The organism is Paenibacillus sp. BR2-3, assembly GCF_046529485.1.
Classification (GTDB): Bacteria; Bacillota; Bacilli; order Paenibacillales; family Paenibacillaceae; genus Paenibacillus_AQ.
In genome coordinates, this window is the sequence record NZ_CP126311.1 from 4,325,362 (window position 1) to 4,440,704 (window position 115,343).

A 115,343-nucleotide genomic window follows, 5' to 3' on the forward strand; every position below is an offset into this window, starting at 1 on the left:
ATGAAATTATGAATTGGAAAGGCCATTATCGTTCTCCGCTCATCGATGCAGAAATTGCCCCCCGTCCCCTGCAGCCCGGCTTGCCGCTCTGGGTAGGTGTCGGAGGTACTCCGGAAACTGCAGAAAGAGCCGGCTCTCTCGGAATCGGTATGGCTATAGCCATACTTGGCGGAAAGCCGGAACGGTTCCAGCCTTTGGCTGACAGCTACTGGCGTTCAGGTGCTGCAGTCGGTCAGCCTCAGGGCGAAATGAAGATTGCCATCACCAGCCACGGATACATTGCCAGGACATCCGCCCAGGCTCTCGATGATTTATATCCATACTATCTTAACTATTTCAACTCTATCATGTCTCAATCCGGAAACCCATATAAACTTTCGCGCAGCGATTTTGAGCTTTTCACCGCTCCTGACAATGCACTGGCTGTCGGCAGCCCTGAACAGATTATTGAGAAAATATTATATCAGCATGAGTTGTTCGGCCATACCCGGTTTATGGCCCAAATGGACATCGGCGGTCTTCCATACTCCAAAGTAGCAGCTGCAATTGAACTGCTGGCCACGGAAGTTGCTCCGGTTGTGCGCAAGGAAATTGCGCGGAGAAACAGCAGCTCCTCCTCCCGTTCATAACCGCTTTGCCCCGGGGATTACAAAAGGGTGTCCAATAAGCCGTATATAACGGCTTGGGACACCCTTGTTTGTTTTTGCTAATTCTGACTGAATCAGCCGCTCACTCCGACTCCATCTTAGGATCCGGCACTTCGTTAGTAAGGCTTGATGTATTGCGGTATTCCCTGGGTGTCTGGCCCGTGGATTTCTTGAAGACGCGGCTGAAATATTTCTCATCCTCATATCCGACCAGCTCCGAAATCCGGGATAGACGCATATTCGTATTTTGCAGCAGAATCTTGGCCTTTTCTATCCTCAGATTGGTTAAGTAATCGGACAGATTCTCTCCAGTCACTTGTTTGAACTTCCGGGATACATTCTCCCTGCTGATATAAAACCGTTCGGCGATATGCTGAAGTGTGATTTCCTGTTGATAATTCTGATCCAGATAGCTCCGTATTTCCAGCATAAGTCTGCTGTCCGCGCTCTGGGTAAGTCCGCATTCACTGATCAGCTTTAGCAGTTGTGCCTTCAGTTGAACCCTCCAGCCTTCCACTGAGAAAAGCCCCTCCACATCATAGCAAGGTTCAAAGTGAAGGTTGTCCTCGGCAAACCCGTTATCTCCCCGATGCTCTTTTCTCCAGCGTGCAAATAGTAGCCGGATTTCCTCCTGCCAGCGCTGAACATTGCTTTCTGTAAGAAGGGTCAGGCTGCCCAGCTGCTCCGCCCAGTCGTCGACGGCCCGGTACATCTTATCCAGGTCTCCGGATAACACGGATAACCGGAACTTCTCCAGGCAGACCGGAAGTTCATTGTCTATGGCAGCTTTTTTTCCTTCAGGCTGCTCACGGCAGAGATGAATCCTTCCGTGCCGCTGGAGAAGATTCCGTTCGCTGAGCCCTTGCCGGGCTTGACGAAAAGCACTGGCAAGCTGCGCCGGAAAGGCTTTGGGATGACTTAAACCGATGTCCAGCTGTACACCATATGCCCGCTGTATCGATTCGTTCATAAGAAGAACCCATTTCTCCGCCTCTTCAACCTTATCCCAGAACAGGACAACGATCTCGGTGTCCGCATGCCAATAACGAAAGGCAAATCCTATTCTCTCTGAAGAAATGATTTCGTTGCAGATATTCGCCAGCACAAAGGAGGTTAACTGCAGATCCCCGTGAAATTTCTCAATCAGGCGGCAGTTGGCGGATTGAAGGGAAATCACGGCTACCCGGCAGCTTTCAGTATCCTTACGCAAACCCAGTTCTTCGGAGAGCGACGGCGCAAGCTCCTGATAGGAACGAACTCCGGATACAAGGTCCGATAGCGACTTATCCCAATAAAGCGGACGCAGCGCATTGAGCTGTATATTCTGGCGGAAGGCCAGCTCCCGCTCGTGCTCTTCCTCTTTCCACATGCGGAAGGCACGTTCTGCGGCGGCGATTAACTGCTTGCTATTTAAAGGCTTGAGCAAATAATCCGTTCCTCCGTAGACAATTGCCGGTTTCACATAACTGAAATCCTGATAACCGCTAATCACAATGGTCTTCGTATTCGGAGAATGCTTATGCAGCCATTCCAGCAGTTCTGCTCCGTCCACAAGGGGCATCCTCATATCTGTAAAAATAACTGCCGGACGCTGCTCCAAAATTAGATTTATCGCTTCCTGGCCGTTGGTAGCCTCATAAATCTCAGAGACTCCGTGCTCCTGCCAAGGGATGAAGTATCGGATGGCCTCCCGGACATGCTTTTCATCATCAACTATCAGGACCTTCATCATTCACCGCCCCCCTTCAAACCCCTGTTATCATTAAGGGGAATGAACAATGTAACCGTTACCCCGGTCTCGGCATTGCTTTGGATAATTAACTGCGCCTCTTCGCTGATCTGCAGCCGGAGCCTTGCAAGAACATTCCGCAGTCCGATCTCTTCATGATCCGTTCCTTCAATATTCATTAAGCCTTCTTCAATCTCTGCCAGATGCCCCGGAGAAATCCCTTTTCCGTTATCCTTCACTCTAATAATCAACCGTTCCTTAGGTTCCAGGCTGCAGGTTATGGAGATGACACCCTGCTTGATTCCATCTGCAAAGCCATGCTTGAAAATATTCTCCACAATCGGCTGCAGAATCATTTTGGGAACCGTAATCGACCGGGCTGCTTCCTCCATCTTGATATTCAGCATCAGTTCATCTTCCCCGAACCTTTCCCTTTGCAGGATCATGTAATTCTCCACATGCTCAATCTCTTCCTGAAGCGTCACCTGCGTCCGTTCCGTCGTCATGGAATACCGCATCATGCTCCCCAAAGAATATATCAGGTCGTATACCTTAGGCGCATTATACCTTAGGGATAGACTGGCGATGGACTGCAGGGCATTATATAGAAAATGGGGATTCACCTGGGCTTGAAGCGCCTTTAACTGGTTCGTCTTATTGGCGATTTCCAGGCGGTACTCCTTAAGAATCAGGTTGTTTATGGTCCGGGTCATCCCGGTAATTTTCCGGGTCAGCAGCCCGAATTCATCTTCTCTCTCCGCATCCACATAAGCGTCCAACTGCCCTATCTGCACCTTCTGCGTGTAAGAAATCAACTTTTTGATTGGCCTTGTAAAGCCGATAGAGATCAGAACCGCCGCAACCCCCCCGATAATCAGGAACAGCACCCCGATTACACCATTGATACTCGTAATCGTTCGTGCATCGCTATAAAGATCCTCATAGGGAACCAGCTTGACAATATTTCCTTTAAACAGCGGGGAATCAATATGTCTGTACAATACTATCCCTTTAAAATCATGGTCGTTCCATGTAAAATGGCCGCTGCCGGGTTTATTGGCGACTTGACTCCAGCCTGAAGTGAACGTCTTTCCAATCCAATCCGGGTCGGAGGCAAACAAGGCCTCTCCCTGTTCGTTTAATATATAGAGTCGTTCTGTTTCAGAATTATACATTGATTTAGCAATACTTTCCAGCTCCGTTAACCGGAAATCCATAGACAGATCGGCCAGAACATCGTCGCTCGGCGTTCGATAGATCGGAAAATGCGCACTGAACACCGGAACCGTTCCCGATTTCAGCTTTAAAAAGCCCGACTTCACGTCATATTGATGGTTCATATGCGTAACCTCCACGAAGGGGCGGTTAGAGCCGTCAGGATTGGCATGCGGAATATACCTGTCGTTGAACTCCCTCCGGAACAGTCCCCCAAGCAGTGTGTTGGATTGCTTGCCGGCTCTTACAAATAAGTGGATCTGAAAGATGTTCTGGTCGGAGAGAAACAGGTTATACAGATGGGTAGAAATAATGCCGCGATTATCCGGTGCAGCAGAACCGCCGGAAGCATCGGCCCCCTTGGCCACAAGAAGGGCGGTATAGAAAGAACCGGGGACATTGATGCCGCTGTAAAGTGACAAGGCCCGTTGATTGATTCCGTTAAAATAGTTGCTGAGATTGCTCTCTCCCAGTGTCAGAAGCTTCGTATTCTGCTTCACGGACTGCTCCGTTACAGACTGTTTGGTATAGATATAAGAGAACGTCACCGAAATGCCTGCCGGAATAACGGTTGCAAGAAGGACTAGCGCCATGAGCCGGGTTCTGATACTTTGCCTGAACATTCTATCCCTCCAATAACTTCAGTTGTATGATCGGATTGCAATATAATCCACTTTTATAGTCATCAAATTGAGTGTTGGCGGCAGGCAGGCCTTTCTATAATGAAGGTAAGCTCATGACAAATTATAAAAAAGGAGAACCCTTATGAAAAAAGCTCTGCGCATCCAAAAAGGATGGGGCCAGCAAATGGTGTTCGTCGGACCATGCCTCCTCTTCTTTGTCACCATCGTCATTATACCTTTCATTCTCGGATTCTACTATTCCTCTACGGATTGGAATGGACTTGATCTCGACAAAGCCGTTTGGACAGGGTCGGATAACTGGAGACGTATTTTCCTGAGTGATGATAAGTTCTGGGAATCCTTGAACTTTACTCTCCGATTTACCGCCATTTCCGTAATAATTGCCAATGTACTGGCGCTCCTGCTCGCTTTTGTTCTGATGACGGCGCTCAAGACGAAAAAGCTGTTACGCACTATTTTTTTCATGCCCAATGTCATTGGCGGAATCCTTCTTGGCTATATCTGGCAGTTTATCTTCACGAAAGGCTTCGGCACGATCGGTGACTTGACAGGAATTTCATTCTTCAACCTTCCCTGGCTCGGTACGCCAAACACCGGATTTTGGGGACTTGTAATTGTATTTGTATGGCAAACTGCAGGCTATATGATGGTCATTTACATTGCAGCGCTCGCAGGAATCCCCAAGGATTTGATCGAGGCTGCCCATATTGACGGCGCGCGCCCTCACCAGCTTTTTAGAAGCGTATATGTGCCTTTAATTATGCCGGCCATTACCATCTGCCTGTTCCTTACAACCTCGAACGCCTTCAAAATGTTCGATCTCAACCTGTCGCTGACCAAGGGCGGTCCGGGAACCTCCACCCAGTCTCTTGCTTTTAACATTTATTCGGAAGCCCTGATCAACAACCGTTACGGCCTCGGAACTGCCAAAGCGCTTCTCTTCTTCGTCGCCGTTTCAATCATTACCATTACCCAGGTCTGGATTACCAAGAGAAAAGAGGTGTCCGCTTAATGGAACGCAGCAATAAATACACATCCAAACTACTTATCCTTGAAATTGCCGCTATTCTGCTGGCGCTTATGTTCCTGTCACCTTTCTATCTGATGCTGACCAACTCCGTAAAGAGCCTGAAGGAAATCCTTGTTGATGCCGCTTCGTTCCCGGTGGTTTTTAAATGGGAGAATTATATTGATGTATGGAAGATTATCGATCTCCCGCATGCCTTCTGGAACTCCCTGCAAATTACGGTACTTAGTGTTATCTTTATCGTCCTGTTCAGTTCAATGGCAGCTTACCAGATTGTAAGAAGGCCTTCGCGTTTCAATTCGTTCGTGTTCCTGCTGTTGATCTCGGCGATGATCATTCCCTTTCAATCCCTGATGCTGCAGTTAGTCCGGGTAACCAGTATTCTGGAGCTTCGCGGGGAATTGTACGGAATCGTTGCCTGCTATCTCGGTTTCGGCATGCCGCTCTCTGTATTTCTCTTTCACGGGTTCATCAAAACAGTGCCTTATGAGCTGGAAGAAGCCGCGCGTGTCGACGGCTCCAATCCTTACGGTGTGTTCTTCCGGATTGTATTTCCGCTGCTCATGCCTATTGTTGTAACTGTTATTATCCTGAATACACTGTGGATCTGGAATGACTACCTGCTGCCGGTGCTTGTTATTGGAGGCAATAAGGACCTGACCACGCTGCCCGTGGCGGTCACCAAATTCTTTGGGCAGTACACCAAGAAATGGGATCTGGCTTTGCCCGGTCTGGTTATGGCGATTACCCCGATTCTGCTATTCTTTTTATCGCTGCAGAAGTATATTGTTGAAGGAGTAACCGCAGGTTCAGTTAAGGGCTAGCTGCAACAATATCCACTTTTTCTAGCAAAATATTACGTTTCAGTTAGGGCTCGATTGCATTACGATGAAGTTGTAGGAACACAAACCCAGGGAGGTTATTTTATGAAAAGAAGGTTTGCATTCATTTCCGCAATCGTTTTCGCTCTTGTGATCGCAGGCTGCGGGAACAGCGGCAATAACAGTCCGGCTACTAATGAGAGCGCTAACAACACAACTAAAGAGACAGCTGCTCCAGAGGCAACAACCGCTCCCAAAAAAGATGTTACGATTAAAATGTTCCAGTTCAAAGTTGAAATTGCAGAGCAACTGAATGCACTTGCGGAAGAATATGAAAAGGAAACCGGCGTAAAGGTTGAGGTTGAAACCCACGGCGGCGGCGAAGATTACGGCGCTCTGCTTAAAGCGGAAATTGCTTCCGGCTCGGAGCCTGAGATTTTTAATAACGGAGGATATACCGCCCTCGTTCCTTATATGGACCGGGCAACTGATTTGTCGGGCGAGCCGTGGGCCAAGGACCTGCTTCCAACCGCCAAAGTCCCTGCAACTGTAGACGGCAAGCTGTATGGCATGCCGATGAACGTAGAAGGCTACGGCTTGATCTATAACAAGGCACTGTTTGAAAAAGCAGGGATTACCGAAGAGCCGAAGACTCTGTCTCAACTGAAGGCTGCTGCTGAAAAACTCAAGGCTGCCGGAATCACCCCGTTTGAAGCAACAAATGAATGGTGGTCCATGGGTATTCACCTTGTGAACGTAGGTCTTGCCCATCAGGCCGATCCGAAGCTATTCATTGATGATCTCAAAGCAGGCAAACAAACGATTAAGGGCAATGAGGCATTCACTCAATGGCTTGATCTGGTTGACGTAATCTTTAGTAACGCTCAAAAAGATAAAATGACTACCGACTACGCTACTCAAGTTGCTGATTTCGCTTCCGGCAAAGCGGCTATGATGCTGCAGGGCAACTGGACCCAAGGCGATATTGACAAGATTGATCCGGCTCTGAGCTTAGGTGTTCTCCCACTCCCTATCAGTGATGAAGAAGGCACGATCCTGGTCGGCGTTCCGAACAACTATATCGTCAACAGTAAGTCAGCAAATCCGGAAGAGGCTAAAGCTTTCCTGAACTGGCTGGTAACCTCGGAAACCGGTAAAAAATACCTAACAAAGGAATTCAAGTTCATTCCTGCTCTGAGCAATATCGAAACGAAAGCTGAGGATATCGGTCAAGTGGCTGTTGCCATTCAGGAAAAGTCAGCTACCGCACTCGGCTGGAACTGGGATATGTTCCCTGACGGCGTAACCCAAGGCTTCGGTGCAGCAATGCAGGAATACCTTGGCGATCAGATCTCCCGCGATCAACTCCTGGAGAAACTGGATAAAGCCGTACAGGATATCGTGAAGCAATAACAATATGCCTTAAACTCCCCTGTCTCAAAGTAAAGCCCCGCCCCCAGATTCCGTCAGGTGTATGCCTGATCGAATCAAAGGGGGCGGGGCTTTCCTTTCTATATTGCCCTCTTTCATTGTACGCTTTCAGATCATCTGCTTTCAGGACGGCTTAACTTTCTGCCAATAAAATGAAGGAACATGAGCAGTGGTGCAAAAAGCACCGCGACTAAAACGATGTAGATTAATAGGCTTGGGAAATGAAGTAAATCGTTGCGGATAAAGTAGTCTATACTCAATAGACCGTAGGGGATCAGGAGAACGAGACTCGTTGCCGCCCCCGGAGTCCACCTTCTCAGGTAAATCGATGCCCCGATATGCATGAAAGCATGCAGAAATAATCCAAGACTCAGCACAATATAGAGAGGATAAAATTGAAATTCATAAGCTAAAAATGTTGAAATGGAAAAAATAATAAACAGCACGCCAACAGCTGCAGAAAATTGTGAAGTCGTGAGCGATGACAACCGATCTACTCTGCCCAAAAATCTGGCGGGCACCCTTTTGGAGATATATTCTTTGTTTTTGCTCATCCATCCTGTAATAGGAACAATTTCTTCAAAGTCATGTATCATAAATATAATGGGAAGCAACCATAAAATGCTGGTATCACTGATCATAGAATTATTCATCTCCCCGACCATTAATCTTTCAGAATTTCCAGCAGCTCGAGCGCCTCTTCATTCTCCGGCTCCAGAGCTAAAGCTCTACGCGTATAATCCACTGCGGCAGCTTCATAACCAAGCTCAATGCTGCAAATGGCCAGACTATAGAGCACGGCCATCACGGGGTCTTCTTCATTTGCATGGAGTGACCGTTCAAGGAATACCAGCGCATCCTCGAACATGTCCATTTCAAACAGCAGCAGCCCGCAGTCCAGCGCCAAATCATAATTCTGCTCCATGGGATAATAGCCTGCCCACATCAAGTGTATGCCTCGCTGAAGATCCAGCTTCTCCTCGTCACTGCCCTCCTGCAGCAGCTCCGACAGGCGTTCAGCGCTTTGAATAAATAACTCGGCATCGTACCCGCCCAATCGCCAAAAGGCCAGAATTTGCTGCAGGCCCATGGTATCGAATTGCTGATCCACCCATTCCTTCATGCTGAAGAAATCATCCGGTCCAAAGCGCTCGATAAACCGCTTGTAGGCTAGGCGGGTGTTGGCATAACTCATGGGCTCCTGAAGCATCAGAATGCAGCCGATGTTCAAGTTTTTATAGTGATGTGCAGTAAATAAAGAGTGCGCCCCCCTCTGCTCAAAAGTGTGCTGGATCGCATGATAATTTGCCGTTAAGGAAAAGCTTCCGTGATGAATAAGCTTCGGCGGCTCTGCAAATTCCCAGTTTTCCAGCCTGTGATCGCCTTTATCTGCTGTGAGCAGAAGGAATCCTTCCCGCGACAGCTGACTGAGACGCTCCAGACACGCAAGCCCCACAGCCGGAAAAAGAATATGGGAATCCTCCAGCTTCTGCTGATAGAGTGCTATAACGTTATGATAAGGATAATTTTCCGCTTCGTATCCGGCGGCCCGGCGATAATGGTACTCCGGAATAACTCCCTCCAGCATTTCCGAGGGTTTCAGAGTGGCACCATCATCCGGAAACCGCAGGGAAACCTCGCATTCGAATATCTTGCCTTCACCCACATAGATCAATTCCTGCGGGATACTGTCAAAAAAATAATTAGCGACAACCAGCAGCGGCTGCTTCAGGTCGCCGGGCCGGATGCTGGTGTTAGACTGCGTCAAATTCAGCTCTGTATCATGTACAGCATCAAAACGCGCGAAATCCAGCAGTCCCTGCTCGACAAAGGGTTGTAAGCCGGGATGCTGCTGCCAGCTGGAGATATTTTTGGAGGGTAAATCACTCATGACATAACGAAAAGAAGGCAGCGGGATCCCGGCGTAATCTCTGATTTCGCACAGTTTCTTAAGGATATGAAAAGCCAATCGGCCAGCTCCAGCTCCCAGTTCTAGAATCGTAACCGGTTCTGAGATGTGGCCCAGAGCGGCCCGATCTTGAAGAAACCCGAATATCATTTCGGCATAGGCCGCAGCAATCATCGGATTATTCGTAATATACTGCGGGACTGCATCATTATTCCACGCCTTGATCCCCTGCTCTTCATAATAATCCCGCTGCAGCTCCCAGATAGGCGCTTCACTGAAACGGTAAATGGGTTGTCCGGTATTCGTCATTTATATAAACCTACTTTGCTATAGTTGTTAAACACATTTAAAACCCATTTAAAAAATCATTTCAAACACCAAAAACAAATTCAACAGGACGACTAATCCCGATATGATCCAGCCTAATAATGCGGTGAGACGATGATTGACCAGCTCACCCATGATCGCTCTGTTGCTAGTAAAGATTACCAAAGGAATCAGGGCGAAAGCAATACCAAAGGATAATATAATAAATTCTGCCAGATCGGTGGCTATAATTACAAGTTCACTTTGAATCCACAAGAAAATAGATACGCCCCTCGGGAATCTTTCGTGTGCGATCTCGGGCAAATTCTTGCCTGTTGCAATTCCGAGCTTAGCGGATAAGGACTGTATGAGAACTGCCATTAAATTGGACGCAACGATCACCCATAATAAAAGATAACCGTACTTGGAGCCTGCTGTAATATTGGTAGCAAAATTTCCGGGATCAATATAGGCTACCGCAGCAATAAATGCCGGACCGAGGAAAGGAAGGATTCTTCTGATTCCCTTAATATCCCCTCTTAATACGGCTTCTGCGGATAACGGTTGTTTTTGATTTCTTAGCAGCTTTTGTTCCACTATGCTTGGCTCTATCATTTCAATCCCTCCTCTACCGAAAAGTTGTCTGTATACATGAAAGTTTCCTATGTGCAAATTCAGAATTATTATATGCCGATAACCGAAAAATGAACCGGATGAAGCTCAGGAATGATTACCTGAACCTCGTCCGGCTCTTTTTGACTCATACTTCGTTATTTATTTACTATAAAAACCATTCAATACTTCAAGCATTTCCGGTTTGATATTGATATCCGGCCGTTTTTCTTTAGCCAAACGCTCTGCCTCTTCCACGCTCGAAGCCAAGCCTAGTTCCAGCAATAAGCCCGTGGCTACTGTACCCGTGCGGTTGCGGCCGCCGGCGCAGTGGAAATATACACTTTTATTATTATTGACGGCTTCCTTTACAGCCAAGATCGCTGCATGCACAGAAGCTTCTTGTCCTCCGGCGTCCTCTACAATGGGAAAATGGTGACGGGTTACATTCGCGGGGAATCCTTCCGCCTCGGTTCCGTTATCCCGCAAATCAAACACATCCGAAATCTCTTGATCCCGAAGAGCTTCCATCAAAGCCGCTTCCCCGCCGATATATACTTTTCCCTCAATCAGTTCATGATAATTCGCCATCTAATTACTCTCCTGTATCCGCAAAACGTTTAATGCGTTCTCCGACCTGATCGCGGACGCGCTGGAATACCGCCCATTTTTCTTCCTCGGTTCCTTGTGCTTTGGCCGGATCATCGAAGCCCCAGTGCTCACGTTTCACCTTTGGAGGGGTAATCGGGCATTTATCTGCGGCATCCCCGCATAAGGTTACCACCAGATCGGCGTTGCTCAGCAGATTAGAATCAATAATATCGGAGGTATGCCCGGAAATATCAATTCCAACCTCATTCATGGCTTGTACCGCTTTCGGATTCAGACCATGCGCCTCAATGCCTGCGCTATAAACGTTCCAGCTATCCCCCAGGTATTGCTTGGCCCAGCCTTCAGCCATCTGACTCCGGCAAGAGTTTCCTGTACATAAGAAGTAGAGTGTTTTTTTGTCCATGTTCGATAATCTCCTTTATATTAAAAAATGGTTAACCGCAGATACAATCCCAAAAGGGTGATAAACAGCGTTGGAATGGTTAAAATAATCCCTGTTTTAAAATAGGTACCCCAGGATATCTTCACACCCTTGGACGACAGAACATGCAGCCACAGCAGTGTGGCGAGCGAACCAATCGGGGTAATCTTCGGCCCTAAGTCGGAACCGATAACATTGGCGTAGATCAAAGCTTCCCTGATGATACCGCTGGTGTTCGTTGCATCAATGGCCAGCGCGTCAATCATGACGGTAGGCATATTATTCATCACTGATGAAATAAACGCTGCAATGAATCCCATTCCTATCGTTGCCGCGAACAGACCCTGGTCAGCAGTCGCCCGGATCACGTCAGCCAGCAAATCCGTAAGCCCGGCATTTCGCAGTCCATACACTACCACATACATCCCGATGGAAAAAAACACGACCGCCCAAGGTGCTCCCTTAACCACTTCCGTTGTTTTAACAAAAGGACTTCTTCTTGCCATAAGCAAGAAAAAGATGGCGATGACCCCGGCAACAATGGAAACCGGAATGTTCAGGAATTCACTGACAAAATATCCGACAAGCAGAACGGCCAGCACAATCCAGGACAACTGAAACATCTTCTTGTCTTTGATGGCATCCCGGGGATGTTTAAGCTGCGAGCTGTCAAACTTCCTTGGAATGCTTTTTCGGAAAAAGAGATACAGTACCAGAATACTCGCACCCAGGGAGAACAACGTCGGCAGAATCATATGTCCCGCATATTCCATGAAGGTGATCCCGAAGAAGTCGGCGGAAACGATGTTGACCAGATTACTGACGACAAGCGGCAAAGAGGTCGTATCCGCTATAAATCCACTGGCAATAATGAACGGAAACACCTTTTTCTCGTCAAAGTTCAGTGCCCGTACCATCGCCAGAACGATGGGAGTCAGGATAAGCGCCGCTCCGTCATTTGCGAAAAATGCAGCCACAACCGCTCCAAGAACCGTAACATACACAAACATCCGCAAACCGTTTCCGTGAGCGGCTCTGGCCATATGCAGGGCAGCCCATTCGAAGAACCCGATCTTGTCCAAAATTAAGGAGATCAGGATGATCGCTACAAAAGCCAGCGTGGCATTCCACACGATTAACGTTACATCTTTTACATCCGTGAAACTAACTACCCCTGCAAGTAAAGCCAGTACAGCCCCTCCGCAGGCAGACCAACCAATCGACAGGTTCTTTGGCTGCCAGATCACAAATACTAATGTAATTAAAAAGATGATACTTGCCAGGATTATCTCAGTCACTTCCCAAACCTCCATCTGCATTTTCAGACATCACTATATAACTATATAGTGATATCTTATTTATATAAAAACATCTAGTCACATGAAGCAACCACCTGTTCTTTATTCAAAAGGGATAAGATCGTTGCAGAATCAGGCATTTGATTGAGAACGGCCTGAATATAGGGCTTATCTTCAACGTTCAATGAATAGTGTACCCATTGTCCCCGCTTACTCTCTTTCACGATACCTTGGCTTTTTAACTTTCTCAAATGCTGGCTAATCGCCGGCTGGGAAATATCGAAGATGGATACAAATTCGCACACACACCATTCCCGTTCTTTCAGAAGAGAGAGCATAGCGAGCCGTGTTTTATCCCCTAAAAGCTTCAAGTCATCCGCAATAACTGTCAATTGTTCCATAGCAGTTCCTCCTCCCTCCATATATAAGCTAATGCTTATATTCTAAAGCGGAACATAGAAATAATCAAGTTCAAATAATTACTTGCATTATGCAATTATATGAAGTATAACTAAGACATGAGGTGAATTGAAATGGAAAGTGCACGTGAGTTGTTTCAAATCATGACCCGACGCTTTGGCCTGCTGAACAGAAACTGCTGCACCGTAGGCGGATGCGACATCTCCTTAGTACAGAGCCATCTGCTTTATGAGATTGATCGTCAGCATAACCCTTCCATGCAGCAGGTAGCAGAGTCATTGGGTACAGATATTACAACCTTTAGCCGGCAGGTTCAATCCCTGGTAAAAATGAGTCTTGTCAAGAAAACGCCTGATCCCGCGGATCGCAGAGTCTTTACGCTATCGCTTACCGTTGAAGGGAGAATGGTGGCCACTATGATTGATCAGCAAATGAATGATTATCTCGAAGAAGTCTTCTCGTATATGAGCGAATATGAGAAAGAAACGATATTGCGGTCTGTGAAGCTATTTAATGATGCCATGGGGAAATCAAGCAAATGCTGCGCACCTGTAACCGGGTGATTTCCCTTAACATATAATTGCATTATGCAAGTTTTCGGGAAGATCATTCTATTTTATCAGGAGGTTGTTGTAATGTTAAGTGATTTATATGTGGCGGAGAGCTTGGCCAAGTATCGTGAAATGGAACTGCAGAAAGCAGCTTTACACGCTTGGAAATTCCCCAAGAAGAAAAGCTTCAAACGTAAAGGCTCCCTTTTCTCCAGATTCAACCGTTCGCAAAACACTGTTTGCTGCCAGCCCTGCTGCTAAGTTTCGGCACTAGATACGCTGTAACCAAATTTACTTAGATTAAGAAGGAGTGTTGTTCATGAACAAGCTTACGAATGACCAAATTCGCCAAAATGTCAGAGGCCGGTACCAAGAAATCGCAGTCCAAAAAGTAGAGGCCGGTTCCTCCTGCAGTTCAGTAGAAAGCTCAACCAGCTGCTGCGACACTCCCAAGGATTTCAATAAAATCTCCGGGAAACTGGGGTATTCGATTGATGAACTGTCTGCCGTTCCCGTGGGCGCTAATCTGGGACTCGGCTGCGGTAATCCAGGGGCGATTGCCGAAATGCAAACAGGCGAAACTGTTCTGGATCTTGGAAGTGGTGGCGGCTTTGACTGCTTTCTGGCCTCCCGTCAGGTGGGTGCAGCCGGGCATGTGATTGGAGTGGATATGACACCGGAAATGATCAGCCGGGCACGCGCAAATGCCATTAAAGGCAATTTCATAAATACCGAGTTCCGATTAGGTGAAATTGAGTATCTTCCGGTCGCCGACAACACGGTGAACGTCATTATCTCCAACTGCGTGATTAACCTTTCCCCCGATAAGCAGCAGGTGTTCCATGAAGCATTCCGGGTGCTCCAGCCGGGTGGGCGTCTGGCTATTTCGGATATCGTCACCACGGCTGAGCTGCCTCCTGAAATCAAGAATGATCTGAATGAATTGTACTCAGGATGTATATCGGGGGCATCCTCTGTTGCTGACCTTGAGGCCATGCTTGCTGAGAGTGGGTTTACCAACATTTCGATTGAGCCGAAAGACGAATCCAAAGCTTTTATCAAAGACTGGATTCCCGGTGCCAACATGGATAATTACATCGTCTCTGCTGTTATTAAGGGCACTAAAGAATGATATCCACACTAACGGTTCGACAAGCCACATCGGATGATATACAGAGTATTCTACGCATCTACAATCAAGGCATCGAGGATCGTATTGCAACACTCGAAACTGACGAAAAAGACTTGGGTTATATGGAAGCGTGGTTTCAGGATCATCAAGGAAGATACAGCGTGTTGGTGGCTGATCGGGACGGCATCGTGGTCGGCTGGGCTTCCCTTAACCCCTATTCCCATCGCTGTGCATACAGCGGAGTGGCAGATCTTTCAGTTTACATTGACCGTGAATCTCGCGGGCAGGGCGTCGGCAGCTCCCTTCTTCAGGCATTGGAAACCAAAGCCCGGGAGCTCCAGTTTCATAAAATCGTCCTGTTTACCTTCCCCTTTAATCAAATCGGCCAGGGCTTATACCGAAAAATGGGCTACCGCGAGGTTGGTGTCTTTGAGAAACAAGGGATCATGGATAACCAATATATTGATGTGATGGTCATGGAGAAACTGCTGTAGAGTACAGCAGGTCGTCCCTTAAATAACCTGCATAAAGTCCCGATATGAGACAGCTCTCAATATCGGGACTTTATGCGAGCCCGCCATTTCGGGTAATGGAAAGTAGAACCAATCCAGCCGAAATGAGGCTAGGGTCCAAATCAGGAAATCTGGAGTTGGGCCGCTGCCCGAAGTCAAAACCTTCATCGTAGTTATGAGCGACACCTGTAAAGAAAATTCTTAAGTTCAAATTACTGGGTTGTTGGCGGACCCAGGATACGCTATCCACTTGAAATACCCCCAATTTCGGTTTTGGCGGACAGAGGAGCCCTTATTTAGCTGAAAGCGGGCTAAAGAAGGCGTTGAATCCACAATTAGCGTCCCCTTATTTAGCTGAAAGCGGACTAAAGAAGGCGTTGAATCCACAATTAGCTGCACCTCAGTCCGCTTCTGTTCTATTTTAGTACATCAGCCGATAAGGGCTATGCAGTCCGCCCAATGGCTCAAATCCGCGTGTACCCTTATGCAACATTTTGTCAAGCACTGATTCTGGTGTTGACTCAGTATATTTGGAAAGAACGGATACGGATGAACTATCGATTTTACCGGGCAAGGAGTGAAATTCAGTAGAGGTTCCCGTCCGCCGGAGGAGCACATCCACATTATAACCAGACGGTCAATGCTAACGTTAATCCGTTGACCGTTGATCTTTCCATCTGCGCTATTTCCTGCCCTTTAGTGCATTCGGCGCCAGGCGGGGTATCTCAATACAGACAAAAAAACAAACCATATGTAGTTCAAGCTTTGTACGTACCTTCTTTTCAGGATAAATTCATACGGAGCTTATGAAGGTAACTTCTGTGATTCTTGAAATATCGTTTCAATCGTGACCGGGTGGGCTTATTCTCTATGCCGCCGCGGGGGTGTCCACGAGAAAAAAAGAACCACAGGCGGAGGGGAGTCGCCTGTGGTTGCAATAATTTCGCTTTAATTCACTCTTCTTGAAGTTCCTGCTATGATGTCAATTTCAAATTTCTCTTCAGGTATGCCAAGTTCTTTTGTCGTATACAAAATATATTGAAATGCATTTCCCGTTGGTTCAAGCATCACCCAGTGATTGACCTTTTTAACCCCAAGTCCTACAATCTTGCGTGTCTGAATATCAACAGGAATGTACATTTCCTCCCCCGAGCCCACTTCTTTTAGGTAGAGCCGCGCATGACTATTTCTTTGAAACAAATTGATTAAATCGATTCGATATTCATATTTTTCGTCTGCCGTAATTTTGATTGAGTCACTTTCTATCTTTTCGTTCGCCCAACCGTGGGTACTTACACTTTGAATAAGGGCGGCTGAAAGTAGCATAGATAATAGTAGCCCAACACAAATTCCGACATATTCTACTCCGCTCGTTGGAGTCCATCTTTTAATAAGTAAAATAGTAAATAATCCAACAAACAAGAGAACAGGAATACCCGCACCCCAAAATATGGTAGTCCCTATAATATCCATCCCTCGTTGAAAATATGCTGTTGAACCTAGAAGAAACCAAACAAATGATGAAGTACTAAATATTATTACTACTATCAGTAAAAGTCGTAACCATGCTTGCATGTTCGCCCCCCTTTGGGTTGTGTATATAACATTATCGCAACTTTAATATTGGCTCAATATATTTTTTCCAAATATCTATGTTGCTGTGCATGGTTGAATGAGCTTGAACTTTGGTACCGGTCTCGCCATCTTTTGCACGCACATTATCTGCACCCTTAAACTTCCTTGTAAAAGTAGACCCTGCCAACCACCATCTTCCTCCCATATCGCCTTGGACAATATCCCTATTATTATACATTTGAATATGTTGCCCGACCTCTGTTTTCAGCTTATAATCCCTCACAGGAGTTGCGATAGTGATTAAGGTTTCCACTTCCATTCCTTTTTCAGCCAATAGATTAGCCAACATGATTGCTACGTTTCCTCCATGACTATGACCGACCAATCTAATAGGTTCATCAGGATTTTCCGTGTGCCATTCATATACTTTATTTACAAAATATTCAGCCGCATCTGAACGAGCACCTTTATTATTTTCGCCCGACCAATTTAGCTTTTCACTTGTCTCATCAAATAAGTTTTCAACATAGTCCACAAAATCATCTGTCCAAGTATCCCCATCTGAAAAAGTGCCATGAACAAGCCAAACTTTATGACCAGTCGGGTCGGTATAAATCAACGGATTATTACTCACATACGTAAACAAATTCAAACTCTGCGGATTATCAATCTGCCCCTTATACGTATCCTCACTTATAAACCTGCCAATCTCCGGCTTATAATAACGTGCTCTGGCATACGTATTACTGCTGGCAAAGTCATAACCCAATCCCGTGTAACCGAACAGGTTATCCGGACCCGGCCAGTTGAGATCAAACTTCTTCGCATCGAGCGGCACTCCGAATTCGTCATAATGGTAGCGTGACGATACACGTCCGTCCTTCTCTACAAGCCCTAAAGTGCTGCCTAGTGCATCCTGCATATACCACAGTGTCTTCGGCTGCACATCCGGTTCAGCCCCGCCGGCACCCTGTGTCGGTTCCCAGCCATTGTTGGTATCGTAGGCTGGCAGGTAGGTCATGCTTAGGCGCTCACCGCCTGCTCCGTATACATAGGACTGCTTCCATTTGCTGCTGTCTGCTTCCGTGACTTGAAGTGGCTCAGGTAAGGCCAAGCTTAGGTCATTGGTAAAGTTCAATTCCCAATGCTCTTTCTTGAACTGCTTCTCCCATCCGTCTCGCGGTCCACCCGGGTGCAAGTCCGGATACTCCTCATCCACATTGCCGCATTTCTTGGCTAGACCAGGTGGAATAAAGCCCGGCGGTACGACTTTACAGTTGTCCGATCCATTGCCGTTGCCGTTCCCATTGCCACTTCCGTTTCCGTTACCGTTACCGTTACCATTACCATTACCATTACCTTTCCCGTTCCCTTTGCCATTGCCTGTTCCGCCATGGGCGTAATCAATGGTCATCTGCATCCGATTCCCATCGCCGTCGTAGGCGTAGCGGGTAATGTCTCCCTTGGCATTGGTTTGCTGGGTTAGACGGTTAGCTCCGTTCCATACATTTTGTTCGATAACCTCCGGCTTTGACCAGGCTTCTTCGCCCTCGGCGGTGAGAAGCGTATCGGCGTTCGTTTCCGCAGCGATGGTCTTGTCCGGCGTTTTATAGACATTGTCTACTACTGTAGAATCATCATTGGCTAAAGGCATAATTTCCGGAAGCTGCAAACGCTTCTGCAAGATCTGCAGTAAATTGCCGCGAGGATCATATTGGTAGTTGTTGATCTCGCTTCCGTTCGTAAGCTCCTCTAGACGATCCGCTTCATCATACGTGTAGGACTCCGTTTGTGTCAGTTCGCCCCACTGATCCATTTTTGTCTTCCGATTCCCTACTGCATCATATTGATAGCGAGTAATTGCAGGCAGCTCAACAGACACCCCATTCTTTGTCTGTACCTCTACCAGCTGGTTCAGTGCATCGTACGCATAATCCGTTACGATTCGATCCTCACTGTCATTGCCGTCGGTATCCTCTTCATCGTTGCCGTCTGATTTACGTTCACTCCCTATACGGTTGCCGACAGGATCATACGAGTAGGTCAACTGTTCCAGAACTTTCTGGAATTGATTGCTGTGTGTGAGTTGCAACAATTGACCGGCATCGTCATAAGTATAGGTGCTTTCTCCCAGCGTCGGAAGCTTCTTGGAGGTAAGCAACCCGCGAGCATCGTAGGTATAGGTTGTAGTCCTACCCTCTTGATCCGTCACTCCAGTCATTCTGTCCATCAGGTCATACTGGTACGTGACGGAAGTACCTTCCGGATATTCCACTCGGCTCCGCTGACCCGTTGCCGTCCATTCAAACCGGACGGTTTTCGCGTTCGAATCGGTGGTCTGAGTCAGTCGGTTTAGCGCATCGTAAGCATACGCTGTCGTTCCCAGCTCGTCCGTCATCCGTGTTCTACGCCCGGCCGCATCATAGTCGTAATCGACTTGCTTTCCATCTGGATAAGAAATATTTGTAAGTCTGCTCAATTTGTCATAAGCGTAACTGGTTAATGCACCGTCCGGCGACGTAATATCCGTCATGTTGCCCATACTATCGTAGGCAAACGCTGTGATACGCCCCATAGGACCCGCTTCTTGGAGCAGTTCATTGCGTCGATTATAATCATAGCTCATTACACGTCCCAAGGCATCCGTCTTGGAAGCAATGTTGCCTAACGCGTCATAAGCGTAAGCAGTCGTTTGACCCAGCGCATTGGTTACCGCAAGCAAGCGTCCCAGAGCATCGTAACCATATCGGGTCGACTGTCCCTTGGCATCCTTCAGCCCCGTCAACTGTCCACGGGCATCATAAGTTAACTCTGTTGCATGTCCCAACGGGTCGACGAGTCTTGTTACCCGGCCAAGCGCGTCATATTGATACGCTGTAACCTTGCCACTCTCATCGACTAATCCGGTTACCTGCCCCAGCCCGTCACGATTCATCGTCGACGTCTGGCCAAGAGGATCCGTCACTTTCACCAGCATACCCCGGACATCGTAATCCAGGTTCCACTCCGCACCGTTCGGTTTAATAGTCCGGATTAAGCGGCCGGCCCCATCATAATCATAAGACGTGACTTGGCCTAATGCATCCGTCTCCGTAATCATTTGTCCAAGTAGATCATAGGCGTAGAGTATGGTATGACCGAGCTGATCCGTTTCCTGCGTCAGTTGGCCTGCCGCATCATAACTGAAGGTGGATACGCCGCCTGCCGCATCGGTCATCTTCACCGGCAGATTTCGGCGGTCATATTCGATCTTAATAGTGCTGTCATTCGGCTGGACGACGCCGATTACATTACCATTACCGTCATACTCATAGCTGCTGACATGTCCTTCCGGATCGGTTACTGACACCAACCGATTGCTGGAGTCGTAGTCTGACACCGTCTCTGAGCCTGCCGCATCCGTCTGTTTGATCCTATTCCCCACCGCATCATACGTATAAAGGGTGGTGTTGCCCATCGCATCGGTTACTGATGACAGTCTGGCAAAGCTGTCATATTCGTATGCAGTTCGAGAGCCGGCAGCATCGGTATAGCCGATAAGATTGCTGTCCTTATCGTACTCATAACGTTCCGTATGCCCTAGTGCATCTATTCGTGCCGTCACCCGGTCCCTCGGGTCGTATTGAAGCTTCGTACGGTACCCAAGCGCATCGACAATCTCGCTAACCCTGTGAAGCGGGTCACGCACCAGTTCCTGCCGATTGCCGAGCGGGTCCGTAATCAGGCTGGCAAATCCGTACGAGTCGTTCTCTATCGATGTCTGCTCGCCATTGGCGTTAATGATTGACTCCGGAACTCCCTTGCCGTTCACCGTGACTTTGGACACGCCTCCGAGCGCATCGGTGATGGAGGTCAGATTCCCTTTCCCATCATAGGTCAGTGCCGTTTTGCGTCCGAGCGGATCAATGAACTCTACCGGAAGATTGAAGACGTTGTACCGGATTTCCGTCTGATAGCCTTCCGGATCCTGTGCGCGGATCAGATTGCCGCTTCCATCATACTGGTATTCCCATTCTGAACCATTGCGGTCAGTCATCCGGATCATGTTGTCGTTCTTGTCGTATAAGAACCTTTCAACCGTACCATCATCATAGGTAACCGATGTTTTGCGGTATCGCTCATCAAACTCGTATACCGTTTTACGGTCAAGCGCGTCAGTTGTTACCGTCCTCTTGGAATCCGGGATGTACTCAACATCGCCCCAAACTCCGGCAAAATCGCGCTGCCGCACAACCCGGTCCTGTTCGTCGTATTCATTAATCAGCTCCGAAGTTTCATTCGGGTTTTTGATGCCTGTCATGCGATGCTTCTCATCGTAGGTATAGGTAATTCTGCCGCTATCCGGCAAAATCATAGCCGTTAAGTCATGATTTACAGCATCGTATTCATAGCTTGCGAATCGGCCCGTGTGATCGGTTACCCGGGTGATTTTGCCTCCCGATCCGTACGTAAGGGTAAGCTTCGCACCATCTGTGGCAATCTCAGTTAGCAAGCTGCCATGATAGGACAGCTGAATTCTGTTCCCGTTCGCATCCTCAATCCGGTACAGCTTACCATCTTTACGATAGGTATACGAAATTCTATCCGGTGTTTGCTGCGTATAGGAACCATCGGTATTACGGACGAGGGTATCGTATAAACCATCCGGCCCTTCATATTTACCACCGGCAATCGGGTCAAAACGGTAACTTGCACCCTCCGGCGATGTAACATACAGCACTCCGTTTTCTCTGAATTCCAGCTTCCGCTCATAGGAGTGATGCCAGCCAACCCCAAAATCCCCGTCATACTTGTCTCGGCTGTGATAGGTAAGGGACATGTCAAGCGGCATGACTGCTTGTAAGCTGATGTTTGTCTGCTTGAAAACAAAATCTCCCGTAGCCAAGTTGACTGGATCGAACGCTGCCGGCAACGGATGTTTGTTCCGGTTCGCATACTCCTCTTGAATCCGGTCGTCATCCTCGTGACCGATTTCACCTGCATGCTTCGGGTTCATAATCCATAGGTTAACTCCCTCATCAATTGGACCATAACAGACCTGATCGTTGCAGTCCTCGACCGGGAAGCCGTTGAATTTGGCAATTTCACTGATCATCTGTACGATTGCATCTTTCTCATCTACACCATAATAATAGCTGGCTACGACGGCCCAGTTAATACCCCATGCAGGAGCAGTGTATTTAAGCACCTTCAACTTCTCGGAGCCTGTCGAACGTTTACTATCAAAATCCCTTATAGAAAAGGCTTGAATCTCCGCAATTTTATAAGCCGGAAGCTCTATTTGCTTTTCCCACTCTCCGATATATTTAGCCGGTGGATTATCGGATCGTTCCGGAAAATTCGTGAAATAGGAAGCATCCGCAGGTATGTTAAGTGCCCAAGATGAGGTTCGCGGCTTCACGGGAACTCCCGTAACGAGGGTCTCCACTTTTTCGTCATCGAAGGTCGTATTGTCGCGAACCCTCTGAATCAGTTTCATCTTAAGCTCTACCTTGGTGCCGATCTCCGCAATGCCGCGGATAATATACTTGCCGCTTTCCGGGTCTCGGATTATCTCCAAGCCTTTGGGCTGCGGTGGATTAGGATTGATAACCTGTACAGTCCCCGAACTGCCGTTATTGGGAAAACGGGTTGGGGTGACTTGAATTTGATAGTCACCTTCCGGCGCCGGCTTGCCGCTTATCAGTCCGTCCCATAAATAATAGTTACTTGCATTAGTGGCATAGCTGCCCGAATCCAGTGTAGCTACCGTGGAACCATTACGTTTTAAATTTATGACCGTATCATGATATTCCTGCGTTTTGTCCTTGGGATCCGGATTGTCAAAACTGAAATTCACTAGTGTCTGTCCACCATATACTGAACTGAAGGAACTCTGATCAATCTTCAACGAGGTGTCCGCATAAGCTTTCGGCAGATCCTGATTTGGAAGCAGCGGCAGTCCCGTCAGCACTATGATAAATGCCAGAAAGCATTTGCCCAAAAGCCCAAGACGATTCCCCCGGCTCCATCCGTTTTTCTGTGGCCTATCGTTGCTCATTGAAAGACTTCCCCTTTCTTGCCCAGCCATCTGTAAATAACAGCCGCGGCTTCGGCTCTTGTGCAGGTAGCCCCTGGATTCAATCGGTCGCCGTTCCCTTGAATGAGACCACTCTTGATGGCCGCCTGAACGGAAGGCTTGGCCCATGCATGGACCTTGGCGGCATCGGTGTATGCAGTCAACGCTTCACTTTGCTCTTCTTTCCGCAGCGAGGCGGCATTCGTCAGCATAAGCATCATTTCCTCGCGGGTGATGGAGGCATTCGGTTTAAACAAACTTCCTTCATACCCTTTGACCCACCCCGCCGATGCCGCCTGTTTTACCGCATCCGATGCCCAGTGGCCCGCAGGCACATCCTTGAATGAAACGCCCCCCTCCGTTTGGCCTCTCAGACCAGCGGCTTCAACCAGCATTTTGGCGAACTGAGCGCGTGTGACGGATTTTCCGGGTTCGAAACGTCCTGTGTCCATGCCATTCACGATCCATCTGGATGCAAGCACTTCCACCTCGTCTTTTGCCCAGTGGCTCTTCATATCCGTGAATGAAGGCTCGTTTAGGAACAGGGCGTACAACCCAGGCTCTTCAACTTGCGTCCGAATGTTCCGCCAGGAGGCGTCCATTGTTCCACCGGCGTAAATCCACTGTCCGGTAGCCCCGTTATAACGGTAAACGCCTGTCCGATTAGCGCGGTCGGCTGTTGCAGGGGATTGCTCTAATTCAAAGGTAAGCGAAGCTGGTTTTTCCAATTTCGCTTCCGAAGTCCATGTCCAAGAGATCCCAAGCCATGTCATTTCTTTATTCTTCGTTGCAGCCGGTCCGCTTTTCTCTACAAGAATCCGTGAATCCTTGCCGAATGTCCCCGGTTCAAAAGTGAGCCGTACGTCTTGTCCGCCCGCGACCACTCCGCCGTTAGGGCCGATAGAATCCCTGCCCTGCTGAAGCGCAGCCGTTGAAGCTGTATCGCCGGTTTCGCTTTTTACGACCTCCCTGCTAACCAGCCGGCCATCCTTGGCAATCGTGAGTTCTTCTCCGTTGAAGCCGACAAACTGGGACGGCTTAACGACACCCAGACTGAATGTTTTTCCGGTCTGTAAATCTGCGCTCCGCACAATCGCCTCTCCGCCCGAAGCCTCCAGCCAAGCGGCTGTTCCCCCTGAAATGCTCATTTCCTTGTATTCGGTTTTACCCAACATGACCGGCTGGGTCAAGTCAACCGGCTGGGGATCGCTCTCTTTCAGGTCAAGGAACGTATACTTTCCTTTATATTCAGAATCCCGCTGCTTCCACAAAATCTGCTCTCCGTTGAATACGAACCGCTCCACGTAAGAGGTGTAAGACAGGTCAAGAATCTTCCGGCTCGTTCCGGAAGAAATCACGTATTCATACAGATCGCCGTCCGAGCCACCTTGGTAGACAATGCTTCCGTTCGCTACGACCGGGTCTCTCCCTTTACCTAAATCTGTCAAAGTCCCATTTGTCTGGTCATATAAATGCATGTCATATTGAGGGTTAGTCTGCCAGACAATATAATCGCCGTCGATAGAAGGTATGCGATTCTGCCCTTCATTTACATTCAGCTTGGTCTCGACCTTCGTTTGGACATTGTAACTGTAGATATCCCAGTTAAAATTAACAGTCCCGGCGATTTGGTTTCTTTTGTCAGCCCATACAACAACCGGCTCGCCTTTTCCATTAACACCAACGACGGGAGTATCCGTCATTTTACCGTGATTTGTTACTGCAAGTGTTTTTCCGGTAGCCGTATTGCCGTAATAGATTTGACCCGCATAATTCGCAGCTCTGGACCGCCAGACCACATGAGTCCCCGATTCCCGAACATTGATTCCGTCGACAGTTAATGAAGACGCTTCATCCTTGTAGGTATAGACCGTTTCCGCAAATGTCCGGTTGACGGGCATTCCACCTGTCGCGATTACTCCCGCCATCAGCAGCAGTGCCGCTCTTTTCCAAAATACGCTTTTCATAAATTTCTCCCCCTTAAAAATAACAACAAAAAAACCAAGCCTCTTGAGAAACCCGGCTGCCAGGTCATGAATGGAATCATGACGGAAGGCCCGTGGCTTTGCGTCCCCGACTTTCGTACGGGTTTGCCTTTGTTCAAGCACTTGGTTTCCCATTAATAGTGCTTTATGTATAGTCAATAAGTCTTGCTGCTTCCAAAATTATACACAGTTCTACATATTATTACCATAGTATTTTTTCAGGTCATGTTTATAAGTCAGTTCAGACGTCTCTCCATCAAAGCATTGATCTTCTCCGACCCGATAAGCATAACGACAACATAAGCCACTATAACAAACGGAAAAATCATAAAGGTAGTATGAGCTCCCACCCACCAAAGCAGAGGCGGCAATAAGGCCCCGCCTGTATAGGCTACAGCCATCTGATAACCCATGATTCTCTGCGAATGCTCTTTTCCAAACCACACAGGCGTCTCATGCAGCATGCAGGGAAATATAGGTGCAGATCCTAAACCTACCAAAATAAAACCGATAAGTGAATAGATGGTCGGTAGCGGAATGACCAAAAGTATGGCTCCAACCAGAGCTATCGTTTGCCCTGCACGTATCAGAATGCGGTTGTTGAATCTGAATGTAACAAATCCGGTGATAAACCGCCCTACGGTAATTCCTCCATAATACAAGGAAACCCACTGGGCGGCCACAACGGCCGATAAATCCTTAACGTTAACAAGAAAGCTGCTGCCCCACAAGCCCATCGTTGCTTCCATACCCACATAGAACAAAAACGTAAGAAGGGACAGTTTAACACCCTTGATTTTCAAGGGTTTTTCGTTTGATACGGTCTCTGACAGCACAATGTTACTCCGATCTGCTTGAGACTCATTTCCTTCTTTAATATTGTTATTCTCCACTCGCTTCCATAAAGGGAGAGTACAGAAAAGCAGTACCACCAGAACAAATTGTATAATAGCTACAACCAAATAACCGCTCTTCCAGGAATTATCACTGGCCATATAATGGGACATAATAATGGGTCCAAGCATCGCGCCAATTCCCCAAAAGCAATGCAGCCAGCTCATATGATGGGCTTTATAGTGGGTAGCTACATAGTTATTCAACCCTGCATCGATAGACCCCGCCCCCAAACCAAGCGGCAAGGCAAGAATAGCGAGCCAAAGGATCGAGGGTGACAAAGAAAATCCCAATAACGACACCGCCGTAACCGTCACACTTATAAAGGTAACATTCCCCGTACCCCACCGTTTAAGCAGGGTTCCGCTTGCCAAACTTGAGAAGATCGTACCCGCTACAATAATCATGGACAGCAAGCCCGCTATTTCTATCGGCGCCCCATATTGCTGCTGCATCACAGGCCAAGCCGCTCCAAGCATCGAATCAGGCAATCCCAGACTGATAAAAGCCAAGTATATAATGATTAAGAAAAATGTAGCCATTCGATTACCACCTGTATTTTTATTTGGTTAACTGCAAGTTGGGTTCCAGCGTACTCAAGGTTTGTACAATCATGCCCTTTACATAATCAGCCGCAAAATCCTTCGAAAGAATCACCCTCGGCATTGCGCTTGGCGGGAGCTGTGTGCCGCATAATTTGGTAATTGCATTCAAATGTTCCGGCCTTAAAAAGCTTCCATACAGCACCACGGCATCAGGATTTAGCACGCTGCTGACCGCCACCGTAAGTTTGCCTATCGCTTCGCACAGCCGCTCAAAAGATGCAAGCAAAGAATCCTCACCCCAAGGAATCCCAAGCGGCATATGGGCCACTTCCCCCGCGAAACTGCGTTTTCCCTTATAAAGCTTTCCATTGATAAAAATACCCGCACCTGGTGGAAACCGCTCGGGGAAATATAAATAGACTATTGAGGAATCCGCCTCTACCTGCGTCCTGTTACAGAAACCTATGACTGCCGCGTTCACATCATTCTCTATGACAACCGGCTTGTGATACCGGAGTCTGAAATGCTCCGTTACAGAGATGCCGAGCAATGCCTCATAGTCCGAAACAACCATTTTACCATCGTATTCCGCACCGGGTAAGCCTAGGCCAATAGCCTGAATAGAGGGGTGCCCGGCAAGCGAAGTGTCAATGATCTGTTCCAAGCTCAGCAGATTCACCTTCTCAACCTTCACATCTGTTTCATACACACAACTGCCGGAGAGATTAACCACAGAGCTATGTATAAAGATGTCCCCATCCCTTTCATGCGGGAACAAAATCAACGCAAGCGCGTAATCCTCGTTGTAAATATATTGCTGCGCCGGCCTCCCTCCACGGGATGAGGTTAACCCTGCCTCCAGCACTTCATTTTGCCCTGCCAAATGCTGCAGCATCGTGCCGACAGTGACAATACTGAGTCCGGTAATCTCGGCAATTTGCCGTTTTGTAGCCTGTTTTTTCTCCTTCAGGACTTTTCGTACCAGATTTATATTTACCTCTTTAATCACAATGGCATTTCCGCCAATGTTCTCCACGTCCATCACCTCAGTTATTATAATACTTTATAAAAGTGTTTTAATAAATAGTCTTTTTATGGCCATACCCGTTATACTGGCTGAAACGATTAATGGCTGGAATGGGTCACTAGATAAGCAAAGCTGAAAAAAACTTCGGAAGGATCTCCGAAGTCTTTTGTTCATATACCTCCCTCCCGACTCTCCGGCGGCAGCACAAAGCTGATCTCAAAACGGGTACCTATTCCTGCTTCACTGGTTACTTTTATTTGTCCGCACTGGATTTCAATCAGCTTCTTCACAATGGACAGACCCAACCCGGTACCCCCATACTGACGGGAACGGGACTTTTCGACTCTATAAAACCGTTCAAAGATATAGGGCAGTTCATCTGCAGGAATACCAACCCCGGTATCCTCCACTATAATAGTGATGGAGTCAGAGCCATATATCAAATAAACATCTATGCTTCCCTGCTCTGTATAACGAATGGCATTCTCCAGCAGGTTTAGTACGATTTGTTCCATACGTTTGCCATCGGCACGAACCATTATAGCTGTTCCTGATTGATTGATATTCAGCCCCAGACTTTTGTTCCTCGCCTTCAATTCGACCTTTCGGACAGCCTGTTCAATGAGTTCGGACAAATCGATCCATTCCGGCACAAGTGAGATTCTTCCCTCTTCCATCTTTGCCAGATCGAACAAATCATCTACTAAATGCTGAAGTCTTACTGCTTCCTGATAGATAATGTCCAGATACCTGTCCTTCTCTTCTTCAGTTTCATACAACTGCTCCTTAACCACCTTGGAGTATCCTTCCAGATAAGTTATGGGTGTCCGCAGCTCATGGGATATATTTGAAAAGAATTCCTGGCGGGTATCCCGGTAGCGCTGCAGATCCACCGCTAAATCATTGATTGCCTCCGCTAAAGTGCCTATTTCATCCTTACTTCTGATTTCCAATCGGGTTTCCAGCTCACCCTGGGCAATTTTACGGGTCGCACTTTGCATTTGCAATAGCGGACGGGATAGAATTTGAGCGATAATCCAGGTTATGCCCAGGGCCAGTAAAAATGCACCCATCCCCGAGAGGAGCAATAAGTTCCGCACGCCTGATAGCGATTGTTCCATTTGTTCCGTAGAGGACATGACGTATAAAGCCGAGTTAATTACTCCTCCGCTGGATATCGGTTGGCCCGACACCATATAACGATGTCCCGCAGTATCCTCATACTGTAGATTTATCTTCTCCCCGGAGAAAATCTTATCGATGTCGGAAGCCCTAATAAAGGATCGGTCCGCTGAATCATGTATTCCTGAATGCAGGATGACTTCCCCATTTTTTAAAATATTAAAAATACTGACACCCGAAAACTCGGCAAATGTCTTCATGGTTTGCTCGGATGTAGTATCATCGGCATTGGCCATAACCGCGAAGTGGGAGGTAATCTCCTCGTTTTCTCTCTGCATTTCTGCTGAGTAAAAATTAGTAAACATTCTGTCAATTGCAAAGCCGAGGAATAATAAAACGATCAGAAATACAGTGATGATCACAAGGCCAAGCTTAAAGCCGATCCGGTTATTTCTCATTCTTTATCTCCCGGAACATGAAATTTATAGCCTACTCCCCACACAGTTTGAATCGGATTATAACTCATGCCCGCCTTTTGCAATTTTTCACGCATATTTTTGATATGGGTGTCTACAACCCGAGTCTCGCCCTCGTAATCATACCCCCACAGCCTTTCCACCAGCTCCTCCCTGCTAAAGACACGCTGCCTGCTCTGGGCTAATGCAGCAAGTAGATCGAACTCCTTTTGGGTTAATTCGACCCCAACCTCTTGAACACGAACCTCCCGGGCATCCGGGAGTATGGTTAGCTGCGGAAATTCCATCACCCATACCTGAGGCTCAGAGATCTGATTAATCGTTGATCTCCGAAGTAAAGAGTATATTCTCGCGAGCAGCTCTTCCGTGTCAAAAGGCTTGGTCAAATAATCATCCGCACCCATCCCGAGCCCATGAACTTTATCCTTTGTTTCAGAACGTGCAGTGAGCATCAGAATGGGGACCGAATCTGTCTCTCTGACCACCTTGCATACTTGCCAGCCATCCATATCAGGCATCATCACATCAAGCAGGATAATATCAAAGGCATTCTTTTTGATCATGGATAATGCCTCGCGGCCCGTCGCGGCTTCCTTAACCATAAATCCTTCTTTCATTAAATAAATCCGCAGCAAGTTCCTCATATTCCATTCGTCATCGACAATTAACACCTGGAGCTTCGACAGGTTGCCCACCTTCTTCGTTATTTTAATTTTTCAGTTTTTCTTATAATAATGCGTTAAAATAATAAAGATGTAAACGTATTTACATCATTCCCATACCGGAACCTTGCGACTACTGCCGTACCATTTTTTTGTTTCATCAGTCAATAAGTAATTAAAGCAGAACCGAATGCACTAAAAAAGGACAAGTTCGTGAGTAATCACGAGCTTGTCCTTTTTTATTTCTCTATTTTTCCATTTGAAGATAACTCTTCTGATCCACCACACGACGAGCCGTAACATAACGATCTTGGTAATAAGACTCCGACAAACTACTTACTCTTACACCCTTGCTGGAAGAGTGCGCAAATTGATCATCACCTATGTAGATTCCTGCATGAGAAATCCCTTTACCGAAGGTATTAAAAAACACCAAATCACCTGGACGCAGATTTTCTTTGGCGACCGGCGTTCCGACCTTGGCTTGGGATTGGGAAGTACGCGGAAGGTCGTCTACATTAAACTTTTTCAGTACATACAAGATAAATCCTGAGCAATCGAACCCTGACGTGGTAGTTCCTCCGTAAAGGTAAGGTGTTCCTATTACTTGGTTTACTACACTATCAAGCTTGACCTCACTTGCGAATGTACTGGGTGCTGTAGACGTAAATAAAACAGCGGCTCCCAGTAGAGATATAATGACTTTCTTCAGAAACTTGTTCTCCCTTCAATGCCTACGGAGTTAGCTGAGGGTTCGGTTAAAGGTTCCCTATATTCTCTTGCTTACAAGAATAATTCACCCGAAGTGGTTCCCCCGTTTTCAAATCGAAATTCGGCAGTTGGTTAATATTTTGTAACTATTAATAATGTAATATAGTAAGTTGAACCTGTCAACTGTTAATAGGCAACTTATTTAATGTCCTTCTGTCGCGAATATATAAGGATTAATAGTAACAGAAGAAACAAAAGTGAAATCATTAATTTAAGCCTTCCATCGATTATAGATACATATCCATATCCAATTAGGGCCTCGATCGATAAAGAGGGAAGCTTGCCTATTACCGAAGCCAGCATATAATTTGAGAAACTTACTTCCGATAGCACACTAATCAGGGTAACCAAGGACGATGGAATAAACGGTGTTAACCGGGCCAAAAGCACCGCAATAAATTGGCGTTTAGGACTCATCGATTTAATCCTGGCCATCCACTCTATTTTTTTACTATAACGGATTCTATCATTAAGCTTTAGTGCACCAATCCGGTAGAGAATATAGGAAACCATTGCCCCTGATACCTCACCGGCCCAAGAGATCATAAAACCGGGAACCAGACCAAAGACCACAATATTTACGGTGGTTAAAGCAACTGAGGGAATTATCCCTATCACGCTAATGAGAATATTCAAGATAATGCTAATTATGATTGCCCAGGTTCCCCATGCACTTAACCATTGCGCAAGATAATCAGATTGTATCGCCAATATTTGCAAGGTCATCCCTTTCCCTTTAGGACCTGGAAATCAACTCCGAAGTCTTTTTTTATTAACGTTTTTTCCCTAAATGAAACCATTTCACCAGCAAAAATATAAATAAGACAAGTAGTGCGGTACACAATAAAAATGTTTTGACATACCCGCCAAAATAAAGAAGGGAATCGCTTCGGAAAGAGATTGCCGATATGGTCATGCACATTAACCCCATTCCCATAAAGAGAATAGCAATTAGCCATTCAATTTTTTTCATGTGCTTTCCTCCCCTGTTTCCGGCTGCAGGACAAAGTGGATTTCAAATCGGGTACCTGCCCCTATTGTACTGGAGACTTGTATATATCCATTATGTAACTCCACCAGCTTCTTCACAATAGACAATCCCAGTCCAGTACCTCCATATTGACGGGAACGGGACTTTTCTACTCTATAAAACCGTTCAAAAATAAACGGAAGTTCATCTGCAGGAATACCAATCCCGGTATCTTCTACAATCAAGGTTACTGAAACAGATTCAAACCTTAAATATACATCAATGCCTCCGCGCTCGGTATATCGAATAGCATTCTCCAGCAGATTTAATACAATCTGTTCCACTCGTTTCCCGTCTGCCTGAACCAATGAAGCTGTTCCGGATGGATGGAAATTCAGCTTTAGGCTTTTCTCCTTTGCTTTCAATTCAACCTTCATGACCGCCTGCTCAACCAGTTCAGACAAATCGATCCAATCGGGTACAAGAGAAATTCTCCCCTCTTCCATTTTAGCCAGATCAAATAAATCATCGACCAAATGCTGAAGCCGCACTGCTTCCTGATAGATAATGTCCAGGTAACGATCCTTCTCTTCTTCGGTCTCATATAACTGATCCTTAACTACCTTGGAATAACCCTCCAGGTAAGTGATGGGTGTGCGGAGTTCATGAGATATATTCGCGAAAAATTCTTGACGGGTATCCCGGTAACGCTGCAAATCAATCGCTAAATTATTAATGGCTTCAGCTAAAGTGCCAATTTCGTCCTTGCTTTTGATTTCCAGCCTGGTCTCCAGTTCACCATGGGCAATTTTACGGGTCGCACTTTGCAATTGCAGTAGAGGGCGGGATAGAATTTGAGCGATAATCCACGTAATCCCCAAGGCCAGCAAAAATGCACCCATCCCGGAGAGCATTAATAGATTTCGTACACCTGCTAACGATTGCTCCATTTGTTCAGTAGAGGACATGACATAAAGAGCTGAAGTTATTTCTCCCCCGTCAAGTATAGGCTGCCCCGATACAAAATAACGAATTCCGGCAGGATCTTCATATAATAAGCTTACCTTCTCACCGGAAAAAATCTTATAGAGGTCCGAAGCCCGAATAAAGGATCGGTCTGATGAATCATGCACACCTGAATGGAGAATGACTTCCCCGTTCTTCAATATATTGAAAATGCTGACATCTGAAAATTCAGCAAAGGTTTTCATGGCTTGCTCGGATATGGAGTCCATGGAATTGGCCATTACTGTGAAGTGGGAGGTTAGGTCCTCCGTTTCTTTCCGCATGCCTGCATAATAAAAATTGGCAAACAATCTATCAATGGCAAAACCCAGGAATAATAAAACGATAAGAAATACGGTAATGATCACAAGACCAAGTTTAAAGCCGATCCGGTTATTCTTCATTCGGTTTCTCCGGAAATATGAAACTTATATCCTACTCCCCACACCGTTTGTATAGGATTGCAACTCATTCCCGCCTTCTGCAATTTTTCACGAATATTCTTGATATGGGTGTCTACTACCCGAACCTCGCCCTCATAATCATGCCCCCATAGTCTTTCAACAAGCTCCTCTCTGCTGAAAGTTCGCTGCCTGTTTTGGGCTAATGCAACAAGAAGATCGAACTCCTTTTGGGTAAAATCGACCAGTACATCCTGAATACGAACCTCCCGGGCATCCGGAAATATGTTGAGTTCCGGAAATTCCAGCACCCATTGCTGGGGCTGGGTGACTTGGGTTATCGTTGATCTCCGGATTAACGAATAGATTCTGGCCAACAGCTCTTTAGAATCAAAAGGTTTGGTTAAATAATCATCCGCACCGATCCCCAAACCATGAATTTTATCCTTTGTTTCCGTACGTGCGGTGAGCATTAAGATAGGTACTGTTTCCGTCTCCCTGACTACCTTGCATACTTGCCAGCCATTTATATCGGGCATCATTACATCAAGCAGAATGATATCAAAGGAATGCTTTTTTATCATGGATAATGCCTCTTGGCCTGTCGCAGCTTCCTTAACCTGAAATCCCTCTTTCATTAAATAAATCCGCAGTAAGTTTCTCATATTCCATTCATCATCGACAATCAATACCTGAAGTTTCGACATTATGCCCACCTACTTAGTTCTCTAGTTTTGATTTCCCTTTATGTTTCATAAACAGATACAGCATGATCACGAAGCTAATCATAATAACCGTCATACTGGTCCACTGCCCGGCGGTCCAATTCAGCGAATACCGCGGTGAATCACCACGCAGAAACTCCAGTGAGAATCTGCCTATCGCATAGAGTATATTATAAATTAGAAAGAGCACGCCTTTGGGGAGGTTTTTGTGCTTGACAGTAATAAGGAAGGCGAACACGATAAAGTCCCATTGTCCTTCCCATATTTCCGCCGGCCATAAAGGAACTGCCCCATACTGGGCAAAAGCTTGCGTTCCTGCCGGGTACACGATGCCAAAACCTGAATTTGTAGGCGATCCAAAAGCATCTCCGTTCAAGAAGCAGGCAATACGACCGATCGCTTGACCCAGAATAATCGCGGGGGCGAGAGTGTCCGCAAGCTCCCAGAAAGGAATCTGCTTGATCTTGGCAAAGACCGCTGCTGTAATAATCCCTCCAATAAGGGCTCCCTGAATGGAAATACCACCGTTCCAAATCTCGACAATCTGCGAGAGATTCTTGGAATAATAAGGCCACTGAAAAAAGAACACATGCCAGATTCTGGCCCCTATAATGGCACCCACTAAAACATATAAAGTCATGTTAGGGATATGTTTGTGGAAAGAGGTTCCTCTAGCCAAGTATAAAGCAACACCCATCCCCAGCAGCACCGCAAGAGCAACGATAACTCCATAGGACCGAAGCGTATAACCGCCAATTTCAAATAATTCTACTCGCATCTTGTCCTCCTTGTTCCTTTTCTAGGGTAAATAAATGTTTACTTGCCACTACTCCATGAGACCCCTTTCCTGTTGCAAGAGCTCCTGCATTTTTAGATGATTTACTTGCTTCTACTGCTTGGTTATTATCGAGGGTAGTTAAATCTATAATCGCTTTCTTGTTCATAGCTGTTTGCCTCCGTTTTAAAGTTTAAAGTAGAAGTGTGTAGAAATTATGGAGAACTCATGAGGTTTGCGTGAGCATTCCGATAATTAAAATGCCGCAAGCTGATTAAAGCTTACGGCATTTTAATGGGCTTATGCTAAATATAATAATCACTGTTCATTAAATTCTTTCTCTTTCGCATCATTAAGGGCATTATAGAGGTTTTCCCTAATGTCCGACTTTTCCACGTTTGAAGCAACAGGTCCTACAATAACAGCTTGAATTCCACCATTTCCTTCAGCACCGATTGGATTCAGACGTTTGAGTTCTTCCAGGGTGGCCGCAGGAACGCCGTCTTTATCCACAAAAAGAACCGGTCCATTGCTCGGATGGTGGATCAGATCCGTGCTTACCGCTCCAATTTGCCAATTACTCACATCAGTTAGAACAACGCTTGCCGGTCGGTTGTTCTCGGTTACCGCTGTCCAGAGCGTACGGGATACCAAAACCGCAGCTTCAACCGGATCGGATGTATTGATGCGGATCGTGTTTTTAGTGCCTACCCAAGGTACAGCTACTGAACTACTGTTGGTTTGCTCGGATGCTGTATCTGCTGCCTTATTCCTTATTTGGCATCCGGATACGACTGCACCTAAAAGCAAAGTTAAACTAGCCATAATTAATACCTTTTTCATCATTTCCCCTCCATCTTGAAGTTACTTTTTTAAATTTAAGTTGGACTTAGAATAGAATAGAAATCGGCATAAATCCCCCTCTAGGACTCATACGTTAAATCATAAAACAAGCAGGGGGTTGTACATTTGCTAAACTGGATGATTGCTGTAATCTATTATTCTTTTATTACATGTTGGTCGTTAGGTTTTATATACCGGTTCCGCTCAAGTATTACAGGCACAATCGCGATGATTTCGCCTATGGCAAGCGGGATGATTGTCGGCTTTGGAAGTGGAACCCTCGTGGGAGCTATGTTTGAATCCAACCTATTGCTCTCACTATTAATCAGTGTGCTTGTAGGCATCTCTGCAGGTGGGATAATCGGTTCATTCATCAGTATTGGAGCTTTTCTGAATGGGGCTTTGTCCGGAATGATGGCCGGAATGATGGGGGCTATGTTAATAGGCATGCTGCCTTCTTCACAATGGAATCGCGTTATTTTTATTTTTATGGCAGTTGGCGCCGTTCTCCAATTTATCCACACCTTAATGCTTCAAGGACAAATCAACGAAGATGACCTTAAACATTCGACTTGGGTATTTCGCACTCCAACACTAGTTTTCCTTATAACCGCCGCTTTAATTTTTCTATTCTCCGCAGGCGGCTCTGCCCAAAATCACGAAACGGTTCCTCGATCGACCGAAAAAACACAGCAAAGCCATAATATGATCAACATGCAGTAAGAATTCAGATGTCAGTTCCAAACTTCCCCTCCGTTACTCTCCTCTTTTTATCATTTAATTCTTTAGTTCGGTTTATATACCTTTATATTGACCTGGCTCTGGCATTTTTATACTTGATGTCTTTGTTGTAAATCAAGAATACCAACTCACTTTTGGGAAGTATGAAGAAACCATGAGGAAAACATGTTTTTGCAAAAAACAATCAATTTCGCACTGCAGCTGCTAGTTTTCGCTATTATAATTCAGAGTATAGATTTGAGAATGGTAATGGAGGAAGTTATAGGATGATGAACCCGAATACCGAAAAGCATATCCAGGAATACAAAGCTGATCCGGAATCCGTGTATAATACATGGTTCCTAAACAATAGTGATCGCTTGAAGGCTTTCCGTACGATTAGAACCGGAGTTGCAGATGTAATTCATGCGATTGAGAGAAGAACATTCGGCAATGATTTTAAAGGTTCACCGTTAGAATTTGTTTTGGCGGCAATTTGTGAACAGAAACAAGTATTCGAAGGAGCTGCACATGCCTTTTACTGGAAACCGAAGCTTCGGATCCCGGATATTTATGAAAATGAAGAACATCAGCTTGCCTTTGGCCGGTTTTTAAAAGCAGTCTCCCAAACGTCCCAGGAAAAAACTGTGCTCGCGGAAATCATGAAACTGGACCGTTTGCAAATCAAAGGATTAGGCCCGGCTGTAGCCAACATCCTATATTTTCTTCATCCCACTCTGTTCCCGCCATTTAATACGGCCATTGTGAATGGATTTAACCAGCTGCTCGGGCGTAAGATCAAGCTCGGTTCATGGTCAGCCTATCTGGAAATGCGGGAAGAACTAATGGCGATGAACGAAACCTGCCGTACGCCTCTTTCTAAAGATCTGGGGGCCGTTGGCGGTTTCATGTTTGAAGTGGGGACAGGCCGAATCGTAGTAAGCGGAAATGCGGAGAAATACCTGGAAGCCGAAGCATCCAAACGGGAAAAAAGCAATCTCAAGAGACATAAGGAGGTCACAAACGATGTAAAGGAGGAAAATGAACATAGCGAAATACAGTACCATTTGGCCAGACTCGGAAAAGCGCTGGGATATCAGGTCTGGATTGCTCAAAACGACCATAAGCGCGAGTGGAACCGGCAATCTCTTGGCTATTTTTCAATCCCATCCCTGCCGCCATTGAACGTTCCGAAATCCGTTGCCGACACCATATCCTTCATCGATGTCATCTGGCTGGATGAGCGGAATCATATCATCTCCGCATTTGAAGTAGAAAAAAGCACTTCAATCTATTCCGGCATCCTCCGGCTGCACGATTTATCGTTGTCAATTGGAAATCAGGAATCACAGCTTTACCTCATCTGTCCCGACAGCCGGGAAAAAGAAGTTCAGGCACAGCTGCTCCGCCCCTCCCTGCAGCAGGATAACATGCGCGGTATTTCTTATATCTTATTCTCTGATTTGCGCTGCGATTGCGATGCAATGTGTAAATATGGGCGTTCCTCAGACGTGCTTGATCAGATATCTAAGGTTAGTTGCTAAATCGTCTTCAATCTCCAATTTGATACCGATGCTTCCTTGTATCCTCTCCAGAAATGCGGGTTAATCCCCCTTGTTTCTGGAGTTTTTTTATACAGATTCCGATACCCCCGCACCAAGCCTGCAATTATCTTTTTTTCAAATTCTCGCCATCTCGAAATCTATCATTATAAACATCACTTATGTAAAAAGTGTGTGGTTTGTGTGTTGATTTCATTAAATATCTCATATTTTCTCTGGCAAATATTAAGCCTCAACAAACCATAGAAGCCTATGTTAGGATGGCTCATATCCACAAAACATTTCCTGGAGGTATAAAGAATGAGAAAAGGTATAGCTTACTTATTGGTCTCTGCATCACTGGTCATGAGCTCACTGGCGGGCAGTTCAGCCTATGCAGCAAGCGATAATACGAAACAATTGAGTACAGCAGCAGCAAGTACTGTCCGCAACAATGTAATCACAGCGGGAAAGAAATACTTAGGCACGCCCTACGAGTTTGGGTCAAGCCGTACTAATACCAAGACGTTTGATTGCTCTGATTTTGTAAGACAAGCCTATTTGGACGGAGCAGGGATCAAATTACCAGCAAACTCGAGGACTCAAGGTGCTTACATCAAAGCAAATGGGACCTATACAACGAACTGGAAAAATTTAAAACCTGGTGATATTATGTTTTTCATGTCTTACAGAGGAAGCAAAGATTCTAATTACAAAGGGATTAACAAAAGCACTACTCGCATCACTCATAACGGAATATATTTAGGCAACGGGAAAATACTACAGACCTATTCCATAAAGTCAGGCGGAGTTCGAATTGACAACATTGAAGGTACTCAATGGGAAAAACGCTTTCTCTTTGGCGGAAGCATTCTGAAATAAGGATAAAATAAAAACCATCTTCTCATACTATGTGTAAGAAGATGGAGGTGAATGCAATGCCCAAAAGCAGCACCAATCCCATAGTGAAACCCGCAGATATTCGTCCAGAACAGAAAGACAATAATGATAATACAACTGAAGAAGCTCAGTTACTGTCAACCGATAAGGCTGCCGATTATGTCCCAAGCTTAAATGGTATGTTCAAAAATAAAATTTAAGCAGCAACAAGGTCCATCCGCAAGAAAAACCTCTCTGGTGTGGAGAGGTTTTTCTACTGTGATGCTATTATAAAATCAAGCTTCCGGAATGTCCTGCGGGTTGCTCGCTTCTGCAGGCCTTTCCAGCAAGCCGCCAACCCCGTAATCCCTCAAGTTTTTGATGAATCGCAGCGCTTCGATGCGGGTTAATGCTTTATCGCCTTCAAAGCTCTTAATGCCGACTTCATTGGGATTCTTGCCTTGTGCCAGACCGAAGGCGAGCAAATAACGAATGGCATTATCGCCGCTGAAATGGACTCCTTCTGTGGCTGAAATCAATTCGGCCACCCGCTTACGCAGGAGAACTTTTTTTCTGGGCGCAGGGTCCGTGTAGCTTTGAACAGGGTAATTCAGCTCTTTAGCTCTGGCGTAGTAGACATTCGCCCAGTTTCCCTTTTGGGCAGCCGCCAGATTTGGCTCAAAGGCACGGATAAGCATCGCCAGGAACTCGGCTTCGGTAACTGTTTTGCTCGGCTTAAATGAACCATCGTCATAACCCGTGATGATTTGGTTCGATATTCCCCATTGGACCGTTTCTTCATACCACGCTCCTTTTTTGATATCTGTAAACGTGGCTCGAACGGCCGCCTCGGCGTTATGCGGTATGGAAATGAAGATTAGCGCCAGCGCCAGAAACAATGAAAACATAGCTGTTGTTATTGATTTTATTCTCATATCTTTGCTCCAATCCAGTTAGTAAGATATTGCTTCTCTGCGGCTATTAACGGGTGGTGAACTCCAAGATCAACGGATTCTTCAGCTCAAAGGCTGCTCCTGAATTCAGATTCGGCTTGCCCTTTACCGACTTATCAATGAGGATCGTGAAGGTTTCCTTCGAAGGGAATGAACCTTTTCCCGGTGTAACGAGAATCCGGTTGAACACGACACGGATGCTAACACCCTCTACCGGCTCGCCTTTGCTGTTAAGCACAAAAACGTTCACTCCCAGCTTAATCGACGATGCATCAATGTATTTGAAGCTTGCGCTTTTCATAGCGACCTGGAGATTGATGCCAATCGGCACCGCAGAACGAATTTCATTTTTGGCCGGAAGGTCTTTGATGCCCAGCACACTTTTGAGTTCTTCCAGCTTTCCTTGGAATTCCTTATGTTGTTCTTTATCAGTTAGTGCCAGAACCTCCAATTTTGCTTGAACGAAATCCGAAATGCTATGCGATTCTTTCGCTTTCTCCAGCGCCGATTCTACAGCCCGGGCTTCCTTCTTTTCCACAACTGGCGGTGCCGAAATGACAGCACTTACTCCAGTCGGTGAAGGCGTGGGATTCGTAGGAACCACTATAACATCACCAATGGGGATGGAACCAACGGGGTTGGATACTATCGGATTTGGTAATAACGGATTTGTTGCGACCGGATTTATTTGCGCAGGTACTGGCAGTATTGGAATAGCCTGTGTTCTTGCAGTCAGAGCGGCTCCAACCGAAATATTGCTGCTGTCATCCACTGTTTTAACAACAATATTGTATGCCGTGTCCGGAAGCAGGTCTGTGAGATCAAAGCTCGGATTAGGGGATTCTCCGGCCAAAATTCCGTTCACATAAACGTTGGCTTTTGCAAAATCCGCATCAGCCGGGTTATTCCAGCTCAACCGGATAGAACTCCTTGTTGTCTCATTGGCTATCAGACCGGTTACTTCCGCCGGTGACGTGGTATCAATTACCGGAGCTGCCGCATACGTAGCCTCTGTCACCGTTATGCCCAGAGATTCGTTGCCGCTCTGATCGACGGATTTAACCGCAAGGGTATAGGAAGTGCTCGGCTGCAGCCCATCTAGCATGTAAGTTTGTTCCGCCGTCATCCCCGCCCTCACATTATTTATATAGATATGATTGGTGGCGAAATCAGGATCAATCGGATTGGACCATATAAGGGAAAGCGAACTTTCAGTTTTATCAGTCACTTGAAGATCGGTCACGTCCCCTGGAGCCGTTGTGTCGGCTTGCTCATTGAACGTAAGGGCACCAAATCCGAACTCGCTGTCACGGCCCGGCGCTCCCAAATCGACCGCGTACTTCCTCATTTCCTCGCGCAGCTGGGCATTCGTCATCGAGGGGTACTTCTGTTTCAGCAAGGCAAGTGTGCCCGACACATGGGGGGCTGCCTGGGATGTACCGCTTGTCATCGCATAACCCTCTGTTCCATCGGCTTTTACATACGTTGAAATAATATTCACACCGGGGGCCGCGACTTCTACTTCATCACCCACAGACGAGAAACTCCCTCTTGTATTCGCAGAGTCAATCGCCGCAACAGCAATAACGCTATCGTACTTTGCGGGATAGTTCACAGTATTTATGCTTAACGGTATGCCTTCCTGACTGTTTCCGGCCGAGGCGACAACAAGAATGCCTTCGTCATAGGCACGATCCACCATCTGTTGCATAGCCAATGAATCCTCTTCTGTTCCTAAAGAGAGATTGATAATGTCCATACCGTTATTGATCGCCCAATCCAATCCTTCCAAAATATCGGTAAGGTTTCCTACTCCGTCTTGGTTCAAAGCTTTTACAGCGTACAACTGCACACCCGGGGCAACCCCTACTAATCCGATCCCATCGTTCCGGGCAGAGATAATGCCTGCGACATGAGTGCCATGACCGTTATCATCGCTGTAACTATTGGTATAATCAACAGTTGAAATACCGCCTGCAATGTTTAATTCGCTGTGTGCAAAAATACCCGAGTCCAGCACCGCTACTTTTATATTCGCTCCCGTGTAGCCAGCATTCCACATCGTTGTGGGCCCAACCGCCTGAAAATTCCACTGCGCTTGCTCCGCCGGAACCAGGTCAGAGGCTGCGCTGAAACTTTCCTCCGTCATTTGAAAGGAAATGTTGCGCTCGATATAGGCAATGTTCGGGTCTTTCACCATTTTATAAAGATCATCATTGGTCACCGTGGCGGATATGGCTGGAATCGTCTTGAATTCGTGTTCAATTTCAACACTCTCTTCATAGATGAGGTCTTTGCCCTCTTCATTCTTGTATACGACAATGACTTCCTGCTCCGTAACCGTCTGGTCATCAACCGCATACACCATCTGGGAATTGACTAATATCGTAAAAGCCACCGCTGCAGCAGTCAGTCTACTAATCTTTTTTCTTATGCTCATAGATGTCTCTCCTTGTTGGTAAGATAAGCTAATATAGCTTTATGGAGAGAATATCGGTTAGAAATAGAATAATTTTAGGCTTTTTATGAAAAAAATATATAATTTTTGGCATTCTCTATAAAAGGAAGACAGGCAACAAGCCGGGTGACACACCCGCTTGTTTTTTCGTTTTATGCGAGTTCCGATATTTTCAGCAAACCTTCAACCCATCTTCATGGGGAATTCAGATAAGCCGCCTATACTTAACTTTAATAACCGTTAATGATCCAAGCGCAATAAGCGCAAACTCGCCCGAATCCGACGATTGGAACTATAGCAGTGACGACATGACCCTCTCCATCGACCAAGTCGTCACAGGCACTGGCAGCGACCAAATTACGTACTACGTGGCTGATGTTCAGGTTTCGGACAAATTATGCCACCAAAGAAAAGCGTCATTTCGAAAATCCATGACTCGCTATTATGCCTTCGTTTCACTAAGAAAAGAAAAATTGAAGTTAAGCGGAGATCTTTTCCCGAAACTGCCGAAAGTGTCATAACCGCCCTTCGCAACTAATAACTTGGAGTCCGGCTGCGGATCTACGACGAACCCGTCCCGTAGTAGTTCTTTTTACCGTCTGATGCCGGGTTTCCCTGACCGATACCGGGCGTTGTCCCAGTTTACTTTTACCCCAAGGGCTTCGACTGGGTGTGGTTACCTCACTAATGAAGGCCGGTAGACTCACTCTTCCGAGCAGCTACCGGCCTATTTAGCGGTCAGGCGCAACGTTTTGTTAGATTTTATTTTGATGGTTCAAAATGATAACTACATTTCCTTTTTTATGGCCTTGATCGACATAGCGGTGCGCCTCTACCATCTGCTCCAGCGGATAGCAGCGATCAATAACGGGTTTCAACCGGCCCGTCTCCATAAGCTCTTTGAGAAAATCTAGTGTTGCTTTGCGTGGAACTGCTGTCCCGCCATTGACCGTATTGAGATAATGTCCTTTGTTCTTAAGCAGACTTTTACATTGGGATAGCGAAGTCTTGCCTACCGTATCAAAAATAATATCGTAGGTCTCGCCGGTTTTCGTAAAATCCTCTCGGGTGTAGACAATGACCTTTTCGGCTCCAAGAGATTTCACCATTTCAACATTCGCAGCACTGCATACCCCTGTCACTTCCGCCCCGAAGTACTTGGCCAGTTGTACCGCAAAAGTGCCTACACTTCCCGAAGCGCCATGGATAAGGACTTTTTTTTCGGGCTGGATGTTTCCTTTTTTGAGGAAATGCAGAGCGGTATTTGCTCCAATAGAAAGAGTCGCGGCTTCCTCATAGGTCATATTGTCTGATTTTGTTACCACTGCCCCATCCTCGGGCAGGCATTTGTACTCAGCGTGGGCACCGAAATTCGACTTGAAGGTCGATGCAAAAACCTTGTCCCCCGCCTTGAACCGTTTGACATCTTTGCCGACTGCTTCAACTACACCGGCGAGTTCCATTCCGAATATTGGATTTCTTGGTTTTCTGAAACCTAAAACGATTCGAGCGGGGAGCCAAGCCATGGGGGGAACTGTAAAACTTCGCATTCTACAGTCCCCTGCGTTTACGGTTGTTGCATACACTTTTACCAATATTTCATGATCTTTGGGCACAGGTTTTTCGACCTCTTTGAGCTGGAGAACCTCCGGTGGTCCATATTTGGTTGCAACGATTGCTTTCATTTAGATCCCTACCTTATCAAAAGGTTTGTTTCCGTAGTTCGTAGCTTTCGTTCTGTCAGACTCGGAAGCAAGTGCAGATACGTTGAAGCCTTTCACGATGAGCCATCCCGCAAGAATCATTTCAAACGCGGCTACCCCCGGCATCGCCAAAATGGCTTCCGCTGTTGAAAATGGAACAATGATACCGAACATTTCTAACACGCCTACAATAAAAATGAGTGTTGCTCCGGTAAGACCCCATATTGATATGATCCGGGGAACTAGTTTTGATTTATAGAGTAAATAACTGTACATCAACGTGTTTATGCCCAAAAAGAGCTTGGGGCCAAACATAAAGGTCCAGTCATGTACGGCTTTTAATAATGTACCTGAAGCTTGATAAAAGGCTGCATTCGTAGCTCCTGCATTTACAAATTCCTGGCTCAAGGTTAATAGGGATAGTACGCTGATTATACCAACCGTAATGACAATCGCCTCAAGAAATCGGAAGCAAAGATACCCAATGGCTATAGTTTCATTCTGCTTTCTTATTAATGGAAACAGCGTAATCGTAGTGCCAATAGCTGTAATAACAAGAATTAACTCCATAATCGCTCCCCATATCACCTGGTTTGCATGTTCAGCACCATTAATAAGATAATCGGGACCATTTAGAATCGGATTGTATAACAGAAGACCTATGATTGCCGAAACCGTCGCAAGTATAAATTGTATCCCCAACAGTATTGCTCTTTTCCTGTGGTTATTCATTTGTTTGTCTCCTTTTTATAAATAGATTTAATAAGTACTCCTTTGGGCTTACCGGTAGAGCCCGATGTAAAGATAACGTAAGCCAGATTATGTGGAGCAGTTACCGGGCTCAGATTTGTTGCTAATTCATTTGCATGTTCCTGTATGTATAACACATTAAAATCCGGAAGTTCCTTAATGAGCTTGTCGCTCTCAGGGCCGGCCAGAATTACATTGGTCCGGCAATCAGCTAACATAAAATGTACTCTATCTAGCGGAAGCTCCGGATCGATAGGCAGGTAAGCTCCACCGGCCTTAAGAATGCCATATAGACCGATCACCATTTCCAGAGACCTTGCCGATACGATGCCAACGATCGTTTCAGGCTGTACCCCTTGCTCTCGCAATAGAGCCCCCACGTAGTTAGCTCTGTCGTTCAATTGCTTATAAGTCAATGTTTTCCCTTCAAAGTCGACGGCAATCGCATTTGGCGTCTGCTTTACCTGCTCCTCGAAAAGATCTATGACCGTTCGATGTACCGGATAATCGATAGAGGTGGCATTAAAGTCTTCCAGAATTATGTTCTTCTCATGTGCAGAAACCATTTCAAGATCCATAAGCTTTGTCTCTGGCTGCGCTAGTGCATTGGCCAGCAGGGTCTGATAATGGGCCGCCATTCGTTCAATGGTATCCGCTCGGAATAAGTCTGTACTGAACTCCCAGGCGAGGTTATACCCCTCTTCCGTATCATCAATACTTAATGTTAGATCGAACTTCGACACCTGATTCTCTACATCAAGCATCTGATAGTGGGATTCGTCTAAAGTCAGCTCTGATTTTTCGTTATTTTGCAGCACGAACATTACATCAAATAGCGGATTTCTTGACGGGTCGCGAGGTAGATTTAATCTTTCTACCAGCTCCTCGAATGGATACGCCTGATTGTCTAAGGCATTCAGACTTTTCGCTCGTATGATTTCAACCAATTGAAAGAAGTTCATGTCCTCTTTCAATTGCCCTCTAATGACGAGCGTGTTCACAAACATGCCCAGCATATTGGCTGCATCCGGATGGTTCCTGCCTGATACAGGTGTACCCACGAGTATCTCTTCCTGTCCACTGTACTTACTAAGTAGAAGCAGAAATACGGATAGAAGCACCGAGAATTCTGTTGTACGGGTTTTCAGACAAAACTTTCGCACTTCCTCTTTAAGCGATAAACCTGCTTGAACCGAATAACCTGCTCCCTGAAATGATTTTTGTTGTGGTCTAGGGTAATCCGTAAATAAATCTAGAGCAGGAATCCCATCTACAAACTCATTGTGCCAATACAGCTCCTGCTTTCTAAGATCCAAGGACTCCTGCCACCGCATGTAGTGCTTATACTCAACAGTAAGCTTTGGAAGTTCACCGCCTCCATACAGGACGGACAGATCCTCAAACAGCACGGGGATAGATCCTCCATCACAAATAATGTGATGGAGGTCGAACAATAGAACCGTGCCCTCATCCAGCATGTTTAGAACGAGGACCCGCATCAGCGGTCCCTCGCTTAAGCTAAAAGGGCGAATAAAATCAAGGCTGGCCCGTTTCACATCCTCTTTCTTTACAACTCTAACTTCTACTGGAATATCAATAGACTCTTCAACCACCTGCAGCAAATGACTTCCCGATTCGATAAAATTGGTGCGGAGCAACTCATGACGTTCAACTAACTTTTGAACAGCGCCTCTTAATCGTTGAACATCGATACTGCCTGAGGATTCCAATAATATTGGGACGTTGTAGGTAATATTGGATCCTTGAATCCTGTCTACCAGATAAATTCGCTTCTGCGCCGTGCTCATCTTGTATTTTTTAGACATGGATATTCTCCTTTGCGTAGGTTTATTGGTTATGGAACTTCTTTCATAGCTTATTGATATACTGGACAACTCCGCTAATCATCCCCAGCCCTCCAATCACCAGAAGAATCCAGCCAAACACACGGGTATTGCTTTGGGTTGGTGATGCCAACAATCTCCAAGCAACAAATATAAATATGGCACCAATGATAATATTTGAAATAAAGAGTGCTGATGGACTCCCTCCAAATATAGAATCCAAAAAGCCGTCTACCTTTTTTTCTACATCCTCTTCCATCGCTTTACACATCCATTTCGTTTATTTGATGAACAACCGTATACGAACTAATCACTCCCAAAACAAGAGTAATGAGCATGAACAAGCTGGAAACCCCAACAAAATGATTCGCATTTGCTGCATAGAAGATGAGGTTGTTAAACAAGGATGACAACAACACTGCCGAAACAATTGTGGTTGGAACTGATTTCTTGATAAATCCAATTCCCGCAGCAATCATGCCACTACCTGCCGAAATGAAAGATATGATAAGCGATAGCAACAACACATATCCGAATAAATCCATAGAAAAGCTTGAGCTCATGAGCGAAAACATAGGTTCGGTTAGCCCGAATACAAGGAATAGCAGAACATTGCATATAAAGAATGCCCCGGCCGTAAAGCCGTAGACACATATCAACTTTGCAAGCATCATGCGAGTGCGACTAAGAGGGTAAGAAAACAAGTTATACACTTGCTTGCCTTTATAAGGCTCAATAATAAATCGAGATGCCATTACGGACGATAATGTAGTAAAGACAGCCATGTTTAATGCACTTCCCATAGAAATCAGCGGCATATAGTCTTTGAATATCTGCATATCCGGGTCGTTATCGATGCTAGGAACATACGCAAACAGATAAAGAAAACCTAGCATCAGGACAGCAATCAACACACAGGCCTGTAAATACGTACGAATATTGTGTTTTCTAAGTTCTAAGGACACAAGTTTATACACTAATTCTCCCACCTTCCACAATGTTGAAATAGTGCTCTTCCAACCCTTTGGGATAGTTTGATCTAATTGTGTCCATCGGCTGTTCATCTAAGATACGGCCGTTTGCAATAATCCCTACCGTATCCGCGAGCAGTTCAACTTCACTTAGAATATGGCTTGAAATCAGAATCGTTTTTTTCTCCTGCTTCGTAATTCTGGCAAACAGGTCCCTCATCTCCCGGATACCATATGGGTCTAGTCCGTTTATTGGTTCATCGAGGATTAGTAGCTTGGGGTTATGAACAAGTGCTCGAGCGATCCCCAGTCGCTGCCTCATTCCTAATGAATACTTGGAGACGGGCTGTGTATTCGAGATATTAAGCCCGACAATATCAAGGGACCATCCGACGCGCGCTATGTCATTCTCTAAACCCATGTAGGCCAGATGAATTTCTAAATTCTGTGCTGCTGTTAAGTGTTCGTAAAAGTAAGGGACCTCGATAATGCTTCCGATATTCTTCACAATCTCACTTCGATTGAGTGACATCTCTAAGCCAAAAACCTCTATCTTACCGTTAGTAGGTGTCATGAGACCGGCTAACATCTTAAATACAGTGGTTTTACCAGCCCCGTTCGCTCCTAAAAAAGCATAGACAGTCTCGGAATGAACCGTAATTGATCCGTCCTTAATGATCTCCTGGCCTTGAACTGTCTTGATTAAATGTGCTGCACGCAACGCAATTTCGGCCAAATCTCGCACCCCTTGTTGTTTATTGGTGATGGCTGATTGTCTTTAGGAAATTCTCACTTTATTGATTGAGCTTGCCTTTAAGTTCAGCTAAATATGAGCACTTGCTGTAGATTACGCTTTAACACCTCATTAACAATTCCGATGACTTCGCTTTTATGGCTATGGATAAAGAAGTGCCCTCCATCAATACCGTAAAAGTCGCAGGACTTTGCTGTAAACTGCCTCCAACCCAAGTAATCTTGAACCGCGAAATTGGGATCTTGAGTTCCGTAAATAACAGAGAGATCAAAATCCCATTCCGCCTCCAGTGACTTGAAGCAGTAGGTTTCAAGTGCTTGAAAATCCGAACGGATGATAGGCATAAATAACTCACACAACTCTGGATCATCCAATACTTCATCTGCCGTTCCACCTAGCTCACGAATCCGATCCTTGAAAGCAGAGGTGCGCAAACTATGAATTGGTGTACTTATCTCGTTTTGAGGTACATATCGGCCGGAAAAAAAGACGTGTAGAGGGTTTGGGAGTCCTCCCTCCAATTGCAACTTACGAAGAAACTCGTAAATAACTACCGTACCCATGCTATGACCAAACAATGCATATTGGCATGCACTCTCACTTAGTACTTGTGAGACCTGCCTGTATGCATCTTTAACGATTGTATCCATCTCATAGCAAAGTTGATCGTTAATCCGAGGACCTCTACCAGGTAATTCAATAGGCACTATTTCCATGTCGTGATGCAGGTCTGCTCTCCAACTTTTATAAAATTGCGCGGAGCTACCTGCATAACCAAAACACAATAACTTAATGCGACTCAATACCCATTCACACCCTTTGCTCGGCTTACAGACATCCCAAAATTTGATATTTTTGATATTTTATATTATAATATAATCACTTCCAAAATTTGAATAGAAAGAGAGATCTTTTCGCTCATGAACTATCCTGCTATTCTGCCCTTGTGCAAACGATTTGGTGTAAGAGGGCTAATCTTGTCGGACCATCTGTAATTAAAAGTAAAGCATTTTGTAAGTTCCAGCAATATCCTAAATAGGATATTGAAACCAAATTCAAAAAGCGTTATTGAGAACTATATTCCGTATCCTAACAATGCGATGCTAATGAGCAGGAGAAAACAATGTCCATTTTCCAGAAATGCCAATTATTTGCTGACCGCTCTTGGAAGACAGTATCTGATATGCCGCGTGAAACCTTTGAATTTTGGAAAGATCAAAGCAATAATGGTGCCAAAAAAGTTACCGATCACAGTAATTTCATTCAGACTACAAAAGAAGTGCTAAAGGGTTTTGCCCCAGATATTCCATTAGCTCATCTGTTTCTTCTAACAGATCAGCAAGGTGATATCCTCTACTTACAAGGTTCACGAGAAATTTTAATTAGGCTTGAAGCTGTTGGAATAAATGTGAATGCATCCTTATCTGCAGCAAATGCTGGGATTAATGCCATCTCTCTTGCCATGTATCTAAACGATATGGTTGTCGTTGAAGGACACGAGCATACTTTAGAAATATTTAGAGAATGGACTTGTTTATGCGTTCCCATCCCTCTTCCCGATAATGAGGTTGGTTATCTTGACCTCTCTTTCCAAAAGGGAGTGCATATACAATTTGCTATCCCCTTGTTGAAGCACATTAGCTGGTTGATTCAGTCTAAAATGACATATGAACAACATACGGACCAATTACAAAAGCTAGAGATGTTTAACCTTTCCAAACGAGAATTAGAGGTTGCACAGTATTGGTTGTATAACAAAAGCGTTCTTCATATTTCTCACGTATTAGGGATTGCTGAAGGTACTGTGAGAAACACACTTAAAAAAGTCTATAGAAAGACAGGGGTGCATAAATAAAGGGCAATTTTTACGAAATTTTTTATAAAGAGGAGTAATCACAATAGGTGCCAGCATAGCGCTGGTCTTTCAAAACGATAATTTTTTGTAAATAAGTAGCGGAACTTAGTGGGGGAAAGAGGAACTCTTTAGGAATAGGGAAAATGAATTTGTTGTTATTATTACGATGGTTGTAACGGCGAATGGAATTTGGTTATACACTGAATCTTAATTTTTTGTTATCGCAAAGATTAAATCAACATGGCTTCTAAGTCCATTGTTATTTTTTCAGCTAACTCAGGTCTGCAATGATATTTAGCGGGGGTATTCTGGAACAATTGAATTTTCCAGAAACCCTTTTCTTTTGAGCCAATAAGGGTATGCTGGCAGTTGACGCTCGGATCAATTTTTGAATTTCCGCGAGGGACCATGCCTGCAATAGCCCTTAATATCACAACGTCCTCCGTCAGTACACGAATATCCGTTACTTTGCTGACAAACCTAGCAGTCGGATAGTGCACAAAAATAGGGTTAAGGCTTGAATATATTTTGCCCGCCCAATAACTGGGCTCCCGTCATAACTAATTAGTTCACCTTCTTCTGTAAACAACTCTGCCAGTCTGTGGGCATTTTGGTTGTCCCACGCATCCAGCAGCCGTTTGTAAAGCGTATGAACTTCAGAAACAACCATTATTATCATCCCTCCTTTTTTCAATATCTTCATCCTTATCCTTTGACAGATAGAGTGGTTGTTGCCCTAGAACGGTAAATCCCCTCGCTTTTTGCTGCACTAACCGCTTCCCTTCCCCCTTAACATAAATAGTGTACGAAGATTTTGTCATAACCGGCTAGTGAAGAAAAGTCACGAAAAAGTCACCCTCCACGTATTTTTTGAATCGCTTCGCTTCTATTTGATACATTTAGTTTTGTGTATATGTTGGAAATATAATTCTTAACTGTGCCCATGGATATATACAATTTGTCCGCAATATCTGAATTGGATAACCCGTCCTTTAGGCATTGAAGAACTTCAATTTCTCTTTGGCTGAAGGAATAACCTGATAACGTTGCTTCTGTTGTATCCGTTGTTTTAGTTAAATGTTGATGAAAAAGAACTTTTGCCACTTCATCGTTAATCAGCCTGCCGCCATTAGCCACAAGTCGAATACTTGCTGCCAGCTCCTTATAATTCATTGCCTTTAGTAGGTACCCTTCAGCACCACATCGCAGCACTTCAACTACATTGTCCATTTCCTGAAAGGTCGTAAGGACAATGACTTTCACATGAGGATACATCTGCTTAATTCTCCTGGTCGTTTCTACCCCGTTTAAGACAGGCATATTAAGATCCATTAATACAAGATCCGGTTCCTCAGTCTTAAATTGCTCCAGAAGTTGCTCTCCGTTTCCCGCTTCATGGATAACCTCCAGATCTGGTTCCAAATTTAATACAATCTGTAGGCTGGAGCGAATAAGCTCCTGATCCTCTGCAATTCCGATTTTGATTTTGCTCATACCTTAACCACCTCTCACTGGTACCTGACAGTATACAATTGTCCCCTCGCTCGGGCTTGAGACAATTTCAAATTTCCCTCCGACACTTTCTATTCTATCCTTCATACTTTCGACACCGAAGCCAGGAATTAACCGAGAAGCACCCTCCCCATTATCCTTGACGATCAGTTCAATATCTCCGTTTATATATCGGAGACTCACATCAATCTGTTTTGCATTCCCATGTTTCTTCGCATTTGTAAGTGCTTCTTGTAAGCAACGAATGACTGCAAGCTTTACAGAATCTCCAATTGCACCTTCTAGGCTCTGAACCTTGGTCGAAATTGGAGTGCCCGTCTGATCCCGCAAAATCTGATGTTAGTTGTGCGACGATCTCAGGTAGAGAATGCTTTAGCTCGGTCATTGAAAAATCATGCACAGTCTGCCTAAAATCAGTCAGATGATTCCGGCCATACGTAATAAGTTCATTTAGCCTTTGTTTGGCTTGAGACGGATCTCGTTCAATCAGCGATTCGACCGCTTCCATGGCTACGATTGTAGCAATAAGTGAATGCCCCACTGTGTCATGTAATTCTCGTGCAATTCGATTCCGTTCTTCTAAAATGGTCATTCTCTCAATCTGTCTATTGTAATGCTCTAATTGCTGATTCTTCTTAGTTAAATCCAGCTTTTGCTCCAAAATGACCTGAAAGCAAAATCCAAATGCAAAAAATATCGCATAGTTAAACCATAAACTTAAAATGAAATCGTATGTAAAATCCCCCCACATTGACATGCTCGCTGGGAAGACAATAAAACAAATCGGCAAAACCCATTTCAGAGATGTAGCTGATGAGAGTAAACCAATGATGAATAGCGGAATGACAAAATTATTGATAGCCTCCTGGAAATGAATAACGATATAAATATTAAATGAACCACTCAATACTACTTCACCAAAGATGAATAGCTTTGTTTTTACGCGTCCGGGCAAATAATATAGCTGTGGAATAACATACGCGATGCTAAACCAAGTAATCACCCACCAACTAACACCTGGAAAATCGTTAACCAGTATACTTACCAACAAAGTTACAAACCAAATTAAACGCAAAGTAACTGCAAATGTATCTACCCATCCCCAGTCGCTAATACTTCGAAAGCGCATGGCCCAATTACTCTGATTGGTTCTCATAATACACTTCCTCAGATCCTATGCCGACTTCACCGATGCTTTCTACTACCTTAACGCAGCCTAAATATCGGATTTTTTGCCACTCCCCATAATTAATAGTATTCTTGAATCCCTTAGCTACTTAATGCTTTGTTAATTTTTCTTTTGAAGGATATTCGCCAAAGAACCATAAATTCCCTTTAGTTATTCATGCATGAACTCCCTCTAAGTCATAAGAGAGTTCTCTCATAGAAATCTGAGGGAGTTTAGCAGGATAACTAAAGTCTATGTTTCCATCCTTGTGTAGTTGTCCTTTGTCCCCCTGCACAAATCTTCGATCACTCCAGGTTGCACTATCCACTATCCCAAGCATTTATGAGTCATTGTGTTAGGCGTCGATTATTAACCTATACGGCTATTTAGAGCCGTCCAAATGATGATTCAGCTTTCCGAGCATTTAAATACCAAATGGTATCTATATACCCTTTAAGGTTGTGGTGCAAAGCTCTAATTCATGATAACGTAATCGATAATGAAGTCATGGGATGGAGCAACTTACTTTGGAAACCAAATTGGATTTATTTAAATGGAAGCAATATGAATCATCAAATCATTTTACTAACCGTGAGATGGTATTTAAAATATAGTTTAAGCTATAGAGACATCGTAGAAATGATGAGCGAGCGGGGTTTAAAGATATCCCATACAACGATCATGAGATGGGTCCATGAGCTTGGACCCGAAATAGATAAACGAATCCGCAGCTATTTGAAACCCTCAAACGATTCGTGGCGTACGGACGAAACCTACATCAAAGTCAAAGGTCAATGGAAGTATTTATATCGGGCAGTTGATTCTATGGGGAAAACGATTGATTTCATGTTATCTGAAAATCGTGATATGACGGCAGCCAAGCGTTTCTTTACAAAGGCTTTGTCCTCGCCACATAATCAAATACCTCGTGTGGTCACTTTGGATAAAAAACCGGCATATCCACCAGCCATACAAGAATTAATAAATGAAAAAGCCTTACCAAAAGAAACCTTGATTAGACAGACAAAGTATCTAAACAACATTGTGGAGCAAGATCACCGGTTCATAAAGAAAATCACAAAACCAATGCTTGGTTTCAAATCGTTTCTTACAGCGGATCAAACGTTAAAGGGAATTGAGGCTTTACATAAAGCCTTTGCAGCAAAATGGTTGCCTCTATACTTTTCTAATATTGAATATCCTATATGCCCACCATAATAAAGATTTTCATTATAGCCAATCCGAATATCTATTTTACCTACGATTTCATTAATACCAGATGGCGACAGCGGACTTATTGAGGTTATCAGGGAATGTTGGTCACAAAAAAATCGTCGTAGATGGCTTTTCACCGTAGAAATACTAAAAGAAATATCGGATCACAGTCGAGTATTTTTCTTACTTGCATCCGAAGAGGTTGTACGACAAGATTATTTTAATCGCGAAGAAAAACGTGACATGCTGGAGTGCATCAACGGGCTGAAACATCCAGAAGCAGCTATTGAAAATGTCTTTCGTACAATGTTGTATAAGCATGAAGAAAATTATAAAGCTATTCGGAACAGTGGTTTTAGATATATCGCTAGAAATATACTCAACACTAATCCATTGGATTTAATTCGGGACGTCGAAGAACATTTCGGATTTGATAGATAAAATTCACTTTAATAACGTTTCTAGAGCTTTGGCAATTCGCGAGGCTTTTTCTAATTATCACATTGCTACTTATTAAGCATTCCTGCCCGTTAGTTCAACGAACTCCTGTAATTAGACCTAATCTGACATAATAACAAGGTTTAAGGCAACTCTTGCTTGTTCGACTGAATATGGGTTTTCTCTAAGGTCGAAGGTAACTATCTGACCTTTGCTTCCCATTTTCTGTCGGGACTTTCTTGCTGAATTTCTTCAAATATCTCATTAATTGAAGTAGATGTAACCTCTATTCCTGCAGCCAATAATGTTTCTCTATAAATTTCATAGTGACTATAAGACAATAGTTTTTTACCGTTGAACTTATATGCATTTGCTGTCGTCAATGCTTGTTCCCCCGTTCAACATAAGCCTAGTAATATTTTCCTAGTATATCATTTTCAGTAGTTTTCTGTCGATTAAGATAATTACAACTTACTTACTAACTTTAATGAACTTGAAATTCATCCGACCAAATCGTCTTTCTTGTCAGATCGATTCCATTCCAGACACAGACTTAGAAGTATACCAGCTATAACAGACCATTACTGCTTCAGTGAAGCAACCTTTACTACATTTTAAAATTTAATCCAGCCAGCAAAGAATAAAGAGTGCGTCCGCTGTTAAAACCAGCTTTTTCAGTTTCCATTACCAATTCCAATGATAATAGAATATTTTAAGTCGAGGTCGGAGAGAGTCAGAATTACTTCCATATTCCATATTTATTTTCAAGTCAATTTCAGACTTTCTTTTCTAATTCCATAAATTTTTAGTTTTTTCTTCAGATACTAACACTAGGACACCAACTATAATATTTAGATACAAACTTTAATGTTACCTGACATATTTCTTATTATTAATTCTTTGAAGCCCGTCCTCTTCACTCAAGTTTCTGAATAAAAATTGATTTTTAACTTCATTATTTCACTGATCTCTCGCTTATCTCCCTTATGTAACTTTCTAAAATTTAAAATTAAATCCAGTTCATTTTTATCTATTCGTGACATAAACACATCAGTAGGTTCTTTTTTAGTTGTATCGAATAAAAGCCATTCTAAATCTACTTCAAAAATAGATTTTAAAGACAATATAGTTTCAAGTGATGGGAGATATTTGTCTGTTTCCAATTCACTTAGTGTTCCTTGTGAAATGCCATTTTTTTTGGAAAACTCACTTTGATTAAATTTATTTATTTTACGGATACTTCTTATTTTTTCCCCAAGTGTCAAAATATACCACCTTCTTATCTTATAAAAATAAAACAGTCCCGACGCGGACATAATCATCATCGGGACTGTTTCTGAGGGAGTTTATCTTTTGTAGCTATAAAATTAAAATTGTGTACTAATGAATCACTGCTTTCCTACATTCTTTACTACTATCCGACTTTGTTTACTACTTTCCAGCATTCTTTACTACTTTCCGATATTTTTACATAGGGACAATTGTCTGAAGAAAATAAAGTATTAGACTGAAGTTGTTGATCTGACGCAGTTTTTTGGTTACAAAATCGTCAGATATTGAGAAATAAGTATTAGACTAACTAATTCTAAAGTAAACTTTATAAGTAAACAGCAGAAAATAAAGTTTTAGACTCCCGACCTTATTTATGTATTTGTTATATTTTTTTAAAATATGCCATAAAATGTTTCACGAAAGGTTTCTTTGTAGAAAAGTTCATTAACTCCTGCTCTTGCTTGATATGCAATATAGCGGTTAATAATATTTTGAATGTAATCTTTTCTCAACGTAGCAACTTTCTCAGTAGTTCTAGCAACTTCATCTACTTCGAGTGAAACTACGTTGTAGAAGTCCCATTTGATAAACTTAACTGCCTTATCACTTGTAAATGGGACACCAGTACAGCAAGAATTTTCACTATCATTTTTTAAAGAAGCCTTATTTGGTTCTATGAGTTTACCGACAATAAACTTAAAAATATTCTCAACTTTTGTAGATGGTCTATGTGTGTCACAAAAAGGAGTAATACACAGTAGATACTTATCCTTATCCAAAATTTTATAGATACTCCCTGTATGAATGTTATCGCCTGTTATCTCAATATACTTTATTAACTTTGTAAAATAATATGTCTGTTCTAAAAAGGATTGTTTAAACAGAGCTTCATCGTCAATAAAATCAACAACTAGTACTAGGGCCAAGATAAATTCATTAATTTTAGTGTTAAGGGCCTGATCTGGCGATATAGAGATTACACTCAACTTTAGCTTTTCAAATGTATCTACTTCACTATCATTAATTGCCTTTTTAAGTTCAACTAGAAAAGCACTATTTCTAAATAAGTTTTCAACAACTTCTTTACCCTTTAAATTTACAACTTCACAGAATTTTTTCATAACTGCAAGATTTATCGAATCGCTATTCAGTTTCTCCATGATCTTTTGTTTTTTTATGCTAAATAAAAGGTTACTTGCCTTATATGATGATTCATCAGAAAGAATATTCGATAATAATGTATCATCCAAAAACTTGGGTATACCTTCATTTTTTATATCTGATGATAAGATTTGAGTAAGTAACACTTTTTCAAACGGAGCATTAAATTTGTGAATTGCTTTTGTAATACTATTCTCAAGCCTGCTAGCACTATCCATTATATGAATAGGGATACATTTATCCTTCAAGAGAATTTTGGAAATCATTTCAACAATTTCTCTTGGTTCTGTATTTTTTCTTATAATAAACCCAAATAGTGAATTTCCCTCTGTCTTTCCTTTTTCTTGAAAGAAGAAGTTTTCTTGATCAATTACATCAAAATGAGCGGTGACAGCATCAAGAACTTCCTTACTATTTTCTTGTGTATAAATCACAGCACATTTTAATCCTACTAGCTGATCTGCATAATAATTTAAAATTTCAATTGCAGCTTTTCCGGGCTTATCAGGCGATTCGGGTTTATATCCTTCTAAATTCCAATCCACAAACAGTAGCTTTGATGTATTTAACACCTTTGAAAGAAATTGCATTTGAACTCCTACATCTTGAGTACTGTATTTATACGGATAAGCGATAAATCCATCTAAAGTCAACTGCTGCAAAAGTTTTTGAGGACGTGAATCTAGATCACTTTCCTCCGTGACTGCAACTTGACCTATTACTAAATCATCTGGCAGTTCACCTAAATCCTGATCAGTTAATTCAGGCAATATAATTTCTTCGAAATTCATTTGGTCATCAATAATAACGGCATTATCAAAATATCTCTTTACAATATCTTCAACCTGCATAAATTGATTCATAATTATTCATCCACTCCAAGTGATTCCAAATTAAATTCTATACAAAAACAAGCACCTTTATATGGTAAAATTTCTTCACCAGGATTTATTAAATACAGTTTATGGCCCCGTGCCTCTAAAATGTCCCTCGATAAAAATAAACCTAGTCCTCTTCCTTCAGCTTTTTTGGTGAAATAAGGTTCAAATACCCTGTCTTTATCTTTCGGATCTATTCCAGGGCCGGTATCGTGAATGTAAAATTTATCCTCTGAGTTCATATAGAAGTGAATTTCTTTTTGTTCTTGATTTAAAACCCAATATATAGCGTTTGAGACAACATTGACAATAGGAGTGAATAAAACAGAGTCTGTTTCTTTCAGAAATGCATTTTCAGGTACCTTTATGAATGTTTTAATTTGATATCTTTCTAAATCAGATTCAAAATATTCCAAAATACTATTTATGAACTGTTTTAAAAATATTTTTTCTTTCCTCGCTCTTACTTGTCGATATAAGGGATTCATTCTTTGATGTAATCTTTCCAAAGATTTAAATGCATTTCTAGTCTTCTCTACAACAGGAAGTGCTTTAGTTTTACTTAGAGACCTGTAAAGGACATTTAAATTCTCTTGTATGGTACTGTAAAGAGCATTAAATTCGTGGCTTGTAAGTTCTGCTGCTAAACCAACTGCAGAAAGATCGCGATACATAGTAACCTCTTTTTTCAATAATCCAATAAAATCATTATCAGAATTTAAAACTAATCCATCTGATATTCTACTTTCTAAATCCTTAAAGAGGGCTTTAATGTTTTTAGTCGCATCAAATTCTTTGACTTCTTGTGCCAAAAGCAATATATCTTTTTGTAAAATAAGCATCCGACTTTCATACTCTTTTAGAATACTTTCGGCTTCAACTTTAACTTCTTCTGGATTAAGCAAAAAATCGAATGATTGTAATTTATCTATCACCTGATTTAAAAGAATCTCAATTTGTTCCAATTCTCTCATACTAGGATTCAGAAAGTTTTTCCTTTTTTCTATTAATTTGTTCTCGTAAACGGCCAATACATTACTAGAAATTGTATCAATTTCGGATTTGAACGAGATTATTTGATCATCAATTATTTCTTTGAAAATACTTTCAGTAGTTGATTTCCTCCATGAAATAGCTTGAGATATCTTATTAATTAGGTTTGCTACCTCATTATCTTCTGGACCATCTTCTTCCTCTTCATATGAAGGTTCCTTAATAGCACTTATGCAATCATCTATATAATTTATCAAGCTCCTCTTAGACTCTGCCATCTGAACAATTGTTTTATCAATTTGATCCATTATCTCCAGCGGATGAGAGTATCTAGAGTTATACGATATTTGGACAATCTCTAATTTATCTGCTAAATCATATAATGTTTTTTTCAACCTATAAAGATTCTCTTTAAATTCATAGCTATTGCTACTATCAATGTTTAGCTTGCGAGTATTTGATGATAATTTCAAGTCAATATCATTTTTAACTTGTTGGTACAAAAAATTTAGTCTAGAGGAAAAGTCTCCTAATAAAGACGATAATTCACGGAAATACTGACGTTCTCTTAATTCTTCTTCTCTTTGTTGCTTTATCATCCTTTCTTCTTTTTCTCTATCTTCTTGTAATCTTTTGATTCTTTGCAATCTAACTCCATTTTCTTTCTGAGATTCAAAAAAATCTCGGGCCCACCAAATCAGAAGATTTTGAGCAGTTGTTAAAAAATGTTTGTAGTAATTATTCTCAACAAAACCTTCTCTACTTGATTTATCGATTAGATTCGGATTATTCATTTTGCTGATTTCCATAAAACCATACATTCTCCGATGACTGAATAAATAGTATCCAGCACCTTTTGAACGACGTTCTTCAATTTTCAAAAAATCATTTCCTTGTTCACCGTATGGTAGGATTCTTAATCCATCTCTAAAAACATAAATTCCACCAGAATTAATCAACTTTTCCCTCATCATTTGTAATTGCTCTCTTGTTAAAGAGGTTTGATGGTACTCTCCCTCGATAAAAAACCATTTTATGTATACTGGTCCGCAATCTATCATACTATTAGTATGAATCCCGCTAGTTAAAACAATTTTAGATACTTCATGTACATCTATACTTGACGAATTACGTATAAAAATTTGCCCAGTAAATTCTCCATTCTCTATTACTCCTTTTAATGCATAATCATAAAGCTCTATATCCTCAGGATTGAACCAGGACTCTCTTTCTAATTTCAAGCCATCAATATGGATTCTTGGAGTAAAGCTATTCTCCATTTGTTCATCTTCTCTTTTATCAAATAAATCAATTAAGTTAGTGAAAGAAACAAGCACATTCTGTAACCTTCTTTTCCTTTCCTTACGACTCTCATCTTCAATATTAACCTTATATACATTCCAATCCCAATCGTTATCAATGTTCTTGATATAAAATGTTGTTCCACCACCACGCAACTCATTAATCTTCATTCTATTGAATAGATCATCAGAAGGTGAAAAGTCATGAATTTCACCAATGATTTTTCCAGCTATTTCACCGCTCCACTTAGAGTTATTTTCAATATTTTTTATCAATTCTTCCTTTAATATATTGAAATCATTTTGTAAAAAGTGAATTATTTTATTTATTGAATCAAAGTTTTTTATTGGTATTTCAATTTCTTCCAAAAAAAGATTTTCATTTCTAAAAAGGTCCCAATGCAAATAAAGTAATGACCACACATTTTCATATCTTTTCTTTGAAACAATCAATAATTGGTTACCCAGCAATGAGATTGCTAATCTACCTATACCTTTTTCACCAATTTTCACTCTACCCTTGGACGTTCTTATAGGATTAGCTCTTACTTTTGAATATGTACCAATCGTTAGCCAGTTGTTAATAAGATCCCCTTCATCCATGCCATCCCCATCGTCCCAGACTACTATACTTTCATTTTTTATAGATACATCTATTAGTCCTTCAGAAGCATCGGCGTCAAAAGAATTTCTTAATAATTCGGAAATTGCAGTAATTTCATCACGAATTTGTTGCTTACCTAACAGATCCACTGCACGGGCTTTTGTACGAAATCTAGCCAAAAGGATTCCTCTCCTTCTTTTAAAACCTTTTACTTTCCATTTTTTAAAGCTTTTATAATAGATTTCCCCAATATCTCACCAACTAAGGGGGGAACTGCATTTCCAATTTGCTTTCTAATATCGCCTTTGTTCCCCAAAAATCTAAATCCGTTATCAAAACTTTGTAATAAAGCAGCTTCTCTTGCAGTGATAGATCTATGTTCCCTAGGATGGGCAAATCTCCCTCTAGTAAAATTGTCAAACCCACCTGTTATTGTAGGTGCTGGTTTATCCCAAGACATTCTACCGTAAACATCTGGCCAACCAGTTTTTTTCTTATGGCATGGGAGTTGGAGTTGTTTTGGTAAGCACTTTCTACCGCTGCCTTGAGGAACATATTTTATTCTCTCGATATTTTTTTCCGTAATGTTAGCAAGGCAATGATTAGGTAAATCATGATGTTCTATTCCGTCAGCTGGTGGGGCCTCTAACATTTTTATTGTTTGCCCAACAGTCCTCCAATTAGGATATTTATGCGTTTCTTTTGGGAATTTATAATTACAATCAATATCATTTCGAATTCCGATAATAATAGTTCTTTTCCTAGTTTGGGGTACTCCAAAATCCGCACAATTAATTTCGCGAACAATTATATTGTAATCATTCTCCAAACCATGTTGTAGCAAATCAAGGTATGCTTTTCCTCTTTTTTTCTTAAAAGTATCAACATTCTCCATTAAGAAAAATTTAGGTGCAATCCCCTGAACTAGCCTAATGTACTTAACAATCAATCTATTTCTTTTATCACCGTTTGCACCATCTTTTTTTTGTCTTGAAAACCCTTGACATGGGGGGCCTCCAGAAAGAAGAACCAATTCCCCTTTTTTAAGTTTGGCTTTTTTCAAAAGATCCTCAGATGTTATTTTTGAAGCATCTTCAACAGATGCATTTGGTGATATGTTTAACTTAAATGTTTCAACAGCCATAGGGTCATTATCAAATGCGTAACGAATTTTAAAACCTGACTTCTTCAAGCCATATGCAAGACCACCCGCTCCACAAAAAACTTCAATACATGTATATTTCACGTCATGTTTACCTACCAGTCTCTATTATGTTCTAGTGAATTATAATTGTATTATAAATTTAGCATATTTTCCTTCTTACGTCTTGACATATATCTCTGACCACATATTGTAATATTCTTTAACAGGGACCTCTCTATAAAAATGAGAATATGACTTTTCAACTTAGTTTTCCGGTTATTCTGAATACCCAACTTAAACAATCATCACTCCGATAATGCTTAACCTTCTCAATCTCCATCCCACTGCATCGATCAAGAATGTACTGATCCCAATGCCCGCCTTTTTCAACCAGTCCTTCAAGGAGCGACTTGATGTTCTGCTCTATTTTCTTAAATGATAATTCCTGAATAGGCCTAAGAACCAGAGTAGAGATCGACCAATTATCCGGTCTCGCAACCTCAATTATGTATGCTGTAGATGCAACATCTACAACCTGAACAATAGCACAAGTACGGCGTGATCCATTGGGGCAGGTGGAGAAGCGCTTACCATGGGGAATTCTTAATACAGATAGGTTGATCTTAGCAGACATCGTTTCCTTAAGAACCTGAATCATTTCAAAGAAAGATTCCAAACCAAAAGCCTCAGTAACAGGTAACGTTTCAAGTGTCTGAAAATCAATAGGAGGCGTATCACCGCCAACAGCAGAATCCTGGGTGCTAACTTCTTCCAACGAACCTGAGTTTTTCCCGCCTCTGCCTGTTGTAACTATAGTGTCGCTTCCTGTATTTGAAAGTTTGGTATTTTGCTTTCTAGTTGTCACAACTGGTGAGTTGGAGAAACGTAAAAATGTAGGCGGCGCCTCTAATACATCTTGATTAGTATCCTCTTTTGCATCTTTGCTTTCATCAATCAGTATGTAATCATCATTATCTGGCTTTGAGGTTAAACGCATATGTTTATCCCCGTTCCTGGTTTCAATCCGATTTTTGGATGGATGCCAAAATATGATCTTCTTATGCGGATGCCTAAATCCACTGAACCCAATAATCTCTTTTACCAGAATATAATCAAAAGATTTCTCTCCACGAACATACATTTCAATAGGGCCGAGATCAGGTAAATCCACATTTAAAGGAATCCCCTTCTTTAGCGCAGCGTTGGGATTCTGTGGAGAACTCTTGATTGCCTGACTGAAGATATGCTGGTATACAGAGTCCCACATAGCTCTTACACTAACATCACTGTATATCCATGACATATGCTGCGCATTGCTTTCTGTAGCCAATTTCTGTGGGACACGTTTACTCATGTCAAAGTATAGCGTTTCGTCGTTAACTTCATTCCTATCTACAAGCAGCTCTAATCCATGAGGCTGAAGTAACTGAATTGCCAAATTTCTTGAATTTATAAACATTGCTCGAATGAATTCAATGACTGGAATACAATATGTGAGTCGATTCACTTTAAATTGAATGATGTTCTGTAATCCTAATTCAGGATTTTTCCCGAAATCGATTAGACGTTTTGGTAGTTTAAAACCATTCGTTACGATACCTTGATTGAAATTATTAATGGATAGTTGATAGGGTGATCCACTTATCGGCTTTACAGGATTATATTTTCCATCAGTATATAACTGTCCAATACGTAGATTGGGGAGGGTACCCCATGGATATGAAACAATTTTTGTACTCATAGATGCCGTTCGGAAAGCAACTTTAATTCGCCAGTTCCCGTTGTAATCCATATAGGGTGAACCAAACCAGAATAGTTCAACCTCTTTATTTCCAAATAATGTATCACTTAGAGTTAATGATGCCATTGTTTCACCTCAATAGTTGAAAGAGGGTGTGTAATGACGTTATTACCAATACATCGGTTAATCTCATTTTCCACGACTTTAAGATAACCTGGTCGAAGTCCAGCCTTCTTTGCAAGTTTCCACCTTTTCAACGGCCATTCACCCTTCATTTGTTCAGCAGCCCAGCGCACTCGTCGACATTGAAACTGAGCAGTTGATTCGAGATAAGTAGCCAGAGTATCTATTGTTATAGGCAACTTGTCTTTGTGTTTTTCGAGCATACTTAGTTTCCCAATTCGCTTGCCGACTACTGAAACACGTATTCTAACAGGTTTATTGTCACTACTCGCAAGGAGTTCCCTGCATACATTCTCAATCTGCCAGCTCAGTTCTAAATCGCGCTTTTCCCAATCGACACGAGCCTTTTTGTATTCCGTGGATTGAACTGATTTTGATGATTGAACTTTCTTTATCTGATTCACTTTCAATTTACTTCTTTGTTCTATAACTGCTCCACCAGAATATTTTATAACCGTCTTTGTATCCACTCCAAGAACCCCAGCTGTTGAACGATAGGAGAGACCTGCTTGCAGACATTCGTGAAGCTTGCTTAACCAGTTAGGTCCAAAAGACTTAACCCTTCCTTTGTGGAATTTATCCTCTTCATTCTGATCTGGCCCACGTCTTGAATAAGAGAATCCACATTCGCAAACAAATGTTCCAACAGGTCTTCCAGTATCTGAGCAACGAGTGACCACACAATTCTGTATGACAGCCGTCTTATAGTGCTCAGATGCTTTGTTTAAGCAGGGCCAGGGGCCTTTGCCAAATGGACTATGAACTCCCCTCGATTGCTCTAAAAAAGCCTTAAATGAACCGAACAGAAAGCGTATGAGGAGTATCTGACGTAAAGGATGAACTGTATATCTCATTGATCTTGTTGCACTTGCTAACCAAGTGTGGTCATCCTGTTTTGGGATGCTTTCAAGCTTGTCCAGCAGATCATAACTAAAGAATGAAATGAATTGTTCTCTTAATTTTTGTTGCCTTATACGTTCCGCTGCAGTCAGAAGACCTAACTCTGACAAGCATGACAGCAATAAAGGTTTGGAATTATAGAGCTCTCGTTCTTCTTTCATCTGCAGTAGCGCTTGAACATCCATAGCGATGGCTAATAAACGTTCAAAAGTATTATCAGATATGTTTTCTAAAACCGGAATTGAGCGGAACATCCTTCTCGAAATAGGAAGAACAGTAAGGCCATATCGTTCCGAAACTGGATTGGTTATTTGGTGCAGAATAGCACCATGTTTAGGGCAAATCCATACGCCAGGGAGTTGATGGTTTCTGTGCCAAAAAGGCTCACCGTATTGTTGAACATCTTCGTCATAACATGAAGGGCAGTAGTGTAATTTGCTATCTCGATCAAAGGTGCTGGCTGTAATTCCAACCAGTGCATGGATTCCTGAACCATCCCCACTCTCCATCAATTTACGCAATAAAAGGGCTCTCTTTCTTGGCATAAATGGTGCATAGAACGGATAGAAGGTATGCTCATCGATCCATTGATCAACCGATATATCCTTAACTATATTTCTACGAGAAAGTTCACCTATATGGCTGGGCAGATCAATCGTTGCAATAACATTTTTAGTTCCGTATACATCTTTGAGTGTCCATTTAGGACTGCTGTTGTTTGATCTAATATGATAACGGGCAACGACACTATACAGAAGTTCATCGGGATACGGAATTGGCAATTCACATCGTCCATTCATCTACACACAACCTTATCCGAGGAACTCCATTGGATTTTTAATATACCCAGCTACTTTAAGCGCATCATAGTTTGATTTCTGCTGTTTCTTCCCTTGGGCAGTAATAACTCGTAAGTCGTTAGGCTCTGTGGGCAACACTTTAGATTTGTTCTTTCTACTTTGCTCTGACGACTTATTTGAGGCTGCACTTTGATTCAACAACACTAGCTTCAATGCTTCCTTGTGAAGATCCACCGTATCTGCCTCTTGTATATATTTCTGTGTTACTTCTTTAGATGAACTAAGAGCTATAGAAGCCCCAAAGCCGGCATCTACAAGCCACGCACTTAACTCATTCACAGTCTGTTCAGTAATATCGTAACCAAGTTCTGTCCGGATCGTTTCCAAGCGCTCAGCTTGCCGTTGTTCGGCTTCTATCCGATCCAAGTAATCATCGATTGAAACACTATCGTAAATGTCGGCAAACTTTTGAATCTGTACTTTTTTCCCAGAGCGTAGAGCCTCCAACGCAGGCCGTATCAAGGTTAATCGGTCTTTGGCCACAGAACGAATTAATTCCGGTGTAATTTGTTTAATTCCTTTATCTAAGGCTCTCCATTGGGTTAGCATGAACAGTTTAATGGCAATGTCTGAAATCCCCTGAGACTCGTCATACATCACATCAATAAATTCCTGGTTTAATGCAACCTGAATGTCAGTCCACTGGTATTTCCAAAGACCTTGTAATAGCCACTCCCATTCATCATCTTTCTTGAAATGATGCCAAGTGGCATCTCCCTGACCACTATTGCGCCGGGCATTTCGAAACTCTCCGTTCAAGGCAGGAAGAGCTTTATAGGTTCCAACGAGGATTACCGGCAAGCCAATCGTGTTAACTAATTGAACAAAGAAGTTGAGCATTTGCGCTGCGCGGTCATCTTTAGCTTCCTGCAAATTTTGAATTTCATCTATGACGAGCACACCAAGGCAATGTACAGCCGCAGCCTGTGCCATTATAGGCAATAACTCATCCGGATTCCTTGTTGAATTCTTTTTGTAATATCTAGTTCCGACCAAACTATCTACAGCCAGTAGAAAGTTAAGACATAATCCTCTTATCGAGCCATCATGCGGGCAATCCATCTTCAACCAGACAATTTGAAATGGGGCCGGCATATCTTGACCTTGATACTTCCGATGCAAAATCACTTGCGGATACATTTGCAGAATACGCAATAGACTACTGGATTTACCAATCCCCGATATTCCAACTAAAGCAAAGCCAGCTGAGGTTGGTGTGTTGACTGGATATCCGCTCGTCTTCCCCTGCATAATCAGCTCATAGGCATCCTTGCGGGCTCTAAAGGCATAATTAGGGGTGAGAGGATTTCGTCCCACATAGCCATCTCTAATCAGCCTGGAAATGCTCTGCTGTAATTCTAAATGCCTGGTTAGAGGTCTGAAAAAATCACGCGAGATTCGCTGAATACAATGCAATCGAAGATGAATCGGCAAATCACGCTCTGAAGCATGGAAGATCGGCTTCGAAGCCAATTTATTAACAACTGTTTTATCATCCCATATCGGCGGAAGAGCCTCTAGCAGCGGGTTATTTCGGTAGTCCTCCAGCAACGGATCTTGATAATCTGCCTCCATGAAGTTACCACGACTGAATTGAAATAACGGAACGTCGAATTCACTCATCTTCATCATCCTCTTCATGCAAATAGGCTTTTATCTTCGAGAGATTGTCAGCTGGAGGAATGTATGCTTGTTTCTTGTCAGCAGTTTCATCACTTTTTAGAGGTACTACATTATTAGTTGAGCCTTTCCGGGCTTCATCTTGTCCCGATAGCTGAAAAGCCTCATGTTCACGATTAGCCATTCTTTCGGTAGTGCGACGCTGTCTTGTTCCTTTCACACGCTGATTGTTACTTTCTTCGCTTTGCTTAATGGCTTCATTTGTCTTCTTCGCTGCCATTTCGACAATCGCCTTCGTTTGCGCATCAAGCTCAATTTTGGAGAGCATGTTATTCACATCCTGATGCCGTCCCTGATGCCTCTCTATCTCTAATAGATCTTCAACTTCCTCAAATCTTTTATTAAAGTATCTTTCTTCACGTTCTAGCAGGGTACATGTTTCGAATCGATGGCCGTTATCCAGCCATAAATATATTTCATTAGTCGAACGGGGGTCGTAGCATACTTTAACCCGCCACGTTTTACCCGCCCTGGCCTTTACAAACCACTGCTCCCGCATCGCCAGATCAGATCCGTAATGTACACCTTTGAACTGAATGCCGGCAGCAGTAACAGTAGCTTCTCCCTGAAGCATAAGGTTGAGCTTTACAATATGTTCTGGCTGCTTTTTAAGACGCCCATTTCGATTAATAATTCCCCAGTTCCATATTTCTCTCGGGATAGGCATTACCTCATCAGCCACCATAAACTCATTCCGGTCATACCACCGCATATGATGATCATTATTATGATAAAGAATGTTGTGAATCATAATCTGAGTAAATTCACGAAGAGTCAATTTTGCATCTAGGCGATAATCCCGTTCTCCACGCTCTCTAAAACGTTCTTTAATTGCGCCTGGGATAAATCGTATGCTTCGCAGGTTCGCTAGTCGGAACTGCTGCTCCACAATCCCTTTCCAATCTGCCCGGTAGGGAGGAGCGTTCTCGACATCTACGCCCAGAACATCAATAAGTTGGCTTGGCCTGGTTCCTTCAAGTTCTCCACGGTCAGCTGTTAATTTTTGCGGCAAATGGCTGCTCAGCCAGTCCTCTGGATCAATATTAATACCATATTGAGCACAGAAATTCACTTTATCTGTTGTGGTATTTGCTAATGCCATCATCGCACCAATCCAGCTTGGTCCTTCGAGACCGATGTAAATCCCTGCAATATATCGACTAAACACATCTATCACAATGTAGATAATAGGTCTCCCAATAATCCATTCCCGGCGATATTCGCTGACCAAATATACATCTGCTACAGTAGCATCAATTTGAAATCGGGAACCTGGACCAAAACTCTCGTAAGTGGAACTGCCAAGAATGGGGCGGTAATCTAGTGAGAATCTCTTTTTGCCATGCCTGCTTGTAATCGTATCTTCCAAGTTCATTTCTTTGTTGAACCAATATTTGTATTGTCCGAAAGTCGGCAACTTATCAGGAGGTGGAAGAACCGGGATAAGCGCTTGGCCCTCTTGCCTGAATCCGGATGCAAAGAATTTTTCTAGTGTCTTCTGATAAGCATGCTTAAGAGGAGATTTGTCTTTATTGTTATAAAATAGCCGAATTCCTGATCGCAGCAACTGTTTGATTTCTTCATCGATATTAATACCTACAGGTTCATCCTCAAATTTCCTTGGTCGGCCACGTTTGCTTTCTTTAGCTGCTCTGTCGTTCCCTACATTTCCGCAATTATTAAAATGGGGTAATAGGGCGTTCTTCATCTTGCCACCTTGCCAATATCTGCGCAAATAGCGATAGATGGTACTTTTATGTATTCCTGTTCTTGCTTGTACTTCCCTGATTTTCAATCCTCTAAATCCCTTTTCGAAGCAATCCGGCTCGTCAGTTACAATATCTTTAATCGCGTCCCATGATTTATCACGAATAAGTAAATGTTCACTATTTATATCAGAATCTAGCAGAGGGATATTATCATTGATCCAATCAACCTGTTTTAGCAAATCCGCCTTAAAAGCCGCAGTATATTCAGAGTAGGTTCTCATATTAGGTAAAGCTTTTTCGTCTCCCATTACAATGCAACAGAGCAGATCATCGACAGGTGAAATCCACAAAATACGTTCAACACAACGGTCTTCGGAATCAGAAGATTTCCATTCCACAACCATATTTTCATAGAGTGATTGCACAGTATTCATCCACCTTTTGCTAGTTTCTCTTCTGTTACATTTATCATGAAATCTTTCGCAGGATGCGATGGGATAATTCTTTCATTCATATTTACGGACCAGATTTTCCGGGCTATAAAGTGACGAAACAGAGCTAATGACGTTCCTATCTCTAATCCGAGTTGTTCATCGCAGATTGAGCAACCTCTTGCTATGTTTTCTCCAGAACTTAAACGCTCGGAAAGTATCTTCTGTAGATTTTGAATAACGAAAACGCCTAATTCAGAAACATCGTCATTATCAAACTCTTTGTGTACCCACTCAATATTTCTAATCAGAATATCAGGCAAGTCATGGTCGGTGATAATTCCCCAATCCACATGGCGTTCTGCCCAATAAACTCGCTCTATTTCAAATTTTGCAATCGTGCGTTCATTTTCCAATTCAGAGAAAGGTTTTACCGTTCTGGCATATTGCTTTTCTTTGTAGGTGACTAAAAAATCAGTCGTCATCACAATAGCAATGCCCGTTTTGGGATCAGCAGGATGCTTCACACCTATTCTTTCAGCTATCAATTTTGTTTCTTCCAGAGGTAGGAGAGGGAACTGCTCACGAATATCCGATACATCATCTGAGTAATCCAGAAGATAACAATAGTCACGTTCAATATCTGAAAGAAGCTCATGTCTTCGGCCAGTTGTCCAGCCTACCCCACGAGTGGCTCTGCCTTCTGAGGGAACATCTTGAACCCGAAGCCATGGAATATAGTCTTTGCCTGTTCCTTGACCTCTTCCTTCTTTAATAAAACGATCTATTTTTGCTTCTGTGATTTCCCGTTTTCGTTTGGCCATTATGAACCACCCCCAAAATCAAAAAATGAGACTGCCCGAAGGCAGCCTCAATTAGAGTCATGATGTATATTCTGGATGTCAGTTCTTTAGACAGTTGAAGAGCTTCTAGTAGTAGTATTACCGAATCCGTCAGTCTAATACTTTATTTTCCCAGTCTACAACTTTATTTTCTCAGTCTAATACTTTATTTTCCGAGTCTAACACTTTATTTTTCAGTCTAATACTTTATTTTCTTCTGACAACACTTGTAACTATAATTCCGGTCCTACTCCACCGTAACGCTCTTCGCCAAATTCCGTGGTTTATCCACATCGTGGCCCAGAGCCAGCGAAGCGTAGTAAGCCAGCAATTGCAGCGTAACTACGGACAAAGCTGGTGTCAGCAGCGGCAAGGTCTTAGGAATTACAAAAGCTTGATCAACAGATCTAAGCAGGTCATTTACATGCTCTTCGTGAGTAACTGCCAGCACGTCTGCGCCGCGGGCTTTCACTTCTTTGATGTTGCTGACGGTTTTCTCAAGAACGGATTCCTGGGTTGCCAGTGCAATAACAGGAACGCCTTCTTCAATCAGGGCCAGCGTACCATGCTTCAATTCGCCCGCAGCGTAAGCTTCGGAGTGAATGTAGGAGATTTCTTTCAGCTTCAGCGAGCCTTCTTGAGCTACAGCGTAATCTACGCCGCGGCCGATGAAGAATAGGTGCTTATGCTTGGAGATTTGCTCCGCATAGTTTTTAATAGCTTCTTTTTGTGCCAAAATCTCTTCAACTTGCTCCGGCAGAGCTTGCATAGCTGTCAGAATCTCTGCAACTTGCTCTTGGTTTTGTGTGCCGCGCACTTCAGCCAAATACAAACCCAGCAGCGTAAATGCGATCAGCTGTGAAGTGTAAGCTTTGGTGGAAGCAACAGCAATTTCCGGTCCGGCCAGGGTAACGAGTACATCATTTGCTTCCCGGGCAATGGAACTGCCAACCACGTTAGTGATCGCCAGTACATGCGCACCGTTTGCTTGACCTTCACGCAGAGCCGCCAAGGTATCGGCCGTTTCACCGGATTGGCTGACTACAATAACCAATGTTTCCGGGGTAACGATTGGCGCACGGTAACGGTACTCCGAAGCGATGTCATTCTCTACTGGAATACGTACCAGAGTTTCGATCAGATTGCGTCCTACAAGACCTGCATTATAAGCAGTACCGCAAGCGACGATTTGGATGTTGCGGATGTTTTTGATTTGTTCTACTGTCAAATTCAGCTCCGGCAGAATAACCTGATTGCCTTCGGCATTCATACGGCCGCGCATAGTATCACGGTAAGCTTTAGGCTGCTCATGGATTTCTTTCAACATGAAGTGCTCGTAGCCGCCTTTTTCCGCTGTTACAGCATCCCAATCGACAGTAATCATTTCCCGAGAAATAAAGTTGCCTTCAATCGTCATCAGTTCGACAGCATCCCGTGTCAGGACGGCCATTTCGCCGTCGTTCAAAATATATACGTTTCGGGTATATTCGAGCAAAGCCGGAATATCAGACCCGATAAAGTTTTCACCTTCGCCAAGACCGATAATCAGCGGACTTGCTTGACGCACAGCCACCAATTTATCCGGTTCGTATTCAGTCAGCACGCCCAGCGCAAACGCACCGCGCATGTAGGTAATTGCTTTTTGTACCGCTTTGACAATATTTCCATTGTATTCGCGCGCGATCAGGTGGGAGATGACCTCAGTGTCGGTTTCTGAGGAGAAGTGGCAGCCTGCAGCCATCAGCTCTTCCTTCAGATCCAGATAGTTTTCGACAATGCCGTTATGGACAACCGAGAACTTCTGGCTCTCATCCGTATGCGGGTGGGAGTTCTCATCCGAAGGCTTCCCGTGGGTTGCCCAGCGTGTGTGTCCGATTCCTGCACTGCCTGTGAGCGGACTGGTTTCCAATCTTGCTTCCAGGTTCGCCAAGCGACCCTGTGCCTTAACAACCTGCAGTCCTTCTTTTGTAAACACAGCAATACCAGCGGAATCATACCCACGATACTCCAGCTTCTTCAAGCCCTCGACCAAGATCCCTTGCGAATTCTGATTACCAATATATCCGACAATACCACACATTATATTTTCCTCCGTCCATTTTATCGAAATGTGGCGGCGTAAGGAAAGAAACGTGCCGTGCGGCATGTTTTGAGAAAAAGCTAATATTCTGTTGCGCCCTAACCCAACAAAATAAACTGTGACATATATTTATCGTTCATGAAATGTACAGCCTTCTCCTCTGCCGTAGCAGACCGCTCTTACGATTACGCACATCCATGAATTATGATTTCTGCTGCACCCACGAAAGCGTTGTGTGAAAGGTCGCCCTTCCATTTTCCGCTTTCGTTTACGGCTCTGGTGCATCACCGGGAGGTCCCCGCCGAACATTTCGAACACCTCCACCTCGTCAGCTTACATCTGCCGTGATCCGGTTCAGCCCTGCCACCTGAGTGACAACCTATTGGCTTTCCCTTCTCCCCCGCGCAAGACCAAGCTCTGGCGCTTGTATAACGAACCTCACGACCCCCGCTTTCCTTCTCGAATGACACTTAATCTATTATATGCACCTTACACCGCTTTGGCAATGACCTGTAGTTTATTAACACTATAAAAAGCCGGTGAAACGAAGTTCAGGCTCTCCGCACACCGGCTATAAATGGTTCTGGATATGAATTATACCAATTCGCGCTGCACAACTTCCACAATCTGTCCTACAAAAAAGTCGAGCTCAGCCTTATCCGGCCCTTCCGCCATTACGCGGATTAGAGGTTCGGTACCGGATGGTCGAACAAGCACACGGCCGTTATCGCCAAGCTTGCCTTCCACTTCAGTAATAGCCGCTTCAATAGCCGGGTTATTCGGATAATTGGTCTTATCCTGTACACGTACATTAACCAGCACCTGCGGATATTTCGTCATCATCGCCTTCAGATCGCTAAGCTTCTTCCCTGAAGCCTTAAGGGTATCCACCAGCTGGATTGCCGTCAGAATGCCGTCACCCGTCGTATTGTAATCAAGGAAAATCACATGACCCGACTGCTCTCCGCCCAGGTTAAAGCCCCCACGGCGCATTTCTTCCATAACATAACGATCACCTACAGCTGTCTTTGCCGTGTTCAGCGACAATTTCTCGGTAGCTTTGTAAAAGCCAATGTTACTCATTACGGTCGATACAATCGTACCGTCCTTCAGCTTGCCGGCGCGGTTCATCGCATCACCGCAAATGCACAGGATGAAGTCTCCGTCCACTTCTTCGCCGTTATTGTCGATAGCAATCAAACGGTCTGCATCCCCGTCAAAAGCCAGTCCCAAATCCGCATTATGTTTCAGTACCTCAGCACGCAGTGTCTCCGGATGTGTCGAACCGAATCCATCGTTTATGTTCAGCCCGTCAGGCTCCGCTCCAATGGAGATAACCTCTGCGCCAAGCTCTCTGAACAGTCTCGGTGCAAGCTCATATGCCGCTCCATGAGCGCAGTCCAGAACGATTTTGATATCCTTAAAGCTGTGAGAAACTGTCGTCTTTAAATATTCCAGATAGAGGTATTTGGAGTCATTATCGATGGTAACCGTTCCAAGACCTGATCCTACAGGACGAGGAAGCTCATCCGTCTCAGCATCCATAAGTTCTTCAATACGCAGCTCGGTTTCATCCGTAAGCTTGAAGCCGTCTCCGCCAAAGAACTTAATCCCGTTATCTTCAACCGGATTATGTGAAGCTGAGATCATGACACCGGCATCTGCTTTTAACAGACGTGTAATATAAGCAACGGCAGGTGTACTTACTACCCCAAGACGGATAACCTGCGCTCCAATGGACAGCATGCCTGCTACTAGAGCCGACTCCAGTAAAGGTCCGGAAATACGCGTGTCCATCCCGATAACAACCTTCGGCTTCTCCACGTTACCTGCTAATACATATCCTCCACAACGGCCGATACTGTAGGCCATTTCTGCTGTCAGTTCCTGGTTCGCGACTCCGCGTACTCCGTCAGTTCCAAAATACTTTCCCATATCTTTTCTCCTTTTATTATGCTGCTACAGCTTAATGTATTATTGTATGGCTAATTGTCTATTGTGTGTATAAAGGTGCTGTAAAAATAGACGTTAGTTTACACAGAAAGTTACGTTCCGGCTTTATTATTGGTGTTTCCGGTACTCTCACCTTGGTTAAAAGCTCCGCTATTCTCATTGCTGGCTGAAGGAGCTGGGCTCATAACCGGATCAGTACCGCTATGGGTCGGCTGCACCCCGGAAGGACTGCCCTCGCCTGAAACCGGTGCAGAGCTTGGCTCCGGTGTACTCCCGCTATTGGCACTCGGAGTTGCCGAAGCAGCCGGTGTTGCCGGGGGCTTAAGCTGTACAGTTGCAACGAGCCTCTCTCCCGAATGGCTCAGCGCTATGAATTTGGGCAGTGATACCTGCAGGGATACTTCATGAGTTCCGGCTATCAGACCGCTAACATCCGCAACAACACTTATTTTGTTCCGGTCCAATTGATCCAGCAGAGCCGGGGCTCCCGATAATGTCAGCGTAACAGCTCCACTCGCAGGATTGGTTACAGTGCCCTCCAAGCCGCTGCCTAACCCCTGCAGGATGACCGGAATCCCCTCTACAGTCCGCTCAGCAATCTCCGAGGCGGATACCATGACGTTCACTGTGTCTGGCTCAATCTTTTCCGTACCGGCTGGCGGGGTCAATTTTATTTCGACCTGATTCGTACCCGCAGCCTTTATTGTGCTAAGGTCAATCATGGCTTCATATGAAGTGATAGCTGCCAATGAGTCCTTATAGCCGTATACAACGACACTCTCTAACTCCGGTGTCACCCGGGAAAGCACCAGAGAGCTCGGGAGCTGACCTGTAAAACCGATATCCAGCGGCACGCTTTTGAAAGGAAGGGTTATCGGTAATTCCACAGATACTGTAGAAGGCTCTATAACTGCCCCTTTAATCTCGTTACCGGCACTGTCATAGGCCGCCAGCTTCATTCTTTTCTCTTTAAACGTTTCATTCTCACCGTCAAGTTCTATAGTCCCCTGCACCTTTGCAACCTTGCTCAGTTCACTGGCAGAAAGCGTAACCTCTGCTGTACCCACCGGCTGGATAACCGGCGTACCAAGCTGGTAGCCCTCTGCCGGCTCGCCTTTAGTAGCAACACTTACAGGAAAAGACTTCGTATTCCGCAGTTCAATATGAACGTTAACCTCTTGCGGCGTCATCGAAATCAGACGAACACCGTTAGGCAATGAATAAGATAACGGAATCCTCATCGTACCCGGCTTCGCATCACTTAAATCCAATGTGACACGGTAAGCATCCGAGAATACATACATGATATCGGAGCTTTTGCCGCTAACTTCCATCCTTACGCTATCCGCGTCTTTAGAATCCAGCACATATTTATCCTCATCAAAGCCGGAAACCTCAATTTTTACATTTTCGATAATTTTGGTGCTCATACTTGCGGCTGCAGGTGAAGTCGATTCACCGTCAATATGAACCATCGTCCATAAAACAATACCAATCGCAAGTGCAAGGATTTTATTGAAATTATTATTCTTCATCCACTTATCCATGGCTGCTGTCCCCTTTCCGTTTCCAGAAAGCAGAACTTCTATCCTTGAGCGGAGAACTTCCCCTCAGCTCTTCATACAGCTTTGAAATAAGTGATTCTTCCTTAATATCACGCACAATTTGACCATTAATCGCCAGCGAAATCTGTCCGGTCTCTTCCGATACCACTATGGATACAGAGTCCGCGACTTCACTGATTCCGATTGCCGCACGATGCCGGGTTCCCAGTTCCTTGCTGATAAAAGGATTCTCCGACAATGGCAGATAACAGGCAGCAGCAGCAATATGATTTCCTTGCATAATAAGCGCCCCGTCATGCAGTGGTGTATTGGGAATAAAAATATTAATCAAAAGCTCTGAGCTGACCACCGAACGCATGGGAATTCCCGACTCCGTGTATTCGTTCAGCCCTGTCGACCTTTCGAAGACGATTAATGCCCCTATTTTTCTACGTGCTAAATAATTAACAGCTTTAATGACTTCACCGATTAATTTACTGATCTCCTCATCGCTTTCTGCTGTGCGTCCGAAGAATTTACCCCGTCCAAGCTGTTCAAGTCCCCGCCTCAGCTCCGGCTGAAAGATAATAAAGATGGCCAGCACCCCGAATGTAAACATCTGATTCATGAGCCATTTGAGCGTATATAAATCAAGGAGGGTACTTATCGCCCAAATAACGACCAGCACCAAAATGCCCTTCAGCAGTTGAACCGCACGGGTCCCGCGTACCATATTGAGCACTTTATAGATAATGTAGCTTACGATTAAAATATCAATTATATCTTTAATGGACTCTTTCCATGTCATGTCTGAAAAATAGCTCATTGCCTCAAACCCCCGTCATTTCATATTAGCTGGGTTTATGTAATATATCTGTTATGTGTATCATATCTAGGTTATAACGTTCACGCTCAGGTTGCAAGTTTAGGACGAAGGTTGTCCCGAAAACCGGCTTTACGGCAACAAAAAAGCGCCATCTTTCCGGAAAAAGAGGCGCAGATGATATTCCTGTTAACCAATCGCATATACTTAACGGTAGGCGACATCAGAGAACATATTCGTCACTTTATACCAGAGCCAACTTACCGCTTGGTCTATGCTTTTGACTTGCCCGGAAATATGGGCGGTTGAAGCTTGATACAGTGAACCATCAATGATGGTCACATTGCCGTTTACATCCCCGTACACCTGAGCTTTGCCGTTCTCAACGGTGAGATCTCCGGAAATGATTTTGCCGGAAGGTACAATGACTGTATCCCCCTTAATGACAACCTGATCCAGATCACTGCCCTTAACCACCAGCTGTCCGTCCTGATTCCAAAATGTAACGGAGCTCATCAGCATTACGACGAGAAATAGCGAAGCTGCAGTTAGTGCAGGATGCCTTTTAATCCAGGTAATAAAACGAGGTTCCTTCTTGGATTTCGGTAAAGAATTCATAATCCGGTGGGCAAGTTCATCCGAGGCAACAGGGTTTTGGTGCATAAGGGAGAACATCAGCATATCTGTCTGTTCCAATTCTTTAAACTTTACTCGGCAATCCGGACAGGATATAAGATGCTCCTTCAATTCCCGTTGCTGCTGATCGGGCAAGTCGTCATCCAGGTAGTCATGCATCATAGAGACGGCCAGTTTGCATTCCATAGGAGCCAATCCTTTCATGAGTGCTATTTAATTCATATCCGAAGACAGTTTTATAGGAACTTCATAACTTAATACGTACTTCAAAAGAAGACGTTTCACAATAATAAATGAAATTTTACATTTTCGGAGCCAGCTTTTTACGCAAAAACTCACGTCCGCGGTGCACCCGGGTCTTAATCGTTGTTACAGGCATGTCCAGCACATCACTAATTTCCTGTAGCGACAGATCCTGCAGATACCGCAAAATCATGACAGACCTGTACTTCACAGGCAGACTGTCAATAGCCTCGTAAATCATGCGTTGGGTCTCAGAGAGCAGCAATTCCGTTTCTGGTGTCACATTATCACTCGGAATGATTGAATAGCCGTCAATACCTTCCTGATCGTTCATCTCGGCATCCAAAGAATAGGTTGGTTTCCGCTTCCTCAGCCGATCTATGCACAGGTTAGTCGCTATCCGATATATCCATGTAGAGAACTTCTGCTTGTCATCGTAACGATCCAGATTTCTGTAGACGCGCAAAAAAGTCTCCTGAACAATATCTTCCGCCTCATGGCGATTATTCAGCATCCGGTACGCCAGATGATATATTTTATCTTTATATAGTTCCACAAGTTCGGCAAATGCTCTTTGATCGCCTTTTAGAGCGAGTTTTGTCAATCTGCCTTCCAGATTCTCCACCTGTTAACTCCCCCAGACTTGCCGTTCTTGGTACGTATGTACACATTTCCACGGTACAAGCATTTAAAGCGTAATTCAACTCCGGGTAAAAATCAAGACATGTATTGTTACCTTCTACTAAAAACGTCCACACATTGGAAAATTCAGTGATATCATTAACGCCGAGAAAGAAGAAAAGAGCCAGCCACCTGAATACAGGCAACCGGCTCTTAGCATCATGAATATAGATATGGATTAAAGCATCAGCCCGTATTACGAAGACCGGCCGCAATTCCGTTGATGGTCAGAAGCACCTCACGCAGCAGCTCCGGATCGTCTCCATCCCCGTCACGCAGCTCTCTGAGCTCGGAAAGCAATTGCACCTGCAGATAGCTGAGCGGATCTACGTATGGGTTACGCAGTCTGATTGACTCCTGAATTACAGGTACATTATCCAGAATATCCTGCTGGCCTGTAATCTTCAGGATCAGCTCCGAGGTTAGCTTGAACTCTTCTTCGATCTGCCCGAATATCCGCTGACGCGCTTCCTCGTTCTTGCCCATGCTTGCATATTCCTTGGCAATAACCAAGTCGGCCTTGGCGATAGCCATTTGCAGGGTGTCGATCAGCGTCGTAAAGAACGAGAAGTTCTCGTACATATGGCGCATAATCTCCAGGTTCTCTTCTTTCCCGTCGTAGAAGCTCTGCAGACCTGTTCCCGCAGCGTACCAGGCAGGCAGCAGATAACGGCTCTGTGTCCATGCAAATACCCATGGAATGGCCCGGAGGTCTTCGAACCGGTCGCTGTTCTTGCGTTTGGAAGGACGCGAGCCGATGTTCAGCTCTCCTACTTCAGGTAATGGAGTTGATTCTTTAAAATAGGTCAGGAAATCCGGATCACGGAAAATCAAATCCTGATATTTGGTAAGCGACACTTCGGAAATACGGGCCACGATCTCTTCCCATTTAGATTCATACAAATCCGTCTGTGGAATTCTGGCATGGATCGCCGCCGTCACCAGCGCAGATGTTGCCTGCTCCAGGCTTCGGTAGGCAATGCCCCGCATCGAATAACGGGAGGAAATAACCTCGCCTTGCTCCGTAATCTTAATCCCACCGCCGATAGTTGATGCAGGCTGAGCCAGAATACTGCGGTTCAGCGGCATTCCTCCGCGTCCCAGCGCCCCTCCGCGTCCGTGGAAAAACTTCAGCTTGATGCCGAATTTGTCCGCCGTAGCCGTAATTTGCTTCAAGGCGACACGAAGCTCCCAGTTCGCAGTAACTACGCCGCCATCTTTATTACTGTCGGAGTAACCAAGCATGATCTCCTGCATATCATTCATTGCTGTTACAGCTTGACGATAGATTGGCATGCTAAGCAGCGTGTTCATGATTTCCGGAGCTTCATGCAGATCCTCAATGGTCTCAAACAGCGGGACAGCTTGCAGCGTACATACGACAGTGCCGTCTTTATCCTTGCGGAACAATCCTACTTCTTTGGCGAATACCATAACCTCAAGAATATCGCTTGCGGCCTCTGACATACTAATTAAGTAGCTGGTAATACATTGTTTGCCGTATTCATCCTGAGCCTTGAACACGGTTCGGTATACCTCAAGGCATTCCTCGGTGCTATCCGAATAAACCTGGTAAGGTGAGGTCAACGGACGCGGATCATTAAGCAGACCCTCGAGAAGCTTGATCTTGTCCTCTTCCGGCAATGTAGAGTAATCCTCAGTGATGTTCATCTTTGCCAGAATTTCCGTCATCGCATTTTCATGTTCCTGACTATGCTGGCGGATATCGAGTGTAGCCGTATGGAATCCGAACAACTCCACTTGGCGGATAAGCTTTTTAATATAGGTGTCAGCGACATAGTCGGCATAGTGGAAGCGCAGACTGCGGTCGATAACATTCAAATCATGAATAAATTCTTCAGGTGAGGAATAGCGCTCCGGTGTCCCTTTTTTCTCGTCATCCAGAACGTTTTGAGTTTTGGAGATCATATAGCTCAGCTTGATCCGGTAAGGCTCATGATCATTACGCCAAGTGTCGACCCGATTCAGATTGATAATGCCCCGATCCTGCTCGATAGATTCAGCAAGCTCAGGAGTGACCTCGATGATGCTTGTACTGAAGCTGAGGTAGCGCATAAGCTCTCTCATGATCCGCTGATATTCCCGTATGGCCAGCTTGCGCTGCATCTGTAGAGTCTGCAGAGTGACCGATGAGGTCACGGACGGATTACCGTCACGGTCGCCACCAATCCACGAACCAAAACGGAGGTAGGTTGGAACATGCCAATTCTGGCCCGGATAGTATTTGCTCAAACAACGCTCAAGTTCCTGATAAACGTCCGGCAACACGTGAAAAATGGTCTCATGGAAATAGTACATCCCATTACGCACCTCATCGAGTACCGTTGGTTTACGATCACGAAGTTCATCCGTCTGCCATAAAGTTATTACTTCATTAAGAAGCTTCTCGCGCAGCTGCTCACGTTCCCGGAAAGTTAAGGTAGGGTTATCAAGACCCATGACATCATCAGATATCCGCTTATGAATATCCAGAATAGCCCGTCGCATCGCTTCCGTCGGATGGGCCGTCATCACTAGCTCAAGTGACAGTCCTTTGATAATCTCCCGGACCTCCTCATGCGAGAAATCACGTTCCCGAAGCTCTTGAATCGCGCGCTCTATAGATCCTGGCTGAACCGTTTCTCCAGCTGAACGTTCATAATCCCGTTTCCTGCGGATTCGGTGATTTTGTTCGGCAATATTCACCAATTGAAAATAAATGGCGAACGCCCGTATAACCTGGTGCCGGTTATCCGGATCCAGAGAATTGATCAACTCTTTAAATTCACTGTGCAGTTCAGGCAAAAACAATGAGCGCAGCGATTTGCTGGTTTCGCGGATTTTTTCCACGATTTCAAGCAGTTCGTTGCCGCCTTGGTGAACCAAGACCTCGCCCAAGATATTCCCCAAGAACCGTACGTCCCGCCGCAGCAGATTGTTAGAGTTGCTTTTGCTAGCGGTAGTCGTAAGTTCGGTCATGCTGCTCCCCCCATCCTCTTCCGGATCAATGTCTTAACATTGTCTATTTAAAGCTTTCCTCATATCATACAATAAAACAAATCGAAAATCCTCAACTTTATTGCACTGTAAAGCGACAGAGCACTTTAAGATTATACACCATTTCGACTATTTATGCAGTTGTTATTATTTATATAGACCTAAGATTATAATGGCTTATAAGTTAGACGTTTATGTAAGGTTTATGATACCGGGGAATAACGTAAAAGCCAGCCCAAAGAGCTGGCAATAGGCCGCTATCCAGAGGTTGAAGGCGCAGCATCCACACAAAAATAGCCATGTAAATGCAGCGTTCATACATATTTCACACCATCATTATGCATTATTTGGCGATTCTCATATGTTTAGATCGAATGATTAGCTGGTGAGCTACTGCGTAGGATCATCGGTCTTCAGTTTCTTTAGTACGTCCAGTGACGGCTGCATGAACTCAGAGCGCTCTTTGTCGAGAATTGCCTGTAGCCGATCCCGATCCTCCTCTGCACGATCCAGCATCTCTCGCGGCACCAATTCACCCTTCATCACCGCCCTCCACTGAATGATTACGACAAATAGCAAGATAAACACAAGCAGTACTGCAAGTCCATACTTTTCCGCAAGTGGCAGCAATCTTTCAATATCGGCTATACGTTCCGTGTCCATGTCCCCAGCTCCCTTCTCTTAAACATCTTTCACTTCGATAAAATGCCGACTTATCCAATACCGAAATAATAGTCGGGACATTCATGCCTCTGTGGTGGCGATTTCCCTCGGCGGCGATCCAACTCAGGTAACACTGATATTCATAGGTATATCACTCCTTATGCTTGAAATATTATGATATTATTTTTGCAGCTAAATACGGCATGATATGTTAAAATTCTTCTTGTTCGTATTCCGTTCCCCTTTTATAGCAATATACCACTTTTTTCCGTATACCGTAAAACCTCATATTGATCTGTTTTAGGCGGTTATTAGCTATAATGCCCGAATTATCTTGCCTTTTGGCATTATATTTCTCTTTTTTGTTTACCTCTTGGCAATAATGGCTTATATTATTAACAAAAGGTAGACAGTGGATAAGGAGTGTTGAGAGATGGACGAATCATTTGGGATATACCTGAAAAAGCTTCGCGAGGAAAAGGGACTGACGATCAACCAGTTGGCCGCAGCAGCCGGTATAAGCGGATCACAAATTTCGCGGATCGAGAACGGACTGAGGGGAATTCCGAAGCCTGCAACCCTACGTAAGATTGCTGAGGCTACGGATGTTCCATATGAAGTGCTTATGGATCAAGCTGGATACTTACAGGAGACTGTGCCCGTTTCTGAGCCGGTTATTCCTGAGTGGGCTACGGGGAAGGATAAACGGGATTTTCGCAAAATGCTGGAGGATGACGGAGAATTAATGTTTGACGGTATTCCACTCAATAAGGAGGATAAACAACGGATCAAGGACGTGCTGACAGGGCTATTTTGGGAAGCCAAACATATGAACAAAAGAAATAAGTCCAAGAACGATCCCAAGCCAGGTAAATAGGGTTCTACCAATACAATAAAGATGCTGCAGGTGAAAACGATGGATGAATTGATCTGTAATCTGATAAAAAAATATAAAACCAACTGCCCTTTCGAGCTTTCCAGAGCACTCGGCATTCACATCCGTTTTATGAATCTGGGTGAGGGTACTAAGGGATTGTATTACCGGAAATTAAGAAGAAGATTTATCGTCATTCATAATGAGCTTCCTTTAGAGTGGCAGCGTTTTGTCTGTGCACATGAATTGGGGCATGATCGTCTGCATAAGGGCATCAATCGTTTTTTCCTTGAGGAGAGCTCTTACTTTTGTCCCGGCAAATTGGAGCGCCAAGCAAATTCATTTGCTGTGAAACTGCTCTTGGCCAATTCGTACCCTGAACCGGGTGAATCTTTAGAGATTTATTATTCCCGAATTGGCATACCACCGGAAATCACTTTATAAATTTTGTTTCTTTGAACATATAACAAAAAACTCTTACCGAAGTAAGAGTTAGATGACAACAATAAGTTGTAATATCGGGACGACACGATTTGAACATGCGACCCCCTGGTCCCAAACCAGGTGCTCTACCAAGCTGAGCTACGTCCCGAAACATTATAAAATTATGGAGCGGGTGATGGGAATCGAACCCACGCTATTAGCTTGGAAGGCTAAAGTTCTACCATTGAACTACACCCGCAAAGATTTAAAATCGGGACGACACGATTTGAACATGCGACCCCCTGGTCCCAAACCAGGTGCTCTACCAAGCTGAGCTACGTCCCGACAGTATAAAGTTGTTGAAAATATAAATGGCGCGCCCTGAGAGATTCGAACTCCCGACCTTTTGATTCGTAGTCAAACGCTCTATCCAGCTGAGCTAAGGGCGCTAATAAACTTATGGAGCGGACGACGGGAATCGAACCCGCGACCCTCGCCTTGGCAAGGCGATGCTCTACCGCTGAGCCACGTCCGCAAATAAAATGGTGCGCGTAGAGGGACTTGAACCCCCACGTCGTGAAACGCCAGATCCTAAGTCTGGTGCGTCTGCCAATTCCGCCATACGCGCATGATACAAAATAAAGTGAGCCATGAAGGACTCGAACCTTCGACACCCTGATTAAAAGTCAGGTGCTCTACCAACTGAGCTAATGGCTCTCATATAAGGGGCCCCCGAAAAGTACTCCGAAATACCTTCGCAACTTAACTTCACTATTTGGGGTGAAGTGGCTGGGGATATAGGATTCGAACCTATGAATGACGGAGTCAAAGTCCGTTGCCTTACCACTTGGCTAATCCCCATTGATGGATACCTTTATATTCCCCACAATCATCTTAAAACATGTGAACGATTATGGTGGAGGCTGAGGGGATCGAACCCCCGACCCTCTGCTTGTAAGGCAGATGCTCTCCCAGCTGAGCTAAGCCTCCATATGTATGGTGACCCTCAAGGGGTGATGATAAGTAAAATATGGTGACCCGTATGGGATTCGAACCCATGTTACCTCCGTGAAAGGGAGGTGTCTTAACCCCTTGACCAACGGGCCGCTGTAAATCTGTGGAGCTCTCAACCGGATTCGAACCGGTGACCTCATCCTTACCATGGATGCACTCTACCTACTGAGCTATGAGAGCATGGCTCCCCGAACAGGACTCGAACCTGTGACAACTCGATTAACAGTCGAGTGCTCTACCAACTGAGCTATCAGGGAATATCCGCTTGGCAACGTCCTACTCTCCCAGGACCCTTCGGTCCAAGTACCATCGGCGCTGGAGGTCTTAACGGTCGTGTTCGGGATGGGTACGCGTGGAACCCCTCCGCTATCGCCACCAAACAGGTTTTTTCCGGTCGTATCACTCCCCGAATTTCTCCAGGAAAATAACCAACACTAGAAAAGACATGCAGCTTATAGCTACTTCAGGAATTTGACTCCCTGAAAACTGAATCCGAAACGAATCTGCGAATTAAATATTGGATAAGCCCTCGACCGATTAGTATTGGTCAGCTCCATGCATTGCTGCACTTCCACCTCCAACCTATCTACCTCGTCGTCTTCAAGGGGTCTTACTGACTTGGGAAATCTCATCTTGAGGGGGGCTTCACGCTTAGATGCTTTCAGCGCTTATCCCGTCCGTACGTAGCTACTCAGCCATGCTCCTGGCGGAACAACTGATGCACCAGCGGTACGTCCATCCCGGTCCTCTCGTACTAAGGACAGCTCCTCTCAAATTTCCTGCGCCCACGACAGATAGGGACCGAACTGTCTCACGACGTTCTGAACCCAGCTCGCGTACCGCTTTAATGGGCGAACAGCCCAACCCTTGGGACCTACTTCAGCCCCAGGATGCGATGAGCCGACATCGAGGTGCCAAACCTCCCCGTCGATGTGGACTCTTGGGGGAGATAAGCCTGTTATCCCCAGGGTAGCTTTTATCCGTTGAGCGATGGCCCTTCCATGCGGTACCACCGGATCACTAAGTCCGACTTTCGTCCCTGCTCGACTTGTTGGTCTCGCAGTCAAGCTCCCTTATGCCTTTGCACTCTTCGAATGATTTCCAACCATTCTGAGGGAACCTTGGAACGCCTCCGTTACTCTTTAGGAGGCGACCGCCCCAGTCAAACTGCCCGCCTGACACGGTCCCCGTACCCGATTAGGGTACCAGGTTAGAACCTAGATACGATCAGGGTGGTATCCCAACGTCGCCTCTGCAGAAGCTTGCGCTCCTGCTTCCCTGGCTCCCACCTATCCTGTACAGATCGTACCCAAATTCAATATCAAGCTGCAGTAAAGCTCCATGGGGTCTTTCCGTCTTGTCGCGGGTAACCTGCATCTTCACAGGTATTAAAATTTCACCGGATCTCTCGTTGAGACAGCGCCCAAGTCGTTACGCCATTCGTGCGGGTCAGAATTTACCTGACAAGGAATTTCGCTACCTTAGGACCGTTATAGTTACGGCCGCCGTTTACTGGGGCTTCGGTTCACAGCTTCGGATTGCTCCTAACCGCTCCCCTTAACCTTCCAGCACCGGGCAGGCGTCAGCCCGTATACTTCGCCTTGCGGCTTCGCACAGACCTGTGTTTTTGCTAAACAGTCGCTTGGGCCTTTTCACTGCGGCCCCCTCGTGCTATTCACACTACCGGGGCACCCCTTCTCCCGAAGTTACGGGGTCATTTTGCCGAGTTCCTTAACGAGAGTTCTTCCGCGCGCCTTAGAATTCTCTTCTCGCCTACCTGTGTCGGTTTGCGGTACGGGCACCTTCTCCTGGCTAGAGGCTTTTCTTGGCAGTGTGAGATCATGACCTTCGCTACTGTAATTTTCGCTCCCCATCACAGCCCAGCCTTAATGATGTGCGGATTTGCCTGCACATCAGCCTCACTGCTTAGACGGACATCCATCAGTCCGCGTCACTACCCTCCTGCGTCACCCCATCGCTCATAGCGGATTACGGTGGTACAGTAATTTCAAACTGTTGTCCTTCGACTACGCCTTTCGGCCTCGCCTTAGGTCCCGACTTACCCTGAGCGGACGAGCCTTCCTCAGGAAACCTTGGGCTTTCGGCGGATCAGATTCTCACTGATCTTTTCGTTACTCATACCGGCATTCTCACTTGTATGCTGTCCAGCGCTCCTTACGGTACACCTTCAACCCACATACAACGCTCCCCTACCCCAGATACATACGTATCTAGCCATAGCTTCGGTGGTGTGTTTAGCCCCGTTACATTTTCGGCGCAGAGTCACTCGACCAGTGAGCTATTACGCACTCTTTCAATGGTGGCTGCTTCTAAGCCAACATCCTGGTTGTCTGTGCAACTCCACATCCTTTCCCACTTAACACACACTTGGGGACCTTAGCTGATGGTCTGGGCTGTTTCCCTTTTGACAATGGATCTTAGCACTCACTGTCTGACTCCCGGCAATAAGTAGATGGCATTCGGAGTTTGACTGATCTTGGTAACCCTTGCGGGCCCCGCAACCAATCAGTGCTCTACCTCCATTACTCTTGTGCCGAGGCTAGCCCTAAAGCTATTTCGGGGAGAACCAGCTATCTCCGAGTTCGATTGGAATTTCTCCGCTACCCCCACCTCATCCCCGCATTTTTCAACATGCGTGGGTTCGGGCCTCCAGTGCGTGTTACCGCACCTTCACCCTGGACAGGGGTAGATCACACGGTTTCGGGTCTACGTCCACATACTATATCGCCCTATTCAGACTCGCTTTCGCTGCGGCTCCGGCTTCTCACCTTAACCTTGCATGTTAAACGTAACTCGCCGGTTCATTCTACAAAAGGCACGCCATCATCCATAGATCGGACTCTGACTTTTTGTAAGCACACGGTTTCAGGTTCTATTTCACTCCCCTTCCGGGGTGCTTTTCACCTTTCCCTCACGGTACTGTTTCACTATCGGTCGCCAGGTAGTATTTAGCCTTAGCAGATGGTCCTGCTGGATTCATACGGGGTTTCACGTGCCCCGCACTACTCGGGATCCGTCTCGGAGAGAACATGGTTTAGGTTACAGGGCTTTTACCTCTATCGCGGGCCTTTCCAGACCTCTTCACCTACCAGATTCCTTTGTAACTCCATGTGAGACGTCCCACAACCCCCAGGCGATAAATCGCCCAAGTTTAGGCTGTTCCGCGTTCGCTCGCCGCTACTGACGGAATCACTATTGTTTTCTCTTCCTCAGGGTACTTAGATGTTTCAGTTCCCCTGGTCTGCCTCTATCTCTCCTATGTGTTCAGAGAGAAGTAACTGCGAATTACCACAGCTGGGTTTCCCCATTCGGACACCCCCGGATCAAAGCTTGCTTACAGCTCCCCGAGGCAGTTTCGTTGTTCGCCACGTCCTTCGTCGGCTCCTGGCGCCTAGGCATCCTCCGTGTGCTCTTATTAGCTTAACCTCGATTTTTTCCGCAGGAAAAATATCGGACATTGATTCTCTTCCGAAGAAGAAAGTCAATCTTCGACACTCCATTAAGAAACAATCGTATCAACTAATAACATTCACTTGTTTGCACAAGTGTGCTAAAAGATGTTCTAAAACGCAAATTCGTTTCGGTATCCAGTTTTCAAGGATCAAGTTTGTGTTTTCCGGCTTTAACCCCGGAAAAATATCATATCAAATCTTTAACCGCTTGACTACAAGCAAGTTTTGGAAGATATAATAATGAAGTTTTGGTGGAGCCAAGCGGGATCGAACCGCTGACCTCCTGCTTGCAAGGCAGGCGCTCTCCCAGCTGAGCTATGGCCCCATAATAGGATATAAAATTATGAATGGTGGGCCTTAGTGGACTCGAACCACCGACCTCACCCTTATCAGGGGTGCGCTCTAACCAGCTGAGCTAAAGGCCCTTATTCAATCAATGCATCTTTATGAAGTAACCCATAAGGGTGCGCTTGGCAACGTCCTACTCTCCCAGGACCCTTCGGTCCAAGTACCATCGGCGCTGGAGGTCTTAACGGTCGTGTTCGGGATGGGTACGTGTGGAACCCCTCCGCTATCGCCACCAAACGCATACGAAAGAGACTTGCTCTCTCAAAACTGAGCAACGAGTGAGTGTTCGAACCTAAAGGTTCTTATAGAAGCCTGCGCTTCCAGATTTGAATGTCTTCATTGCAGAAGACGATTCTCCATAGAAAGGAGGTGATCCAGCCGCACCTTCCGATACGGCTACCTTGTTACGACTTCACCCCAATCATCTACCCCACCTTCGGCGGCTGGCTCCCTTGCGGGTTACCCCACCGACTTCGGGTGTTGTAAACTCTCGTGGTGTGACGGGCGGTGTGTACAAGACCCGGGAACGTATTCACCGCGGCATGCTGATCCGCGATTACTAGCAATTCCGACTTCATGCAGGCGAGTTGCAGCCTGCAATCCGAACTGAGACCGGCTTTGCTGGGATTGGCTCCACCTCGCGGTTTCGCTTCCCGTTGTACCGGCCATTGTAGTACGTGTGTAGCCCAGGTCATAAGGGGCATGATGATTTGACGTCATCCCCACCTTCCTCCGGTTTGTCACCGGCAGTCACTCTAGAGTGCCCAGCTCAACCTGCTGGCAACTAAAGTTAAGGGTTGCGCTCGTTGCGGGACTTAACCCAACATCTCACGACACGAGCTGACGACAACCATGCACCACCTGTCTTGGGTGCTCCGAAGAGGGACACTATCTCTAGTGTTTTCACCCAGATGTCAAGACCTGGTAAGGTTCTTCGCGTTGCTTCGAATTAAACCACATACTCCACTGCTTGTGCGGGTCCCCGTCAATTCCTTTGAGTTTCAGTCTTGCGACCGTACTCCCCAGGCGGAGTGCTTACTGTGTTAACTTCGGCACCAAGGGTATCGAAACCCCTAACACCTAGCACTCATCGTTTACGGCGTGGACTACCAGGGTATCTAATCCTGTTTGCTCCCCACGCTTTCGCGCCTCAGCGTCAGTTACAGCCCAGAAAGTCGCCTTCGCCACTGGTGTTCCTCCACATATCTACGCATTTCACCGCTACACGTGGAATTCCACTTTCCTCTTCTGTACTCAAGCCACCCAGTTTCCAGTGCGACCTCAGGTTGAGCCCAAGGTTTAAACACCAGACTTAAGTAGCCGCCTGCGCGCGCTTTACGCCCAATAATTCCGGACAACGCTTGCCCCCTACGTATTACCGCGGCTGCTGGCACGTAGTTAGCCGGGGCTTTCTTCTCAGGTACCGTCACTCTCATAGCAGTTACTCTATGAGACGTTCTTCCCTGGCAACAGAGCTTTACGATCCGAAAACCTTCATCACTCACGCGGCATTGCTCCGTCAGGCTTTCGCCCATTGCGGAAGATTCCCTACTGCTGCCTCCCGTAGGAGTCTGGGCCGTGTCTCAGTCCCAGTGTGGCCGTTCACCCTCTCAGGTCGGCTACGCATCGTCGCCTTGGTGAGCCGTTACCTCACCAACTAGCTAATGCGCCGCAGGCCCATCCCTCAGTGACAGATTGCTCCGTCTTTCATTCTCTCTTCAGGAGAACAAAGAAATTATCCGGTATTAGCTACCGTTTCCGGTAGTTATCCCAGGCTAAGGGGCAGGTTGCCTACGTGTTACTCACCCGTCCGCCGCTAAATCCTATTGAAAGCAAGCTTCCAATAAAACTCCGCTCGACTTGCATGTATTAGGCATGCCGCCAGCGTTCGTCCTGAGCCAGGATCAAACTCTCCAATTTAGTTTTTTTCGAGCGCCTACTCCCCGAATCACTCCGAGAAAATAAACATCCGAAAAGATATTGAAAAGAGCGATTGCTCATTTTGAAACATCTGACGAGAATTTACATTCTCATTTTTTTGGATTTTACTTTCGTAAAACCCCACTCACTCGTTGTTCAGTTTTCAAAGATCAAGTTCTCTTTTTAACTCTTCACCGCGTCTCAGCGGCGACCTTTATAATATATCATAGCATATCATTGTTTGGCAAGTGTTTTTTTGAAAAAAGTTTCTTTCAAATACTTTTGCCTGCTAACTCCTTATAAGCAAAGCAAAAGGAGCGCGAGATATAATTTATCACAGGCGCTCCCTTTTAGTCAACTTATTTTTATCAATTAATTTCAGCTGTTATAAGGACCTGCTAATTGTTGTGATCCGGCTTAATGCTTAAACTGCGAAGAACGCCCGCCCCACGCATATTTTGATAGCTCCTTCTGTGGAGCGAAACGTGCATACATCCGAAATACTGTCTTATACCTGTTGGCAATAGCATGCCTAATATTTTGATCCAAGCGTTGATCGCTCAAGTCAAGCAGCATTTCATCAAGTTCTTTTCGCAAAACATAGTCCAGTTCTTTACACTCTTTCTCATTGAATAACATCCCCAACATATGCCTGGCCTCCTTCTTGAATTTAAGCCGCAACGACTACTACATACACTAGATTAACCGGAGTGTTGAAAGTATAACCATAATTATAATTTTTTACCTATGCATTCCTTTTTAAATACGACCTTACTGTTATGCTCATTTCCCATAAATTTTATGTTAAGAGCGAGAATGTTATTGTACTTTCAATAATTGCCGCTATAAAGAGCAGGATTACAATCCAAATTGAAGCTGTTAAGGTTTGGCGCATAAATATAGACCAGTCTGCTCCCCTCTCTTCTCGTCTTGTTGAAGGTCTGAATAGACTCAAGGCTACTCTACCTCCAAAATGCAATCCGAAAGCACAGGCAATGATGATTGCCGGAATTTCGATAATCCCGTGCGGAAGCAATCCTTTAACAATTAAATCGAACAAATCCTGCCCGTTAATTGCCGATATGTGGACCAGATAACCGATTACCGCTCCGTTGATCAGTAGAAATAAGGCAGGCAGAATTCCGAACATGGCGCCAAGAAATATGATAAGCACACCTTTAATGCTGTTGTTCAAAAAAATAAATACAAAGAAGCTCCACATAGGATTCGAGGAATCCTGTAAAGTATCACTGATTTCACTGAGTCCCTCCAGTTGTTGAAGCAGCAGCTTTTCAAGACTTGCAGTCCCTATCCAGCCGATGATCACACCTGCAACAAACAATATACACGCTAACAGCAATGCTTTTCGAATAGTCTTTAAATCCTTGATAAAAGTAATGAACGAAAACATATATACCTCCTGAATTTTAGATCTGAATTGTACAAAGTCATAACCGGGCAGTACGAGCATACATTTAGAACAAACAAGCATTTCGTATGGGAGAGGAGCGCTGTAACTTATGAATTCTTTTTATGTATTTAGCGGCAAGAAGATAAAACGGTTCCTTTTTATTTGCGCCGCTGCGCTTCTTGCCGCCGGAGTTATCTATGTCGAGAGGGGTAACATAACTGTCTTTTCGGAAGCCGCCCCTTCTGCGATCTACAGTGTGCCGACGGAGAAGAAGCTGATTGCTCTGACGTTTGATATTAGCTGGGGGGACAAACGTGCTGAACCGATACTAAAAGTACTGGAAGATAAAAAAGTGGATAAAGCCACCTTCTTCCTGTCCTCCCCCTGGAGCAAGACTCATCCTGAGATTGTCACAAGCATTAAAGCCTCCGGATATGAGATTGGAAGTCACGGCCACAAGCATGTCAATTACAGCACGCTCAGCAATGAGGAAATTCGCAGCCAGATTACAACCGCTCATAGTGTTTTAACTGATTTAACCGGCAAGGAACCGAACTTGATTCGTTTACCTAACGGCGATTTTGACAAAAGAGTGCTGCAGATCGCATCCGATCTGGGGTACAAGGTTATTCAGTGGGATACCGATTCGCTGGACTGGAAGAACATTGGGGTTCAAAATATCGTAAACCGCGTTATTTCCAAAGCCCACCCGGGAGATATTGTGCTGCTGCATGCCAGTGATTCCTGCAAACAAACTCACGAAGCTCTTCCACTTATCATTGATGAACTCAGAAAACAGGGATATGAATTCGTAACCGTCTCCGAGTTGATTAGCCAAAGCAGTGCAGAAGGAAAAGAGGTCCGTGACTCTGCATGGTTAAATAACAGTCTGGAGGATGCTGCGGGATTATAAAAACTTTGTCCAATGTATTAATGGCGTGGTGATATGAGCTCCGAGATGTTTGGTGTCGGCGTATTCAGCTTCGGATAACTTAGATCAAGCTTTTCCAATGTCTTTACGACGATGGACAGTGCCAGATAGTTGCGGTACCACCTGTGATTAGACGGAATCCAGTACCATGGCGCCTTATCAGCACTGCTGGATTGAAATATATCTTCATATGCCTTTTGGTATTCATCCCAGTATTGCCTTTCCTGCAGATCATTGATATCAAACTTCCAGTGTTTCTTGGGATCGTGCAGACGCTCCTCAATTTTTTCCAGCTGCTTTTCTTTGGATATATGCAAAAAAAGCTTGATGATGGTCGTACCTTCGTCTGCCAGCATCTCTTCAAACTGACGAATCTGACGAAAGCGTCTCTTCGTGTCCTCATCGTTGAGGCTTCCGTGTACGCGAGGAACCAGGACTTCTTCATAATGGGAACGGTTAAAGGCCGAGATATAACCCTTAGGCGGTGTTTTCTGATGAACTCTCCACAGGAAATCATGGGCAGTCTCTTCTAGTGAAGGTTTTTTGAAGCTTGTTACCATAAAACCCTGTGGGTTAATGCCGGAGAAAATATGCTTCACCGTTCCATCCTTGCCGCTGGAATCCATGCCCTGTAGAATGACCAGTACAGCATGCTCCTTTTGAGCGAACAGGATGTCCTGCAGCTCAGCCAGGCGAACTTTAAGCTGCTGCATTTCCTCTTCGGCCTCTTCCCTTGTTCTAAAAGATCCTGTTTCGTCAGCATCCAGCTTCTTCAGAACGGTTTCATCTGTGTCTTTTATCATATAGCGCTGAATGTTCATATATTCCCCTCCCAAAATTTTGCGCTGTTCTTTAAGATTAACCCTGTCTCATGACTTTTAACCGCCTGGCCTCCAAAGAACAACAACCCCGTCTCCTGAATCTAGGAACGGGGTTGTTTCGTGAATCCGCTTTCCTATGTCAATAGCTTAAGAATCCGGTGCAGCATCAAAATCTGGAATGCATTACAAGCGATAAGCGGAACAACAATAAAGAGGGTTGCACTGTCAATCCCGATACGCAGCACGCCGATTATTTCGACAATCGTAACTGCCGTCATAAAGAAAAAGGTTGGTATCCATGCAGAGGCATTTGTATTACGAACTTTGAAATAAGAAACAATCATTGCCGTCAGTAAGATAGCAACTGCCAAAGTCAAATCGGATAAGGTATTTCTATCCCCTCCCACAAATGTGCGGAGGAAAATCAGCTCAAGCAGAGAGAGCACAGCCAGCACCAGTTGTATGTACTGCCAAACTTTTTTCGGAAACACACCGATCCCCATATAATTCAAAATCAGGTAAGCAAAAAAACCAAGCTGGGAATAGACACTGACAAGCAGTCCATAGCCGAATAAAATAAGCGGATAAATGAAAAAATCTGCCACGCTCTTGAATTCTATACGGCCATTGGCGACTTGGAGTGCGAGACCAGCCAAAACGGCTCCCCCCGCTCCGATCAGGAGCGTAGTCCAGAACAAATAAAACCATTTTCTTATACTCAGACAGTTCACCCCCATGTGAGATTTATTTTACCAAGGTTACCGGCAAAAAACCATTCGGGCAAAACATAAATGTTTCTATCCGCGGCATACTACATACAGGAAGCCTACAAAGGAGGTCAACGCCAAATGAAATGGGCGGTATTGTGCGCACGTGGATTGACGTTAAGCTTAGTTTTGGCATTAACGGCCTGCGGAGGCGAGAGCAGTTCTTCATCAGGACAGCCCAGCTACAAGGAAACGAAGACGCTGGTGGTCGATATATTGAAAAGCGATGAAGGAAAAAAAGCGCTCCAGGAAGCATTATCTTCCCCTCCCTCTGGCTCAGAGGAAAGCGGCGGAACAACTATTCTTAGCACGAAAATGCTGCCACTGCAGACCAAAGAAGACATCCGTTTAGCCGTTAAGGATACGATCACTGCTCCGGAGTACCAAAAGGAATTCGAAAAAATAATGACTGATCCGCAGTTTGCCGGAGACTTCGCCAAAGCGATTAATTCACAAAGCAAGCAGCTTCATATGCAATTAATTAAAGATCCCACTTATCGAGAATCCGTCACTGAAATTATGAAGTCGCCTGAAATGATGAAAATGTTTTTAGATCTTACCAAAACAGCTGATTACCGGAAGCAGACCATGACTATTATGCAAGAAACCATGCAAAATCCATTATTTCGTATGGAAGTACTTGATTTACTTAAAACGGTTGTGCAGGAAGAGCTTCGGCCGAAGGTTCAGAAGAAAGACCAAGGAAAGGGTGATAAGGAACAGGGTGGCGGTGGCGGCGGTGATAGCGGCGACTCGGGCTCCTAGTTCTAAAAAAGAGGCCTTGTCCCACTAAAAAGTGCGGATGGCCTCTTTTTTCGTCACAAACAAAGGTAATTACCCCTTACTTCTTCTCACATTTAGAAATTAGCTTGGATGCAATATCAGCAAACCGCTGAGCGGTGGGCGTCTCCGCTTTGTAAACAGATGGTGAGAAGCCCGGCTCAGAGATATGGTTGTCCGGTGCACCAAGCGGTATTTGGGCAAGCAGCTCGGTATGAAGTGTCTCTGCCAGTTTCGCTCCACCCCCGCGGCCAAATACATAATCCTTTTGTCCGCAGGCCGAACATTCATAATAGGACATATTCTCGATCACGCCAACAATCTCATGATCCGTCTGGAGAGCCATAGAGCCGGCTCTAGCCGCTACAAATGCTGCGGTGGCGTGTGGAGTAGTAACTATGATCTCCTTGCTCTGAGGCAGCATCTGGTGCACGTCCAGCGCTACATCACCGGTTCCGGGGGGCAGATCAAGCAGCATATAATCCAGTTCACCCCACCCTACATCACTGAAGAATTGACGCAGCATTTTACCCAGCATCGGTCCCCGCCAGATAACCGGACTGTTCTCACGGATGAAGAACCCCATGGACATAACTTTAACCCCAAAGCGTTCCACAGGGATAATCGTCCCCTCTTCAACAATCGGCCCTTCCTCAATCCCCATCATATCAGGTATGCTGAACCCGTATATATCAGCGTCAATCAAGCCTACTTTCTTACCCATTCTTGAGAGGGCCACAGCCAGATTGACGGTTACGGTCGACTTTCCGACTCCTCCCTTCCCACTGGCTACAGCCACAAAATGAACACCTGAATTTTCATTGATCAGCTCATAGGACTCAAGTCCAGCAGCATGCCCCTTTAATTTCTCCTGGCTGCTGCCGGCATCTGATTCTTCCCTCCCGCTCTCTCCTCGAACAAGAAAACGCTCATGATCTGTTGCATCACGCAGGCGGATATGTACATTGCCGGCGCCACCGGCTTCTAGCAGCTCTCTAACCTGCTGTTCCAGCTCAATACGCTTTTGTTCGTCTGTGCTCAGGCAAATAATTGACAACGAGATACGATCTTCCTTGATCATAATATCGCGGATTAACTGTAATTCTACCAGGCTTTTTCCCGATTCCGTATCGGTAATGGGCTGCAGTAATTCCTGAATCTGTTCTCTGGTCAGCATGTCGAAGCACCTCTGTTTCCTGTCCGGCTAGGCAATTCTCCGGATGTTTCTGTCTATTATAGCATTACCTTTCCGGTGAAGAGTAGTCCTTGGAGTTCTCTGCGGGTGCCTCTGATTCATAACGGAGAATACCGCGGTAGATACTGGTAGCCACCTTACGTTGATACACATCATCACCAAGAAGTACCGATTCCTGAGGGTGAGACAGAAATCCCACCTCTACCAGTACCGAGGGCATACGCAGCGCTTGCAGCAGATAAACCGTATTCACTGTCTTCGCAGTACGGTTCGTATTCTCAAGTGTTATTCTGAGCTCCTCCTGCAAAAGGTCCGCCAGGAGCTTATTGTCAGCATGATTCGGATAGTAGAAGGTTTGTGCTCCGCTCCAACGGTTAGATGGAATACTGTTCATATGAATACTAATGAACAAGTCTGCACCCTTTCCTTCGATGTTTCTTACCCGTTGTTTTAGATCTTCTGTTTTTCTCTTGCTATAGCCTTTAGTATTGTTCTGTGCCAAGTCATAATCACCCTCACGGGTCATAACTACAATAGCACCGGCCTGCTGCAGATAATCACGCAAATAAAGTGAAATGGCCAGATTAATATCCTTTTCAATTAAACCTTCACGGCTTACAGCTCCACCATCTGGTCCGCCATGGCCAGCGTCAATAGCTATGATCTTACCGGAGAGCGGCAAGCTCCAGTAATTCCATGTTTTGGCTGTAGGCATATCATACGAAATAATTCCAATCAGGAGGGCTAGCATCGCCACACCCAACACAGCTTTTTTGATACTTCTCCAAGATATCCAAACCGAGACTTTACTGTGCTTACGGCCAGACATAACAAAGACCCCCTCGTCCCGATAGATTCTACTCATCTATATGGGACAAGAGGGTCAAATAGTACCCGTAATATTGGATTATGATGTTACTTCCTGCGACATTCCTTCTATCAGAATTTCCGCAACCTCTGGTCTTGTAAACTCAGGAGGAGGACAAATTCCGTCACGCAGCAAAGCACGTACCTTCGTGCCGGAAAGAGTCATATGATCATCGCTAGGGTGAGGGCATGTTTTGTTCGAAGCCATGTTACCGCATTTTTTGCAAAAGAAGCTGTGCTCGAAAAACAATGGCGTAATATCCAGTTCTTCAGCGGAAAAATTAGAGAAAATCTCTTGCGCTTCATAAGTGCCATAGTAGTCTCCTACGCCGGCGTGATCCCGACCGACAATAAAGTGGGTGCATCCGTAGTTTTTGCGCACCATGGCATGAAAAATAGCTTCTCTAGGCCCAGCATAACGCATCGCCGCCGGAAAGACACCGAGAAACGTACGATTCTCCGGATAATAATTTTCCAAGAGAGCAAGATAGCTCTTCATTCGGACATTTGCAGGAACATCATCCGACTTCGTCTCGCCAACCAGCGGATTTAGGAATAAAGCATCTACAACCTCCATCGCGCACTTCTGGATATACTCATGAGCACGATGAACCGGGTTGCGTGTCTGAAAGCCTACAACGGTTCTCCAGCCCTTGTCAGCGAATATCTGACGTGTATCGAAGGGATCAAAGTAGAATTCACCGAATTTCTCTGGCTGCGGACGATTAAGAACCGTAATTGGACCCCCAACATAGGTTGCAGGCCGTGCTAAAAGCTTGCTGACGCCGGGATGCTCAGGATCAGTGGTTTTGAACACATTCTGTGCCTCGATGTTCTGATCGACACTGTATATGCTCTCAATATCCATCAATCCATAGATAGTGCCATCTTCTTCACCGACCAGGGATACTCGATCACCAATCGACAGTCCTGACACAATATCATCTGCCACCGCTAATGTAACAGGGATACTCCAAACCGTGCCATCAGCCAACCTCATACTTTTGACCACAGAGTGATAGTCCTCTTCATTCAAAAAACCGGTAAGCGGAGAAAAGGCACCTACGCCAATAAGATCCAAATCAGATAGTGTCCATGTGTTAATTGCAATCGCCTTGTTGTTCCGGGATTCAAGCAGCAGTTGTTCCCGCTGTTCTCCTGTTACTACACGCTGTACTAGTGTTCCTCCATGAGGAAGTATTGACGTCATTTCTATTCTCCCCTTCTTGTTGTCAAGGCAAACCAGCCCTTATTTGTGAAGCCCGCACTCCGTTTTCTCAGATCCCGACCAACGGCCTGCACGCGGATCCTCACCAGGCATAACTTCACGGGTACACTGCTCACAGCCGATACTCGGGAAGTTACGATCATGTAGTGGATTGTAAATCACATCGTTCTCACGGATGTAATTCCATACATCCTCTGTTGTCCAATGTGCAATCGGATTAAACTTAACCAATCCAAATTTATAATCATATTCAACCTTCTTGGAGTTAGCACGTGTCGGCGCTTGATCACGGCGTATTCCTGTAATCCAGGCATCATACTGGGATAGAATACGAGTTAAAGGCTCTACCTTACGTATAGCGCAGCATTGGTTAGGATCTATGTTCCATAACGCTTCACCGTGCTGAAGCGCCTGTTCCTGTGTAGTAAGCTTCGGTGATACCCGTACAAATTCCATACCATATTTCTCAGCCATCAAATCTCTGGTTTCATAAGTTTCTTTAAAGTGATAGTCGGTATCCAAATAAAACACATCGGTAGACGGACTTATTTTTTGGAGCATATCAACCAGAACCACATCTTCGGCACCGAAGCTGCAGGCAAATGTTATATTAGGGAAAGTATCAACAGCCCACCGGATTACCTCTTCCGGGGAGGCGTTCTCCAGCTCTTCAGCTTTTACTTTAATTAAATCCTCTTTCTCAAGCAAATTCATTACAATCTTCCTCCATCCTAAAATGTATACGCTTAATTCCAACCAATTATATATGAATTAATATTCAGTATATAGTTTTCGCTGAAGATGTCAATGGGCTATGGGCTATTGTACAGCCAAGTCTCATAATAGACACCAAAAAAAGACTCCTTCTGTATAAGAAAGAGTCTTTCTGAGTACATCTTAACGTTTCGAGAACTGAGGAGCACGACGTGCTGCTTTCAGGCCGTATTTCTTACGTTCCTTCATACGTGGGTCGCGAGTCAGGAAGCCGGCTTTCTTAAGCGAAGGACGGAATTCCGGATCAGCTTTCAAAAGTGCACGGGAAATGCCGTGACGGATTGCTCCGGCTTGGCCAGATATTCCGCCGCCATGAGCGATAACAAGAACATCATAATTTCCTAGCGTTTCAGTCAGTGTCAAAGGTTGTTTGACGATCAGTTTGAGTGTTTCCAAACCGAAATATTCATCCATCTCACGTTTGTTGATGACAATGCGTCCTTCACCCGGTACGAGGCGAACACGTGCTACCGAATGTTTACGACGACCTGTCCCATAGTATTGTACTTGTGCCATGAAACTGTCCTCCCTTATCTTATCCGCGAAGTTCGTAAACTTCTGGTTTTTGTGCTGCGTGTGGATGCTCAGCGCCTGCGTAGACTTTCAATCTCAGCTTCATGTGGTCGCCTTGACGAGTCTTAGGAATCATACCGTGAACAGCAAATTCGATGATGCGTTCAGGTTTGTTTTTGATCAAATCTTCAGCGACAGTAACTTTCAAGCCACCTGGGTGCATCGAGTGACGGTAGTATTTCTTGTTTTGCATTTTCTTGCCTGTCAGGTGAATCTTCTCGGCGTTGATAACAATTACGAAATCTCCTGTATCAACATGTGGAGTAAATTGCGGTTTGTGTTTGCCACGGATCAATGCAGCGGCTTCGCTGGCCAAACGACCGAGTGTTTTGCCCTCGGCATCGATGATGTGCCAATTACGCGCAACTTCGTTCGGCTTCGCCATATAGGTGGTACGCATGAATGTTTCCTCCTTGTTCTCGTACGAAAATCAGCATTTCGTATATCTTGTTTCTCATTGAATTACAATTGTGTAAGTTAAGTAAATGTTTTGTTTGGTGTAGACTTGATCGGGGCTGTGGGATAGCCATCAAGAAAACACAACTTTTATTTTACAGTATAAACATACCAAGTGCAAGCAATTTCTCATATTATACTTTACTTTTTTCAAAAAAAGAAAGAAAATAAAAAACTCACTCCACTGTTACGTCATACTCGACATTCCATAATGCCAGACCTTTAGCAATTGCAGTAGGACCTGCCAATGAACGGTCACACGCTGCTAATATTTTAGCAACATTATCGGCCTGAAATTTGCCTTCTCCAACATGGATCAAAGTACCCATTATTATCCGAACCATATGCTGCAGAAACCCGCTGCCCGTAATGAATGTATGAATAACTCCCTGATCACTTGACCCAGGGCGGCACATACTGCGGTCTACTTCCATATAAGCATCGAAAATGGTACGGATATGCGAAGTCTTCGTAGACCGCCGTGAAGCAAAAGAAGTAAAGTCATGTGTACCTATCACATGTGCCAGTCCCTGCTCCATGGCAGGGAGATTTAATGCTACTGGATGGTGATACTGCCAGCGCCGCTGAAAAGGATCAGGGAACCGATTACCGTTAATCGTATAGCGGTAGGTTTTGCGCTTTGCACACCTGCGGGAATGAAACGAAAGCGGGACCTCACGCGCTTCTGTGACGACGATATCTTGCGGGAGCCTGGTATTCAGCGCCAGACACCAACGCTCTATGGGAATCCGTGAGGAGGTCAGGAAATTAAAGGGCTGTCCGTAAGCATGCACACCTGCGTCCGTCCGGCCTGAAGCTGTTATCTTCAGCCCTTCGCCCGTCAGATGTAATATAGCCTTCTCCAACCGGTCCTGAATGGTATTACCCTGAGGCTGTGTCTGAAAGCCATCATAATTTGTTCCGTCATAATTGACCTTCATGAATAGATTGCGCATGCCGTTCTCCTTCTCAGACCCTCTCCTTCAAAAAAAAGAAGCCCCAGCGGGAGCTCCTTCCATTGAACCAAGGTGATCTCCGCGGTTTACCGCCCGACAGGCCAAGGCCCATACAGTACAGTAGTTCTGATCTTCCCCCCTATCCATTCTCCGAGGAAAATGGGTATAAGGGGTAGAATCGGAAATCAATACTTGTGTTACTTACGCGCGGTCTACCAGTTCAAGATAAACCATAGGCGCAGCGTCACCACGACGAGGCCCAAGCTTCAGGATACGAGTGTATCCACCTGGACGCTCTGTGTAGCGGGGAGCAATTTCAGAGAACAATTTTTGGATTGCATCTTGCTCACCGTCTACAGTCTCGCGACGAACAAATGCAGCTACTTGACGACGAGCATGAAGATCGCCCTTTTTCGCCTTAGTGATCAACTTCTCAGCGATGGAACGAACTTCCTTCGCTTTGGCTTCCGTGGTTTGGATGCGCTCGTATAAGAACAGGTCCGTTACCAAGTCGCGAAACAACGCTTTACGCGCACTGGAATCACGGCCCAACTTTTGGTATGCCATGTTTTTCCCTCCTTCACTCTAGCAATCTTGTGCTATTCTTCAGTCCGAAGTCCTAAACCGAGTTCCTCGAGCTTTTCTTGTACTTCTTCCAAAGATTTGCGGCCCAGGTTACGGACTTTCATCATATCTTCTTCAGTTTTAGTAGTCAGCTCTTGTACGGTATTAATACCGGCACGTTTGAGGCAGTTGTACGAACGGACAGAAAGATCCAGCTCTTCGATTGTCATCTCAAGCACTTTTTCTTTTTTGTCTTCTTCTTTTTCAACCATAATTTCGGCGTCTTTCGCTTCATCCGTAAGTCCTACGAACAATACGAGGTGCTCGTTCAAAATTTTGGCTCCGAGGCTTACAGCCTCTTCCGGTCTGATACTGCCATCTGTCCAAACTTCCAGCGTTAATTTGTCATAGTTGGTTACTTGGCCAACACGTGTGTTGTCTATGACGTAGTTAACGCGTGAAATAGGAGTATAAATGGAGTCAACCGGGATAACACCAATTGGCTGGTCATCGCGCTTGTTACGGTCCGCCTGGACGTAACCACGACCGCGGCCTGCAAAAATGCGCATGTGAAGTCTCGCTCCAGGTCCCAGCGTTGCAATATGAAGATCCGGGTTCAGGATCTCGACGTCGCTGTCCGCACGGATATCACCTGCAGTAACGACGCCTTCTCCTTCAGCATCAATCTCGAACACTTTCTCTTCATCTGAATGAATCTTCAGAGACAGAGCCTTCAAGTTCAAGATGATTTCGGTCACATCTTCCATTACGCCAGGAACGGTCGAGAACTCATGCAGAACGCCGTCAATTTGGACCGAAGTCACTGCGGCTCCTGGAAGGGAGGACAGCAGTATCCGGCGAAGCGAGTTCCCCAGAGTCGTGCCATATCCACGTTCCAGCGGTTCAACTACGAATTTTCCATAGGTTCCTTCATCATTAGCTTCTACGGTCTCAATCTTCGGCTTTTCGATTTCTATCACGAGTGTACCCCTCCTTCAAACGTCGCTCCTATATGAAACAGTCACCCCATCAGGTGGATCATGTAGTATGCCTAAACACCCATTATTAGCAGATAGTGCCGGAATTATACCACACATCACATTGCTGACTTAACTATACGCGGCGACGTTTCGGTGGACGGCATCCATTATGAGGAACCGGAGTTACGTCTTTGATGAGGTTAACTTCGAGGCCTGCGGCTTGAAGTGAACGGATGGCTGCTTCGCGGCCCGCGCCTGGTCCTTTAACCATAACTTCAACAGATTTCATGCCGTGCTCCATAGCTGCTTTTGCTGCTGTTTCAGCAGCCATTTGTGCTGCGAATGGAGTGGATTTACGGGAACCTTTAAATCCTTGGCCGCCGGAGCTAGCCCAGGAAATTGCATTTCCGTGTGGATCCGTAATGGTAACGATAGTGTTGTTGAACGTGGAACGAATATGTGCCACGCCAGATTCGATATTTTTACGGTCGCGGCGTTTGGTACGTACGACTTTTTTCGGTTTAGCCATTGTCTCTTATCCCCCCTTATTATTTCTTCTTGTTTGCTACCGTACGACGCGGGCCCTTCCGGGTACGGGCATTCGTTTTGGTACGTTGACCGCGAACAGGCAATCCACGACGGTGACGAACACCGCGGTAACAGCCGATCTCGATAAGACGTTTAATATTCAAGGAAATTTCACGACGCAAGTCGCCTTCTACCTTGGCTGTTTTGTCGATCGTTTCACGCAGTTTGCTGACTTCATCTTCCGTCAAATCACGGACACGTGTATTAGCGTCAATGCCTGTTTCATTAAGAATTTTCTGGGAAGTCGTTTTACCGATTCCGAAAATATAAGTCAAGGCGATCTCAACGCGTTTGTCACGTGGTAAGTCCACTCCAGCTATACGAGCCATTTTACGCTACACCCCCTTCTTTAACCTTGTTTTTGTTTATGCTTTGGATTTTCGCAAATTACCATAACAGTCCCTTTGCGGCGGATGACTTTGCATTTCTCGCAAATGGGCTTTACAGAAGGTCTTACCTTCATGTTAATTACCTCCTAAAAGTTTTACGTCAGTAAAACTGGCTTCGAAAGCATACGCGTAGTTTTGCTAAGCAAAACTTCTTCGTAGTTCCCATCTATTTACGGTAAGTTATACGACCTTTAGATAAATCATAAGGCGATAACTGTACGACCACTTTGTCTCCGGTCAAAATACGGATAAAGTGCATCCGCAACTTTCCGGATACATGGGCAAGAATTTGATGGCCGTTTTCCAGTTCAACCTTAAACGTCGCATTCGGCAACGGTTCAATGACGGTACCTTCTACTTCAATGACATCTTCTTTAGCCACAGTTAGTCTCCTTTCTCACCAGCGCTTTAATCGGCGGATTTCAAAAAATTCAAAACTGCATAGCGCAGCTTTCCATTTGTAACCCGGCCGCTTTCCTCCAAACTGTTCACAACCTCACTGCTGACGATAGGCGAAAGCTCCAGATGAAGAATATTCTTCTTCTTCGGCCCGTCAAACTTACGTTTGTCCCCGTCCGCAATATACACAAACCTGCTGTCTACTACATTGATAACAACGGCAATCTCTCCGGCATCCTTGCCCTTGAGGATTTTCACCAATTGACCAACCTGCGGGCTGCTCTGAGCATTCAACAAAGATCACCTACGCATTCAGTTTCGTGAAAATTTCCATGCCGTCCGGCGTAACTGCAACCGTATGCTCGAAGTGAGCACACAGTGAGCCATCAACCGTAACGACCGTCCAGTTATCTTCCAGCGTTCTGACATAACGTTTACCTGCGTTCACCATCGGCTCAATCGCGAGCACCATACCCGCCTTCAGCCGGGGGCCGCGGTCCTTTATGCCATAGTTCGGAATTTGCGGTTCTTCATGCAGTTCTGCCCCAATGCCATGACCGACATACTCGCGTACGACCGAGAAACCAGCCTCTTCAATATACGTTTGGATAGCATGGGAGATTGTAAACAAGCGCACTTCCGGTTTAACTAACGCCAGTCCTGCGTACAGTGAGCCTTCCGTAACGTCCAGCAAACGCTGGGCTTCTTCGGAAATACTACCCACCCCATAGGTCCAAGCGGAATCACCGTGATAACCACGGTACTCAGCACCGATATCAAGCGAGATAATGTCGCCTTCAACCAGCTTGCGTTTACCCGGAAATCCATGCACTAATTGTTCGTTGACTGAAGCGCAAATGCTGGCAGGAAAACCGTTGTAGCCTTTGAAAGATGGCACAGCACCTTGACTGCGAATGTATTGATCGGCGATGCTGTCGAGCTCCCCGGTCGTAATCCCAGGTTCAATGGCCTGTGCAATGAGACGGTGACTCTCGGCAACAATTCGACCAGCTTCCCTCATAAAGGCAAGTTCCTGTTCGGATTTACAAATGATCATTACACTAACCTCGCAGTAAAGATACAATTTCAGAAGAAACGACATTAATTTCGTTTTCCCCGTTAATTTGACGCAAAAGACCCTTATCCTCATAAAACGTAAGCAGCGGCGCAGTCTTGTTGTCATACTCATCGAGGCGCTTGCCTACACTTTGTTCATTATCGTCCGGACGTTGATACAATTCACCGCCGTCAATATCGCAAATGCCATCTTGCTTCGGCGGATTAAAAATCAAATGGTAGGATGCACCGCAAACCGTGCAGATACGACGTCCAGTTAGACGTGCCATCAGCAAGCCCCGGTCCACATTCAAGTTGATTACATGATCCAAAGAAGTGTTTAAACGGGCTAAAAGTTCATTCAGCGCTTCCGCTTGCGAAAGAGTTCTTGGAAAGCCGTCCAATAAAAAACCTTTTTCGCAATCGGACTGCTGCAGCCGCTCTTCCACGATTCCAATGGTCACATCATCTGGTACAAGCAAGCCTTGATCAATGAAGGATTTGGCCTTCAGTCCAACCGGAGTACCCTGCTTAATCGCTAAGCGAAAAGCATCTCCTGTCGAAATGTGAGGAATTCCAAATTCCTTCACGATCTCTGCTGCTTGTGTTCCCTTGCCTGCCCCAGGAGGGCCCATGAATAAAATGTTCACGATTTCTCTCTCCCCCCAAAGTTCGCCACCAAGCAAGAAACAGCACAATAGGTGCCGGGAAGGCAGTGAATCCTAAATCTTCGCCGGAACCTATCGCCTATTTATTAATGAAGCCTTTGTAATGGCGTTTAATCAATTGGCTCTCAATCTGCTTCATAGTATCCAATGCCACACCAATAACAATCAGCAGTGCAGTACCGCCGATTCTTACCTCCTTAGGCAATCCGGACAAAGCACCGAAGAACATCGGCAATACAGAGATTAAAGCCAAGAACAGCGCACCGGACATCGTCAGGCGTGACATTACTTTGGTCAAATACTTCTCTGTAGCTTTACCAGGACGGATACCAGGAATATATCCACCGTTCTTCTTCATATTCTCAGCCATCTGTTGCGGATTCATTTGGACGAACGTGTAAAAGAACGTGAATCCAATAATCATCACTACATACAGAAGTATACCGAGCGGAGCATCCATTGCCATATACTTGGCAATCCATTTCGCCCAGTCATGTGTAGACCAGAAACTGGAGAGAACCACTGGAAACTGAAGTAGTGATACTGCAAAAATAACGGGAATTACACCTGCAGCATTAATTTTCATCGGAATGTGGGTGTTTTGTCCACCGTACATTTTGTTCCCGACTACTCGTTTAGCATATTGTACAGGTATCTTACGAATACCCTGCTGCACGAAGATGACTCCTGTAATTATCGCAACAACCACAATGAGCACAATAACGACTTTAAGAATATTTAGGAACACCTGATCCGGCTGAATAAAGCTTGATTGTGCCGTACTCGTGATATATCCCGGTATGGCAGCGACGATTCCAGCAAAAATCAGGATTGAAATCCCGTTTCCTATTCCCTTTTCAGTGATCTGTTCACCAAGCCACATCAGGAAGGATGTACCTGCCGTTAAAATGATGGCAATCAACAGGTAGTCCGCAAAGGTTGCATTAGGAATCATATCTGCATTATAGATCCGGTTAAACCCTATTGAAGTGGCAAAGCCTTGGATCAGAGCCAATACTACTGTGCCGTACCGGGTAATCTGCGCCAATTGCTTTTTCCCGTGCTCCCCTTGTTTAGCCCATTCAGCAAACTTAGGGACAACATCCATCGACAATAACTGCACGATGATGGATGCTGTAATGTACGGGTAAATACTGATCGCAAATATCGAGAAGTTTTTGAGCGCACCACCTGAGAAGGTGTTCAATAGACCCATCAAAGCGTCGCCGCTCTGATTTGCTGTTTCCAACACTGCTTTGTTTACACCAGGAACCGGTACAAATGAACCTATGCGGTAGATGATCAGAACAAACAGGGTAAACAGGATCTTTTTGCGCAAATCTTCAACATGCCAGATATTCTTAAGCGTCTTGAACATTAGATCACCTCGGTTTTACCGCCGGCAGCCTCGATTTTCTCCACCGCAGATTGAGAGAACTTATTAGCTTGTACAGTCAATTTAACGGATAATTCGCCATTACCAAGAATCTTAATACCGCTCTTCGAATTCTTGACAACGCCAGTTTCAAGCAACAATGCTGGAGTAACTTCTGTTCCTTCTGCAAAGTTGTTGAGATCTTCAAGGTTCACAATCGCGTACTCTTTACGGGTAGGATTGATAAAACCACGTTTAGGCAGACGACGATAGAGTGGGTTTTGACCCCCCTCGAAGCCCGGACGAACACCACCGCCGGAGCGGGAGTTCTGACCTTTATGACCGCGGCCGGACGTTTTACCGTTTCCGCTACTAGGACCGCGACCCACGCGATTGCGTTCTTTACGGGAACCCGGAGCCGGAGCAAGTTCATGTAACTTCATCGTTTGCACCTCCTTATGTCTGTTAATTTATACGAGGCATTTTAGCCTTCGATTTCTGTAACTGCTATTAAGTGACCCACTTTATTGATCATTCCGCGAATCGCAGGAGTATCATTGTGAACCACGGACGAGTTGATTTTACGCAGGCCGAGCGTCTTTACGGTAACACGCTGTGTTTCCGGACGTCCGATTACGCTGCGAACGAGGGTAATTTGCAATTTTGCCATTGACGTTCCCCTCCTTAACCGCGCAATTCTTCGACAGATTTGCCGCGAAGTTTCGCGACCTCTTCAATACGCTTCAGGCGGGAAAGTCCCTCCAAAGTTGCATTGACCATATTCATGGAATTCGAAGAACCCAAAGATTTTGTCAAGATGTCGCCAACGCCCGCCAATTCCAGTACTGCACGAACTGGACCACCTGCGATAACACCAGTACCTTCTGATGCTGGCTTCAGCAGCACGCGTCCTGCGCCGAAATGTCCAGTAACCAGATGCGGAATCGAAGTTCCTACGATTGGAATGTGAATCAGGTTTTTCTTGGCGTCTTCAATGCCTTTACGGATGGCATCCGGTACTTCGCCAGCTTTACCGATTCCAGCACCGACGTAGCCTTTGCCATCGCCGACAACAACCAGTGCGCTAAAGCTGAAACGGCGTCCGCCTTTTACAACTTTAGCAACGCGGTTAATGTGTACAACTCTTTCTGTCAGCTCTAAACTGTTCGGATCTACACGCAAGTCGTTAACCTCCTTTTAAGAATTATTCTAGAACTCAAGACCAGCCTCGCGAGCTGCATCAGCTAATGCTTGAATTCGTCCATGGTACAAATATCCACCGCGGTCAAAAACAACCACTGCATATCCTTTTTCTTTAGCGCGCTCAGCGACCAATTGGCCGACTTTGCTTGCAGCTTCAACGCTGCCGCCATTGCCGATTGTAGCGCTCAAATCTTTATCAAGTGTGGAGGCGGATACGATTGTAGTACCTGTCACATCATCGATTAATTGAGCGTAGATGTGTTTCGAAGAACGGAACACGTTCAAACGCGGACGCTCAGTAGTACCCTGGATTTTCTTACGAACACGCAGGTGTCTTTTGAGGCGAGCCTTGTTTTTATCGTCTTTTGTAATCATGACTTTCCTTTCACTCCCTTCAGTTGCCGCAAAGGCAGCTTCACTTTAAGATGCACGGGGTATCTTACAATTAAGGATTAGTCGGTTATTTCTTCTTACCGGCTTTACCTTCCTTGCGGATGATACGCTCGCCTTCATATTTAATACCTTTACCCTTATACGGCTCCGGTTCACGTACGGAACGAATTTTGGCAGCATAAGCGCCAACGCGTTCTTTGTCGATCCCTTTAACAATGATCTTCGTGTTCGCAGGAACTTCGAACTCGATGCCCGGTTCCGGTGAAATTTCAACCGGATGGGAGTAGCCAACGTTCAGAACGATCTTGTCTCCGGATTTGCTGGCACGATATCCGACCCCAACCATCTCCAAAGATTTCGAGAATCCTTCAGTCACACCGCTTACCATGTTGTTGACAACGGAGCGGGTTGTGCCGTGAAGTGAACGATGCAATTTGTTATCCGACGGGCGAACAACGGTGATTTCGTTATTTTCAATCGTAATCTTCATGTCTTTATGAAGCTCACGAGTCAAAGAGCCTTTAGGACCTTTTACTGTAATCACGGTGTTATCCAAAGTGACATCTACACCGCTAGGTACTGCAATTGGTTTGCGACCAATACGAGACATGTGTTGCACCTCCTTATCTTGTGACGTTTATTACCAAATGTAGCAGACAACTTCTCCGCCAGATTTAGATTGACGAGCTTCTTTATCGGTCATTACTCCCTTAGATGTGGAGACAATCGCGATTCCTAGGCCGCCGAGTACACGAGGCACTTCGTTGCTCTTCGTGTATACGCGAAGGCCTGGTTTACTGATTCTTTTCAAGCCTGTAATTACACGCTCTTGGTTCGGGCCGTATTTCAAGAAAATACGGATAATCCCTTGTTTGCTATCCTCAACATATTCCGCATCACGGATGAAACCTTCACGCTTCAAGATATCGGCGATTTGTTTCTTCATTGTCGAAGCAGGCATTTCTACGGTTTCGTGACGCACTGTATTGGCGTTACGAATACGAGTAAGCATATCTGCAATAGGATCAGACATAGTCATGTGTGTAAACCTCCTTCCCGTTTATAAACTTCTTACCAACTTGCTTTTTTGACGCCAGGAATCTGGCCTTTATAAGCTAACTCACGGAAACAAATTCTGCAAATTTTGAACTTTTGCAGTACCGAATGTGGACGACCACAACGTTCGCAACGTGTATATGCACGTACTTTAAACTTAGGCGTACGTTGTTGTTTAACTTTCATCGAAGTTTTTGCCACTTTAGCCTGACACCTCCTAAACAGTTTCGGAGAAATGGATGAACCGACCTTATTTCGCGAAAGGCATTCCCAGCTGACCGAGCAGCTCGCGGGATTCCTCATCCGTCTTTGCAGTCGTTACGATAACGATGTCCATACCGCGGACTTTATCAACCTTATCATACTCGATTTCGGGGAAAATCAATTGTTCTTTCAAACCAAGTGTGTAGTTACCGCGACCGTCAAACGCTTTGGTCGAAACACCGCGGAAGTCACGTACACGTGGAAGAGTTACGTTGAACAATTTGTCCAGGAAGTAGTACATACGCTCTCCGCGCAGTGTTACTTTAACCCCAATCGGCATGTTCTCGCGCAGTTTGAAACCGGCGATGGATTTCTTGGCTTTGGTGATTACCGGCTTTTGACCAGCGATCAGTTGCATGTCATTTACTGCAGCGTCAAGCACCTTGGAGTTTTGAACAGCGTCACCCACACCCATGTTGATGACAACCTTCTCGATCTTAGGCACTTGCATTACAGTCGTATAGTTAAACTTCTGCATCAACGCAGGCGTAATTTCATTCAAAAAACGTTCTTTCATTCTTGCTGCCATGAAGATTTAACCTCCTTTCTTTAAGGCTATATTAGTCGATAATTTCTCCGGATCTTTTAGCTACCCGAACCTTCTTACCGTTGTCCAATACTTTGTAACCGATACGGGTTACTTTACCGCTCTTCGGATCGATGTGCATTACGTTGGACACATGAATCGAAGCTTCTTGCTCAATAATTCCACCCTGTGGGTTCAGCTGGTTCGGCTTTTGATGTTTCTTCATCATATTTACGCCTTCTACCAGAACGCGGTTTTCACGAGGATAAGCAGCGATGACACGGCCTTTTTTACCTTTGTCTTTCCCGCTGATCACAAGTACCACGTCGTCCTTCTTCACATGCAGTTTATTGTTATGGGATTCCAGAACTTTTTTCACTCTAGGCATTTATTACACCTCCTATAACACTTTTTGGGGCACGATCAAATCTTCTGGGGCCCCCGAAAAGTACTCGGAATCAGCTTCGAAGCCATTCGTCACTTTTTGGGGTAGTTTTTAGATAACTTCCGGTGCCAAGGAAACGATCTTCATGTAGTCCTTGTCGCGAAGTTCGCGAGCAACTGGCCCGAAGATACGTGTTCCGCGCGGGCTTCTGTCGTCTTTAACAACAACAGCTGCGTTTTCGTCGAATGCGATGTAAGATCCATCTTTACGGCGTACGGAACGTTTTGTACGAACAACAACCGCTCTAACAACATCACCTTTTTTGACAACGCCGCCTGGTGTTGCTTGTTTTACGGAACAAACGATCAGATCACCGATTGCTGCTGTACGACGTCCAGTACCACCCAGTACGCGGATACACATCAGTTCCTTCGCACCAGAGTTGTCAGCCACATGCAAACGTGTAAATGGTTGAATCATTATTATTTCCTCCTTCCGGAAAAAGTTTACAGAACATCTTAGATGATAACCGCTTTTTCAATCACTTCAACCAGTCTCCAGCGTTTGTCCTTGGAGAGTGGACGAGTTTCCATAACTTTTACGGTATCGCCGATTTTAGCAACGTTTTCCTCATCATGTGCTTTGAATTTCTTCGTAGACTTGATGCGTTTGTGGTACAGGTTATGCTTTTTATAGGTTTCAACAGCAATTACAACGGTTTTATCCATCTTGTCGCTGACCACTTTACCGATTAGCACTTTACGTGCATTACGTTCTTCGCTCATAGTTAGCCTCCTTCCTGAATACGGATGGTTAGATCCGTCTCACTTAACTAATCCCAAGTACTCTTTGATGAATAACGGTTTTAGCACGAGCTATTTCCTTACGCACATCACGTATCCGAGTAGGGTTATCCAGTTGGCCTGTTGCCAATTGAAAACGGAGATTGAAAAGCTCTTCTTTGAATCCAGCGATCTTTTGTTCAATCTCAGCAGTGGTTAAGTTGCGAAGTTCATTAGCTTTCATTTGCTTCACCACCCAATTCTTCACGTTTCACAAACTTAGTCTTGATCGGCAGCTTGTGTGCGGCAAGACGCATTGCTTCACGAGCGATTTCTTCGGACACGCCTCCGAGTTCGAACATAATCTTGCCCGGTTTAACTACGGCTACCCATTTCTCAACGTTACCTTTACCACTACCCATACGAACCTCAAGAGGCTTTTGAGTAATTGGCTTATCAGGGAAAATTTTGATCCATACTTGACCGCCACGTTTGATGTAACGAGTCATTGCAATACGGGCAGCTTCGATCTGACGGTTGGTGATCCAGGACGGCTCCAAAGCTTGCAGGCCGAATTCGCCGAAGTTTAGTTCCGTACCGCCTTTTGCCATACCCTTCATGTGACCGCGTTGTTGCTTGCGGTGTTTAACGCGTTTTGGTACCAACATGATTAGTTGCCTCCTTCCTGAGCAGCTTGTTTCTTAGCTGGGGGAAGAACTTCTCCACGGTAGATCCATACTTTTACGCCGATAAGGCCATAAGTTGTATGTGCTTCAGCCGTTCCGTAGTCGATATCGGCACGAAGCGTATGAAGTGGAACTGTTCCTTCGCTATAACCTTCTGAACGGGCAATCTCAGCGCCGCCAAGACGTCCGCCAACTTGAGTTTTAATTCCCTTTGCGCCCGAACGCATTGTTCTTTGAATCGCTTGTTTCAACGCACGACGGAACGATACACGACGCTCCAATTGTTGTGCGATGCTCTCAGCAACAAGAATCGCATCCAGCTCAGGGTGTTTAATTTCATTGATATTGATGTGAACTTTTTTGCCACTGGCGATTGCAGTAACTGCGCTGCGAAGTACTTCTACTTCAGCTCCGCCTTTACCAATAACCATACCAGGCTTCGCGGTGTGAATGGTAACATTCACGCGGCTTGCCGCTCTTTCAATTTCAATGCGGGAAACAGCGGAATCCTTCAACTTACCTTTAAGGTATTCGCGGATTCTGACGTCTTCCATTAAAAGAGTACCGAAATCTTTGCCTGCATACCATTTAGATTCCCAATCGCGAATAATCCCGATCCGGAGTCCGACTGGATTTACCTTTTGACCCACGTGTTATCCCTCCTTATTTCTCAGCTACCACTAATGTAATGTGGCTTGTGCGTTTGTTAATCCGGCTTGCACGACCCATCGCGCGTGGACGGAAACGTTTCATTGTTGGACCTTGGTTAACGAAAACCTCGCTAACGAACAAGCTGTTCACGTCCAGAGAATAGTTATGCTCAGCATTCGCAATCGCCGAGTTAAGCAATTTCTCAACAACCGGTGAAGCGGATTTCGGAGTGTGGCGAAGAATTGCGATTGCTTCCCCCACTTGCTTTCCGCGAATCAAGTCAACAACCAGTTTCGCTTTACGAGCGGAAATCCGCACTGATCTTGCATGTGCTTTTGCTTCCATTGTTTTCCCTCCTCTCAAACGAAGACCTTTTAATTATCTTCTTGTTTTCTTATCGTCACCCGCGTGGCCTTTGTAAGTACGTGTTGGCGCGAACTCGCCCAACTTGTGACCTACCATATCTTCCGTTACGTATACAGGCACGTGTTTGCGGCCATCATATACACCAAACGTATGTCCGATAAACTGAGGGAAAATGGTTGAGCGGCGTGACCAGGTTTTTACTACCACCTTTTTCTCCGCCTCGTTCAATGCCTCAACTTTTTTCAGCAGGTAGCCATCAATAAATGGTCCCTTTTTTAAACTGCGACCCATGTGTGAATCCTCCCTTCATCAACTGTTCAAGCCGCGAATCGACGCTTCGCGCTATATACTGCTAGAAGCGTCTTATTTCGTGCGGCGACGAACGATATATTTATCAGAAGCTTTGTTTTTCTTACGCGTTTTGTAGCCAAGGGTTGGTTTGCCCCATGGAGACATTGGGGATTTCCGTCCGATTGGAGCGCGTCCTTCGCCACCACCGTGAGGGTGATCGTTCGGATTCATAACAACCCCGCGAACTTCAGGACGACGGCCAAGCCAGCGACTGCGACCAGCTTTACCGATCTTAATCAATTCGTGATCTTCGTTACCTACGGATCCAATTGTTGCACGACATACGCTCAAAATTCTGCGAACTTCACCGGATGTCAAACGAACGGAAACGTATTTTTCTTCTTTACCTAGCAATTGAGCTTCTGTACCAGCAGCACGAACAAGCTGTCCGCCTTTACCTGGTTTCAACTCAATATTGTGGATAACTGTACCAACTGGAATGTTCGCCAGTGGAAGACTGTTACCAATTTTGATGTCAGCCGCAGGGCCGGACTCAATCTTATCCCCAACTTTAAGGCCTTTAGGAGCGATGATGTAGCGTTTCTCTCCATCAGCATAGTGGATCAAAGCAATATTGGATGTGCGGTTCGGGTCATACTCGATCGTAGCAACGCTACCTGGTATGCCATCTTTTGTCCGCTTGAAGTCGATAATACGGTATTTACGCTTGTGTCCGCCGCCGTGGTGACGAACCGTAATTTTACCTTGGTTGTTACGTCCCGCATGTTTGAACAGCGGCGAAAGCAACGATTTCTCAGGCTGGTTTGTTGTGATTTCTTCAAACGTAGATACGGACATGCCGCGTCTTGCCGGAGAGGTCGGTTTGTACTTTTTGATTGGCACTGTATTCCCTCCTTACTTCACAGAGTTTTATTCTACCGCTTCAAAGAATTCAAGCGGCTTACTGTCCGGGCTAAGCTTTACGATGGCTTTCTTCCACTCCGGGGTATAACCGGAATATTTGCCATAACGCTTCAGTTTGCCAGGTACACGCATTGTGTTCACATTAGTTACTTTAACTTTAAAGATAGCCTCAACAGCTTGTTTGATTTCGGTCTTGTTAGCACGGATATCCACTTCAAAAGCGTATTTCATTTCGCTCATGTATTCGGATGTGCGTTCCGTAATCACCGGACGTTTAATTATATCACGAGGATCTTTCATTACGCGAACACCTCCTCTACCTTCAGAACTGCTTCCTTGGTGATGATCAGTTTGTCGTACGTCAGTACGTCAAGAACATTAATGCCGTCAGCCGCTACGAATTTCACCCCAGGGATGTTACGAGCGGATAATGCTACGTTATCATCATAACCAACAGCTACGATCAACGCTTTGCGATCCACTTTCAGGTTGTTCAAGATTGCCGCGAATTCTTTCGTCTTCGGAGCGTTCAGTGTCAAGCTATCCAATACGATGATGTCATTCCCAATAACTTTCGAGGACAACGCGGATTTAATAGCCAAACGACGAACCTTCTTAGGCAGTTTCCAGGAATAGCTGCGTGGTGTTGGTCCGAAGACAACGCCGCCGCCTTTCCATTGTGGTGAACGAATGGAGCCTTGACGAGCACGACCTGTACCTTTTTGTTTCCAAGGCTTGCGTCCGCCGCCACGTACTTCAGAACGTCCTTTAACTTTATGTGTACCGCGACGAAGGGAAGCTCTTTGCATAAGCGCAGCTTCATGCAGAACGTGTACATTCGGCTCAATACCGAATACTGACTCGCTCAATTCAACTTCGCCCACTTCGTTGCCACTAATATTAAAAAGTGTTACTTTTGGCATTTCATGTTCCTCCTTTCTTCAATTATTTCTTAACGGTTTGTTTAACTTTCACGAAGCTGTTTTTAGGGCCTGGAATAGCGCCTTTAACCAGCAATACGTTGCGTTCTACATCAACTCTGATGATTTCAAGCTTTTGAACCGTTATGGTCGTGTGACCCATATGTCCTGGCAGGCGTTTGCCTTTAGGAACGCGGTTAGCTTGGATGGAACCCATGGAGCCCGGTCTTCTGTGGTAACGCGAGCCGTGTGCCATTGGTCCGCGGCTTTGTCCCCAGCGCTTGATAACGCCTTGGAAGCCTTTACCCTTAGATGTACCAGTTACGTCAACAAATTCGCCCTCAGCGAAGATATCAGCCTTCAGCTCTTGTCCAACCTCGAGTGACCCGAGGTCAACACCGCGAATTTCGCGAACGTAGCGCTTAGGTGTTGCATTTGCCTTTTTGGCGTGACCCTGTTCAGGCTTGTTAGAGCGATTTTCTTTTTTATCAGAAAAGCCTAATTGCACTGCTTCATATCCGTCGATAGTCAGGTCTTTCTTTTGCAGTACCACACAAGGACCAGCTTCGATAACTGTAACCGGAATTACATTACCTTCAGCAGTAAACACTTGAGTCATACCGAGTTTTTTTCCTAAGATACCTTTCAATGTTGACACCTCTTTTCTTTTTCCAGTTCTTAAATAAATGAATTACAATTTGATTTCGATATCTACACCGGACGGTAAATCCAAGCGCATCAAGGCATCCACAGTTTGTGGTGTTGGATTCACAATATCGATCAAACGTTTGTGAGTCCGCATTTCAAACTGCTCACGGGAATCCTTGTACTTGTGCACCGCACGGAGAATAGTAATGATTTGTTT

The 115,343-nt window shown here is 44.9% G+C and carries 113 protein-coding genes, 14 tRNA genes, 4 rRNA genes, 3 pseudogenes and 2 riboswitches (2 of these 136 only partly in view); of the genes and pseudogenes, 18 read left to right on the forward strand and 116 right to left on the reverse strand.

The genetic code is table 11. The features are described 5' to 3' along the window. Nucleotides 1–629 carry the 3' portion of an LLM class flavin-dependent oxidoreductase gene (locus tag PaeBR_RS20845; RefSeq protein WP_410512394.1) on the forward strand. 472 nt of this gene lie to the left of the window's left edge, so 629 of the gene's 1,101 nt are visible here — the last part of the coding sequence; its start codon lies off the left edge, out of view; the stop codon is at nt 627–629. Between the two features lie 100 nt (nt 630–729). Here PaeBR_RS20845 and PaeBR_RS20850 read toward each other — a convergent pair whose 3' ends face one another. Continuing rightward, complete coding sequence (locus PaeBR_RS20850) at nt 730–2,379, reverse strand: response regulator (protein WP_410512395.1); 1,650 nt, start codon at nt 2,377–2,379, stop codon at nt 730–732. Next, on the reverse strand, nt 2,376–4,214 hold the full coding sequence (locus PaeBR_RS20855; protein ID WP_410512396.1) for a histidine kinase: 1,839 nt from the start codon (nt 4,212–4,214) through the stop codon (nt 2,376–2,378). The genes PaeBR_RS20850 and PaeBR_RS20855 overlap by 4 nt, the downstream gene beginning before the upstream one ends. Before the next feature lie 142 nt (nt 4,215–4,356). On the opposite strand from PaeBR_RS20855, the gene PaeBR_RS20860 reads away from it, so the two are divergent. The 3 genes from PaeBR_RS20860 (at nt 4,357) to PaeBR_RS20870 (ending at nt 7,496) form a co-directional block, all read left to right on the forward strand. Then, a complete protein-coding gene (locus tag PaeBR_RS20860; protein ID WP_410512397.1) occupies nt 4,357–5,247 on the forward strand; it encodes a carbohydrate ABC transporter permease in 891 nt (296 codons plus the stop codon). Beyond that, nucleotides 5,247–6,086 carry a carbohydrate ABC transporter permease gene (locus PaeBR_RS20865; RefSeq protein WP_410512398.1) on the forward strand — a complete coding sequence of 280 codons (840 nt, stop codon included), beginning with the start codon at nt 5,247–5,249 and terminating at the stop codon, nt 6,084–6,086. Before PaeBR_RS20860 ends, PaeBR_RS20865 begins: the two co-directional genes overlap by 1 nt. Nucleotides 6,087–6,188: 102 nt before the next feature. After that, entirely contained in the window at nt 6,189–7,496 is a 1,308-nt protein-coding gene (locus tag PaeBR_RS20870) for an ABC transporter substrate-binding protein (RefSeq protein ID WP_410512399.1), read from the forward strand. Between the two features lie 131 nt (nt 7,497–7,627). Here the strand turns inward: PaeBR_RS20870 and PaeBR_RS20875 are convergent, their stop codons facing one another. From PaeBR_RS20875 to PaeBR_RS20905, 7 genes and pseudogenes are all read right to left on the reverse strand, one after another. Continuing rightward, nucleotides 7,628–8,155: an HXXEE domain-containing protein gene (locus PaeBR_RS20875; RefSeq protein WP_410512400.1), complete on the reverse strand. Its 528-nt coding sequence runs from the start codon at nt 8,153–8,155 to the stop codon at nt 7,628–7,630. Between the two features lie 23 nt (nt 8,156–8,178). Continuing rightward, nucleotides 8,179–9,732: an SAM-dependent methyltransferase gene (locus PaeBR_RS20880; RefSeq protein ID WP_410512401.1), complete on the reverse strand. Its 1,554-nt coding sequence runs from the start codon at nt 9,730–9,732 to the stop codon at nt 8,179–8,181. Between the two features lie 54 nt (nt 9,733–9,786). After that, nucleotides 9,787–10,344: pseudogene (locus tag PaeBR_RS20885) on the reverse strand (Nramp family divalent metal transporter); the annotation flags it as partial. Between the two features lie 159 nt (nt 10,345–10,503). Further along, a complete protein-coding gene (locus PaeBR_RS20890) occupies nt 10,504–10,932 on the reverse strand; it encodes a tyrosine-protein phosphatase (protein ID WP_410512402.1) in 429 nt (142 codons plus the stop codon). Nucleotides 10,933–10,936: 4 nt separating this feature from the next. Further along, nucleotides 10,937–11,356, reverse strand: a complete 420-nt coding sequence (gene arsC / locus PaeBR_RS20895) for an arsenate reductase (thioredoxin) (protein ID WP_410512403.1) — start codon at nt 11,354–11,356, stop codon at nt 10,937–10,939. A 20-nt stretch (nt 11,357–11,376) separates the two neighbouring features. Next, complete coding sequence (locus tag PaeBR_RS20900) at nt 11,377–12,672, reverse strand: arsenic transporter (RefSeq protein ID WP_410512404.1); 1,296 nt, start codon at nt 12,670–12,672, stop codon at nt 11,377–11,379. A gap of 74 nt (nt 12,673–12,746) precedes the next feature. Continuing rightward, on the reverse strand, nt 12,747–13,073 hold the full coding sequence (locus tag PaeBR_RS20905; protein ID WP_410512405.1) for an ArsR/SmtB family transcription factor: 327 nt from the start codon (nt 13,071–13,073) through the stop codon (nt 12,747–12,749). Nucleotides 13,074–13,205: 132 nt separating this feature from the next. Here PaeBR_RS20905 and PaeBR_RS20910 point away from each other — a divergent pair, with 132 nt between their 5' ends. The 4 genes from PaeBR_RS20910 to PaeBR_RS20925 all read left to right on the forward strand — a co-directional run bounded on the left by PaeBR_RS20910 (nt 13,206) and on the right by PaeBR_RS20925 (nt 15,269). Then, nucleotides 13,206–13,655, forward strand: a complete 450-nt coding sequence (locus PaeBR_RS20910) for a MarR family winged helix-turn-helix transcriptional regulator (RefSeq protein WP_410512406.1) — start codon at nt 13,206–13,208, stop codon at nt 13,653–13,655. Between the two features lie 72 nt (nt 13,656–13,727). After that, on the forward strand, nt 13,728–13,904 hold the full coding sequence (locus PaeBR_RS20915; protein ID WP_410512407.1) for a hypothetical protein: 177 nt from the start codon (nt 13,728–13,730) through the stop codon (nt 13,902–13,904). A 58-nt stretch (nt 13,905–13,962) separates the two neighbouring features. Continuing rightward, nucleotides 13,963–14,775: an arsenite methyltransferase gene (locus PaeBR_RS20920; protein ID WP_410512408.1), complete on the forward strand. Its 813-nt coding sequence runs from the start codon at nt 13,963–13,965 to the stop codon at nt 14,773–14,775. Further along, on the forward strand, nt 14,775–15,269 hold the full coding sequence (locus tag PaeBR_RS20925; protein WP_410515261.1) for an arsinothricin resistance N-acetyltransferase ArsN1 family A: 495 nt from the start codon (nt 14,775–14,777) through the stop codon (nt 15,267–15,269). The genes PaeBR_RS20920 and PaeBR_RS20925 overlap by 1 nt, the downstream gene beginning before the upstream one ends. A 70-nt stretch (nt 15,270–15,339) precedes the next feature. Here PaeBR_RS20925 and PaeBR_RS20930 read toward each other — a convergent pair whose 3' ends face one another. The 16 genes from PaeBR_RS20930 to PaeBR_RS21005 all read right to left on the reverse strand — a co-directional run bounded on the left by PaeBR_RS20930 (nt 15,340) and on the right by PaeBR_RS21005 (nt 35,121). After that, nucleotides 15,340–15,498: a hypothetical protein gene (locus PaeBR_RS20930; protein WP_410512409.1), complete on the reverse strand. Its 159-nt coding sequence runs from the start codon at nt 15,496–15,498 to the stop codon at nt 15,340–15,342. 737 nt (nt 15,499–16,235) lie between these two features. Then, nucleotides 16,236–16,862, reverse strand: coding sequence for a hypothetical protein (locus PaeBR_RS20935; RefSeq protein WP_410512410.1), 627 nt, complete (start codon nt 16,860–16,862; stop codon nt 16,236–16,238). 31 nt (nt 16,863–16,893) lie between these two features. After that, a complete protein-coding gene (locus PaeBR_RS20940) occupies nt 16,894–22,902 on the reverse strand; it encodes a DUF6531 domain-containing protein (RefSeq protein WP_410512411.1) in 6,009 nt (2,002 codons plus the stop codon). Continuing rightward, a complete protein-coding gene (locus tag PaeBR_RS20945) occupies nt 22,899–24,887 on the reverse strand; it encodes an S-layer homology domain-containing protein (RefSeq protein ID WP_410512412.1) in 1,989 nt (662 codons plus the stop codon). Before PaeBR_RS20945 ends, PaeBR_RS20940 begins: the two co-directional genes overlap by 4 nt. A gap of 43 nt (nt 24,888–24,930) precedes the next feature. Then, a riboswitch (cyclic di-GMP riboswitch) is annotated at nt 24,931–25,025 on the reverse strand. 116 nt (nt 25,026–25,141) lie between these two features. Next, nucleotides 25,142–26,341 carry an MFS transporter gene (locus tag PaeBR_RS20950; RefSeq protein ID WP_410512413.1) on the reverse strand — a complete coding sequence of 400 codons (1,200 nt, stop codon included), beginning with the start codon at nt 26,339–26,341 and terminating at the stop codon, nt 25,142–25,144. A gap of 19 nt (nt 26,342–26,360) precedes the next feature. Continuing rightward, nucleotides 26,361–27,386 carry an ROK family protein gene (locus PaeBR_RS20955; protein ID WP_410512414.1) on the reverse strand — a complete coding sequence of 342 codons (1,026 nt, stop codon included), beginning with the start codon at nt 27,384–27,386 and terminating at the stop codon, nt 26,361–26,363. Nucleotides 27,387–27,541: 155 nt separating this feature from the next. After that, nucleotides 27,542–28,951: a sensor histidine kinase gene (locus PaeBR_RS20960; RefSeq protein WP_410512415.1), complete on the reverse strand. Its 1,410-nt coding sequence runs from the start codon at nt 28,949–28,951 to the stop codon at nt 27,542–27,544. Next, nucleotides 28,948–29,655, reverse strand: coding sequence for a response regulator transcription factor (locus tag PaeBR_RS20965; RefSeq protein WP_410515262.1), 708 nt, complete (start codon nt 29,653–29,655; stop codon nt 28,948–28,950). The genes PaeBR_RS20960 and PaeBR_RS20965 overlap by 4 nt, the downstream gene beginning before the upstream one ends. A 223-nt stretch (nt 29,656–29,878) precedes the next feature. Next, the gene (locus PaeBR_RS20970) at nt 29,879–30,343 is read right to left on the reverse strand and encodes a C40 family peptidase (protein WP_410515263.1); all 465 of its coding nucleotides are present in this window, start codon (nt 30,341–30,343) and stop codon (nt 29,879–29,881) included. Between the two features lie 4 nt (nt 30,344–30,347). Next, nucleotides 30,348–30,479, reverse strand: a riboswitch (cyclic di-AMP (ydaO/yuaA leader). Nucleotides 30,480–30,540: 61 nt separating this feature from the next. Continuing rightward, complete coding sequence (locus PaeBR_RS20975; RefSeq protein ID WP_410512416.1) at nt 30,541–31,128, reverse strand: TVP38/TMEM64 family protein; 588 nt, start codon at nt 31,126–31,128, stop codon at nt 30,541–30,543. Between the two features lie 46 nt (nt 31,129–31,174). After that, nucleotides 31,175–31,375, reverse strand: a complete 201-nt coding sequence (locus PaeBR_RS20980) for a hypothetical protein (RefSeq protein WP_410512417.1) — start codon at nt 31,373–31,375, stop codon at nt 31,175–31,177. Beyond that, complete coding sequence (locus PaeBR_RS20985; RefSeq protein ID WP_410512418.1) at nt 31,372–32,781, reverse strand: sensor histidine kinase; 1,410 nt, start codon at nt 32,779–32,781, stop codon at nt 31,372–31,374. The genes PaeBR_RS20980 and PaeBR_RS20985 overlap by 4 nt, the downstream gene beginning before the upstream one ends. Next, nucleotides 32,778–33,485: a response regulator transcription factor gene (locus PaeBR_RS20990; RefSeq protein ID WP_410512419.1), complete on the reverse strand. Its 708-nt coding sequence runs from the start codon at nt 33,483–33,485 to the stop codon at nt 32,778–32,780. The genes PaeBR_RS20985 and PaeBR_RS20990 overlap by 4 nt, the downstream gene beginning before the upstream one ends. A 13-nt stretch (nt 33,486–33,498) precedes the next feature. Beyond that, the gene (lgt, locus tag PaeBR_RS20995; RefSeq protein WP_410512420.1) at nt 33,499–34,281 is read right to left on the reverse strand and encodes a prolipoprotein diacylglyceryl transferase; all 783 of its coding nucleotides are present in this window, start codon (nt 34,279–34,281) and stop codon (nt 33,499–33,501) included. Beyond that, nucleotides 34,262–34,447 carry a hypothetical protein gene (locus PaeBR_RS21000; RefSeq protein ID WP_410512421.1) on the reverse strand — a complete coding sequence of 62 codons (186 nt, stop codon included), beginning with the start codon at nt 34,445–34,447 and terminating at the stop codon, nt 34,262–34,264. Before PaeBR_RS21000 ends, lgt begins: the two co-directional genes overlap by 20 nt. A 149-nt stretch (nt 34,448–34,596) precedes the next feature. Further along, complete coding sequence (locus PaeBR_RS21005; RefSeq protein ID WP_410512422.1) at nt 34,597–35,121, reverse strand: hypothetical protein; 525 nt, start codon at nt 35,119–35,121, stop codon at nt 34,597–34,599. Between the two features lie 126 nt (nt 35,122–35,247). Here PaeBR_RS21005 and PaeBR_RS21010 point away from each other — a divergent pair, with 126 nt between their 5' ends. From PaeBR_RS21010 to PaeBR_RS21025, 4 genes are all read left to right on the forward strand, one after another. Next, nucleotides 35,248–35,844, forward strand: a complete 597-nt coding sequence (locus PaeBR_RS21010; protein ID WP_410512423.1) for a hypothetical protein — start codon at nt 35,248–35,250, stop codon at nt 35,842–35,844. A gap of 284 nt (nt 35,845–36,128) precedes the next feature. After that, a complete protein-coding gene (locus tag PaeBR_RS21015; RefSeq protein WP_410512424.1) occupies nt 36,129–37,385 on the forward strand; it encodes a hypothetical protein in 1,257 nt (418 codons plus the stop codon). Between the two features lie 318 nt (nt 37,386–37,703). After that, entirely contained in the window at nt 37,704–38,264 is a 561-nt protein-coding gene (locus PaeBR_RS21020) for a C40 family peptidase (protein WP_410512425.1), read from the forward strand. A gap of 56 nt (nt 38,265–38,320) precedes the next feature. After that, on the forward strand, nt 38,321–38,482 hold the full coding sequence (locus PaeBR_RS21025; RefSeq protein WP_410512426.1) for a hypothetical protein: 162 nt from the start codon (nt 38,321–38,323) through the stop codon (nt 38,480–38,482). Nucleotides 38,483–38,557: 75 nt separating this feature from the next. On the opposite strand, the gene PaeBR_RS21030 is transcribed toward PaeBR_RS21025, so the two are convergent. The 9 genes from PaeBR_RS21030 to PaeBR_RS21070 form a co-directional block, all read right to left on the reverse strand. Continuing rightward, a complete protein-coding gene (locus PaeBR_RS21030) occupies nt 38,558–39,196 on the reverse strand; it encodes an S-layer homology domain-containing protein (RefSeq protein WP_410512427.1) in 639 nt (212 codons plus the stop codon). Between the two features lie 46 nt (nt 39,197–39,242). Continuing rightward, entirely contained in the window at nt 39,243–41,654 is a 2,412-nt protein-coding gene (locus tag PaeBR_RS21035; RefSeq protein ID WP_410512428.1) for a S8 family serine peptidase, read from the reverse strand. A gap of 773 nt (nt 41,655–42,427) precedes the next feature. Continuing rightward, nucleotides 42,428–43,357: an NAD(P)-dependent alcohol dehydrogenase gene (locus PaeBR_RS21040; RefSeq protein ID WP_410512429.1), complete on the reverse strand. Its 930-nt coding sequence runs from the start codon at nt 43,355–43,357 to the stop codon at nt 42,428–42,430. Next, the gene (locus tag PaeBR_RS21045; protein ID WP_410512430.1) at nt 43,358–44,107 is read right to left on the reverse strand and encodes a DUF4386 domain-containing protein; all 750 of its coding nucleotides are present in this window, start codon (nt 44,105–44,107) and stop codon (nt 43,358–43,360) included. It lies immediately after the preceding gene. After that, on the reverse strand, nt 44,104–45,951 hold the full coding sequence (locus PaeBR_RS21050; RefSeq protein ID WP_410512431.1) for a non-ribosomal peptide synthetase: 1,848 nt from the start codon (nt 45,949–45,951) through the stop codon (nt 44,104–44,106). Before PaeBR_RS21050 ends, PaeBR_RS21045 begins: the two co-directional genes overlap by 4 nt. 43 nt (nt 45,952–45,994) lie before the next feature. After that, the gene (locus PaeBR_RS21055; protein WP_410512432.1) at nt 45,995–46,228 is read right to left on the reverse strand and encodes a hypothetical protein; all 234 of its coding nucleotides are present in this window, start codon (nt 46,226–46,228) and stop codon (nt 45,995–45,997) included. A 4-nt stretch (nt 46,229–46,232) separates the two neighbouring features. Then, a complete protein-coding gene (locus PaeBR_RS21060) occupies nt 46,233–46,946 on the reverse strand; it encodes an ABC transporter permease (protein WP_410512433.1) in 714 nt (237 codons plus the stop codon). After that, nucleotides 46,939–47,685, reverse strand: a complete 747-nt coding sequence (locus PaeBR_RS21065) for an ABC transporter ATP-binding protein (protein ID WP_410512434.1) — start codon at nt 47,683–47,685, stop codon at nt 46,939–46,941. Before PaeBR_RS21065 ends, PaeBR_RS21060 begins: the two co-directional genes overlap by 8 nt. A 74-nt stretch (nt 47,686–47,759) precedes the next feature. After that, nucleotides 47,760–48,497 (reverse strand): thioesterase II family protein, encoded by a 738-nt coding sequence (locus tag PaeBR_RS21070; RefSeq protein ID WP_410512435.1) that lies wholly within the window; start codon nt 48,495–48,497, stop codon nt 47,760–47,762. Nucleotides 48,498–48,817: 320 nt separating this feature from the next. On the opposite strand from PaeBR_RS21070, the gene PaeBR_RS21075 reads away from it, so the two are divergent. Beyond that, a complete protein-coding gene (locus tag PaeBR_RS21075) occupies nt 48,818–49,549 on the forward strand; it encodes a LuxR C-terminal-related transcriptional regulator (RefSeq protein ID WP_410512436.1) in 732 nt (243 codons plus the stop codon). Nucleotides 49,550–49,779: 230 nt separating this feature from the next. Here PaeBR_RS21075 and PaeBR_RS21080 read toward each other — a convergent pair. From PaeBR_RS21080 to PaeBR_RS21095, 4 genes and pseudogenes are all read right to left on the reverse strand, one after another. After that, nucleotides 49,780–50,252: pseudogene (locus tag PaeBR_RS21080) on the reverse strand (SgcJ/EcaC family oxidoreductase). 149 nt (nt 50,253–50,401) lie between these two features. Continuing rightward, nucleotides 50,402–51,043, reverse strand: a complete 642-nt coding sequence (locus PaeBR_RS21085; RefSeq protein WP_410512437.1) for a response regulator transcription factor — start codon at nt 51,041–51,043, stop codon at nt 50,402–50,404. Nucleotides 51,044–51,046: 3 nt separating this feature from the next. After that, nucleotides 51,047–51,334, reverse strand: coding sequence for a sensor histidine kinase (locus PaeBR_RS21090; RefSeq protein ID WP_410515264.1), 288 nt, complete (start codon nt 51,332–51,334; stop codon nt 51,047–51,049). After that, complete coding sequence (locus PaeBR_RS21095) at nt 51,246–52,217, reverse strand: sensor histidine kinase (protein ID WP_410512438.1); 972 nt, start codon at nt 52,215–52,217, stop codon at nt 51,246–51,248. The genes PaeBR_RS21090 and PaeBR_RS21095 overlap by 89 nt, the downstream gene beginning before the upstream one ends. 524 nt (nt 52,218–52,741) lie before the next feature. On the opposite strand from PaeBR_RS21095, the pseudogene PaeBR_RS21100 reads away from it, so the two are divergent. After that, nucleotides 52,742–53,378, forward strand: a pseudogene (locus PaeBR_RS21100) (IS6 family transposase); the annotation flags it as partial. Between the two features lie 704 nt (nt 53,379–54,082). Here the strand turns inward: PaeBR_RS21100 and PaeBR_RS21105 are convergent. From PaeBR_RS21105 to PaeBR_RS21190, 18 genes are all read right to left on the reverse strand, one after another. After that, the gene (locus PaeBR_RS21105; RefSeq protein WP_410512439.1) at nt 54,083–54,265 is read right to left on the reverse strand and encodes a hypothetical protein; all 183 of its coding nucleotides are present in this window, start codon (nt 54,263–54,265) and stop codon (nt 54,083–54,085) included. Between the two features lie 537 nt (nt 54,266–54,802). Next, nucleotides 54,803–55,147 (reverse strand): helix-turn-helix domain-containing protein, encoded by a 345-nt coding sequence (locus PaeBR_RS21110; protein ID WP_410512440.1) that lies wholly within the window; start codon nt 55,145–55,147, stop codon nt 54,803–54,805. A 399-nt stretch (nt 55,148–55,546) separates the two neighbouring features. Then, complete coding sequence (locus PaeBR_RS21115) at nt 55,547–57,178, reverse strand: hypothetical protein (protein ID WP_410512441.1); 1,632 nt, start codon at nt 57,176–57,178, stop codon at nt 55,547–55,549. Nucleotides 57,179–57,180: 2 nt separating this feature from the next. Continuing rightward, nucleotides 57,181–60,270: an ATP-binding protein gene (locus PaeBR_RS21120; RefSeq protein WP_410512442.1), complete on the reverse strand. Its 3,090-nt coding sequence runs from the start codon at nt 60,268–60,270 to the stop codon at nt 57,181–57,183. 29 nt (nt 60,271–60,299) lie between these two features. Further along, nucleotides 60,300–61,337 (reverse strand): DNA cytosine methyltransferase, encoded by a 1,038-nt coding sequence (locus tag PaeBR_RS21125; protein WP_410512443.1) that lies wholly within the window; start codon nt 61,335–61,337, stop codon nt 60,300–60,302. Between the two features lie 157 nt (nt 61,338–61,494). After that, nucleotides 61,495–63,102 carry a Tn7-like element transposition protein TnsE gene (locus PaeBR_RS21130; protein ID WP_410512444.1) on the reverse strand — a complete coding sequence of 536 codons (1,608 nt, stop codon included), beginning with the start codon at nt 63,100–63,102 and terminating at the stop codon, nt 61,495–61,497. Continuing rightward, complete coding sequence (locus PaeBR_RS21135) at nt 63,090–64,859, reverse strand: TnsD family Tn7-like transposition protein (RefSeq protein WP_410512445.1); 1,770 nt, start codon at nt 64,857–64,859, stop codon at nt 63,090–63,092. Before PaeBR_RS21135 ends, PaeBR_RS21130 begins: the two co-directional genes overlap by 13 nt. A 12-nt stretch (nt 64,860–64,871) precedes the next feature. Continuing rightward, entirely contained in the window at nt 64,872–66,542 is a 1,671-nt protein-coding gene (locus PaeBR_RS21140; protein WP_410512446.1) for an ATP-binding protein, read from the reverse strand. Further along, the gene (locus tag PaeBR_RS21145; protein ID WP_410512447.1) at nt 66,535–68,742 is read right to left on the reverse strand and encodes a Mu transposase C-terminal domain-containing protein; all 2,208 of its coding nucleotides are present in this window, start codon (nt 68,740–68,742) and stop codon (nt 66,535–66,537) included. Before PaeBR_RS21145 ends, PaeBR_RS21140 begins: the two co-directional genes overlap by 8 nt. Further along, nucleotides 68,739–69,563: a TnsA endonuclease N-terminal domain-containing protein gene (locus PaeBR_RS21150; RefSeq protein WP_410512448.1), complete on the reverse strand. Its 825-nt coding sequence runs from the start codon at nt 69,561–69,563 to the stop codon at nt 68,739–68,741. The genes PaeBR_RS21145 and PaeBR_RS21150 overlap by 4 nt, the downstream gene beginning before the upstream one ends. A 265-nt stretch (nt 69,564–69,828) precedes the next feature. Beyond that, entirely contained in the window at nt 69,829–71,661 is a 1,833-nt protein-coding gene (gene glmS, locus PaeBR_RS21155; RefSeq protein WP_410512449.1) for a glutamine--fructose-6-phosphate transaminase (isomerizing), read from the reverse strand. Nucleotides 71,662–72,255: 594 nt separating this feature from the next. Beyond that, nucleotides 72,256–73,596 carry a phosphoglucosamine mutase gene (gene glmM / locus PaeBR_RS21160; protein WP_410512450.1) on the reverse strand — a complete coding sequence of 447 codons (1,341 nt, stop codon included), beginning with the start codon at nt 73,594–73,596 and terminating at the stop codon, nt 72,256–72,258. A gap of 110 nt (nt 73,597–73,706) precedes the next feature. Beyond that, nucleotides 73,707–75,161, reverse strand: coding sequence for a CdaR family protein (locus PaeBR_RS21165; protein WP_410512451.1), 1,455 nt, complete (start codon nt 75,159–75,161; stop codon nt 73,707–73,709). Beyond that, nucleotides 75,154–75,984, reverse strand: a complete 831-nt coding sequence (cdaA, locus tag PaeBR_RS21170; protein WP_410512452.1) for a diadenylate cyclase CdaA — start codon at nt 75,982–75,984, stop codon at nt 75,154–75,156. The genes PaeBR_RS21165 and cdaA overlap by 8 nt, the downstream gene beginning before the upstream one ends. A gap of 204 nt (nt 75,985–76,188) precedes the next feature. Beyond that, a complete protein-coding gene (locus tag PaeBR_RS21175; RefSeq protein ID WP_410512453.1) occupies nt 76,189–76,803 on the reverse strand; it encodes a zf-HC2 domain-containing protein in 615 nt (204 codons plus the stop codon). 115 nt (nt 76,804–76,918) lie between these two features. Next, on the reverse strand, nt 76,919–77,485 hold the full coding sequence (gene sigW, locus PaeBR_RS21180) for an RNA polymerase sigma factor SigW (protein ID WP_410512454.1): 567 nt from the start codon (nt 77,483–77,485) through the stop codon (nt 76,919–76,921). Nucleotides 77,486–77,727: 242 nt separating this feature from the next. Beyond that, on the reverse strand, nt 77,728–80,520 hold the full coding sequence (gene ppc / locus PaeBR_RS21185) for a phosphoenolpyruvate carboxylase (RefSeq protein ID WP_410512455.1): 2,793 nt from the start codon (nt 80,518–80,520) through the stop codon (nt 77,728–77,730). 408 nt (nt 80,521–80,928) lie between these two features. Beyond that, nucleotides 80,929–81,201 (reverse strand): hypothetical protein, encoded by a 273-nt coding sequence (locus PaeBR_RS21190; RefSeq protein WP_410512456.1) that lies wholly within the window; start codon nt 81,199–81,201, stop codon nt 80,929–80,931. A 433-nt stretch (nt 81,202–81,634) separates the two neighbouring features. Between PaeBR_RS21190 and PaeBR_RS21195 the strand changes: the two genes are divergently transcribed. Next, nucleotides 81,635–82,078: a helix-turn-helix domain-containing protein gene (locus tag PaeBR_RS21195; RefSeq protein WP_410512457.1), complete on the forward strand. Its 444-nt coding sequence runs from the start codon at nt 81,635–81,637 to the stop codon at nt 82,076–82,078. Between the two features lie 39 nt (nt 82,079–82,117). Then, nucleotides 82,118–82,519: an ImmA/IrrE family metallo-endopeptidase gene (locus tag PaeBR_RS21200; protein WP_410515265.1), complete on the forward strand. Its 402-nt coding sequence runs from the start codon at nt 82,118–82,120 to the stop codon at nt 82,517–82,519. Nucleotides 82,520–82,593: 74 nt separating this feature from the next. Here PaeBR_RS21200 and PaeBR_RS21205 read toward each other — a convergent pair. The 20 genes from PaeBR_RS21205 to PaeBR_RS21300 all read right to left on the reverse strand — a co-directional run bounded on the left by PaeBR_RS21205 (nt 82,594) and on the right by PaeBR_RS21300 (nt 90,664). Continuing rightward, nucleotides 82,594–82,667, reverse strand: a tRNA-Pro gene (locus PaeBR_RS21205). A gap of 16 nt (nt 82,668–82,683) precedes the next feature. Further along, nucleotides 82,684–82,757, reverse strand: a tRNA-Gly gene (locus tag PaeBR_RS21210). 12 nt (nt 82,758–82,769) lie between these two features. Further along, nucleotides 82,770–82,843, reverse strand: a tRNA-Pro gene (locus tag PaeBR_RS21215). Between the two features lie 27 nt (nt 82,844–82,870). Beyond that, nucleotides 82,871–82,947, reverse strand: a tRNA-Arg gene (locus tag PaeBR_RS21220). 11 nt (nt 82,948–82,958) lie between these two features. Further along, nucleotides 82,959–83,033 (reverse strand) — tRNA-Gly (locus tag PaeBR_RS21225). An 8-nt stretch (nt 83,034–83,041) separates the two neighbouring features. After that, nucleotides 83,042–83,126 (reverse strand) — tRNA-Leu (locus tag PaeBR_RS21230). 16 nt (nt 83,127–83,142) lie between these two features. After that, nucleotides 83,143–83,215, reverse strand: a tRNA-Lys gene (locus tag PaeBR_RS21235). 69 nt (nt 83,216–83,284) lie between these two features. After that, nucleotides 83,285–83,359: transfer RNA gene (locus PaeBR_RS21240), tRNA-Gln, on the reverse strand. A 53-nt stretch (nt 83,360–83,412) separates the two neighbouring features. Next, nucleotides 83,413–83,488, reverse strand: a tRNA-Val gene (locus tag PaeBR_RS21245). A 41-nt stretch (nt 83,489–83,529) separates the two neighbouring features. Beyond that, nucleotides 83,530–83,604: transfer RNA gene (locus PaeBR_RS21250), tRNA-Glu, on the reverse strand. 12 nt (nt 83,605–83,616) lie between these two features. Beyond that, nucleotides 83,617–83,692, reverse strand: a tRNA-Thr gene (locus tag PaeBR_RS21255). 1 nt (nt 83,693) lies between these two features. Next, nucleotides 83,694–83,769 (reverse strand) — tRNA-Asn (locus tag PaeBR_RS21260). 6 nt (nt 83,770–83,775) lie between these two features. Continuing rightward, a 5S ribosomal RNA gene (gene rrf / locus PaeBR_RS21265) occupies nt 83,776–83,892 on the reverse strand. Nucleotides 83,893–84,029: 137 nt separating this feature from the next. After that, nucleotides 84,030–86,959: ribosomal RNA gene (locus PaeBR_RS21270) — 23S ribosomal RNA — on the reverse strand. 275 nt (nt 86,960–87,234) lie between these two features. Then, nucleotides 87,235–87,310: transfer RNA gene (locus tag PaeBR_RS21275), tRNA-Ala, on the reverse strand. Between the two features lie 23 nt (nt 87,311–87,333). Then, nucleotides 87,334–87,410, reverse strand: a tRNA-Ile gene (locus PaeBR_RS21280). Between the two features lie 43 nt (nt 87,411–87,453). Beyond that, nucleotides 87,454–87,570: ribosomal RNA gene (rrf, locus tag PaeBR_RS21285) — 5S ribosomal RNA — on the reverse strand. A 125-nt stretch (nt 87,571–87,695) separates the two neighbouring features. Then, a 16S ribosomal RNA gene (locus PaeBR_RS21290) occupies nt 87,696–89,253 on the reverse strand. The 16S, 23S and 5S rRNA genes sit together here with 14 tRNA genes alongside, the layout of an rRNA operon. Nucleotides 89,254–89,670: 417 nt before the next feature. Next, nucleotides 89,671–89,901 carry a hypothetical protein gene (locus PaeBR_RS21295; protein ID WP_025336637.1) on the reverse strand — a complete coding sequence of 77 codons (231 nt, stop codon included), beginning with the start codon at nt 89,899–89,901 and terminating at the stop codon, nt 89,671–89,673. Between the two features lie 151 nt (nt 89,902–90,052). Beyond that, complete coding sequence (locus PaeBR_RS21300; protein ID WP_410512458.1) at nt 90,053–90,664, reverse strand: stage II sporulation protein M; 612 nt, start codon at nt 90,662–90,664, stop codon at nt 90,053–90,055. A 109-nt stretch (nt 90,665–90,773) separates the two neighbouring features. Here PaeBR_RS21300 and pdaB point away from each other — a divergent pair, with 109 nt between their 5' ends. Then, nucleotides 90,774–91,577 carry a polysaccharide deacetylase family sporulation protein PdaB gene (gene pdaB / locus PaeBR_RS21305; protein ID WP_410512459.1) on the forward strand — a complete coding sequence of 268 codons (804 nt, stop codon included), beginning with the start codon at nt 90,774–90,776 and terminating at the stop codon, nt 91,575–91,577. Between the two features lie 17 nt (nt 91,578–91,594). On the opposite strand, the gene PaeBR_RS21310 is transcribed toward pdaB, so the two are convergent. Then, a complete protein-coding gene (locus PaeBR_RS21310; RefSeq protein WP_410512460.1) occupies nt 91,595–92,416 on the reverse strand; it encodes a PPK2 family polyphosphate kinase in 822 nt (273 codons plus the stop codon). Between the two features lie 134 nt (nt 92,417–92,550). After that, nucleotides 92,551–93,138 (reverse strand): KinB-signaling pathway activation protein, encoded by a 588-nt coding sequence (locus tag PaeBR_RS21315; RefSeq protein ID WP_410515266.1) that lies wholly within the window; start codon nt 93,136–93,138, stop codon nt 92,551–92,553. Between the two features lie 126 nt (nt 93,139–93,264). Between PaeBR_RS21315 and gerD the strand changes: the two genes are divergently transcribed. Beyond that, the gene (gene gerD / locus PaeBR_RS21320; protein WP_410512461.1) at nt 93,265–93,948 is read left to right on the forward strand and encodes a spore germination lipoprotein GerD; all 684 of its coding nucleotides are present in this window, start codon (nt 93,265–93,267) and stop codon (nt 93,946–93,948) included. 76 nt (nt 93,949–94,024) lie between these two features. On the opposite strand, the gene PaeBR_RS21325 is transcribed toward gerD, so the two are convergent. The 38 genes from PaeBR_RS21325 to rpsJ form a co-directional block, all read right to left on the reverse strand. Next, nucleotides 94,025–95,140 (reverse strand): P-loop NTPase, encoded by a 1,116-nt coding sequence (locus PaeBR_RS21325; protein WP_410512462.1) that lies wholly within the window; start codon nt 95,138–95,140, stop codon nt 94,025–94,027. Between the two features lie 64 nt (nt 95,141–95,204). Further along, nucleotides 95,205–95,987: an N-acetylmuramoyl-L-alanine amidase CwlD gene (gene cwlD / locus PaeBR_RS21330; protein ID WP_410512463.1), complete on the reverse strand. Its 783-nt coding sequence runs from the start codon at nt 95,985–95,987 to the stop codon at nt 95,205–95,207. A 78-nt stretch (nt 95,988–96,065) separates the two neighbouring features. After that, nucleotides 96,066–97,235 (reverse strand): sulfate adenylyltransferase, encoded by a 1,170-nt coding sequence (gene sat / locus PaeBR_RS21335; RefSeq protein WP_410512464.1) that lies wholly within the window; start codon nt 97,233–97,235, stop codon nt 96,066–96,068. 39 nt (nt 97,236–97,274) lie between these two features. Next, nucleotides 97,275–97,967 carry a phosphoadenylyl-sulfate reductase gene (locus PaeBR_RS21340; protein ID WP_410512465.1) on the reverse strand — a complete coding sequence of 231 codons (693 nt, stop codon included), beginning with the start codon at nt 97,965–97,967 and terminating at the stop codon, nt 97,275–97,277. A 183-nt stretch (nt 97,968–98,150) separates the two neighbouring features. Beyond that, nucleotides 98,151–98,543: a 30S ribosomal protein S9 gene (gene rpsI / locus PaeBR_RS21345; protein ID WP_410512466.1), complete on the reverse strand. Its 393-nt coding sequence runs from the start codon at nt 98,541–98,543 to the stop codon at nt 98,151–98,153. 19 nt (nt 98,544–98,562) lie between these two features. Continuing rightward, a complete protein-coding gene (gene rplM, locus PaeBR_RS21350; protein ID WP_410512467.1) occupies nt 98,563–99,000 on the reverse strand; it encodes a 50S ribosomal protein L13 in 438 nt (145 codons plus the stop codon). A 232-nt stretch (nt 99,001–99,232) separates the two neighbouring features. Further along, a complete protein-coding gene (truA, locus tag PaeBR_RS21355; RefSeq protein WP_410512468.1) occupies nt 99,233–100,012 on the reverse strand; it encodes a tRNA pseudouridine(38-40) synthase TruA in 780 nt (259 codons plus the stop codon). Between the two features lie 201 nt (nt 100,013–100,213). Next, the gene (gene rplQ / locus PaeBR_RS21360; RefSeq protein ID WP_410512469.1) at nt 100,214–100,579 is read right to left on the reverse strand and encodes a 50S ribosomal protein L17; all 366 of its coding nucleotides are present in this window, start codon (nt 100,577–100,579) and stop codon (nt 100,214–100,216) included. Between the two features lie 32 nt (nt 100,580–100,611). Beyond that, entirely contained in the window at nt 100,612–101,556 is a 945-nt protein-coding gene (locus PaeBR_RS21365; RefSeq protein WP_410512470.1) for a DNA-directed RNA polymerase subunit alpha, read from the reverse strand. Nucleotides 101,557–101,689: 133 nt separating this feature from the next. Continuing rightward, entirely contained in the window at nt 101,690–102,085 is a 396-nt protein-coding gene (gene rpsK, locus PaeBR_RS21370) for a 30S ribosomal protein S11 (protein ID WP_020427052.1), read from the reverse strand. Nucleotides 102,086–102,104: 19 nt separating this feature from the next. Beyond that, the gene (gene rpsM / locus PaeBR_RS21375; protein WP_307591276.1) at nt 102,105–102,473 is read right to left on the reverse strand and encodes a 30S ribosomal protein S13; all 369 of its coding nucleotides are present in this window, start codon (nt 102,471–102,473) and stop codon (nt 102,105–102,107) included. Between the two features lie 20 nt (nt 102,474–102,493). Continuing rightward, complete coding sequence (gene rpmJ / locus PaeBR_RS21380) at nt 102,494–102,607, reverse strand: 50S ribosomal protein L36 (protein WP_003322638.1); 114 nt, start codon at nt 102,605–102,607, stop codon at nt 102,494–102,496. A 92-nt stretch (nt 102,608–102,699) separates the two neighbouring features. Then, the gene (infA, locus tag PaeBR_RS21385; RefSeq protein ID WP_018753971.1) at nt 102,700–102,915 is read right to left on the reverse strand and encodes a translation initiation factor IF-1; all 216 of its coding nucleotides are present in this window, start codon (nt 102,913–102,915) and stop codon (nt 102,700–102,702) included. Nucleotides 102,916–102,941: 26 nt separating this feature from the next. After that, nucleotides 102,942–103,226, reverse strand: coding sequence for a KOW motif-containing protein (locus PaeBR_RS21390; protein WP_410512471.1), 285 nt, complete (start codon nt 103,224–103,226; stop codon nt 102,942–102,944). 10 nt (nt 103,227–103,236) lie between these two features. Further along, nucleotides 103,237–103,989 (reverse strand): type I methionyl aminopeptidase, encoded by a 753-nt coding sequence (map, locus tag PaeBR_RS21395; protein WP_410512472.1) that lies wholly within the window; start codon nt 103,987–103,989, stop codon nt 103,237–103,239. 4 nt (nt 103,990–103,993) lie between these two features. Beyond that, the gene (locus tag PaeBR_RS21400) at nt 103,994–104,638 is read right to left on the reverse strand and encodes an adenylate kinase (protein WP_410512473.1); all 645 of its coding nucleotides are present in this window, start codon (nt 104,636–104,638) and stop codon (nt 103,994–103,996) included. A 97-nt stretch (nt 104,639–104,735) separates the two neighbouring features. Further along, nucleotides 104,736–106,034, reverse strand: a complete 1,299-nt coding sequence (gene secY / locus PaeBR_RS21405) for a preprotein translocase subunit SecY (RefSeq protein ID WP_410512474.1) — start codon at nt 106,032–106,034, stop codon at nt 104,736–104,738. Further along, nucleotides 106,034–106,474 carry a 50S ribosomal protein L15 gene (gene rplO / locus PaeBR_RS21410; protein ID WP_410512475.1) on the reverse strand — a complete coding sequence of 147 codons (441 nt, stop codon included), beginning with the start codon at nt 106,472–106,474 and terminating at the stop codon, nt 106,034–106,036. Before rplO ends, secY begins: the two co-directional genes overlap by 1 nt. A gap of 41 nt (nt 106,475–106,515) precedes the next feature. Further along, nucleotides 106,516–106,701, reverse strand: coding sequence for a 50S ribosomal protein L30 (gene rpmD / locus PaeBR_RS21415; protein WP_410512476.1), 186 nt, complete (start codon nt 106,699–106,701; stop codon nt 106,516–106,518). A gap of 14 nt (nt 106,702–106,715) precedes the next feature. Beyond that, nucleotides 106,716–107,213, reverse strand: a complete 498-nt coding sequence (rpsE, locus tag PaeBR_RS21420) for a 30S ribosomal protein S5 (protein ID WP_091072774.1) — start codon at nt 107,211–107,213, stop codon at nt 106,716–106,718. A gap of 27 nt (nt 107,214–107,240) precedes the next feature. Further along, complete coding sequence (rplR, locus tag PaeBR_RS21425; RefSeq protein ID WP_410512477.1) at nt 107,241–107,609, reverse strand: 50S ribosomal protein L18; 369 nt, start codon at nt 107,607–107,609, stop codon at nt 107,241–107,243. Nucleotides 107,610–107,694: 85 nt separating this feature from the next. Next, the gene (rplF, locus tag PaeBR_RS21430) at nt 107,695–108,237 is read right to left on the reverse strand and encodes a 50S ribosomal protein L6 (RefSeq protein WP_410512478.1); all 543 of its coding nucleotides are present in this window, start codon (nt 108,235–108,237) and stop codon (nt 107,695–107,697) included. 30 nt (nt 108,238–108,267) lie between these two features. After that, complete coding sequence (gene rpsH, locus PaeBR_RS21435) at nt 108,268–108,666, reverse strand: 30S ribosomal protein S8 (RefSeq protein ID WP_036652964.1); 399 nt, start codon at nt 108,664–108,666, stop codon at nt 108,268–108,270. 32 nt (nt 108,667–108,698) lie between these two features. Then, complete coding sequence (locus PaeBR_RS21440; protein WP_013312154.1) at nt 108,699–108,884, reverse strand: type Z 30S ribosomal protein S14; 186 nt, start codon at nt 108,882–108,884, stop codon at nt 108,699–108,701. Between the two features lie 49 nt (nt 108,885–108,933). Further along, a complete protein-coding gene (gene rplE, locus PaeBR_RS21445; RefSeq protein ID WP_036680558.1) occupies nt 108,934–109,476 on the reverse strand; it encodes a 50S ribosomal protein L5 in 543 nt (180 codons plus the stop codon). Between the two features lie 31 nt (nt 109,477–109,507). Then, on the reverse strand, nt 109,508–109,861 hold the full coding sequence (gene rplX / locus PaeBR_RS21450; RefSeq protein ID WP_410512479.1) for a 50S ribosomal protein L24: 354 nt from the start codon (nt 109,859–109,861) through the stop codon (nt 109,508–109,510). A 108-nt stretch (nt 109,862–109,969) separates the two neighbouring features. Beyond that, nucleotides 109,970–110,338: a 50S ribosomal protein L14 gene (gene rplN / locus PaeBR_RS21455; RefSeq protein ID WP_036680556.1), complete on the reverse strand. Its 369-nt coding sequence runs from the start codon at nt 110,336–110,338 to the stop codon at nt 109,970–109,972. A 38-nt stretch (nt 110,339–110,376) separates the two neighbouring features. After that, nucleotides 110,377–110,643 carry a 30S ribosomal protein S17 gene (gene rpsQ, locus PaeBR_RS21460; RefSeq protein ID WP_410512480.1) on the reverse strand — a complete coding sequence of 89 codons (267 nt, stop codon included), beginning with the start codon at nt 110,641–110,643 and terminating at the stop codon, nt 110,377–110,379. A gap of 43 nt (nt 110,644–110,686) precedes the next feature. Continuing rightward, on the reverse strand, nt 110,687–110,884 hold the full coding sequence (rpmC, locus tag PaeBR_RS21465) for a 50S ribosomal protein L29 (protein ID WP_019908232.1): 198 nt from the start codon (nt 110,882–110,884) through the stop codon (nt 110,687–110,689). After that, on the reverse strand, nt 110,874–111,308 hold the full coding sequence (gene rplP, locus PaeBR_RS21470; protein WP_036652954.1) for a 50S ribosomal protein L16: 435 nt from the start codon (nt 111,306–111,308) through the stop codon (nt 110,874–110,876). The genes rpmC and rplP overlap by 11 nt, the downstream gene beginning before the upstream one ends. 2 nt (nt 111,309–111,310) lie before the next feature. Then, complete coding sequence (gene rpsC / locus PaeBR_RS21475) at nt 111,311–111,976, reverse strand: 30S ribosomal protein S3 (RefSeq protein ID WP_410512481.1); 666 nt, start codon at nt 111,974–111,976, stop codon at nt 111,311–111,313. Nucleotides 111,977–111,989: 13 nt separating this feature from the next. After that, entirely contained in the window at nt 111,990–112,322 is a 333-nt protein-coding gene (gene rplV / locus PaeBR_RS21480) for a 50S ribosomal protein L22 (protein WP_410512482.1), read from the reverse strand. 33 nt (nt 112,323–112,355) lie between these two features. Continuing rightward, nucleotides 112,356–112,634, reverse strand: a complete 279-nt coding sequence (rpsS, locus tag PaeBR_RS21485; RefSeq protein ID WP_410512483.1) for a 30S ribosomal protein S19 — start codon at nt 112,632–112,634, stop codon at nt 112,356–112,358. Between the two features lie 72 nt (nt 112,635–112,706). Next, nucleotides 112,707–113,537 carry a 50S ribosomal protein L2 gene (gene rplB, locus PaeBR_RS21490; protein WP_410512484.1) on the reverse strand — a complete coding sequence of 277 codons (831 nt, stop codon included), beginning with the start codon at nt 113,535–113,537 and terminating at the stop codon, nt 112,707–112,709. Nucleotides 113,538–113,564: 27 nt separating this feature from the next. Beyond that, on the reverse strand, nt 113,565–113,858 hold the full coding sequence (rplW, locus tag PaeBR_RS21495) for a 50S ribosomal protein L23 (protein WP_410512485.1): 294 nt from the start codon (nt 113,856–113,858) through the stop codon (nt 113,565–113,567). Then, nucleotides 113,858–114,481 (reverse strand): 50S ribosomal protein L4, encoded by a 624-nt coding sequence (gene rplD / locus PaeBR_RS21500; protein ID WP_410512486.1) that lies wholly within the window; start codon nt 114,479–114,481, stop codon nt 113,858–113,860. The genes rplW and rplD overlap by 1 nt, the downstream gene beginning before the upstream one ends. Before the next feature lie 22 nt (nt 114,482–114,503). Continuing rightward, on the reverse strand, nt 114,504–115,127 hold the full coding sequence (gene rplC, locus PaeBR_RS21505) for a 50S ribosomal protein L3 (protein ID WP_410512487.1): 624 nt from the start codon (nt 115,125–115,127) through the stop codon (nt 114,504–114,506). 42 nt (nt 115,128–115,169) lie between these two features. Continuing rightward, nucleotides 115,170–115,343, reverse strand: partial view of a 30S ribosomal protein S10 gene (rpsJ, locus tag PaeBR_RS21510; RefSeq protein ID WP_005544556.1) — the 3' portion only. The gene runs 135 nt beyond the window's last position; only the last 174 of its 309 coding nucleotides appear in the window; its start codon lies beyond the right edge, outside the window — the gene reads right to left on this strand; it ends in the stop codon at nt 115,170–115,172.

Coding starts and splice junctions, on each gene's coding strand:
- PaeBR_RS20850 (WP_410512395.1), bottom strand. CDS start 2,379: ATGATGAAGGTCCTGATAGTTGATGATGAAAAGCATGTCCGGGAGGCC.
- PaeBR_RS20855 (WP_410512396.1), bottom strand. CDS start 4,214: ATGTTCAGGCAAAGTATCAGAACCCGGCTCATGGCGCTAGTCCTTCTT.
- PaeBR_RS20860 (WP_410512397.1), top strand. CDS start 4,357: ATGAAAAAAGCTCTGCGCATCCAAAAAGGATGGGGCCAGCAAATGGTG.
- PaeBR_RS20865 (WP_410512398.1), top strand. CDS start 5,247: ATGGAACGCAGCAATAAATACACATCCAAACTACTTATCCTTGAAATT.
- PaeBR_RS20870 (WP_410512399.1), top strand. CDS start 6,189: ATGAAAAGAAGGTTTGCATTCATTTCCGCAATCGTTTTCGCTCTTGTG.
- PaeBR_RS20875 (WP_410512400.1), bottom strand. CDS start 8,155: ATGATCAGTGATACCAGCATTTTATGGTTGCTTCCCATTATATTTATG.
- PaeBR_RS20880 (WP_410512401.1), bottom strand. CDS start 9,732: ATGACGAATACCGGACAACCCATTTACCGTTTCAGTGAAGCGCCTATC.
- PaeBR_RS20890 (WP_410512402.1), bottom strand. CDS start 10,932: ATGGCGAATTATCATGAACTGATTGAGGGAAAAGTATATATCGGCGGG.
- arsC (WP_410512403.1), bottom strand. CDS start 11,356: ATGGACAAAAAAACACTCTACTTCTTATGTACAGGAAACTCTTGCCGG.
- PaeBR_RS20905 (WP_410512405.1), bottom strand. CDS start 13,073: ATGGAACAATTGACAGTTATTGCGGATGACTTGAAGCTTTTAGGGGAT.
- PaeBR_RS20910 (WP_410512406.1), top strand. CDS start 13,206: ATGGAAAGTGCACGTGAGTTGTTTCAAATCATGACCCGACGCTTTGGC.
- PaeBR_RS20915 (WP_410512407.1), top strand. CDS start 13,728: ATGTTAAGTGATTTATATGTGGCGGAGAGCTTGGCCAAGTATCGTGAA.
- PaeBR_RS20920 (WP_410512408.1), top strand. CDS start 13,963: ATGAACAAGCTTACGAATGACCAAATTCGCCAAAATGTCAGAGGCCGG.
- PaeBR_RS20935 (WP_410512410.1), bottom strand. CDS start 16,862: ATGCAAGCATGGTTACGACTTTTACTGATAGTAGTAATAATATTTAGT.
- PaeBR_RS20940 (WP_410512411.1), bottom strand. CDS start 22,902: ATGAGCAACGATAGGCCACAGAAAAACGGATGGAGCCGGGGGAATCGT.
- PaeBR_RS20945 (WP_410512412.1), bottom strand. CDS start 24,887: ATGAAAAGCGTATTTTGGAAAAGAGCGGCACTGCTGCTGATGGCGGGA.
- PaeBR_RS20950 (WP_410512413.1), bottom strand. CDS start 26,341: ATGGCTACATTTTTCTTAATCATTATATACTTGGCTTTTATCAGTCTG.
- PaeBR_RS20955 (WP_410512414.1), bottom strand. CDS start 27,386: ATGGACGTGGAGAACATTGGCGGAAATGCCATTGTGATTAAAGAGGTA.
- PaeBR_RS20960 (WP_410512415.1), bottom strand. CDS start 28,951: ATGAGAAATAACCGGATCGGCTTTAAGCTTGGCCTTGTGATCATCACT.
- PaeBR_RS20975 (WP_410512416.1), bottom strand. CDS start 31,128: ATGACCTTGCAAATATTGGCGATACAATCTGATTATCTTGCGCAATGG.
- PaeBR_RS20980 (WP_410512417.1), bottom strand. CDS start 31,375: ATGAAAAAAATTGAATGGCTAATTGCTATTCTCTTTATGGGAATGGGG.
- PaeBR_RS20985 (WP_410512418.1), bottom strand. CDS start 32,781: ATGAAGAATAACCGGATCGGCTTTAAACTTGGTCTTGTGATCATTACC.
- PaeBR_RS20990 (WP_410512419.1), bottom strand. CDS start 33,485: ATGTCGAAACTTCAGGTATTGATTGTCGATGATGAATGGAATATGAGA.
- lgt (WP_410512420.1), bottom strand. CDS start 34,281: ATGCGAGTAGAATTATTTGAAATTGGCGGTTATACGCTTCGGTCCTAT.
- PaeBR_RS21000 (WP_410512421.1), bottom strand. CDS start 34,447: ATGAACAAGAAAGCGATTATAGATTTAACTACCCTCGATAATAACCAA.
- PaeBR_RS21005 (WP_410512422.1), bottom strand. CDS start 35,121: ATGAAAAAGGTATTAATTATGGCTAGTTTAACTTTGCTTTTAGGTGCA.
- PaeBR_RS21015 (WP_410512424.1), top strand. CDS start 36,129: ATGATGAACCCGAATACCGAAAAGCATATCCAGGAATACAAAGCTGAT.
- PaeBR_RS21020 (WP_410512425.1), top strand. CDS start 37,704: ATGAGAAAAGGTATAGCTTACTTATTGGTCTCTGCATCACTGGTCATG.
- PaeBR_RS21025 (WP_410512426.1), top strand. CDS start 38,321: ATGCCCAAAAGCAGCACCAATCCCATAGTGAAACCCGCAGATATTCGT.
- PaeBR_RS21030 (WP_410512427.1), bottom strand. CDS start 39,196: ATGAGAATAAAATCAATAACAACAGCTATGTTTTCATTGTTTCTGGCG.
- PaeBR_RS21035 (WP_410512428.1), bottom strand. CDS start 41,654: ATGAGCATAAGAAAAAAGATTAGTAGACTGACTGCTGCAGCGGTGGCT.
- PaeBR_RS21040 (WP_410512429.1), bottom strand. CDS start 43,357: ATGAAAGCAATCGTTGCAACCAAATATGGACCACCGGAGGTTCTCCAG.
- PaeBR_RS21045 (WP_410512430.1), bottom strand. CDS start 44,107: ATGAATAACCACAGGAAAAGAGCAATACTGTTGGGGATACAATTTATA.
- PaeBR_RS21050 (WP_410512431.1), bottom strand. CDS start 45,951: ATGTCTAAAAAATACAAGATGAGCACGGCGCAGAAGCGAATTTATCTG.
- PaeBR_RS21055 (WP_410512432.1), bottom strand. CDS start 46,228: ATGGAAGAGGATGTAGAAAAAAAGGTAGACGGCTTTTTGGATTCTATA.
- PaeBR_RS21075 (WP_410512436.1), top strand. CDS start 48,818: ATGTCCATTTTCCAGAAATGCCAATTATTTGCTGACCGCTCTTGGAAG.
- PaeBR_RS21085 (WP_410512437.1), bottom strand. CDS start 51,043: ATGAGCAAAATCAAAATCGGAATTGCAGAGGATCAGGAGCTTATTCGC.
- PaeBR_RS21095 (WP_410512438.1), bottom strand. CDS start 52,217: ATGAGAACCAATCAGAGTAATTGGGCCATGCGCTTTCGAAGTATTAGC.
- PaeBR_RS21115 (WP_410512441.1), bottom strand. CDS start 57,178: ATGAATCAATTTATGCAGGTTGAAGATATTGTAAAGAGATATTTTGAT.
- PaeBR_RS21130 (WP_410512444.1), bottom strand. CDS start 63,102: ATGGCATCATTAACTCTAAGTGATACATTATTTGGAAATAAAGAGGTT.
- PaeBR_RS21135 (WP_410512445.1), bottom strand. CDS start 64,859: ATGAATGGACGATGTGAATTGCCAATTCCGTATCCCGATGAACTTCTG.
- PaeBR_RS21140 (WP_410512446.1), bottom strand. CDS start 66,542: ATGAGTGAATTCGACGTTCCGTTATTTCAATTCAGTCGTGGTAACTTC.
- PaeBR_RS21145 (WP_410512447.1), bottom strand. CDS start 68,742: ATGAATACTGTGCAATCACTCTATGAAAATATGGTTGTGGAATGGAAA.
- PaeBR_RS21150 (WP_410512448.1), bottom strand. CDS start 69,563: ATGGCCAAACGAAAACGGGAAATCACAGAAGCAAAAATAGATCGTTTT.
- glmS (WP_410512449.1), bottom strand. CDS start 71,661: ATGTGTGGTATTGTCGGATATATTGGTAATCAGAATTCGCAAGGGATC.
- glmM (WP_410512450.1), bottom strand. CDS start 73,596: ATGGGAAAGTATTTTGGAACTGACGGAGTACGCGGAGTCGCGAACCAG.
- PaeBR_RS21165 (WP_410512451.1), bottom strand. CDS start 75,161: ATGGATAAGTGGATGAAGAATAATAATTTCAATAAAATCCTTGCACTT.
- cdaA (WP_410512452.1), bottom strand. CDS start 75,984: ATGAGCTATTTTTCAGACATGACATGGAAAGAGTCCATTAAAGATATA.
- PaeBR_RS21175 (WP_410512453.1), bottom strand. CDS start 76,803: ATGGAATGCAAACTGGCCGTCTCTATGATGCATGACTACCTGGATGAC.
- ppc (WP_410512455.1), bottom strand. CDS start 80,520: ATGACCGAACTTACGACTACCGCTAGCAAAAGCAACTCTAACAATCTG.
- PaeBR_RS21190 (WP_410512456.1), bottom strand. CDS start 81,201: ATGGACACGGAACGTATAGCCGATATTGAAAGATTGCTGCCACTTGCG.
- PaeBR_RS21195 (WP_410512457.1), top strand. CDS start 81,635: ATGGACGAATCATTTGGGATATACCTGAAAAAGCTTCGCGAGGAAAAG.
- PaeBR_RS21200 (WP_410515265.1), top strand. CDS start 82,118: ATGGATGAATTGATCTGTAATCTGATAAAAAAATATAAAACCAACTGC.
- PaeBR_RS21295 (WP_025336637.1), bottom strand. CDS start 89,901: ATGTTGGGGATGTTATTCAATGAGAAAGAGTGTAAAGAACTGGACTAT.
- PaeBR_RS21300 (WP_410512458.1), bottom strand. CDS start 90,664: ATGTTTTCGTTCATTACTTTTATCAAGGATTTAAAGACTATTCGAAAA.
- pdaB (WP_410512459.1), top strand. CDS start 90,774: ATGAATTCTTTTTATGTATTTAGCGGCAAGAAGATAAAACGGTTCCTT.
- PaeBR_RS21310 (WP_410512460.1), bottom strand. CDS start 92,416: ATGAACATTCAGCGCTATATGATAAAAGACACAGATGAAACCGTTCTG.
- gerD (WP_410512461.1), top strand. CDS start 93,265: ATGAAATGGGCGGTATTGTGCGCACGTGGATTGACGTTAAGCTTAGTT.
- PaeBR_RS21325 (WP_410512462.1), bottom strand. CDS start 95,140: ATGCTGACCAGAGAACAGATTCAGGAATTACTGCAGCCCATTACCGAT.
- cwlD (WP_410512463.1), bottom strand. CDS start 95,987: ATGTCTGGCCGTAAGCACAGTAAAGTCTCGGTTTGGATATCTTGGAGA.
- sat (WP_410512464.1), bottom strand. CDS start 97,235: ATGACGTCAATACTTCCTCATGGAGGAACACTAGTACAGCGTGTAGTA.
- PaeBR_RS21340 (WP_410512465.1), bottom strand. CDS start 97,967: ATGAATTTGCTTGAGAAAGAGGATTTAATTAAAGTAAAAGCTGAAGAG.
- rpsI (WP_410512466.1), bottom strand. CDS start 98,543: ATGGCACAAGTACAATACTATGGGACAGGTCGTCGTAAACATTCGGTA.
- rplM (WP_410512467.1), bottom strand. CDS start 99,000: ATGCGTACCACCTATATGGCGAAGCCGAACGAAGTTGCGCGTAATTGG.
- truA (WP_410512468.1), bottom strand. CDS start 100,012: ATGCGCAATCTATTCATGAAGGTCAATTATGACGGAACAAATTATGAT.
- rplQ (WP_410512469.1), bottom strand. CDS start 100,579: ATGGCATACCAAAAGTTGGGCCGTGATTCCAGTGCGCGTAAAGCGTTG.
- rpsK (WP_020427052.1), bottom strand. CDS start 102,085: ATGGCTAAACCGAAAAAAGTCGTACGTACCAAACGCCGCGACCGTAAA.
- rpsM (WP_307591276.1), bottom strand. CDS start 102,473: ATGGCTCGTATAGCTGGAGTGGACTTACCACGTGACAAACGCGTTGAG.
- rpmJ (WP_003322638.1), bottom strand. CDS start 102,607: ATGAAGGTAAGACCTTCTGTAAAGCCCATTTGCGAGAAATGCAAAGTC.
- map (WP_410512472.1), bottom strand. CDS start 103,989: ATGATCATTTGTAAATCCGAACAGGAACTTGCCTTTATGAGGGAAGCT.
- secY (WP_410512474.1), bottom strand. CDS start 106,034: ATGTTCAAGACGCTTAAGAATATCTGGCATGTTGAAGATTTGCGCAAA.
- rplO (WP_410512475.1), bottom strand. CDS start 106,474: ATGAAGTTACATGAACTTGCTCCGGCTCCGGGTTCCCGTAAAGAACGC.
- rpmD (WP_410512476.1), bottom strand. CDS start 106,701: ATGGCAAAATTGCAAATTACCCTCGTTCGCAGCGTAATCGGACGTCCG.
- rplR (WP_410512477.1), bottom strand. CDS start 107,609: ATGATTACAAAAGACGATAAAAACAAGGCTCGCCTCAAAAGACACCTG.
- rplF (WP_410512478.1), bottom strand. CDS start 108,237: ATGTCTCGTATTGGTCGCAAACCAATTGCAGTACCTAGCGGTGTAGAT.
- rpsH (WP_036652964.1), bottom strand. CDS start 108,666: ATGACTATGTCTGATCCTATTGCAGATATGCTTACTCGTATTCGTAAC.
- rplE (WP_036680558.1), bottom strand. CDS start 109,476: ATGGCAGCAAGAATGAAAGAACGTTTTTTGAATGAAATTACGCCTGCG.
- rplX (WP_410512479.1), bottom strand. CDS start 109,861: ATGCCTAGAGTGAAAAAAGTTCTGGAATCCCATAACAATAAACTGCAT.
- rplN (WP_036680556.1), bottom strand. CDS start 110,338: ATGATTCAACCATTTACACGTTTGCATGTGGCTGACAACTCTGGTGCG.
- rpsQ (WP_410512480.1), bottom strand. CDS start 110,643: ATGAGCGAAGAACGTAATGCACGTAAAGTGCTAATCGGTAAAGTGGTC.
- rpmC (WP_019908232.1), bottom strand. CDS start 110,884: ATGAAAGCTAATGAACTTCGCAACTTAACCACTGCTGAGATTGAACAA.
- rplP (WP_036652954.1), bottom strand. CDS start 111,308: ATGTTGGTACCAAAACGCGTTAAACACCGCAAGCAACAACGCGGTCAC.
- rplV (WP_410512482.1), bottom strand. CDS start 112,322: ATGGAAGCAAAAGCACATGCAAGATCAGTGCGGATTTCCGCTCGTAAA.
- rpsS (WP_410512483.1), bottom strand. CDS start 112,634: ATGGGTCGCAGTTTAAAAAAGGGACCATTTATTGATGGCTACCTGCTG.
- rplW (WP_410512485.1), bottom strand. CDS start 113,858: ATGAAAGATCCTCGTGATATAATTAAACGTCCGGTGATTACGGAACGC.
- rplD (WP_410512486.1), bottom strand. CDS start 114,481: ATGCCAAAAGTAACACTTTTTAATATTAGTGGCAACGAAGTGGGCGAA.